The organism is Agathobaculum faecis, from assembly GCF_014287995.1.
In the GTDB taxonomy this organism is placed as follows: domain Bacteria; phylum Bacillota; class Clostridia; order Oscillospirales; family Butyricicoccaceae; genus Agathobaculum; species Agathobaculum ammoniilyticum.
In genome coordinates this window covers 56,568-171,910 of sequence record NZ_JACOPL010000005.1, presented here as the reverse complement: position 1 = coordinate 171,910, position 115,343 = coordinate 56,568, and the positions used below count along the sequence as shown (strand labels likewise).

At 57.1% G+C, this 115,343-nt stretch carries 104 protein-coding genes, 3 tRNA genes, 1 other RNA gene and 1 pseudogene (2 of these 109 cut by a window edge); 35 read left to right on the top strand and 74 right to left on the bottom strand.

The genetic code is table 11. From position 1 onward, the window contains the following. The 10 genes from hflX to H8S45_RS07015 form a co-directional block, all read right to left on the bottom strand. On the bottom strand, positions 1 to 175 hold the start of the coding sequence (gene hflX, locus H8S45_RS07060; protein WP_147574297.1) for a GTPase HflX. The gene continues 1,112 nt to the left of window position 1, outside the view; 175 of the gene's 1,287 nt are visible here — the first part of the coding sequence; its start codon is at positions 173 to 175; its stop codon lies off the left edge, out of view. 69 nt (positions 176 to 244) lie between these two features. Then, positions 245 to 448 (bottom strand): 50S ribosomal protein L31, encoded by a 204-nt coding sequence (gene rpmE / locus H8S45_RS07055; protein WP_031475830.1) that lies wholly within the window; start codon positions 446 to 448, stop codon positions 245 to 247. 88 nt (positions 449 to 536) lie between these two features. Beyond that, positions 537 to 995, bottom strand: a complete 459-nt coding sequence (locus H8S45_RS07050; protein ID WP_082397200.1) for an S-ribosylhomocysteine lyase — start codon at positions 993 to 995, stop codon at positions 537 to 539. Further along, on the bottom strand, positions 992 to 2,386 hold the full coding sequence (locus tag H8S45_RS07045; protein ID WP_054327592.1) for an MATE family efflux transporter: 1,395 nt from the start codon (positions 2,384 to 2,386) through the stop codon (positions 992 to 994). Before H8S45_RS07045 ends, H8S45_RS07050 begins: the two co-directional genes overlap by 4 nt. A gap of 102 nt (positions 2,387 to 2,488) precedes the next feature. Continuing rightward, the gene (locus H8S45_RS07040) at positions 2,489 to 3,145 is read right to left on the bottom strand and encodes an HAD family hydrolase (protein ID WP_147574296.1); all 657 of its coding nucleotides are present in this window, start codon (positions 3,143 to 3,145) and stop codon (positions 2,489 to 2,491) included. A 41-nt stretch (positions 3,146 to 3,186) separates the two neighbouring features. Continuing rightward, on the bottom strand, positions 3,187 to 4,440 hold the full coding sequence (locus tag H8S45_RS07035) for a chloride channel protein (RefSeq protein ID WP_243182407.1): 1,254 nt from the start codon (positions 4,438 to 4,440) through the stop codon (positions 3,187 to 3,189). 30 nt (positions 4,441 to 4,470) lie between these two features. Continuing rightward, entirely contained in the window at positions 4,471 to 5,124 is a 654-nt protein-coding gene (locus H8S45_RS07030; protein ID WP_054327595.1) for a nucleotidyltransferase domain-containing protein, read from the bottom strand. A 69-nt stretch (positions 5,125 to 5,193) separates the two neighbouring features. Next, positions 5,194 to 6,699, bottom strand: coding sequence for an IMP dehydrogenase (locus H8S45_RS07025; protein ID WP_054327596.1), 1,506 nt, complete (start codon positions 6,697 to 6,699; stop codon positions 5,194 to 5,196). Between the two features lie 341 nt (positions 6,700 to 7,040). Beyond that, complete coding sequence (gene addA, locus H8S45_RS07020) at positions 7,041 to 10,607, bottom strand: helicase-exonuclease AddAB subunit AddA (protein ID WP_186949851.1); 3,567 nt, start codon at positions 10,605 to 10,607, stop codon at positions 7,041 to 7,043. Position 10,608: 1 nt separating this feature from the next. After that, positions 10,609 to 13,974 carry a PD-(D/E)XK nuclease family protein gene (locus H8S45_RS07015; RefSeq protein ID WP_186949849.1) on the bottom strand — a complete coding sequence of 1,122 codons (3,366 nt, stop codon included), beginning with the start codon at positions 13,972 to 13,974 and terminating at the stop codon, positions 10,609 to 10,611. A gap of 133 nt (positions 13,975 to 14,107) precedes the next feature. Here H8S45_RS07015 and H8S45_RS07010 point away from each other — a divergent pair. The 4 genes from H8S45_RS07010 (at position 14,108) to H8S45_RS06995 (ending at position 15,824) form a co-directional block, all read left to right on the top strand. Beyond that, positions 14,108 to 14,183: transfer RNA gene (locus tag H8S45_RS07010), tRNA-Phe, on the top strand. An 8-nt stretch (positions 14,184 to 14,191) separates the two neighbouring features. Further along, a tRNA-Gly gene (locus tag H8S45_RS07005) sits at positions 14,192 to 14,267 on the top strand. Between the two features lie 96 nt (positions 14,268 to 14,363). Continuing rightward, complete coding sequence (locus H8S45_RS07000) at positions 14,364 to 15,014, top strand: sortase (RefSeq protein ID WP_054327606.1); 651 nt, start codon at positions 14,364 to 14,366, stop codon at positions 15,012 to 15,014. Positions 15,015 to 15,113: 99 nt separating this feature from the next. Further along, the gene (locus tag H8S45_RS06995) at positions 15,114 to 15,824 is read left to right on the top strand and encodes a tRNA threonylcarbamoyladenosine dehydratase (protein WP_054327607.1); all 711 of its coding nucleotides are present in this window, start codon (positions 15,114 to 15,116) and stop codon (positions 15,822 to 15,824) included. 47 nt (positions 15,825 to 15,871) lie between these two features. Here the strand turns inward: H8S45_RS06995 and H8S45_RS06990 are convergent, their stop codons facing one another. The 3 genes from H8S45_RS06990 to nifJ form a co-directional block, all read right to left on the bottom strand. Further along, positions 15,872 to 17,509 (bottom strand): S-layer homology domain-containing protein, encoded by a 1,638-nt coding sequence (locus H8S45_RS06990; RefSeq protein ID WP_054327608.1) that lies wholly within the window; start codon positions 17,507 to 17,509, stop codon positions 15,872 to 15,874. Between the two features lie 154 nt (positions 17,510 to 17,663). Further along, complete coding sequence (locus H8S45_RS06985) at positions 17,664 to 17,864, bottom strand: hypothetical protein (protein WP_054327609.1); 201 nt, start codon at positions 17,862 to 17,864, stop codon at positions 17,664 to 17,666. 80 nt (positions 17,865 to 17,944) lie between these two features. Further along, positions 17,945 to 21,505 carry a pyruvate:ferredoxin (flavodoxin) oxidoreductase gene (gene nifJ, locus H8S45_RS06980; protein WP_147574292.1) on the bottom strand — a complete coding sequence of 1,187 codons (3,561 nt, stop codon included), beginning with the start codon at positions 21,503 to 21,505 and terminating at the stop codon, positions 17,945 to 17,947. Positions 21,506 to 21,819: 314 nt separating this feature from the next. Here nifJ and H8S45_RS06975 point away from each other — a divergent pair, with 314 nt between their 5' ends. Beyond that, entirely contained in the window at positions 21,820 to 23,343 is a 1,524-nt protein-coding gene (locus H8S45_RS06975) for a YifB family Mg chelatase-like AAA ATPase (RefSeq protein ID WP_054327610.1), read from the top strand. A 145-nt stretch (positions 23,344 to 23,488) separates the two neighbouring features. Further along, positions 23,489 to 24,706: a M15 family metallopeptidase gene (locus H8S45_RS06970; protein WP_107631925.1), complete on the top strand. Its 1,218-nt coding sequence runs from the start codon at positions 23,489 to 23,491 to the stop codon at positions 24,704 to 24,706. A 49-nt stretch (positions 24,707 to 24,755) separates the two neighbouring features. Here the strand turns inward: H8S45_RS06970 and H8S45_RS06965 are convergent, their stop codons facing one another. After that, positions 24,756 to 26,096, bottom strand: a complete 1,341-nt coding sequence (locus H8S45_RS06965) for an MATE family efflux transporter (protein ID WP_054327613.1) — start codon at positions 26,094 to 26,096, stop codon at positions 24,756 to 24,758. Between the two features lie 152 nt (positions 26,097 to 26,248). Here H8S45_RS06965 and H8S45_RS06960 point away from each other — a divergent pair, with 152 nt between their 5' ends. Further along, positions 26,249 to 26,707 carry an Lrp/AsnC family transcriptional regulator gene (locus H8S45_RS06960; protein WP_054327614.1) on the top strand — a complete coding sequence of 153 codons (459 nt, stop codon included), beginning with the start codon at positions 26,249 to 26,251 and terminating at the stop codon, positions 26,705 to 26,707. Positions 26,708 to 26,907: 200 nt separating this feature from the next. After that, complete coding sequence (locus tag H8S45_RS06955) at positions 26,908 to 27,975, top strand: helix-turn-helix domain-containing protein (protein ID WP_186949847.1); 1,068 nt, start codon at positions 26,908 to 26,910, stop codon at positions 27,973 to 27,975. A gap of 495 nt (positions 27,976 to 28,470) precedes the next feature. On the opposite strand, the gene rplT is transcribed toward H8S45_RS06955, so the two are convergent. Genes rplT through infC form a run of 3 tightly spaced genes read right to left on the bottom strand, consistent with a single transcriptional unit; the run spans position 28,471 to position 29,620 of the window. Continuing rightward, a complete protein-coding gene (gene rplT / locus H8S45_RS06950; protein WP_054327616.1) occupies positions 28,471 to 28,824 on the bottom strand; it encodes a 50S ribosomal protein L20 in 354 nt (117 codons plus the stop codon). A 35-nt stretch (positions 28,825 to 28,859) separates the two neighbouring features. After that, positions 28,860 to 29,063 carry a 50S ribosomal protein L35 gene (rpmI, locus tag H8S45_RS06945; protein ID WP_054327617.1) on the bottom strand — a complete coding sequence of 68 codons (204 nt, stop codon included), beginning with the start codon at positions 29,061 to 29,063 and terminating at the stop codon, positions 28,860 to 28,862. Between the two features lie 47 nt (positions 29,064 to 29,110). Continuing rightward, positions 29,111 to 29,620, bottom strand: coding sequence for a translation initiation factor IF-3 (gene infC, locus H8S45_RS06940; RefSeq protein WP_054327618.1), 510 nt, complete (start codon positions 29,618 to 29,620; stop codon positions 29,111 to 29,113). Between the two features lie 386 nt (positions 29,621 to 30,006). Here infC and H8S45_RS06935 point away from each other — a divergent pair, with 386 nt between their 5' ends. From H8S45_RS06935 to H8S45_RS06925, 3 genes are all read left to right on the top strand, one after another. Then, positions 30,007 to 30,288, top strand: coding sequence for a DUF1292 domain-containing protein (locus H8S45_RS06935; RefSeq protein WP_054327619.1), 282 nt, complete (start codon positions 30,007 to 30,009; stop codon positions 30,286 to 30,288). 40 nt (positions 30,289 to 30,328) lie between these two features. Continuing rightward, positions 30,329 to 30,522: non-coding RNA, 6S RNA (gene ssrS, locus H8S45_RS06930), on the top strand. A 183-nt stretch (positions 30,523 to 30,705) separates the two neighbouring features. Next, the gene (locus tag H8S45_RS06925) at positions 30,706 to 31,344 is read left to right on the top strand and encodes a type I phosphoribosyltransferase (RefSeq protein WP_054327620.1); all 639 of its coding nucleotides are present in this window, start codon (positions 30,706 to 30,708) and stop codon (positions 31,342 to 31,344) included. Positions 31,345 to 31,406: 62 nt separating this feature from the next. Here the strand turns inward: H8S45_RS06925 and H8S45_RS06920 are convergent, their stop codons facing one another. The 3 genes and pseudogenes from H8S45_RS06920 to trmB form a co-directional block, all read right to left on the bottom strand. Beyond that, positions 31,407 to 31,769: a DUF134 domain-containing protein gene (locus H8S45_RS06920; RefSeq protein WP_147574291.1), complete on the bottom strand. Its 363-nt coding sequence runs from the start codon at positions 31,767 to 31,769 to the stop codon at positions 31,407 to 31,409. A 6-nt stretch (positions 31,770 to 31,775) separates the two neighbouring features. Next, positions 31,776 to 32,213 (bottom strand): annotated as a pseudogene (locus H8S45_RS06915) (NifB/NifX family molybdenum-iron cluster-binding protein); the annotation flags it as partial. A gap of 99 nt (positions 32,214 to 32,312) precedes the next feature. Then, complete coding sequence (trmB, locus tag H8S45_RS06910; RefSeq protein ID WP_054327623.1) at positions 32,313 to 32,972, bottom strand: tRNA (guanosine(46)-N7)-methyltransferase TrmB; 660 nt, start codon at positions 32,970 to 32,972, stop codon at positions 32,313 to 32,315. 188 nt (positions 32,973 to 33,160) lie between these two features. Here trmB and malQ point away from each other — a divergent pair, with 188 nt between their 5' ends. The 4 genes from malQ (at position 33,161) to H8S45_RS06890 (ending at position 36,913) form a co-directional block, all read left to right on the top strand. Continuing rightward, on the top strand, positions 33,161 to 34,654 hold the full coding sequence (malQ, locus tag H8S45_RS06905) for a 4-alpha-glucanotransferase (RefSeq protein ID WP_054327624.1): 1,494 nt from the start codon (positions 33,161 to 33,163) through the stop codon (positions 34,652 to 34,654). Between the two features lie 40 nt (positions 34,655 to 34,694). Continuing rightward, a complete protein-coding gene (locus tag H8S45_RS16245; RefSeq protein ID WP_082397213.1) occupies positions 34,695 to 35,906 on the top strand; it encodes an HAD-IA family hydrolase in 1,212 nt (403 codons plus the stop codon). A 139-nt stretch (positions 35,907 to 36,045) separates the two neighbouring features. Continuing rightward, complete coding sequence (locus H8S45_RS06895) at positions 36,046 to 36,747, top strand: helix-turn-helix domain-containing protein (RefSeq protein WP_054327625.1); 702 nt, start codon at positions 36,046 to 36,048, stop codon at positions 36,745 to 36,747. Between the two features lie 90 nt (positions 36,748 to 36,837). After that, positions 36,838 to 36,913, top strand: a tRNA-Gly gene (locus H8S45_RS06890). A gap of 103 nt (positions 36,914 to 37,016) precedes the next feature. On the opposite strand, the gene H8S45_RS06885 is transcribed toward H8S45_RS06890, so the two are convergent. Next, positions 37,017 to 37,478: an NAD(P)H-dependent oxidoreductase subunit E gene (locus H8S45_RS06885; RefSeq protein WP_054327626.1), complete on the bottom strand. Its 462-nt coding sequence runs from the start codon at positions 37,476 to 37,478 to the stop codon at positions 37,017 to 37,019. Further along, complete coding sequence (locus H8S45_RS06880; protein WP_107631916.1) at positions 37,444 to 38,304, bottom strand: pyridoxamine kinase; 861 nt, start codon at positions 38,302 to 38,304, stop codon at positions 37,444 to 37,446. Before H8S45_RS06880 ends, H8S45_RS06885 begins: the two co-directional genes overlap by 35 nt. Before the next feature lie 157 nt (positions 38,305 to 38,461). Between H8S45_RS06880 and H8S45_RS06875 the strand changes: the two genes are divergently transcribed. From H8S45_RS06875 to H8S45_RS06860, 4 genes are read left to right on the top strand one after another with little or no spacing between them, the layout of a single operon-like run. Continuing rightward, the gene (locus H8S45_RS06875; RefSeq protein ID WP_186949845.1) at positions 38,462 to 39,742 is read left to right on the top strand and encodes a glycoside hydrolase family 10 protein; all 1,281 of its coding nucleotides are present in this window, start codon (positions 38,462 to 38,464) and stop codon (positions 39,740 to 39,742) included. A gap of 20 nt (positions 39,743 to 39,762) precedes the next feature. Then, positions 39,763 to 40,494 carry an acyl-[acyl-carrier-protein] thioesterase gene (locus tag H8S45_RS06870; RefSeq protein WP_054327629.1) on the top strand — a complete coding sequence of 244 codons (732 nt, stop codon included), beginning with the start codon at positions 39,763 to 39,765 and terminating at the stop codon, positions 40,492 to 40,494. A 3-nt stretch (positions 40,495 to 40,497) separates the two neighbouring features. Next, a complete protein-coding gene (locus tag H8S45_RS06865) occupies positions 40,498 to 40,809 on the top strand; it encodes a hypothetical protein (protein WP_054327630.1) in 312 nt (103 codons plus the stop codon). Then, the gene (locus tag H8S45_RS06860; RefSeq protein ID WP_054327631.1) at positions 40,793 to 41,233 is read left to right on the top strand and encodes a HEPN domain-containing protein; all 441 of its coding nucleotides are present in this window, start codon (positions 40,793 to 40,795) and stop codon (positions 41,231 to 41,233) included. The genes H8S45_RS06865 and H8S45_RS06860 overlap by 17 nt, the downstream gene beginning before the upstream one ends. A 41-nt stretch (positions 41,234 to 41,274) precedes the next feature. Here the strand turns inward: H8S45_RS06860 and H8S45_RS06855 are convergent, their stop codons facing one another. From H8S45_RS06855 to H8S45_RS06715, 29 genes are all read right to left on the bottom strand, one after another. Beyond that, positions 41,275 to 42,558, bottom strand: a complete 1,284-nt coding sequence (locus H8S45_RS06855) for a glycosyltransferase family 2 protein (protein ID WP_054327632.1) — start codon at positions 42,556 to 42,558, stop codon at positions 41,275 to 41,277. A 356-nt stretch (positions 42,559 to 42,914) separates the two neighbouring features. Beyond that, complete coding sequence (locus H8S45_RS06850) at positions 42,915 to 43,334, bottom strand: YjdF family protein (protein WP_054327633.1); 420 nt, start codon at positions 43,332 to 43,334, stop codon at positions 42,915 to 42,917. 192 nt (positions 43,335 to 43,526) lie between these two features. Beyond that, a complete protein-coding gene (locus tag H8S45_RS06845; RefSeq protein ID WP_054327634.1) occupies positions 43,527 to 44,468 on the bottom strand; it encodes a magnesium transporter CorA family protein in 942 nt (313 codons plus the stop codon). Between the two features lie 185 nt (positions 44,469 to 44,653). Beyond that, positions 44,654 to 45,802 carry a cell division protein FtsZ gene (gene ftsZ, locus H8S45_RS06840; RefSeq protein ID WP_107631913.1) on the bottom strand — a complete coding sequence of 383 codons (1,149 nt, stop codon included), beginning with the start codon at positions 45,800 to 45,802 and terminating at the stop codon, positions 44,654 to 44,656. A 297-nt stretch (positions 45,803 to 46,099) separates the two neighbouring features. Continuing rightward, complete coding sequence (locus tag H8S45_RS06835; protein WP_147574289.1) at positions 46,100 to 47,029, bottom strand: cell division protein FtsQ/DivIB; 930 nt, start codon at positions 47,027 to 47,029, stop codon at positions 46,100 to 46,102. A gap of 17 nt (positions 47,030 to 47,046) precedes the next feature. Further along, entirely contained in the window at positions 47,047 to 48,183 is a 1,137-nt protein-coding gene (murG, locus tag H8S45_RS06830) for an undecaprenyldiphospho-muramoylpentapeptide beta-N-acetylglucosaminyltransferase (RefSeq protein ID WP_054327166.1), read from the bottom strand. 21 nt (positions 48,184 to 48,204) lie between these two features. Next, the gene (gene ftsW, locus H8S45_RS06825) at positions 48,205 to 49,452 is read right to left on the bottom strand and encodes a putative lipid II flippase FtsW (RefSeq protein ID WP_107631912.1); all 1,248 of its coding nucleotides are present in this window, start codon (positions 49,450 to 49,452) and stop codon (positions 48,205 to 48,207) included. A gap of 37 nt (positions 49,453 to 49,489) precedes the next feature. Next, entirely contained in the window at positions 49,490 to 50,488 is a 999-nt protein-coding gene (mraY, locus tag H8S45_RS06820; RefSeq protein ID WP_054327163.1) for a phospho-N-acetylmuramoyl-pentapeptide-transferase, read from the bottom strand. Beyond that, on the bottom strand, positions 50,485 to 51,867 hold the full coding sequence (locus H8S45_RS06815; protein WP_147574288.1) for a UDP-N-acetylmuramoyl-tripeptide--D-alanyl-D-alanine ligase: 1,383 nt from the start codon (positions 51,865 to 51,867) through the stop codon (positions 50,485 to 50,487). The genes mraY and H8S45_RS06815 overlap by 4 nt, the downstream gene beginning before the upstream one ends. A gap of 26 nt (positions 51,868 to 51,893) precedes the next feature. Next, positions 51,894 to 53,336: a UDP-N-acetylmuramoyl-L-alanyl-D-glutamate--2,6-diaminopimelate ligase gene (locus H8S45_RS06810; RefSeq protein WP_054327160.1), complete on the bottom strand. Its 1,443-nt coding sequence runs from the start codon at positions 53,334 to 53,336 to the stop codon at positions 51,894 to 51,896. 10 nt (positions 53,337 to 53,346) lie between these two features. Then, positions 53,347 to 55,737 carry a penicillin-binding transpeptidase domain-containing protein gene (locus H8S45_RS06805; protein ID WP_054327159.1) on the bottom strand — a complete coding sequence of 797 codons (2,391 nt, stop codon included), beginning with the start codon at positions 55,735 to 55,737 and terminating at the stop codon, positions 53,347 to 53,349. Between the two features lie 98 nt (positions 55,738 to 55,835). Next, a complete protein-coding gene (locus H8S45_RS06800; protein WP_107631909.1) occupies positions 55,836 to 56,324 on the bottom strand; it encodes a cell division protein FtsL in 489 nt (162 codons plus the stop codon). Positions 56,325 to 56,341: 17 nt separating this feature from the next. Beyond that, on the bottom strand, positions 56,342 to 57,289 hold the full coding sequence (gene rsmH, locus H8S45_RS06795) for a 16S rRNA (cytosine(1402)-N(4))-methyltransferase RsmH (RefSeq protein ID WP_054327157.1): 948 nt from the start codon (positions 57,287 to 57,289) through the stop codon (positions 56,342 to 56,344). Positions 57,290 to 57,316: 27 nt separating this feature from the next. After that, on the bottom strand, positions 57,317 to 57,733 hold the full coding sequence (gene mraZ, locus H8S45_RS06790; RefSeq protein ID WP_262564482.1) for a division/cell wall cluster transcriptional repressor MraZ: 417 nt from the start codon (positions 57,731 to 57,733) through the stop codon (positions 57,317 to 57,319). A 54-nt stretch (positions 57,734 to 57,787) separates the two neighbouring features. After that, positions 57,788 to 58,021, bottom strand: a complete 234-nt coding sequence (locus H8S45_RS06785) for a hypothetical protein (RefSeq protein ID WP_159068199.1) — start codon at positions 58,019 to 58,021, stop codon at positions 57,788 to 57,790. A 102-nt stretch (positions 58,022 to 58,123) separates the two neighbouring features. Continuing rightward, a complete protein-coding gene (locus H8S45_RS06780) occupies positions 58,124 to 58,579 on the bottom strand; it encodes a hypothetical protein (RefSeq protein WP_054327156.1) in 456 nt (151 codons plus the stop codon). A gap of 2 nt (positions 58,580 to 58,581) precedes the next feature. Beyond that, positions 58,582 to 59,067 (bottom strand): pantetheine-phosphate adenylyltransferase, encoded by a 486-nt coding sequence (gene coaD, locus H8S45_RS06775; protein WP_054327155.1) that lies wholly within the window; start codon positions 59,065 to 59,067, stop codon positions 58,582 to 58,584. Next, positions 59,036 to 59,617, bottom strand: coding sequence for a 16S rRNA (guanine(966)-N(2))-methyltransferase RsmD (gene rsmD / locus H8S45_RS06770; protein ID WP_054327154.1), 582 nt, complete (start codon positions 59,615 to 59,617; stop codon positions 59,036 to 59,038). Before rsmD ends, coaD begins: the two co-directional genes overlap by 32 nt. 3 nt (positions 59,618 to 59,620) lie before the next feature. Beyond that, complete coding sequence (uvrC, locus tag H8S45_RS06765) at positions 59,621 to 61,444, bottom strand: excinuclease ABC subunit UvrC (protein WP_107632190.1); 1,824 nt, start codon at positions 61,442 to 61,444, stop codon at positions 59,621 to 59,623. A 133-nt stretch (positions 61,445 to 61,577) separates the two neighbouring features. Then, positions 61,578 to 61,841 carry an HPr family phosphocarrier protein gene (locus tag H8S45_RS06760; protein WP_107632189.1) on the bottom strand — a complete coding sequence of 88 codons (264 nt, stop codon included), beginning with the start codon at positions 61,839 to 61,841 and terminating at the stop codon, positions 61,578 to 61,580. Positions 61,842 to 62,022: 181 nt separating this feature from the next. Beyond that, positions 62,023 to 64,413 (bottom strand): endonuclease MutS2, encoded by a 2,391-nt coding sequence (locus tag H8S45_RS06755; protein ID WP_107631908.1) that lies wholly within the window; start codon positions 64,411 to 64,413, stop codon positions 62,023 to 62,025. Positions 64,414 to 64,432: 19 nt separating this feature from the next. Next, complete coding sequence (locus tag H8S45_RS06750) at positions 64,433 to 64,846, bottom strand: hypothetical protein (RefSeq protein ID WP_107631907.1); 414 nt, start codon at positions 64,844 to 64,846, stop codon at positions 64,433 to 64,435. 36 nt (positions 64,847 to 64,882) lie between these two features. Then, the gene (gene recO, locus H8S45_RS06745) at positions 64,883 to 65,635 is read right to left on the bottom strand and encodes a DNA repair protein RecO (protein ID WP_107631906.1); all 753 of its coding nucleotides are present in this window, start codon (positions 65,633 to 65,635) and stop codon (positions 64,883 to 64,885) included. After that, positions 65,636 to 66,532 (bottom strand): GTPase Era, encoded by an 897-nt coding sequence (gene era, locus H8S45_RS06740; RefSeq protein ID WP_107631905.1) that lies wholly within the window; start codon positions 66,530 to 66,532, stop codon positions 65,636 to 65,638. Beyond that, a complete protein-coding gene (locus H8S45_RS06735; protein WP_107631904.1) occupies positions 66,529 to 66,996 on the bottom strand; it encodes a diacylglycerol kinase in 468 nt (155 codons plus the stop codon). Before H8S45_RS06735 ends, era begins: the two co-directional genes overlap by 4 nt. Further along, positions 66,996 to 67,490, bottom strand: coding sequence for an rRNA maturation RNase YbeY (ybeY, locus tag H8S45_RS06730; protein WP_054327150.1), 495 nt, complete (start codon positions 67,488 to 67,490; stop codon positions 66,996 to 66,998). Before ybeY ends, H8S45_RS06735 begins: the two co-directional genes overlap by 1 nt. Continuing rightward, entirely contained in the window at positions 67,487 to 68,500 is a 1,014-nt protein-coding gene (locus H8S45_RS06725; RefSeq protein ID WP_054327171.1) for a PhoH family protein, read from the bottom strand. Before H8S45_RS06725 ends, ybeY begins: the two co-directional genes overlap by 4 nt. Positions 68,501 to 68,526: 26 nt before the next feature. Next, on the bottom strand, positions 68,527 to 69,771 hold the full coding sequence (locus H8S45_RS06720; protein WP_147574284.1) for a sporulation protein YqfD: 1,245 nt from the start codon (positions 69,769 to 69,771) through the stop codon (positions 68,527 to 68,529). Positions 69,772 to 69,792: 21 nt separating this feature from the next. Further along, positions 69,793 to 70,053, bottom strand: a complete 261-nt coding sequence (locus H8S45_RS06715) for a YabP/YqfC family sporulation protein (protein ID WP_054327147.1) — start codon at positions 70,051 to 70,053, stop codon at positions 69,793 to 69,795. 98 nt (positions 70,054 to 70,151) lie between these two features. Here H8S45_RS06715 and H8S45_RS06710 point away from each other — a divergent pair, with 98 nt between their 5' ends. Genes H8S45_RS06710 through H8S45_RS06700 form a run of 3 tightly spaced genes read left to right on the top strand, consistent with a single transcriptional unit; the run spans position 70,152 to position 72,909 of the window. Next, positions 70,152 to 71,186, top strand: a complete 1,035-nt coding sequence (locus H8S45_RS06710; RefSeq protein WP_147574283.1) for a nucleoside recognition domain-containing protein — start codon at positions 70,152 to 70,154, stop codon at positions 71,184 to 71,186. Positions 71,187 to 71,222: 36 nt separating this feature from the next. After that, positions 71,223 to 71,462, top strand: coding sequence for a hypothetical protein (locus H8S45_RS06705; protein WP_054327144.1), 240 nt, complete (start codon positions 71,223 to 71,225; stop codon positions 71,460 to 71,462). Next, positions 71,452 to 72,909: a D-alanyl-D-alanine carboxypeptidase family protein gene (locus tag H8S45_RS06700; RefSeq protein ID WP_107631901.1), complete on the top strand. Its 1,458-nt coding sequence runs from the start codon at positions 71,452 to 71,454 to the stop codon at positions 72,907 to 72,909. Before H8S45_RS06705 ends, H8S45_RS06700 begins: the two co-directional genes overlap by 11 nt. A gap of 62 nt (positions 72,910 to 72,971) precedes the next feature. Here H8S45_RS06700 and H8S45_RS06695 read toward each other — a convergent pair whose 3' ends face one another. From H8S45_RS06695 to H8S45_RS06660, 8 genes are all read right to left on the bottom strand, one after another. Continuing rightward, positions 72,972 to 74,015 carry a transaldolase family protein gene (locus H8S45_RS06695; RefSeq protein ID WP_147574282.1) on the bottom strand — a complete coding sequence of 348 codons (1,044 nt, stop codon included), beginning with the start codon at positions 74,013 to 74,015 and terminating at the stop codon, positions 72,972 to 72,974. Between the two features lie 3 nt (positions 74,016 to 74,018). Continuing rightward, on the bottom strand, positions 74,019 to 74,990 hold the full coding sequence (locus H8S45_RS06690; RefSeq protein WP_054327140.1) for a hydroxyacid dehydrogenase: 972 nt from the start codon (positions 74,988 to 74,990) through the stop codon (positions 74,019 to 74,021). Between the two features lie 12 nt (positions 74,991 to 75,002). After that, positions 75,003 to 76,517 (bottom strand): tripartite tricarboxylate transporter permease, encoded by a 1,515-nt coding sequence (locus H8S45_RS06685; protein ID WP_054327139.1) that lies wholly within the window; start codon positions 76,515 to 76,517, stop codon positions 75,003 to 75,005. Between the two features lie 12 nt (positions 76,518 to 76,529). Then, positions 76,530 to 77,018: a tripartite tricarboxylate transporter TctB family protein gene (locus H8S45_RS06680; RefSeq protein ID WP_054327138.1), complete on the bottom strand. Its 489-nt coding sequence runs from the start codon at positions 77,016 to 77,018 to the stop codon at positions 76,530 to 76,532. A 97-nt stretch (positions 77,019 to 77,115) separates the two neighbouring features. Further along, positions 77,116 to 78,093, bottom strand: coding sequence for a tripartite tricarboxylate transporter substrate binding protein (locus H8S45_RS06675; protein ID WP_107631899.1), 978 nt, complete (start codon positions 78,091 to 78,093; stop codon positions 77,116 to 77,118). Between the two features lie 36 nt (positions 78,094 to 78,129). Continuing rightward, positions 78,130 to 78,924: an HpcH/HpaI aldolase family protein gene (locus H8S45_RS06670; protein ID WP_054327136.1), complete on the bottom strand. Its 795-nt coding sequence runs from the start codon at positions 78,922 to 78,924 to the stop codon at positions 78,130 to 78,132. Positions 78,925 to 78,942: 18 nt separating this feature from the next. Beyond that, positions 78,943 to 80,004, bottom strand: a complete 1,062-nt coding sequence (locus H8S45_RS06665) for an Ldh family oxidoreductase (protein ID WP_242977946.1) — start codon at positions 80,002 to 80,004, stop codon at positions 78,943 to 78,945. A gap of 309 nt (positions 80,005 to 80,313) precedes the next feature. After that, positions 80,314 to 81,183, bottom strand: a complete 870-nt coding sequence (locus tag H8S45_RS06660) for a helix-turn-helix transcriptional regulator (RefSeq protein WP_054327135.1) — start codon at positions 81,181 to 81,183, stop codon at positions 80,314 to 80,316. A gap of 284 nt (positions 81,184 to 81,467) precedes the next feature. Here H8S45_RS06660 and H8S45_RS06655 point away from each other — a divergent pair, with 284 nt between their 5' ends. Beyond that, positions 81,468 to 82,685 (top strand): 3D domain-containing protein, encoded by a 1,218-nt coding sequence (locus H8S45_RS06655; RefSeq protein ID WP_107631898.1) that lies wholly within the window; start codon positions 81,468 to 81,470, stop codon positions 82,683 to 82,685. Positions 82,686 to 82,802: 117 nt separating this feature from the next. Here the strand turns inward: H8S45_RS06655 and H8S45_RS06650 are convergent, their stop codons facing one another. The 12 genes from H8S45_RS06650 to H8S45_RS06595 all read right to left on the bottom strand — a co-directional run bounded on the left by H8S45_RS06650 (position 82,803) and on the right by H8S45_RS06595 (position 93,896). Further along, the gene (locus tag H8S45_RS06650; protein WP_107631897.1) at positions 82,803 to 83,606 is read right to left on the bottom strand and encodes a tyrosine-type recombinase/integrase; all 804 of its coding nucleotides are present in this window, start codon (positions 83,604 to 83,606) and stop codon (positions 82,803 to 82,805) included. Positions 83,607 to 83,616: 10 nt separating this feature from the next. Beyond that, positions 83,617 to 83,862 carry a carbon storage regulator gene (locus H8S45_RS06645; protein ID WP_054327132.1) on the bottom strand — a complete coding sequence of 82 codons (246 nt, stop codon included), beginning with the start codon at positions 83,860 to 83,862 and terminating at the stop codon, positions 83,617 to 83,619. After that, a complete protein-coding gene (gene fliW / locus H8S45_RS06640) occupies positions 83,856 to 84,302 on the bottom strand; it encodes a flagellar assembly protein FliW (protein ID WP_107631896.1) in 447 nt (148 codons plus the stop codon). The genes H8S45_RS06645 and fliW overlap by 7 nt, the downstream gene beginning before the upstream one ends. A gap of 14 nt (positions 84,303 to 84,316) precedes the next feature. Further along, the gene (locus H8S45_RS06635; protein WP_054327131.1) at positions 84,317 to 84,919 is read right to left on the bottom strand and encodes a DUF6470 family protein; all 603 of its coding nucleotides are present in this window, start codon (positions 84,917 to 84,919) and stop codon (positions 84,317 to 84,319) included. Positions 84,920 to 84,960: 41 nt separating this feature from the next. Then, positions 84,961 to 85,986, bottom strand: coding sequence for a hypothetical protein (locus H8S45_RS06630; protein ID WP_054327130.1), 1,026 nt, complete (start codon positions 85,984 to 85,986; stop codon positions 84,961 to 84,963). A gap of 18 nt (positions 85,987 to 86,004) precedes the next feature. After that, positions 86,005 to 88,437, bottom strand: a complete 2,433-nt coding sequence (locus tag H8S45_RS06625; RefSeq protein WP_054327129.1) for a flagellar hook-associated protein FlgK — start codon at positions 88,435 to 88,437, stop codon at positions 86,005 to 86,007. Between the two features lie 27 nt (positions 88,438 to 88,464). Then, positions 88,465 to 88,917 carry a flagellar export chaperone FlgN gene (gene flgN / locus H8S45_RS06620; RefSeq protein ID WP_054327128.1) on the bottom strand — a complete coding sequence of 151 codons (453 nt, stop codon included), beginning with the start codon at positions 88,915 to 88,917 and terminating at the stop codon, positions 88,465 to 88,467. 5 nt (positions 88,918 to 88,922) lie between these two features. Further along, positions 88,923 to 89,213 carry a flagellar biosynthesis anti-sigma factor FlgM gene (locus tag H8S45_RS06615; protein ID WP_054327127.1) on the bottom strand — a complete coding sequence of 97 codons (291 nt, stop codon included), beginning with the start codon at positions 89,211 to 89,213 and terminating at the stop codon, positions 88,923 to 88,925. 130 nt (positions 89,214 to 89,343) lie between these two features. Then, positions 89,344 to 90,375 carry a protein-glutamate methylesterase/protein-glutamine glutaminase gene (locus tag H8S45_RS06610; RefSeq protein ID WP_054327126.1) on the bottom strand — a complete coding sequence of 344 codons (1,032 nt, stop codon included), beginning with the start codon at positions 90,373 to 90,375 and terminating at the stop codon, positions 89,344 to 89,346. Positions 90,376 to 90,400: 25 nt separating this feature from the next. Next, positions 90,401 to 91,210 (bottom strand): CheR family methyltransferase, encoded by an 810-nt coding sequence (locus H8S45_RS06605; protein WP_054327125.1) that lies wholly within the window; start codon positions 91,208 to 91,210, stop codon positions 90,401 to 90,403. 60 nt (positions 91,211 to 91,270) lie between these two features. After that, entirely contained in the window at positions 91,271 to 91,762 is a 492-nt protein-coding gene (locus H8S45_RS06600) for a chemotaxis protein CheW (RefSeq protein WP_054327124.1), read from the bottom strand. A gap of 28 nt (positions 91,763 to 91,790) precedes the next feature. Then, positions 91,791 to 93,896 carry a chemotaxis protein CheA gene (locus tag H8S45_RS06595; RefSeq protein WP_054327123.1) on the bottom strand — a complete coding sequence of 702 codons (2,106 nt, stop codon included), beginning with the start codon at positions 93,894 to 93,896 and terminating at the stop codon, positions 91,791 to 91,793. 120 nt (positions 93,897 to 94,016) lie between these two features. On the opposite strand from H8S45_RS06595, the gene H8S45_RS06590 reads away from it, so the two are divergent. The 5 genes from H8S45_RS06590 to H8S45_RS06570 all read left to right on the top strand — a co-directional run bounded on the left by H8S45_RS06590 (position 94,017) and on the right by H8S45_RS06570 (position 104,423). Beyond that, positions 94,017 to 95,435, top strand: coding sequence for a hypothetical protein (locus tag H8S45_RS06590; protein WP_054327122.1), 1,419 nt, complete (start codon positions 94,017 to 94,019; stop codon positions 95,433 to 95,435). Continuing rightward, positions 95,422 to 95,745, top strand: coding sequence for an EscU/YscU/HrcU family type III secretion system export apparatus switch protein (locus H8S45_RS06585; RefSeq protein WP_054327121.1), 324 nt, complete (start codon positions 95,422 to 95,424; stop codon positions 95,743 to 95,745). Before H8S45_RS06590 ends, H8S45_RS06585 begins: the two co-directional genes overlap by 14 nt. Next, the gene (locus H8S45_RS06580; RefSeq protein ID WP_054327120.1) at positions 95,745 to 96,341 is read left to right on the top strand and encodes a PilZ domain-containing protein; all 597 of its coding nucleotides are present in this window, start codon (positions 95,745 to 95,747) and stop codon (positions 96,339 to 96,341) included. The genes H8S45_RS06585 and H8S45_RS06580 overlap by 1 nt, the downstream gene beginning before the upstream one ends. Before the next feature lie 33 nt (positions 96,342 to 96,374). Then, entirely contained in the window at positions 96,375 to 101,216 is a 4,842-nt protein-coding gene (locus tag H8S45_RS06575; RefSeq protein ID WP_147574439.1) for an S-layer homology domain-containing protein, read from the top strand. A 129-nt stretch (positions 101,217 to 101,345) separates the two neighbouring features. Further along, positions 101,346 to 104,423, top strand: a complete 3,078-nt coding sequence (locus tag H8S45_RS06570) for an EAL domain-containing protein (protein WP_186949839.1) — start codon at positions 101,346 to 101,348, stop codon at positions 104,421 to 104,423. A 73-nt stretch (positions 104,424 to 104,496) separates the two neighbouring features. Here H8S45_RS06570 and H8S45_RS06565 read toward each other — a convergent pair whose 3' ends face one another. Next, positions 104,497 to 105,285, bottom strand: coding sequence for a late competence development ComFB family protein (locus H8S45_RS06565; protein ID WP_186949837.1), 789 nt, complete (start codon positions 105,283 to 105,285; stop codon positions 104,497 to 104,499). Between the two features lie 19 nt (positions 105,286 to 105,304). Further along, a complete protein-coding gene (locus H8S45_RS06560; protein ID WP_054327113.1) occupies positions 105,305 to 106,075 on the bottom strand; it encodes a ParA family protein in 771 nt (256 codons plus the stop codon). 151 nt (positions 106,076 to 106,226) lie between these two features. On the opposite strand from H8S45_RS06560, the gene fliD reads away from it, so the two are divergent. Genes fliD through H8S45_RS06545 form a run of 3 tightly spaced genes read left to right on the top strand, consistent with a single transcriptional unit; the run spans position 106,227 to position 109,541 of the window. Continuing rightward, a complete protein-coding gene (gene fliD, locus H8S45_RS06555; RefSeq protein ID WP_054327112.1) occupies positions 106,227 to 108,782 on the top strand; it encodes a flagellar filament capping protein FliD in 2,556 nt (851 codons plus the stop codon). Positions 108,783 to 108,801: 19 nt separating this feature from the next. Further along, the gene (locus H8S45_RS06550; protein WP_054327111.1) at positions 108,802 to 109,173 is read left to right on the top strand and encodes a flagellar export chaperone FliS; all 372 of its coding nucleotides are present in this window, start codon (positions 108,802 to 108,804) and stop codon (positions 109,171 to 109,173) included. Then, positions 109,170 to 109,541, top strand: coding sequence for a hypothetical protein (locus tag H8S45_RS06545; RefSeq protein ID WP_054327110.1), 372 nt, complete (start codon positions 109,170 to 109,172; stop codon positions 109,539 to 109,541). The genes H8S45_RS06550 and H8S45_RS06545 overlap by 4 nt, the downstream gene beginning before the upstream one ends. On the opposite strand, the gene H8S45_RS06540 is transcribed toward H8S45_RS06545, so the two are convergent. Then, positions 109,538 to 110,422: a C39 family peptidase gene (locus H8S45_RS06540; RefSeq protein WP_054327109.1), complete on the bottom strand. Its 885-nt coding sequence runs from the start codon at positions 110,420 to 110,422 to the stop codon at positions 109,538 to 109,540. The two genes, H8S45_RS06545 and H8S45_RS06540, sit on opposite strands and share 4 nt — an antisense overlap. Positions 110,423 to 110,526: 104 nt before the next feature. Here H8S45_RS06540 and H8S45_RS06535 point away from each other — a divergent pair, with 104 nt between their 5' ends. From H8S45_RS06535 to H8S45_RS06520, 4 genes are all read left to right on the top strand, one after another. Further along, a complete protein-coding gene (locus H8S45_RS06535; RefSeq protein WP_107631886.1) occupies positions 110,527 to 111,228 on the top strand; it encodes a cell division ATP-binding protein FtsE in 702 nt (233 codons plus the stop codon). Between the two features lie 51 nt (positions 111,229 to 111,279). Further along, a complete protein-coding gene (locus H8S45_RS06530; RefSeq protein WP_186949835.1) occupies positions 111,280 to 113,082 on the top strand; it encodes a methyl-accepting chemotaxis protein in 1,803 nt (600 codons plus the stop codon). Positions 113,083 to 113,104: 22 nt separating this feature from the next. Then, positions 113,105 to 113,482: a bacteriohemerythrin gene (locus H8S45_RS06525; RefSeq protein ID WP_243182406.1), complete on the top strand. Its 378-nt coding sequence runs from the start codon at positions 113,105 to 113,107 to the stop codon at positions 113,480 to 113,482. 459 nt (positions 113,483 to 113,941) lie between these two features. Continuing rightward, positions 113,942 to 115,343 carry the 5' portion of a flagellin N-terminal helical domain-containing protein gene (locus H8S45_RS06520; protein ID WP_186949833.1) on the top strand. The gene runs 68 nt beyond the window's last position, so only the first 1,402 of its 1,470 coding nucleotides appear in the window; it begins with the start codon at positions 113,942 to 113,944; its stop codon lies beyond the right edge, outside the window.

Sequence of the window (115,343 nt, the reverse complement as noted above, 5' to 3'; positions counted from 1 at the left end):
GCGCCGGCCTGCGCTGCAGCGTCATGGCTGCCGCCTCGGCTCCGGCGGTTTCGGCCAGCGCTTTCAGCTCTGCCATCGTGCGTTCGTCCGCGTCCTGCTCGGCGGTAAAGCCCGGACAGGACAGGCCGACCAGCACCGCGCGCTCCACCCTGCTTTCGATTTGGTTTTCGGTCATACGGTTTCCTCCTCTCCGCATAACGAAACAAAAAACCATCGAACACAAAGGTTTCGATGGTTTCCCGTTTTACTTATCCAGATTGAAACGCTTCTTGAAGCGATCAACACGTCCGCCGGTGTCTACCAGCTTCTGCTTGCCCGTGAAGAAGGGGTGGCACTTGGAGCAAACGTCAACGACGATGTTCTCCTTGGTGGAGCCGGTCTCAATGACATTGCCGCAGGCACAGCGGATCGTGGTCTGCTTGTACTCGGGATGGATGCCCTGTTTCATGTTGTTTCACCTCTTTCCACGGTAAGTCGCATTAAACCTCTTACAGTCGTAAAATTATGATACCACAGCAACCGCCAAAATGCAAGCATTATTTTTCATATACCAGTTTTTCTTCGGTCCAGCCCGCAAGCACGGGAATCATGGACGCAGCGAGCCTTTTTGCGCCCGCCAGATCGTGCAGCCGGTAATTGCCGCACTCGACGCGGCTCGCGCCCGGGATCCCGCCTTCATAGCCGGCGATGAACGCCATCGTCCGCTGCGCCAGCGCGATCGCGTCGGCCGCTTCCATATCCCGCACCAAAAAATAAAATCCGGTTTGGCAGCCCATGGGACCGCAGTAAATAATTTTTTCTGAAAAATCTGAATTGCGGGCGAACGTTGCAAAGAGATGCTCGAACGTGTGACCGGCCGCGGGCTCGATATAGGTTCCCGCATTGGGATGCACCATGCGGATGTCGTAGGTCGTCACGTCGCCATCGATGCGCGAGGTATACATCCCCGGCTTGAGCTTATCATGGTTTACCTCGAAGCTTGCGATCCGTTTCAAGCCTTGCCCTCCTTTTCAATCCCCAAAAAACGCAGCTCGGTGCGGTATTCCTTCCACAGCAGCGCGTAGGAGATAAAGAACGCCGCGATCTCCGCAATCGGGAACGAATACCAGATCGCGCCCAGTCCGAACCATCTGCCCAGCAGCCAGGCTGCGGGAAGGATAATAACGAGTTGGCGGCACACCGACACGATCAGACTGTTGAGGCCGCGTGCGGTCGCCTGAAACAGCGTCGAGTTGATGATGCCGAACGCCGCGCCAATAAACGACAGGCTAATGATCCTGAGCGCCGGAACGCCAACCTCGAGCATCTCCCGCGCCGCGGCCGCGTCCGTGCGGTCGACGAACATCATCAACATGGTTTCCGGAATCGCCTGGAACACCACCAGCCCCAGTCCCATAATGACCACCGCCGCGGTCAGCGCAATCTTGTAGGCGCCGAACAGGCGTCCCTTATTCCGCGCGCCGTAGTTGTAGCCCATAACAGGCAGCGCGCCTTGGTTCAGGCCGAAAACCGGCATAAACACGAATGTCTGCAGCTTGAAGTAAACCGCCAGAACGTTGACCGCGGTCTGCGAAAAGCTGATCAGGATGGCGTTCATGCCGGCTGTCATCACCGAAACCACGCTCTGCATAACGATGCCCGGCAGGCCGACACGGTAAATGTCTTTCACAGTCTGCAGGCGCCACTTGAACTCCCGCATCTTTATCCTGAGCACCTTTTGGTGGATAAAGACGCCCCACAGCCCGATCAGCATGCCAAACACCTGTCCAATCACAGTTGCGGCGGCCGCACCGTATACGCCCATTTCCGGAAACGGGCCGATGCCGAAGATCATCAGCGGGTCAAGAATGATGTTGATGATCGCGCCGGTCAATCCCTGGCACATCGGGATAATCATGTTGCCGGTGGATTGCTGTATTTTCTCGCACATCATGGAAATCATGACGAAAAAGCTCATCCCGACCGCGACCTGCGAATACTGCACCGCCTGCTCATATACATCGGGCGCGGAACCGAACGCGCCAAGGAACGGCGGCGCCAGCACAAAGCCGACGACAACGAACGCCAGGCCGCCGATAACCGCCAGCGCAATGCCATGCTCCGCGGCGGAATCCGCGTGCAGCTGCCGCTTTTCACCCAAACGGCGCGAGATCAGTGAGTTGACGCCCACGCCCGTTCCCACGCCGATCGCAATAACCAATTGCTGCAAGGGAAAAACCAGCGAAACCGCGGCCAGCGCGCTCTGCGAATACTGCGCGACAAAGATGCTGTCAACAATATTGTACAGCGCGTTAATCAGCATGGAGATCATCGCGGGCAGCGCCATGGAGAAAATCAGCGGCCCCATGCGTGCCGAACCCATTTTGTTTTCCTGTTCCAATTTCATTCCCCCTAACGACAACGAAGCCGCCCCGGAGCTTGTCCGGCGCAGCTCAAATTTATCCTCACTTATAGTTTACGGGATAATCGTTGATATTGCAAGTTTTTTTTACAACTTTCCTGCCAGTTCGTCAAAGGATGCCTCCACAAAGAAGTCGCTGGCTGCCCGCAGCTCGGCCTCCCCCGCCGCATAGGCCGGCTCGGCCATGCCGCATACCCGAAAGCCCGCCCGCTTTGCGGTTACGCCTGCGTAGGGCGCGTCCTCGAACACGATGCAGTCCGCAGGGCGCAGCCCCAGCCGCTCCGCCGCGCGCAGGTAGATATCCGGCTCGTGCTTGGAGATGCCGACATCCTCGATCGTCAGCATGAATGCGAAATAATTCAGCATCCCGCGGTCGCGCAGCGCCTTTTCCGCATGCCGCCGCGCGGTCAGCGTGGCGATCGCCATTTTTACGCCGCGGCGGCGCAGTCCCTCCAGAAACCGGAACACCCCGTCCTTCGGCCTGGCTATCGTTTCATATCGCGCGGTGATCAGGCGGTCCATCCCGTCCATCATGCTCTGCACGTCAATCGGCAGCTCTGGATAGCGCTCGATGAAATACTGCGCCACCTGCGGCTGGGAAAAGCCCTCGGTCACCGCATAGTCCTGATCCGTGATGTGCAGGCCGAACTGGCTCAGGTACCCCTGTGTCAGCCGTTTCCATACCGGCATGGAGTCGAGCAGCGTGCCATCCATATCGAAAATTGCGCCTTTGAAATCGTGCATTGGTTCTCTTCCTCCCGGGGAATACCGGCGGACGCGCCGCCTTACTTGGTTTTTCTGTCGATAAATTGCGGCCGCATCTTGGAGTACAGGATCTTCTGTTCGCTGTACAGGCCGTAATAGCCGCTGAGCATATAGGCAATGGAAATCACAAGCGCAAACAGGCCGAGCGACTGCCCGCCGAACAGCTCATAGGCCAGCAGGATCGAGGTCAACGGGGAGTTAGTCACGCCGCAGAACACCGCCGTCATGCCAAGTCCGGCGGCGAAGGAAGAGGCGAGACCAAAAAACCCGCCGTAAGCGGCGCCGAACGTCGCCCCGATGAACAGCACCGGCACGATCTCGCCGCCCTTATACCCCACGCCGATCGTGATGGCGGTCAGCACAAGCTTAATAAAAAACGCCGTGTAGTGCGCCTCCCCCGCAATGGCCCGTTCGATCACCGCCATGCCCGCGCCGTTGTAGTCCCGTGTGCCGAGCAGCAGCGACACCGCTGCGACAGCCGCGCCGCCGGCGGCAATGCAGATATACTGGTTGGGGATCTTCCTTTTCAAAAAGCGCCCGATCTGGTGGAACAGGATGCAGACCACCGCGCTCAGCACCGCGCATACCACGCCAAACAGCACTAGGCGCGCGATCAGAGGCGCGTCGAGCCGATCCGGCACGGCATGGAGGGCGAAGCGCGTGGTTTCTCCCCCCAGCGCGACGGCGACGCCATGCGCAATCAGCGACGCCAGTACACACGGGAACAGAGCCGCATAATACATCACACCCACGCTGATGACCTCCATCGCGAATACGGTCGCCGCCAGCGGCGTGCCGAACAGCGCCGCAAAGCCCGCCGCCATGCCGCACATGGTAATCGTGCGTGAATCACGGTCGTCCAGCCGCATCCAGTGTCCGATGTTGCCCGAGATCGAACCGCCGAGCTGAAGCGCCGCGCCCTCACGTCCCGCGGAGCCGCCGCAAAGGTGGGTCAGCACCGAGGTGACGAAAATGCTCGGCGCCAGCCGCAGGCGGACCGGATGGTTCTCCCGCACCGATGTTAAAATGAAATTCGTACCGCGTTCCAGCGGCATTTCGCTCTTCTTATACCAGAACGCGATGAACACACCCGCGAGCGGCAGGAGGTACAGCAGCCAGTCATGCTGCTCCCGCATCCTCCCCGCCCAGTCGAGCGCGTGGTGGAACGCCGTGCCGGTCACCCCGACCACAACGCCGATCACAACCGCGAACACGCACCATCTCGCAAAGATAAGCGCGTTTTTCGCCTGCTTCTTCCAGTACTCCCATTCCATTCCCACACTCTCCCTCATTCCTCAAAACCCTCAAGTGTAAGACCGGATCAGGCTACCCGCCCACTGCAAAAGCCGCTCGGATTGGATTGCAAACGGTTCCGTCCCCTCCTGATGCGGCATGCCCGCCGTCAGGATCAGCCGTTCCTCCCCCTGCAATAGCGGCAGAAGCTCCGACCGGCGGACAACAAACGCGCCCGTCCGACAGAAATGCACCGCGCGCAGAACGAAAAAGGCGGATTTATACAGCTCCCGCAGGAGCTGCCCGCTTTTTTCGTGCAGGCGGTTATGTACGCACATATGGTAGATCCCGCAGGCGCCGATCCTCACGGCGCGGCGGGCGTCGGACGGACCGAAGCGCTCCCGCAGCGCCGCAAGGCTGCCGTACCACACCCTAGTATCATAGTAGAACCCGAACAGCTCGGACGGCTCCCAGTGCAGCAGTTCTTCCCAGCCGGATACAAAGCCGCACACCTTGTCCCGTGCGGGCAGGCTTTCCAGCACCGCCTCATAGCGCGGCCAGTCCTCCATGTGCCATGCATCCAGGATCACGACCACATCAATGTCGCCGTCCGGCCCCGCTTCCCCGCGGGCTCGGCTGCCCTGCAGGCCAACGCAGCACACCCTTTCACCGAACGCTTCCAGCACCGCCTGTGTGAACGCGTCCATCCACTTTTCCGTATCCATGTCTGCCTCCTTTCCGATAAGAATTGCCCCGCAGTCTTCTACGGGGCAATCTTAGGGTCAAAAACCGTATTACTTGGACGTTGTCGAGGTTTCCTTCAGCACAACGTCATGCGCGCCGCCCTCGACAATCGAGGTGGCGGATACGAGCGTAATCTTCGCCTTCTTCTGGAATTCCGGAATGGAGAGCGCGCCGCAGTTGCACATAGTCGAACGCACCTTGCTCAGCGTCAGCCCCAAGTTATCCTTGAGCGAGCCGGCGTACGGCACATAGGAATCCACGCCCTCCTCAAAGGACAGCTTCTTGTCGCCGCCCATGTCGTAGCGCTGCCAGTTGCGCGCGCGAGCCGAGCCTTCGCCCCAGTATTCCTTCATGTAGCTGCCGTTGATGTTGACCTTGTTGGTCGGGGATTCGTCAAAGCGGGAGAAGTAGCGCCCCAGCATCAGGAAGTCCGCACCCATGGCCAGCGCCAGCGTGCAATGGTAATCGTGTACGATGCCGCCGTCCGAGCAGATCGGCACATATACGCCGGTTTCCAGGTAATATTCATCGCGCGCCGCGGCAACCTCGATCAGCGCGGTCGCCTGACCGCGGCCGATGCCCTTCTGCTCGCGGGTAATGCAGATCGAGCCGCCGCCGATGCCGACCTTGACAAAGTCCGCGCCCGCGTCCGCGAGGAAGCGGAAGCCTTCCCGATCGACGACGTTGCCCGCGCCGACCTTGACCGAGTCGCCGTAATTCTCGCGCACCCACGCGAGCGTACGGCTCTGCCACTCGGAAAAGCCCTCGGAGGAATCGATGCACAGCACATCCGCGCCGGCCTCGACCAGAGCGGGTACGCGCTCGGCATAATCGCGGGTATTAATGCCCGCGCCCACAACATAGCGCTTATGCTCGTCAAGCAGTTCGAGCGAATTTGCCTTGTGGCTGTCATAGTCCTTGCGGAACACCAGATAAACAAGATGCTGCTCCTCATCCACCAGCGGGAGCGAATTAAGCTTATGATCCCATATGATATCGTTGGCGATCTTGAGCGTGGTGTCCGCCGGCGCGGTAATCAGCTTTTCAAACGGGGTCATGAACTCGGACACCTTCACGTTGGTTTCCATACGGGAAACGCGGTAATCGCGGCTGGTGACGATGCCGAGCAGTCTGCCGGTAGCCGTGCCGTCGTCCGTGACCGCAACGGTGGAGTGGCCGGTCCGCGCTTTCAGGTCGAGGATATCCGCCAGCGTCTGATCCGGCTTGACGTTGGAATCGGATACGATAAAGCCGGCCTTGTAGCTTTTGACGCGGGACACCATCGCGGCCTCGCTCTCGATGGTCTGCGAGCCGTAAATAAAGGAAATGCCGCCCTCCTGCGCAAGCGCGATCGCCATGCGGTCGTCCGAAACCGCCTGCATGATGGCCGAAACCATCGGGATGTTCGCATACAGGGAGGACTCCTGTCCTTTTCTGAACTTGACGATCGGGGTGCGGAGGCTGACGTTCGCTGGAATACATTCCGCGGACGAATAACCGGGTACGAGCAGGTATTCGTTGAACGTGTGCGAAGGCTCGCTAAAATAATACGCCATACGTTTTCCTCTCCTTTTTCATTCCTGTTTTTCCAGATTGTATATTGCTTTTTATTATATCCTTTTTACCAGGTAAAGTAAAGCAGGCATATAGCAGATTTTGCAGGTTTTTGGCGCGGCCCGCTTATACAAAGCGCGCAATAGCGATGCGGACAATAGAAAGAACCGCAGCAGATCTGCTGCGGTTCTTTCTATTAGAAATGAGGAATGAATGTTGTGGTCTACTTAAAAACTTGCGGCGTTTTCCGCCGATGGGGTTGCTCTCTTTTGCTGATAACAGGCTACCATCTATCCGCGGCCTTGTCAACCCGATCGGCGTTTTCTTAACGCATCCTTAACCGCTATTCCCCCATTTCCCAGGTATTTCCCGTATCAAAAAAGTACAAAACGCGCTGTTTCACCGGCCTACCGAAAACCGCCTCCACCGCATCCGCATACGCGTCAAGCTGCGGGCGGTACCGCGCCGCGCGGGCGGCAAGCCCGTCCTTTGATACGCGGTCGGTTTTGAAATCCACGATCACAAAGCCCTCCGGTGTGTCGATCAGGCAGTCGATCACGCCCTGTAGCAGCACCTTTTCCTCCGGTGCGTCGGCCGCGACTGGAAAATACCGTGCGGCTGGCACCAGCACTGAGAACTTAAACTCCCGCCGCACTGAATGCTCCGCCATCAACCCGCGGTACAGTGCCGAGGTGAAAAACGCCCGAATCTTTTCCGGCTCAATCGCCGCCGCCTGCTGCGGCGACAGGATGCGCTTTTCCTCCAGCCGGTCGCGCTCGCGCTCCACGCCGCCTGGCGCGGCGGCCGCCGCGAAATCGCAGAACTGCATAAACAGATGGTGCGCCGTGCCGATCTCAGCAGGCGTGAGGCGCCGCGCCTCCTGCTCGAACAGCGGCGCACGCAGCTTCGGCTCGCGGCGCGGGGGTGCCGTCTCCTCCGCAGCCTCGTCCGCACGGTAGCCGCGGCCCACGCCGGTCGCGGTCAGCTTGCTGGGCAGCTCGGAAAGATAAGCGCGCGGATAGCTCAGGTAAGGCTTGACCTCGTATCCCGCCGTGTCCGTCTCCACATAGCGCAGCACCTCCCGCTCCGGCAGCGCCAGCTCGTCCGGCTGGTACACGCGCAGGAGGAACGCATCGTTATCCGTACCGCGCTCCGGCACCGACAAGCCATACTGTTCTTTCAGCGCGCGCGCGCAGGGGTGCCGCAGCAGCGGCGCGAGTATCCAGGCCAGCGGCGCGCGCACCGCGCCCATCGCATACTGCGGCAGCTCGTCCAACGCGGCCAGCCGCGCCCATTTTTCCAGCGACCGCTGCAGCGTCCCGCTTGCGCAGGTAAGGATGAGCTTCTCTTTCGCGCGCGTAAGCGCAACATACAATACGCGCAGCTCCTCGCTTACCATCTCGCGACGCTGCAGCACCGCGACCGCTGTTCGCTCGGCTGTGTCGTACTGTACGCCGCGGCTCCGGTCGCGGCACTTGCCGCCAATCCCCAGTGACTGATGCACCAGCACCGGCTCGCGCAGGTCCGCTTCGTTAAATTGCTTCGCGCAGTCCGCCAGCAGCACGACCGGAAATTCCAGCCCCTTGGATTTGTGGATGCTCATGATGCGCACCGCGCCGCCCGACGCCTCTGCGCCAACCGTCTGGAAGTCCTCGCCCGTTTCCTGCATGCCGCGCAGCAGGCGCACGAACGCGAACAAACCGCGGAAGCCCTGCCCCTCGAACGCCCGCGCCCGCTCGAAGAAAGCGAGCAGGTTGGCCTGCCGCTGCGCGCCGTTGGGCAGCGCGCCGTACAGGCCGAGCGCTCCCGTCTGGTCATAGATCTCCCACAGCAGACGGTACACCGGCTGGTCGCACGCGAAGCCGCGCAGGAAGTCCAGCCGCTGCAGGAACACCTCGACCTTCGGGAAAGCGCCGCGCGACTGTATAAGCGCGTCGTAATAGCTTGCCTTGCGGTCTGTCAGCCGGATATCCGCCAGCTCCTGCTCGGTGAAGCCGAACAGCGGCGAACGCAGCACGCCGATCAGGTCCACGTCCTGCCTCGGGTTGTCGATCACGTTCAGGAGCGAAACCACCGCGCCCACCTCGGCGGTTTCCAACAGGCCGCCGCGCTCCTCCGCGCTCGCGGAAACGCCCGTCTGCTCAAGCGCGGCGATGAACGTGCGCGCCTTGGTTTTGGTGGCGCGCAGCAGGATCACGATATCCCCCGGCGTAACCGGACGTAGGGCGCCCGTTTCCTTATCCAGCACGGGAAAGCCCTCGTCCAGCAGCGCGCGGATGCGCTGCGCGGCAAGCCGGGCCTCGAGCGCAGTCTTGTCGGGCGCGTCGTCGTCCTCGCCAAGCCCCGCCGCGTCCACCAGCAACACCTCGGTCCGGTAGCGCGGGTCGTCCGCGTCCGGATAATAGTCCGCGCCCAGATGCAACGCTTCCCGATCGGTATACGCCAAGCCGCCCACCGTTTCGCCCATCACGGCGGCAAACAGATAGTTGCACGCATCCAGCACCGCCGCGCGCGAGCGGAAGTTCCGCCCCAGCACCACGCGGCGCGGCTGTCCCGCATCCGCTTCCCCCGCCTCGGCAAAGGTCCGGTATTTGGACAGGAAGATGGAGGGGTCGGCCAGCCGGAATCCGTAGATGCTCTGCTTGACGTCGCCCACCATAAACAGGTTGGTCCCATCGCGGGACAGCGCGCGGAAGATCGCGTCCTGCACGGCGTTGGTGTCCTGGTATTCATCCACCGCGATCTCCGCGTAACCTTCGGACAGCGCTGCGGCCAGTGCGGAGGGCCGTCCCCCCTCGTACAGCAGGCGCACCGCAAAATGCTCCAAATCGTTGAAATCCGCCGCGTTCCGCGCGCGCTTGGCCGCGGAAAAGGCGTCGTCAAACGCATTTACCATGTCGATCAGCGAAAACAGCGCGCGCGCGGTCAGGGCGCGGTCGTATTCGGCCTCGGCCGCCGTAACGGTCAGCCATTTGCCGCGGATGGCTTTAGCGGCGTCCTTCCACTCCTCGCGCATCGCCTTGACTTCCTCAAGGAACGCCTTGTCCTCAAATTTACGCGCGGCTCCCAGCCGGTCGAACGTGATCGACCGCGCGGCCTCCACACAGGCATCCCACTCCCCGCCGCGCAGGGCTTCCAGCAGGCGCTCGGCGCGATTCAGATCGCTCGTCAGCGCGGGCAGGTAAGCATCGGCCAGGCCGTCGACGCCGGTCACCGCAGCCGCCGCCATGCGCAGAAACGCCGCGCCGTGCTCCGCCGCCGCGCGCGCCTGCGCAAGCAGGACGCGCCCGTGCGGCGTATCCATCCCGCACGCGTACAGCCCCTGCCGCACCTCCTCCATGAAAGCGCGCGGGTCGGGATGCGCCTGTATTTTTTCGTAAGTGCCAAGGATGACCTCGCCCAGCTTCTTGTCGTCCCGCCCTGCGGCGAGCAGGTCGCAGAGCGCGAAAAAGCCCTCATCCCCGCGCTCATATGCTGCGTCGAGCACCTCCTCAAGCACCTCGGCGCGCAAGATCTTGCCCTCGTTCTCATCCATCAGCCGGAAATCCGGCGCGATGCCGAGCGCCGCCGCCTGCTCGCGCGCGAGCGACAGGCACAGCGCGTGTACGGTCGTGATCTTCGCGCGGTGTACCAGAAACATCTGACGGCGCAGGCGCGTATCGTGCGGCGCTTTCGCTGCCGCCTCGCCCAGCGCAGCGGAGATGCGCTCGCGCATCTCCGCTGCCGCCGCGTTGGTAAAGGTCACGAGCAGCAGACGGTCGATATCCACCGGATCGGTCGGGTCGGTCAGACGTGCGAGCACGCGCTCGACCAGCACCGCGGTCTTGCCCGAGCCTGCCGCCGCCGACACCAGCAGCGCGCCGCCCCTGTCATGGATGGCGGTTTCCTGCTCTTTGGTCCATTGCGGCATGTCATTCACCCCCTACCTGCTGCCAGAACTCCTCGTCCGACAGGTGCCGGAGCCACCGCGTCTTGTCGCCCGCCGTTTCATCGAAGCGGCAGGCGGCGCGGAAGTCACACCAGTCGCAAAAGCTCGATGCTTTATCCTTTTTGCACGGGTTTGCGGCCACACTGCCCGCGCGCAGCTCGCGCCCCATTTCGAGCAGCTTATCATGCGCATACCTGGCAAGCTTTCCAAACCGCACCAGGTCGGCCACCGCGGATTTCGCCGCGAGCGAGGGCGCGTCCTCCCCCTTTTTCACCTTGATCGTGACCGGAATAAACCGTCCGTCTCCTTCCAGCCCGTGCTCCATCGCCTCGAGCAGCTCCATGTCGTCGCTCAACAGGCCGCTGCGGCGCAGCGCCTTGTCGCGCAGAGCACGGAGCGCGTCCTCGTCGATATCGCGCGCCGCGTCGGGCAGCTCGTCCCGCACGGGGACGTACAAAACGCCCGCGGGTACGATTTCGTTGAACGTTTGGGTCAGACGCTTACGGTAGCGCTCCAAGCCCTCCTGCTGAAGTGCATACAGGTAGATAACGAGCTGCATGTTCAGCCCATACCAGATATCCGACAGGGAAAACGACTTTTTACCGCTTTTGTAGTCCATCACGCGCAAGTACAGCCGCCCGTTTTTGATATACCCGTCCACGCGATCCACCTTGCCCGAGAGGGACACTGAAACCTCCCCCTCCGCGCACAGGACGGGCGGCAGGTCGCCGCCGCGCGAAAAATCCACCTCATAATCGATCGGCGCGAAGTCGGAAACGCGCAGCTCGTCAATCACATTGTCCAAGATCTGCTCAACCGTGCGCGTCAGCCGCCCGAACAGATAGCGAAAGCGCGCGGTCTTGTTCTCCATGCCGCCCAGTTCCTCCTGCACATACTGCCGGACCGCCGTGCGGCAGGCACGCCGGACCGCCGCTTCCTCCGCAGCCGCCGCGCCGCCCGCGCCTTTTCCCAATGCAGTCAGCGCATGCTCCAGCACATAGTGGATGAACGTGCCGGTTTCGAGCGCGTCAAACCGCGCCACACGGCGCGGCCTGGCTTTCAGGCCGTACTGCATGAAAAACGCGAACCGGCAGGAGTAAAATGTGTCCACGCGCGAGGCGGTCAGGTTGAGGCTTTTCCCATATAGCCCCTCTATCGTATGCGGGCTGGTCAGCGGCCCCCGTCCGCGCCGCTGCTGCGCGGCATGGTGTACCCGCTCGTCGTCGCGGTAAAAACCGTAGGCCGCGCGCACCGCCGCCGTGCGGTCGCCGGACAGGTATGCGCAGGCCATTTCGACCGCCGGACGCTCCGCCTGCAGGCGGTCCTGCGCTGTTTCCGTCTGGTGCGTGGAAAACAGCACGTCGGGCAGCAGCCCCCGCACCACGCCCACAAAATACGACGGGCGCGTCTCCCCACCCGCGGCGTCGCTCATATGCCAGGTGAGCAGCAGTTCCTCAGTGGGGCAGGCAAGCGCGCGGTACAGGGTCTCCTGCTCCATGAGCAGACGCTCCACGCCGTAGGCTTTCAGTTCCACCCCCAGCGCGTCCAGCTTGTCCCGCTCCATATCGCTGAGCAGCGAGGCGGAGGAGGGCGCCTTGGGGATCAGCCCGTCGTTTACCCCGAGCAGGATCACGTATTTCGCGTTTTCCCCGCATGCGCGTTCGATATTGCCGCAGGTCACACGGTCGAGTGAAACGGGTATCGTACCCACGTCGTATTCGCCCAGCACCAGACGGAACAGCTTCGCAAACCGCTCCGCCGTCAGCGGCGTATCCCCGCATACCCATGCGAACTGCTCCATGGCGGACACCAGAATCTCCCACAGTTGGCGGTACTCATCCGCCAGCTGTAGGCGTCCGGCCGCCTCGTGCGCGGCCGCGCGGTCGGCCATGCACCGCGGCGCGTCCACCGCGAGCAGGAAGTCGTACAGCGCGCGCACACAGCCGGATGCCGGCTGCTCCCCTTTCAGCCTTTCGCGCAGCGTGGAAAACGGGCCGATCAAACGCGCGCGCAGCGCGTTCAACTCCGCAAGCTGCGCCCGCGCGCGATCGTCGAACGGCTGACCGTACCCGTCCGGATGTTCGGCCCACTCCCGTTCCCATGCGCCGCCGCGGATATTCCAGGTCAGCGCGTAATTCTCCAGCTTGTCCGACTCCTCACGCGTTAGATGCATCAAGCCGGTTTTGAGACAGCCGAACAGGTCCTCGTATTTGAAATAGGACTGCGCCGCGTTCAGCGCGCCCGTGACCAGCGCCATCGGCGGGCGTGAGAGCAGGTCGGGCTTTTCCGCAAGGAACACCGGCACGTCATATCGCGCCATCGCCATGGCGAGAAACGCACTGTACGGCTCGATGTCACGCGCGGCCACCACGAAATCGCGGTAGCGCGCGCCCTCATCGCGCACCTTGCGCCGGATATAGGCCGCCGCGTGCTCGCACTCGTCAAACGGCGACGCGGCAGCGTACAGGCGCACCCCTTCGCACGACTCCTGCGGAACACGCACGGGCAACAGACCTTGTGCCTCCACCGCCGCCAGGCCCGCCGGCCGCGCAACCCTGCTTGCGCCAAGCTCGATGCGCTCCGCTTTCCGGTTATGCCGCTTTGCCATGCGCTCCAGAGTCTTGACCGTTTTGCAGCCCGTGACGAATATTTCCGGATACGCCATATCGCAGGCGACCGCCGCCGCCAGCGGCACGCCCGCCGCCAGCACGGCGTCGACCACGGCCAGCTCCTGCGGCGTAAAGCCCAGAAAGCCGTCCAGATACACCGCCGCGCCGTCCAGCACATGACTTTCTGCGAGCCGGTCGCGCAGATGGGTCAGCCGGTCGCGTGGGTCGGGCAGGGATTCGTCGCACAGACGCTCATACGCGGTCAATAACTGCGCCAGATCGGACAGCTTCGCTGCGAGCGCCGTGTCCCTGCACGTCTCCGCAGCGGCGAACAGCGCCTCCGGCGCGACCGCACAGGTCTTGCACTCGTCCACCACCCCCAGCGCCTCGCCGAGCAGCTCGGGCTTGTCCGCCAGACCGCCCCATACGGACAGCCCGCCCTGAACACGGCGCGCGGCCTCCTGTAGGGTGAGGAGCTGTCCGGCCGGTGTCAGCATCTGCTGCGCCAGCCCGCCGACCTCGGAAAACACCCGATCAGCCAGGCGGGAGAACGTCAGAACCTCGGCGGTGCGCGCGCCCCGATTGTCCGTCGCCGCGGCGAGCGACCGCTCCATACGGTGTGAATTCAGCTCCGGCACAAGTAAGATCTGCCGCCCCCCGCCGCTTTCACAGCGGGCGGCGATCTCCCGCAGGATTGCCGTTGTTTTGCCGCTGCCCGCGCGGCCGGTCCAAATGCGCATGGCACTCTCCCCTTCCATTGCTTTTTATCATACCATGAACCCGAACATGTGCGCAAGCTTCCCGCAGAAAAGGAAAATTTATGGTTGACTTTTCCGCAAAAATCGACTATACTTAACAAGCACATTGCGAAACGCCTCTGTAGCTCAGTCGGTAGAGCAGGGGACTGAAAATCCCCGTGTCGGTGGTTCGATTCCGCCCGGAGGCACCATTTTATATGCGGCTGTAGCTCATCTGGTAGAGCGCCACCTTGCCAAGGTGGAGGTAGCGAGTTCGAGCCTCGTCAGCCGCTCCACCCAAAAACCTGTCCCGCGGACAGGTTTTTTCAGTTTTCTGCATGGCGGTTGACAACACGCCGCCGTTCAGTATACTCTCATATTAGGTGATTTGCATGGAACGTAAAACAAAGACAACCATCGAACGCGGCCTGTTAATCTCGGGTATCGCGATCGCGGCTTTCGGCCTGTTGACCGAGGGCATCAACTATCCCTGGGGTACGCTGGTCGGCAAGGAGACAATCGCGGCGGATCCTGCGCCGGTCTCCGAGCAATGGATTGAGCAAAGCCTCCCCGCCGAGGAGGATCTGGTTTACCTGACCGACTGCGACGCCTACGGCACGGCGACCGCTCCGGAAGAGGCGCTACAGGTTGGCGTGATCAAGCTGCCCAAGCTCGGCACCGCCGACAACGTGGTCGAAGGCACCGAGCTGAAAGACCTCGCGCTTGGCGCAGGGCATCTCGCGGGAAGCGCGCTGCCCGGTGCGTCCGGCAACTGCGTGATCGCGGGCGACCGCTCCGACGATTTGATGCGTCATTTGGAATTACTCGGCGAAGGGGATACCATCCTGCTCGCCGACCAAGACACGCAATATACCTATACGGTATTCCAGGCGGTAACGGTCGAGCCTACTGAGGTCTGGGTGACCGAGCCTGTCGAGGGACGCGAGGCCGTGCTCACCCTGTTTACCGGTACGCCGTCCGGCTCTCTCAAACAGCGGCTGGTCGTCCAGGCGGAGCTGACCGCCTCGGAACCTCGCAGCTGATCTGTCCGTCCCGCACCGAGGCCGCCCAGAGGGCCTCGGTGCGTTTCATTTTCACCGGCGCGTCCTGTGCCGCTGCGTGACTGTTTACGAGGTTTCTTTATGCTGCATGAATTTTCCCGCGCCGAGCTGCTGCTCGGCGCACAGGCCATCCAGACGCTCGCCGCGTCCCATGTCGCCGTGTTCGGCGTGGGCGGTGTCGGCTCGTTCGCGTGCGAAGCGCTCGCGCGCGCCGGCGTAGGCGAGCTGACGTTGATCGATAACGATACGGTTGCGCTCACCAACCGCAACCGCCAGCTTATCGCGCTTGCGTCCACGTCCGGTCAGCCGAAGGTGGACGCGATGCGCGCGCGCATCGCGGATATCAACCCGCGCTGTACCGTCCATGCGCTCCGCATGTTCTATACGCCGGACAGCGCGCTCGACCTCAGCCGCTTCGACTATGTGATCGACGCGATCGACACCGTAACCGCCAAGCTGCATCTGATCGCCGAATGCGACCGGCTGGGCGTGCCGTTGATTTGCTCCATGGGAACAGGCAACAAGCTCGATCCCACGCGGTTTGAAGTTACGGATATTTACAAAACCTCGGTCTGCCCGCTCGCGCGGGTCATCCGGCTGGAATGCAAAAAACGCCGCATCAAGCGCCTGAAGGTCGTCTACTCCAGGGAGGAACCACGCACGCCCTTGCCCTCGGACGAGCAGAAGGGCACTGCGGGGCGCGCCGTACCCGGCAGCGTTTCCTTTGTGCCGCCGGTAGCGGGCATGATCCTCGCGGGCGAATGTATCAAGGACCTGACGGGCGTACGGTAAAACGCAAAACAGGAGCAGCTCTTGCTGCTCCTGTTTTGCGTTTTGGTTTATTCGGCCGGCTCTCCGGTCGGAAAGAAGAGTATGGTCTGCTGAGCGGTTCCAAGCGCCTCCCCCCTGATACGGACGCATCCGTCTGCAAAATCCACTTCCCCGACTGCGAACGGCACTTCGATCGCGCCGAGCGTATCCCCAAAACGGTCGAAGCAGGCAACGGTCTGCGCGCCGGTCCGCAAGGCATACACCCCCGCGCCATCGGTCGCCAGAGGCCCCGGCCGCTGGCTGACGGAAACCGTAAACAGAGTTTGGGGATTTCCGTACTCCGTGCAGCGGATATAGGCATACTCAGTGTCCGACAGCCAGCAGGCATAAATGTCCTGCCCCGTCTCGATCATCGCGTTGGCATAGGTTTCGCTTAAACGGCGGCCGGAAAAGTCATACAGCGTATAGTACCCGCTGTCCTGTGCGATATAAGTATCGCTCCATCGGTTCAGGAGCATCGGCGTTTCGCTCACCGTTCCCATCTTGCCATCGGTAATCAGGCAGTATGCCCCGTCGCGTTCTATCACAAGGCGGTCGCCGATCCCGCCGTACACCTGCACCTGATCGAGCGAAATATTCATGCGCCAGAGGGTATTCCCGCCGCGGTCGATCGCGCGGACGGCATCCCCCTCGCGGACGATCGCCCTGCCGTTTGCCCAGCCCGTGACCGACTGGTAGGTTTGCGTGCTGTATGTGCCGTCCGCATACAGGATACGGCTGTCCGCCGCGCCTTTTTCCATCGAGTACGCCCATGCCGAACCCGACTGCTCGTCCACGCCGTCAGCATAATAATCCGCCAATGTGTCGCCGGTTCTCAGGTTGCATAACGCGCACGCAAATCCGCTTTCCACATCCGGCTGCCAGTGCAGGCTTGCCCATTCACCCAACAGTCTGGCATCATAAAAATAGCCGTCCGTACCCGCAAAATCGGTCAGCAGACGGTTACCGGCTGCATCCTCGATATGTACGCGGCCCACCCCCGCGCCGGAATAGTCCACTACGACACGGTATGCTTCCCCTTGCTCTTTTGGGATCTCGGCCGCATACTGTGCGGCATATAGGCGCAGCATGGTTGCGATCGACTGCTCGCGGGTATACTCTCCCGCCGGCTCAAACGCATTGCCTCCCGTCCCCGTCATGATGCCGTGGCGGTAGACCCAGTTGATATCATTGCGCGCCCACGAGGCGATATCCGCGCCATCCGCGAACACATGCGGCAGACGGCCCTGCACGCTGCCGTCGTAATCTGCCCGCAGCGCGCCCAGCCGGTGTAGCATACTGGCCGCCTCCTGTCTCTGGAGTGATCGGCCCGGCTCGAACCTTCCGCCTCCCACTCCATTGACGATGCCGACCGACGCACATAGCAGCACATCCCCCTCCTTACAGTCCGTGAACAATACGGTATCCTTTTCCACTTTACCCAGCAACCCTTCAGTTTCCCACGAACGGTAAACCGCCGCCGCCAGCGCGCAAAACTCTGCCCTTGTCGCCGCCCTGTCATAGGCGCTGTCCAGCTTTTCCGGCACCAGCCCCGCCTCGCGCGCGGTCTGCACCGCTTCCAGCGCCCAGTCGCTCGGCTGGTCCGCGGCCCCCGCCGGAACCGCCAGCATGCAGGCCGTCAGCACGGCCGCTATCCATCTTTTCATCGTTCCATCCTCCTTTTTATTCGGTACGCTGTCTGGTAATCTCGTGATAAACGATCTCGGCACGATAGGTTTCCGCCCCATCCTCCGCATAAACGCTTTCGGTGATCGTGCGCCCCTGCGCGTCATAGCACCGGATAGCAAGGGACGCCTCCGTTTACATGCCCTGCCGGTACCGAACGCTCGTTTCCTCCTCATACCGCGCGGCGGGTACGATATACGGCAGCATCCGCCAGCTTTCCGTGTCCGGCGCCACATAGCGCAGGCCTCGTAACGCCAGCGCGCCAAATGTCAGTCCATACACCGCCACAGCCGCCAGCAGTAGGCCGCACAAGCGCCTGAAGATCCCCTGCTTCATACCGGCCTCCCTTTTTCCCATTGTAACACAAAAGCCCCTGCGGATAAATATCCGCAGGGGCTTTGTCATTCTTTTGTAGCTTACGCTTCCGGAGCGTACAGGTCCTGCAGGCGCTTGAGGTGTGCATAGCGCTTGGTGGACTCGACCTCGGATTCGGAGAACAGCTTCTCGGCGCGATCCGGGAACGAACGGGTCAGCGCAGAGTAGCGAGCTTCGTTCATCATGAACTTGCGGTAGTCCTCGGTCTTGGGCTCCTTGGACTCCAGGATGAACGGGTTCTTGCCTTCTTCCGCGAGCTGCGGGTTGAAGCGGAACAGGTTCCAGTAGCCGCAGTCGACAGCCTTCTTCATCTCGGCCTGGCAGTTGGTCATACCGCCCTTGATGGAGTGCATCTCGCACGGGGCATAGCCGATGATGAGGGACGGTCCCGGATAGGCTTCCGCTTCCGCAATCGCCTTGAGAGTCTGGTTCATGTTCGCGCCCATAGCGATCTGGGCAACGTATACATAGCCGTAGCTCATCGCGATCTCGGCGAGGCTCTTCTTCTTGGTGGTCTTGCCGGACGCCGCGAACTGCGCAACCGCGCCGATGTTGGTCGCCTTGGAGGCCTGACCGCCGGTGTTGGAGTAAACCTCGGTATCGAATACCATGACGTTTACATCCTGGCCGGAAGCGAGGACATGATCCAAGCCGCCGAAGCCGATATCATAAGCCCAGCCGTCGCCGCCGAAGATCCAGACGGACTTCTTGGCCAAGTATTCCTTATGCGCAACGATTTCCTTGCAGGCGTCGCAGCCGGCAGCCGCGCCCTGCTCAAGCACAGCGGCCAGAGCCTTGGCCGGCTCCGCGTTAGCAGCGCCGTTGTCCTTGGTTTCCAAGAACTTGGCGATCGCGTCCTTGGTTTCGGCCGGAGTCGCATCCGCCGCAGCCATCTCTTCGAGCTTGGAGATCAGGCGCTCACGGATGGCGAGCTGGCCATAGTACATGCCGAGGCCGTGCTCCGCGTTGTCCTCGAACAGGCTGTTCGCCCAAGCCGGACCGTGGCCATTCGCGTCAACGGTGTACGGGCTGGTAGCAGCAGGACCACCCCAGATGGACGAGCATCCAGTAGCGTTGGAGATATACATACGGTCGCCGCAGACCTGGGTGATCAGGCGGGCGTAAGAGGTTTCGGCGCAGCCTGCGCACGAGCCGGAGAACTCAAGCAGCGGCTTCTTGAACTGACTGTCCTTGACGGAAGCAGTCGAGATCATGTCGGCCTTCTCGGCAACCTTGGCTACGCAGTAATCGAACGCATCCTGCTGGGCAGCTTCCTGCTCCTGCGGAACCATGGTGAGCGACTTGGTCGGGCATACGCCTACGCACACGCCGCAGCCCATGCAGTCGAGCGGGGAAACAGCCATCGTGTACTTGTACACGCCCTTGCCCTTGCCAGCCTTGATGTCCACGATCTTGGCAGAAGCCGGAGCGGCGGCAGCCTCTTCCTCGGTCAGCGCGAACGGACGGATGGTGGCGTGCGGGCAGACATAAGCGCACTGGTTGCACTGTACGCAGGTCTCGGCGTTCCAGGTCGGAACGGTAACGGCTACGCCGCGCTTCTCGTAAGCGGCAGCGCCGTGCTCGAACGAACCGTCAACATGCTCGCCGGCGAAAGCGGATACCGGCAGAGAGTCGCCGTCCATGCGGCCGATGGGCTCCATAACGTCCTTGACCATCTTGACGACTTCCGGACGGCCCTGCAGGTCGCGGTTGTCCGCTTCGTCCGCGGCATTCGCCCAGGACGCCGGAATCTCGACCTTGTGGAACGCGGTCGCGCCAACGTCGATCGCCTTGTGGTTCATATCGACGATATCCTGGCCTTTCTTCAGGTAGGACTTGGTAGCGGCATCCTTCATGTAGCCAATCGCTTCTTCCTGCGGCATAACCTTGGCCAGCGTGAAGAACGCGGACTGCAGGATGGTGTTGGTGCGCTTGCCCATGCCGATCTCGATCGCCTTGTCGATCGCGTTGATCGTGTAAAGCTGGATGTTGTTGGAAGCAATATAGCGCTTGGCAACAGCCGGCATGTGGTGGTCAAGCTCTTCGTCGGTCCACTGGCAGTTGATCATGAAGATACCGCCCGGCTTGACGTCGCGGACCATCGGGAAGCCCTTAACGATATAGGAAGGATTATGGCAGGCAACGAAGTCCGCCTTGTTGATATAGTAAGGAGACTTGATCGGCTTGTCGCCAAAGCGCAGGTGCGAAATGGTCACGCCGCCGGTCTTCTTGGAGTCGTACTGGAAGTACGCCTGAACATACTTGTCGGTATGGTCGCCGATGATCTTGATAGAGTTCTTGTTTGCGCCGACCGTACCGTCGCCGCCGAGACCCCAGAACTTGCACTCGATGGTGCCTTCCGCCGCGGTGTTCGGCGCCGGCTTCTCCTCGAGGGACAGGTAGGTAACGTCGTCGGTGATGCCGATGGTGAACTGGGGCTTGGGCTCGGCCTTGGTCAGTTCCTCGTATACGGCAAAGACGGACGCCGGAGGCGTGTCCTTGGAGCCGAGACCGTATCGGCCGCCGATAACGACCTTATCGGTGATGCCGGCGTTCGCCAGCGCGGTGACGACATCGAGGTAGAGCGGCTCGCCCTGCGCGCCGGGCTCCTTGGTGCGGTCGAGGACCGCGAGCTTCTTAGCGGTAGACGGAATCGCGGCCAGCAGCTTGTCCGCGCGCCACGGGCGGTACAGACGGACCTTGACAAGACCGACCTTTTCGCCGTGCGCGTTCAGGTAATCGATCACTTCCTCCGCCACGTCGCAGATCGAACCCATCGCGATAATCACGCGGTCAGCGTCGGCAGCGCCGTAGTAGTTGAACAGCTGATAGTCAGTACCGAGTTTGGCGTTGACCTTGCCCATGTACTCCTCTACGATCTCCGGAACAGCGTCGTAGAACTTGTTGCAGGCCTCGCGGTGCTGGAAGAATACGTCGCCGTTCTCGTGCGAGCCGCGCATCATCGCATGCTCCGGATTGAGGGCGCGCTTGCGGAACGCCTCGACAGCGTCCATGTCGCACATTTCCTTCAGGTCCTCGTAGTCCCAAACCTCGATCTTCTGGATCTCGTGGGAGGTGCGGAAGCCGTCAAAGAAGTTGATGAACGGAACGCGGGACTTGATGGTCGCCAGGTGCGCGACCGCGCCCAGATCCATCACTTCCTGCGGGTTGGTTTCAGCCAGCATGGCGAAACCGGTCTGGCGGCAGGCCATAACGTCGGAATGGTCGCCAAAGATGTTCAGCGCATGGGACGCAACCGTACGCGCCGAAACATGGAAGACACAGGGAAGCAGTTCGCCCGCGATCTTGTACATATTCGGGATCATCAGCAACAGGCCCTGAGACGCGGTGTAGGTGGTGGTCAGCGCACCGGCCGCAAGGGAGCCGTGTACCGTACCCGCAGCACCCGCCTCGGACTGCATTTCGATCACCTTGACGGTTGTACCGAAAATGTTCTTCTGACCTGCGGCTGCCCACTGGTCAACGCTGTCTGCCATGGGGCTGGACGGGGTAATCGGATAGATACCCGCGACCTCGGTAAACGCATACGACACGTGCGCGGCCGCAGTGTTACCGTCCATGGACTTCATCTTTCTTGCCATGTTTATATCCTCCTATTCAGTTATAACATGCTGAAGGGGTGAAAAAGGACCTTTCCGCACCAGTTTTGCGCCGAAAAAGCGATCTTCACCAACCGTATTTATTTTAGCACTCCTCCCTCCAATTGTAAACACCCAATATGACAAATTCATAACGATTTCCGCTTTTTCAGAACCGATTTCATATCGTGAAACAAATTGCTCTTTTTGTACCATAAATATTACATTTAGTTTGCATTTGACGTTTTGCATTGCGGAATTTGACATTTTGTAGTATAGTATTAGCGGTAAGAATTGGCGTTTCGGAGGGGCTTAACATGGTATCGCGTGTCTTCTCAGCCGGCCTGCGTGGCATCGATGGATATATCGTCACGGCCGAATGCTTTCTGTCCAGCGGCCTGCCCCGTTTGGATATCGTTGGCCTGCCGACCGGCGCGGTCAGCGAAGCTGGGGAGCGTGTGCGCGCCGCAGTCAAATCCCGCGGCTTCGACTGGCCGGTTTCCCGCCTGACGGTCAACCTCGCTCCCGCGGATACCAAAAAGGCCGGCGCCGCCTATGACCTTCCGATTCTGCTTTCCATCCTTGCGGCCGCGGGCGAGATCGATCCCCTGCCGCAGGACGCCGTCTTTCTCGGCGAGTTGTCCCTGACCGGCGAGCTGCGTCCGGTGTGCGGCGCACTTTCTATGGCGCTCGCCGTGCGGGACGCCGGCTTCCGAACGGTATTTGTCCCACAGCAGAACGCGGCCGAGGCCGCCTATGCCGCCGGCGTCACCGTGCTGCCGGCGGCCGGCCTGGACGACCTGCTCGCCCACCTGAACGGGCGCCGCCCGCTTTCTCCCTGTCTCCCGCCTGCCGCGCCGCCGCCGTGCAGCGCGCCCCTCGATTTCTCGCACGTCATGGGGCAGCACGCGGTCAAGCGCGCGCTCGAGATCGCCGCTGCGGGCGGACACAATATTATTCTCTCCGGCCCGCCCGGGTCGGGCAAGAGCATGATGGCAAAATGCTTCCCCACCATCCTGCCGCCTCTGTCCGATGCGGAGCGGCTGGAGGTCATCCGCGTCTGGTCGGCGGTCGGCCGCGGCCAGGAAGCGGTTGGCCGCGCGGAGCGGCCGTTCCGCGCGCCGCACCATAACTCCTCCGCAAACGCGGTCGCGGGCGGCGCGGGTGCCGGCGGGCGGCTCCCTGTCCCCGGCGAAGTCACGCTGGCCCACCATGGGGTATTATTTCTGGACGAGCTGCCCGAGTTTCACCGCGATGTACTCGAAACCCTGCGCCAGCCGCTCGAAGACGGAAAAATCACGATCTCCCGCGTTGCCGGGCAGGTCACTTATCCGGCGCATTTTCAATTAATCGCAGCTATGAATCCCTGCAAATGCGGCTGGTATGGAAGCGGCCGCTGCACTTGCTCGCCCGCTTCCGTGCAGCAGTACCTGCGGCGGCTGTCCGGCCCTCTGCTCGACCGCATCGACCTGCAGATCGCGGTACAGCCTGTCGAATATGCGGCGCTGGCTGCCCGCGGACGGGCTGCCGAGGAGCCTTCGGCGGCGATCCGCGACCGCGTGTGCGCCGCCCGCGTGGTCCAGTACCAGCGGCAGGGCGACGGTATCTGCAACGCCAGAATACCGCCCGCGCAATTGGCGCTGTACTGTGTCCTGTCCGACGACGCTTCCCGCATATTCGCGGCGGCGTTTGAGCGGCTCGGCCTCACCGCCCGCGCGCACGACCGTGTGCTGCGCGTGGCGAGAACGGTCGCTGATCTGGCCGGCAGCGCGTCCATCCAGTCCGAGCATCTTGCCGAGGCCCTACAGTACCGCACGCTCGACCGTGCGGCCGCCGATTGACCCACTTCCGCGCGGCGGGTTGTGGAAAAGCCTGTGTGTATTGTGAATAAATTCCTTTTTCAACGGTTTTTCCCAGGTTTTTGCGGTTAACTATTCCATAAAATATCCTAATTCTCTTTATTGAGACGCAAGGAGGTCTTTCCCTATGTCCCATCCCTTTGCCCGCCGGGCGGGTGCGTTGGCGTTGACAGCGGCGTTGTTCGTCCAGCAGGCCGGCGCGCTTTCCAATATTTCCTCCTGGGCGGAGGAGGGCGTCGCAGCCGCGCAGGCTGCCGGCCTGATGCCCAGCGCGCTCGAAGCGCTCAACGCAAAGGCCGAGATCACCCGCGCGGAATTCTGCGGCATTGCCGTAAACGCTTATAAGGCGGTGAGCGGCAAGGCGGTGTTCGCTTCAGCCAAAAAGCCGTTCCGCGACTGTGACGACCCCAATGTGGTCGCGGCATATGAGCTCGGCCTGGTAAGCGGCCGCGGCGACGGCATTTTCGATCCGGACGCCAGCATCAAGCGGCAGGACCTCTGTGTGATGCTGTATAATATCCTGGACGCCGCCGGCATCGACGCCCCCGCCATCGCGGGCGATGCCTGCGTGGAGGATTATCCCGACGTTCCGCAAATCAGCGATTATGCGGTCAACGCCATGATTACCATGGTCGATTATACAATCGTAAACGGCATTTCCGCCGCGGACGAGGCTACGCTGTTAGCGCCTAACGGCACGGCGACACGCGAGCAGGCCCTTATCATGGCGGAGCGCTTTTGCCAGGCCTTTGAGGACCAGGAGCCTGAAGCGGAGCCCTCCGACGAGGAGGGCGCTGTTTCGGTCCCTGACTACTGGCTCGATCCTGACCTTATGTTCCCCTCCACGGAAACGGACAAAATGATGCTCGTCTACGGTGTGGGCGGTGAAAAGTATCAGACCGCCGAGGAGGCCGAGGCGCACATGGTGGAGATCTCGGTTCCGGTCTGGCGGCTCCAGGCCGACGGGAGCAAGACCTCCAGCACCGCGTATATCGAGGTCAATCAGTCGCTCGCCCCGATTTACGAGGCAATCTTTGAGGAAATTTATAACGGCGACGAGCAGTTCCCGATCAAAAATGTCGGCTGCTATTCCTGGCGCACGGGCGAGCATTCGCAGGGTACCGCGATCGATATCAACTGGGAGGAAAACATGGAGGCTACCATCAACGCGGACGGCTCGCTCACCCCGACCACCGGCACGCACTGGTCGCCCTACGAGGACCCCTACTCCATCCCAGAGGGCGGGGATGTATACAACGCTTTTACGAAATACGGCTTTTCATGGGGTGGGAACGCCTGGTCGAGCAAGCGCGACTACATGCATTTCAGCTATTTCGGACGATAAATAACACGGGAGGGCGGCATAATGCCGCCCTCCCGTGTTTCATCCCGCCCTATCCCCCGGCAAGGATGCTCGTCCGGTTTCTGTAGTAATACAGCACGCCCACCGCATCGGCCAGCGCCCAGCCGATTGGCACCGACATCCAGATGCCGGTCACGCCCAGCGCAGGGACAGCCGACAACGCGTAAGCCAATGCCACACGCGTACCCAGCGAGAATACCGTCAGCACCACTGACATCCCGGGCATCTTGACCGCCCTATAAAAGCCATACAGCAGGAACAACAGGCCGATACCAAAATAGAACGCCCCCTCAATCCGCAGGTAGCCCACGCCGGCCTCGATGATCGCTGTGTCCCCAGCGTCGACAAACAGCCCCATGAGCGGACGGGCCAGCGCGCATACCGCAAGGCTGATGGCCGCGCAGAACGCGAACGCGGACAGCGCCGCGCTTTTTATCCCGCGCCGGATCCGCTCCGCCTTTCCCGCGCCGTAATTCTGGGCGATAAAGGTGGAAAACGCATTGCCGAAATCCTGTACCGGCATATAGGCGAACGAATCGATCTTGACCGCGGCGGCAAACGCCGCCATCACCACCTTGCCGAAGCTGTTGACCAAGCCCTGCACCATCAGGATGCCGAGGTTCATAATGGATTGCTGCACGCAGGTCAGCACCGACAGGCCCGCGATCTCACGGACGATACCGCCGTCCCAGCGGATATGCCGCCGCGCGACCCGCAGCTCCGGAAAGCGGAGCAGGTAATACAGCAATATCCCCAGGCCGGACGCATACTGCGACAGGACGGTCGCAGCCGCCGCGCCCGCCACGCCCCAGCGAAAAACAATCACGAACACCAGATCGAGCGCAATGTTCATCACCGCTGCAACACCCAAAAACAGCAGCGGCGTGACCGAATCCCCGACCGCGCGCAGCAGATTGGCAAAGTAATTATAAAGAAAGGTCGCCGGAATGCCGAAAAAGATGCAGAACAGGTATTCCCGCATCAGTCTGACAACTTCCCGCGGCACCTGCAGGGCGCGGATGATCCAGTCCAGCCCGGCAAACGAGAGGAGGTTGAGCAGCAGCGCCGCCGCACCGATCAGCAGGAACGACAGAGCGAAGCTGGTCCGGAGCCGCTCCATATCCTTCCGCCCAAACTGGATGGAGAAAAACGCGCTGCTCCCCATACACAGCCCGAGCAGGATAGAGGTCAGGAACACCATCAGCGTATACGACGAACCGACCGCCGCCAGCGCGTCCGCACCCAGAAAGCGGCCCACGATCAGCGTATCCGCCACGTTATACATCTGCTGTAGCAGGTTGCCCGCCATCAGCGGCAGGGCGAACAGCAACAGCTTTTTGGTGATATCGCCCTCTGTCAAATCGCCTCGCATACGTCCACCTTTTTCTAAACGTAATTATTATCTTTCTTTATGCAATACTATAGTAGCAATATTTTATTAATTCGTCAATCATATATTTCTATTTGTTCCTTCCCTGTGTTATACTATCTTATATCATCCAACCCTGAAAAGGAGGCTTCCCCATGTATCTGGACTGTCTGGACGCCCTCGACCAAAAGATCCTCACCCTGCTCACACAGAACGCTCGCTATTCCTATTCCGAGATCGGCGAGCTGGTCGGCCTTTCGCGCGTCGCGGTGAAAGGCCGGATCGACGCGCTGGAGAAAAAGGGGATCATCGAGGAATACACGACCATCATCAACCCGCAGAAAATCAGCGGCGCTGTATCCTGCTACTTTGAGATCGAAACGGCTCCCGACGCACTGAACGCCGTGATCGACCGGCTTTATCAGTGCGGCACCGTCACCCAGATCTACCGCATGAGCGGCAATTGCTGCCTGCATGTGCATGCTGTCGCCGCCTCGCAGGACGAGCTTGATACGTTCATCCGGAACGAAATCGACCGTCTGGACGGTACGGTCAGCGTGAAAACACACGTTATCTTGTCCCGCATCAAGGATGTCAAGGGGCTTCGCCTGTAACACAGCTGTCCCCCTTCCCGCTTCGGCGCCCATGCCTGCGCCACAGCTTAACCAGCGGTTGAATAATCCAACCGTTGGTTAAACTTCGCCTCCATTGTGCGGCGGCGCGTCATATGATACGATAGGCATGACAAAGAGCCCTTTGATCCTATTTTAGAGAGCTGGTTTTCTTGATGGAACTGCAAATTGGAAAAATCATTATGCAAACACGCCGCGAAAAAGGGATGACGCAGGAAACGCTCGCTGACATGGTAGGCGTGTCCGCCGCCGCAGTCAGCAAGTGGGAAACCTGCGCAAGCTATCCGGATATCACGCTGCTGCCGCCGCTGGCCCGCGCGCTCGGCCTGTCCGTGGACGCACTTCTCGATTTCCGCCGCGACCCTGCGCGCGAGGAGCAGCTTGCCATTTCCAGCCGGCTGCATCAGGTATTTGACGACCAGGGCTTTGACGCGGGCGTGCGGGCGGTCGAGGCGGTACTGCGCGAATACCCGCACAGCGGCTCGATCAAACTGCTCGCAGGCGCGCTGTATTATCGTTACATCGCCGCAGCCCTCAACCGTGCGGAGGATACGGAACAGACGGCGTCCGATATTACGGAGCGATGCCTCGCCCTGTTTGAGCAGGGGGAACAGCAATCCGAGGAAACCGGCGAAAAGCAGGTTTCCCGCTCCCTGCGCATCAGCATGCTCACCATGCTGGGCCGTTATGAAGAGGCCGAGGCGCTGATCGACAGCCTGCCGCCAAAGCAGGGCATCGATTCGGATGAGCTGCGCCTGTCCCTTTACCTGGCACAGGAAAAGCTGACCGAGGCAGAGCAGCTTGCGCGCCGCGCGCTGCTGACCCATGTGGGCGAGGTATCAACCGCGCTGATGAGCCTGACCACCATCGCCCGCCGGCAAAAGGCGTTTGCCGCCGCCCACCGTCTGGTTGACGCCTACCGCGCGGTCGATGCTCTGTTCGGACTTGACCGGTCGAACGGCCTGCTGCTCGGCATCATGCTCGCGCAGGATGAGGGCGACCAGGCGCAGGCGCTTGACCTGTTCGAGCAGTATATCGACACGCGCCTTGCCTATACGCTCGATTACCGTGATAACCCGTTTTTTGCCGCGGTGCAGACGCATGTCCCTACAAGGAACGATATTATTGAAACACACCGCCTGACGCTCCGTGCTATCGAGGAGGACGAGCGGTACGCGCCCCTGCGGGACGAGCCGCGCTTCCAGGCTGCGCTCGACCACCTGCGCGCGGCCATTCCGGCGGAAAATTGAACAAACAAAATGCCCGAAACGGAAAACCGCTTCGGGCATCACTTCTTTTGAGACGCGTTTTTCATATTCAGAATGGAACTCCCCTGTTTTTATTGCCGGGAAATAAATATAAAAAAACCACGCGGCCGCATTTCAATCCCGATGCGCGCCCTGCGTGGACCAATCCATAAAGCGTTTTACTTTTCGCTTTGCGTCTCATGCTCATCACCGAAAATCAAATCATCGATGTCCGGCCGGTCGGGCTTTTGCGGGATTCGGATATGTCTCATCAGCCTTTGCACCTCCTCTTATTGATTTATCTGTTATCCAGTATAACATATTATGCAAAAAAATCAAATAAAATTCCTGTAAAGTTACACAAATGTAACAATTTTTTCGACACGCCGCACCGTTCCCCGCCGCAGCCGCGCGGCCGCCAAAAAAGAAAAAGGCCGTAAAACGGCCTTTTTCACAAACAGCAAGCGGTTTCCGCAGAGCCTTCCGACCCTTTGGGGATCAAAGCGCCGCCTTCGCCTTTTCCGCCAGCGCGGCGAACGCAGCCTTGTCGTTGACCGCAAGGTCCGCGAGCATCTTACGGTTGAGGTCGATGCCGGCTTTCTTGAGGCCGTTCATAAAGCGGCTGTAATTCATGCCGCAGGACTTGGCGGCAGCCGAAATACGGGTGATCCACAGGCGGCGGAAGTCGCGCTTCTTGTGCTTGCGGCCGATATACGCGTACTTCAGGCTCTTCATAACCGCCTGGTTGGCTACGCGGTAATGGGTGGATTTCGCACCCCAGTAGCCCTTGGCACGCTTGAGGATCTTCTTTCTTCTTTTGCGCGTCATCATCGCGCCCTTAACTCTTGCCATTGTGATTGCCTCCTATATGAAAGATATGATTTTACTTACTTATACGGCAGCAGACGCTTGAGCTGCGCCACATTGGTGGAATCCGCAAAGCCTTCCTTGCGGAGGTGGCGCTTGAGCTTGGTGGTCTTTCCGTGGCCGTTGAGCAGATGGCGCTTACCAACATGGCCGCGCTTGAATTTACCGTTCTTGGTGACGGAAAATCTTTTCTTTGCACCGCTGTGCGTTTTGATCTTAGGCATAAGGGTTTGCTCCTCTCTGAATTTGCGCTGAAAACGCGCTTTTTGGTTTACTTGTCTTTTGCGGGCGCCAGGAACATAAGCATCTGACGGCCTTCGAGCTTGGGCTGCTTTTCCACCGTGCTGCATTCCGCGCACAGCTCCGCGAAGCGATGGAGCAGGTCCTGACCGAGCGACGCATGGGTGACCTCACGGCCGCGGAAGCGGACCGAAACCTTGACCTTGTCGCCGTCCTTCAGGAAGCGGCAGGCATTTTTCACCTTGGTATTCAGGTCGCCGACATCGATATTGGGGGTCAGGCGAATCTCTTTGATCTCCACGACACGCTGATTTTTTCTTGCTTCCTTTTCCCGCTTGGCCTGTTCAAAGCGGAATTTGCCGTAGTCCATGATCTTGCACACCGGCGGCTTTGCCTGCGGGGCGATCTTGACCAGGTCCATGCCTTTTTCCACTGCGATGTCCTGCGCCTGCTGGATAGGCACGATGCCGAGCTGTTCGCCGTCGTCGCTGATCAGGCGGACTTCCTTGTCGCGGATCTCTTCATTGATCTGATGTTCCATGCTGCTGATTGGTAAGCACCTCCAAACAAAAACGGATTAAAATACAAAAAGAAAAAAGGACCGGCCCTTTACGGTCGTCCTCCATCACAAAAGCGCAAAGCTGCCCTGCGGCTTTGCAGAATGATTGACCCGTTTGCTCAAGCGCTGCGGGTGAGGACGCGGCCTTCTTCTTTGTTACCTGTATTACTATAGCAGAAATAAAAGGCAAAGTCAAGGCTTTATTTCTTGCGTTCCTGCTGGTATGATAATTCGCATGGGCGGCATACTATGACAGTGGCGCCGCCCCGATAATTTGGCTTTACAAATCCGGCGCGATTTGTTATGCTTAAAGCGGGGAGAGCAATCCTCCCCCAATCTGAAACCAAACACAAGGAGGTGCCGGAACCATGAGCGAGGAGTACGGCAACGATTTTGTCACGCTGATCGATGAGGATGGCAACGAAGTGGAGTTTGAGCACATCGACACCGTGGAATATGAGGGTACGACCTATCTGGCGTTTATTCCGGCTGAGCTTGCCGTTGAGGAAGACGCGGAGGTCGTCATCATGCAGATCGTAGAGGAAAACGGCGAGGAAATGCTGGAAGCGGTCGAGGACGACGAGATCGCGGATGCAGTGTTCAATATCCTGATGGAACGCGCGGAAGCGGAGGAGGACGAAGAGGGCTGATCCCCTTTTCTTTCCGGCATCCGGCAAGGCTTTGCCGGATGTCACCCTGCCCTGTGCGACAGCGGCCTTTTTTTAACCCACATTTTTAGTACGGGATTTCGGAAAGTTTTGGCATCGAGCAGCAGGCCTCCCGGGTATACACGGATGTTGGAAGCGCAGACATGCCAAACAGAAAACCCACCTGCCAAGTCGTGCAGGTTACTAATTGGGCCGCATCGGCAGGGCGGGGCTTATTACCTTTCGGGCGCATGCGCCCCGCGCATTTCAATGGAACGGCAGCCGCTGTGCGGCTGCTTTTTTATTTCCCCCGCCTGGAAACGCCGTCCGAAGCGCTCGGCTTTTTCTTGCCCTGCACAGTAAAATGCGGTATAATAAAGGTGTGATTTCTTATATTGTCGCAAGAAAGGTGGTTTCCTTATGCAGCAGCCGATCCGAATCATCTCCCATGCCAACAAACGCCTTTACGCGGATGCGATCCCCGGGCATTTCGCCACAAACCATTCGCACATCAATTATTATGTCGATATGTCCGAAATCAAGCACAATATGTCCATGGCGCTTGAAGCGGCGCGCAGCATCGCTTTCCACTTTAGCGCGGTCAGTGTGGACACGCTCCTGTGCCTGGAGGGTACGGAATACATCGGCGCCTATCTGGCCCGCGAGCTTTCCTCCTCGGGTATCGGCAGCCTGAATTCCGGCAAATCCGTCTATCTTGTCGAGCCGGACAACAACGTCAACGGGCAGTTCATGTTCGCGGACAACCTCCGCCCCATGATCGAAAACCGCAATGTACTGGTGCTGGTCAACACGGCCTCGACCGGTCAAACCCTGTCCCAGACGCGCGAGTGCATCGAATATTACGGAGGTCGGGTCGCCGGCTATTCCGCGCTGTTCTCCAACCTTTCCGAGTTGGACGGCAAGCCGGTCGTCCGCCTGTTTTCGGGCGAGGATTTCCCGCATTACCATAATTTTGTCCGCGGCAAGGACTGCCCCGCGTGCGCGGCCGGCGTCCCGCTGGACGCTATCGTCACCCCGCGCGGATACACCAAGCTGTAAGCCCGTGTGGAGGCATCCGTCTGTCAAACGCAGGCGCATCCAGAGAAAAAGGCCGGAGGGAATCAATCCTCCGGCCTTTCCTTATCGCAGCTTCGCTGTAGGCAGCAACCGGCTCTCGGGCAATACGCGCGCCGCTCGCAGACCTCCACCTCCCCGCCCTGGAGCCGCAGCAGCCTGCCGTTGACCAGGCAGTCCGTCAGCTTGCGGCGGGCAGTGTTGTAGATCGCCTGCACCGTGGTGCGCGCGACCCCCATCTGCACGGCGGCCTGCTCCTGCTGCAGGCCCTCCAGGTCGATCAGGCGGAGCGCCTCGTACTCATCCAGCCCCATGACAACCGGCTCCCCCGCGCAGCCCATGCCGCGCGGGCCGAATTCCCGGCAGGCCGGCAGACCGCATACCCTGCGGCACTTTTTCGGCCTTGGCATCCACGTTTACCCGTGGCAGTGGCCGCCACAGGTGTGGCCGCCGTGCGAGGCGCAGTCATGCCCCTCGCCGTGATGCTCGTGGTGGCTGCACCGGACATCCGGATCATACTGGAGCGAGCCGGCCAGGAACGCCCCGACCGCTTCGTCCGCCCCGCCCTGCACGCCGCCCAGCAGGCGGATGCCGGCCTCGGCCAGCGCGGCCTGCGCGCCGCCGCCGATGCCGCCGCAAATCAGCGTATCCACGCCCTGCGCCGCCAAGAAGCCCGCAAGCGCCCCATGCCCGCTGCCATTGGTATCAACAATCCGCGAGGAAAGGATTTTTCCGTCCGCCGTTTCATATACTTTGAACTGGGCGGTATGCCCAAAGTGCTGGAATATCTGTCCATCCTCATAAGTGACTGCGATTTTCATATTGCTGCGCCTCCGTTTTTTATTTTCGGCATATGCCGGTTATAAGTATAGCATAACACTTTTCCGGCATATGTCAATAACATTTATTTTCCATAGGAAAAAGCGGCCCTGCGGCCGCTTTTCATCCTCCCTCTATTTTCTTAAAAATTCCGGCAGCCGCCGACGCGCCTCCAGCCGGTAGATGCGCGCGCCCTCGGATGAGAACTTCTCCTCATATTCGGTCATCACGTTGCCCTCAAAATCCGAGCGGTGCAGGTCGAGCGAAATATTCTGGAGCAGCCAGCCGTACTGACAGACCTCCGCAAGCGTCCACTCAAAAAAGCGCTGGTTATCGGTCTTGAAGCACAGATCGCCCTGCTGCTTCAGCAGCTCGTCATAGACCTCCAGATACGCGCGCCACGTCAGGCGGCGCTTGCGCTGGCGGTTAGGCGGCCACGGGTCGGAAAAGTTCAGGTAGATGCGGTCCACTTCGCCCGGGGCGAACACCTCGCGCAGCTCGGCCGCGTCAAAGGATACGAACCGCAGGTTGGGCAGCGGGTGCTGCTGGCAGCGCTCCGCCGCCATGATGAGCGCGCCCTCCTCCCGTTCGACCGCGATAAAGTTGATCTCCGGATACTGCTCCGCCATGCCGATCGCAAAGCGCCCCTTGCCGCAGCCGATCTCCACATGCAGCGGGTGGTCGTTGCCGAACAGCGCGCGCCAGCGGCCGCGCTTTTCCCTCGGCTCGAACGCCATCACATCCGCGCACGCGGCAAAACGAACGTCCAGGTTTTTCTTTTTGCGCATTCTCATGCGTTGATATTCCCCTTTTTTGTGTTTTCAGCCCTCTTATTATAGCCTGCCGGCCAGCCGTTTGCAAGCGGATTCCGCGCGGTCCCCTATTGTCCTCGCCCGCTTCCAGTCTTTGCCGGCAAGAATAACTCTTGGGAAATCGGCCGAACTGTGTTATAATGGGTCATATTGAATTGGGGGAACGCAGTATGTTCAAACGCTCCAGCGGCGTGCTCGCGCACGTCACTTCTCTGCCCTCGCCGCACGGCGTGGGTACCATGGGCAAGGCCGCGTATGATTTTGTGGATTTTCTCTCCGCCGCCCGTCAGACCTATTGGCAGGTCCTGCCGCTCGGCCACACCGGTTTCGGTGATTCGCCGTATCAGTGCTTTTCCGCAGCGGCGGGCAATCCGTACCTGATCGACCTTGACCTGCTGGTGGAGGACGGCCTGTTGACCGTGGCCGAGGTCAGGGCCGGCGACTTCGAGGCGTCGCCGGACGAGACGGATTTCGAACAGCTCGCGGATACCCGCTGGCCGCTGTTCCGCAAGGCGTACCGCCGCGTTGACGACACGCTGCGCACCAGGATCGCCGCGTTCCGTGAGAAAAATGCCGCCTGGCTGCCGGATTATGCGCTGTTTATGGCGCTTAAAGAGGAAAAATACCACAATATGCCGGTCTATCTTTGGCCGGACAAGGCGGTGCGCGACCGCAAGCCTGCCGCGCTTGAAAAGGCGGCCGCCGAGCTGCGGGACGAGATCGACTTCCGCATCTTCCTGCAATATGTCTTTTTCCAGCAGTGGGACGCGCTGCATGCCTACGCCAATGAAAAAGGCATCCAGATCATCGGGGATATCCCGATCTACGTTTCCGCAGACTCCTCGGATGTGTGGACGCACCCGACGCTGTTCAAGCTCAAGGCCGACCGCAGCCCCAAGCTGGTCGCGGGCGTGCCGCCCGACTACTATTCGGCCACCGGTCAGCTCTGGGGCAATCCGGTGTATGACTGGGACGTACACCGCGCGGAGAACTACGCCTGGTGGGTCTGGCGCATGAAGAGCAACATGGCGCTGTTCGATGTGGTGCGGCTCGACCACTTCCGCGGCTTCGCGGCCTACTGGGAGGTCAAGGCCGGATCGGAAAACGCGATCAAGGGCCATTGGCGCAAAGGCCCGGGCATGGAGCTGCTCCGCGCCATCGAACAGGCGCTCGGTCCGGTCCGGCTCATCGCGGAGGATCTGGGCGTGCAAACCGACGAGGTGCGCGAACTGCTCACGGAAAGCGGCCTGCCGGGCATGAAGGTGCTGATCTTCGGCTTCACGCCGGACGAAGACAATGAGCACCTGCCGCATAACTTCGTGCCGAACAGCATCGTTTACACCTCCACGCACGACTCCCAGACCGTATGCGAGCAGATCATGGATATCTGCACCGAGCCGGAAAAGCAGTTTGCCTACCGGTACCTGCGCACCTCGCACAGCGAGGCCATGGGCTGGAGCGCGATCAAAAGCGTCTGGGCCTCGCCCGCGCGCATCGCCATGACCCCCCTGCAGGACCTGCTCTCACTCGGCGCGGACGCGCATATGAACACGCCCGGGACGATCGGCGGCAAGAACTGGCGCTGGCGCGTGCGGCGGGAGGCGCTCAACCCGACGGTTTCTTCCCTGCTGGCCGAGATCACGCAAACCTATATGCGCGGCTGAAGCCGCGCCCACTCAAACAGATAAAAAGGATAGCGATAGCATGAAAATCAACACGGCAATCTTTGATTTGGACGGTACCCTGCTCAACACCCTCGGCGACCTGTGCGACAGCGTCAACTGCGCGGTCATGCGGCGCGGCTTCCCCGCTGTGACCGAGGAGCAGACGCGCCAGCGCGCGGGCAACGGCGTGCGTAAGCTGGTCGAGCGCTGCATTCCGGAAAACAAACGCACGGAGGCCATGGTTGACGCCTGTCTCGACGACTTCCGCACCGCCTATAACGAGCGCATGATGAACCGCACCCAACCGTATGACGGCATCCTCCCACTTCTCAAGGCGCTGAAAAAGGCCGGTGTTTCGGTCGGCGTGCTTTCCAACAAATACGATCTGGCCGCCAAGGGGCTGATCCGGCATTATTTCGGTGATCTTGTGCAGGTCACCTGCGGCGAGCGGCCGGACACCCCCCGCAAGCCCGATCCGACCAGCGCGCTCCAACTGCTGCGCGAGCTGGGCGGCGACGCGGCGACCGCCCTCTATATCGGAGACAGCGCGGTCGATATGCAGACCGCGCAAAATGCCGGCCTGGCCGCTGTCGGCGTGACCTGGGGCTTCCGTCCGGCCGAGGAACTAAAGGCGGCCGGTGCGCAGGCATTGGTAAGCGACCCGTCCGAATTGCTGCCGATGTTCGAACGCGGCTTGCCGGGGGTAGACGCGATCTGCAGGGCTTTCACCGCGCGCGGCTTCGGCTTTACTTACTTCCCCACCGCGCAGGAGGCACAGCGCTACCTGACCGACGCCTGCGCGGGCAAATCGGTTTCTCTCGGCGGCTCAATGACGCTCAAAGAGCTGGGTTTTCCGGAAGCCTTTGCCGGAAACACCGCTGTCCACTGGCACTGGCTCAAGCCGGGTGAATTCTTCCAGACGCCGGACATTTATCTCTGCTCCGCCAACGGCCTGTCGGAAAACGGCGAGATCGTTAATATCGACGGCACCTGCAACCGCGTCGCGGGTACGCTGTTCGGCCCGAAGCGCTGCATCTTTGTCTGCGGCATCAACAAGCTGTGCCCCGATCTGGAAAGCGCGATCGACCGCGCGAAAAACGTCGCCGCCCCCCTCAACGCCAAACGGCTTTCCGGAAAGGATGATCCGGAGATTGTGGAAAAGCTCTGCCGCGCCATGGTGATCCACATGGGACCGCCCACCAAAATGGAAAAGTGCGAGGTCGTGCTGATCGGCGAGCCGCTCGGCTATTGATCTTTCCGGCGCGTTTTGCGAAAAACGCGCCTTTTTTCCTGTCCGCAACCGCCGGTTGCGTAATTTCCAGCCCCGCTTGGTGGCATGCAACCGCTTTTTCCGGTAAAATCAGGACCATCAAGCAAGGAGGTAAGCAAACATGACGCTTGGAGAAAAAATCATCAGCCTGCGCAAACAGCGCGGCTTATCGCAGGAGGAGCTAGCCATTACACTCGGCATATCGCGGCAGGCGGTTTCCAAATGGGAGACCGAGGATGCCACGCCGGACACGGATAAGGTAATCGCGCTCGCAGACTATTTTAACGTCACGACCGACTGGCTGCTGCGGGATGTCGAGCCGCCCGAGACACATGCCGTTACGGACGCGCACATGTCGCCCGTCCAAGCGCGGGCGGGCGCTCCCCTGCTGCTCTGCCTGACGCTGGGCGCGAGCGCGTGCGGGGTGCTGCTTCTGTTTTACGGCCGTTTTGCTTCCGCAAGCTCGATCCCCTCGGTTATCGGCATGATTTTACAGATCTGCGCCATCACCATAGCGACAGGCTTCGGGCTGTATTTGAAAAACAGTGCGGACACCATACAGGGGGCGGGCTTTATCCGGTCTTTCTGGCGCGTGAATATCTGGATGGTCGCGCTGCTGCCGGTGCGCATGGCCTGTTCCGCGTTTATGCAGCTGTTGCGGCTCATCCCTGAAGAGACGTTGTCGCGCCTGTGGACCGGCCTGCCGCAGCCGCTCTGGCAACTCGGACGGGTGCTACTGTTCGCAGGCGTGCCAATCGCCCTGTATGTGGCGGTATGCCTGTGCGTCACGCTGGTGCTGTGCCGCCCCAGAAAAACAGGATGAAAAAACATCTTTTTTCATTATTTGTTCTTGACAGCTTGTACAGTCTTTGCTATAATAAATATCGCACTGGTAAGTCCAGCGCGATAGCCTGCGGCTGTAGCTCATCTGGTAGAGCGCCACCTTGCCAAGGTGGAGGTAGCGAGTTCGAGCCTCGTCAGCCGCTCCAATAAACAAAAACGCCTGTCCAAAGGACAGGCGTTTTTGTTTTCGGCATCGCGCGGTTTCGCTCCACGCAAAAAGCGGGCGGCCTGTGAAAAGGCCGCCCGCTTTTAACGTTCTCCCTCGATCAGTTTGCGCAGCTTTTCTTCTGTCATCCCTGTATGGATATCGCCGTCCCATTTAACGCAGGGGCCTTTGCCGCATTTTTTCATGCAGCCCGTCACCTTGTAGCGGAAGCCGGCTTCCGCCGTGCCGCCCACCTGTACGCCATAGGTCCGTTCCACAAAATCCGACAGCGCCGCCCGCTTGGCGCAGTTTTTCCCGCCGCAGACAGACAGTGTATGCGGTGCGTCCTCCGTTCGTATCGACGGATACCGCTTGAGCAGCGCGTCGATGAATGTCATTTTCAGCTCCAGCTTTTCCGCGGTCTTTTCCAGCGCTTTCTGCGGTATGACGCCGCCGAACAGCGTCTGGACCTCCCGCAAAAGCTGGATCAGCTCGTTCTGGTCACAGGTAATGCCCCGATCGCGGTAAGCCTTAATGATCTCCTTCAGTTCTTCCTTGTGCTTCATCGCATCCTCCCACCAAATGATACAGCAGCTTTTCAAATTGTACGCCGTGCATCGGATTGGTCTGCTGCGCCGCCGTATAGGCGATGCAGTCCTTGACATATTCGCCCGCGCGGTCGCACGCCGCAGCCAGCTTTTCCCCGTTCAGCAGGCTGCCCAGCATCACAGAGGCGAACAGATCCCCTGTTCCCGGGTAATACCGGTCGACGCGGCGGTGCAGGCTCAGCGCGCCCCCCTCCGCCGTCAGACAGCCCGAGCCTATGCGCCTTTCCGCAAAATCCAGTCCGGTCAGCACAACCTGCGCGCCATACCGCGCGCGCAGCGCGCGCATCCATTCCCAAGCCTCCTCCGCACCGCGCGGCTTGCCGGACGGATCGCGGTCGAGCAGGATCGCGGCTTCGGTCGTATTGGGAGTGATGATATCCGCGATTGCGCAAAGCTCCCGCATGCGGGTACACATCTCAGGCGTGTAGGTGTCGTATATCCTGCCATTGTCGCCCATCACAGGGTCAATCAGGGTGATCCCATCCACGGCCTTCAGCCGCCGCGCCGCCTCCCGCACCCGATCGATCTGATCCGCTGATCCAAGAAAGCCCGCATAGACCGCTTCAAACCGCAGCCCCAGCGCGTCGTACTGCTCTATTGTTCCCTGTATCGCGCCGGTTAAGTCGGTCGTCACCCAGTTTGGGATCGCTGTGTGGGTGGAAAACACCGCTGTTGGCAGCGGCACGCACTGATGTCCCGCCGCGGAAAGCACCGCAATGATTGGCACGAGCGACGAGCGCCCGAATCCGGACAGGTCGTGCAGCGCCAAAACTTTTTTTTGCATGAAAGCCTTTCACATCCTTTTCCCTGTCCATCATACGATGGATCGCCGGCAAAGTCAATGCTCCTTTACGCAACTGGGCGACGTGTTCCTTGCTTTCCGCTGGCCAAAATGGTAAAATAAGAATAAAGCTATGCGCATTTACCAAAGGAGTATTTTCATGCTGAAACGACGTATTTTATCTCTTTTTTTCCTGCTTGCCCTGCTGCTGCCCACCGCTTCGGCCGCAAACGGCAGCGCGGCCAGGGACGGTATCCGCGGCGTCTGGGTTTCCAGCGTTTATAATATCGACTATCCCACCCGACAGGGCATGACCGCGGACGAACTCAAAAGCGAAGCGGACGCGATTTTGGACAACATTGCGTCCATGGGCCTGAACACCGTGTTCTTTCAGGTCCGCCCCTCCGCGGACGCGCTGTACCAGTCCGAACTTTTCCCCTGGAGCCGTTATGTGAGCGGCACGGCGGGCCAGGCGCCCGACGGCGGCCTCGACCTGCTCGCCTATTGGGTAAACGGCGCGCACAGCCGCGGCCTACAGCTCCACGCCTGGATCAATCCCTACCGCATCACCAAGGACGGCGAGGCGGAATGGGCCGCGCTGCCGGAAAGCAGTCCGGCCAAGCAGCATCCGGAATGGGTTGTGCAGTACGATGGGAATTACTATTTTGACCCCGGCCTGTCCGCTGTGCAGCAGCTCGTCATTGACGGCGCGGAGGAAATCGTCCGCAATTACGAGGTGGATGGCATCCATCTTGACGATTATTTTTATCCAGGGCCTGATTTTAACGACGCCACCTCGTTCGCGCGCTACGGCGGCGATTTTGAGGATATCGGGGACTGGCGGCGCGACAATGTCAACACGCTGATCGCCGAACTTGATACGGCGCTGCATGAGCTTAACCCCGACCTCTCTTTCGGCGTCAGCCCCGCCGGTATCTGGGATAACCAATCCTCCAACCCCGAAGGCAGCGAAACCAACGGCCGCTCCTCCTACCGTGAGATATACTGCGATTCGGTCGAATGGATCGAGGCCGGCACGGTCGATTATATCTGTCCCCAGCTCTACTGGTCCATCGGCTACGAGATCGCGGACTTCGAGATCCTGCTCGACTGGTGGCAGAACGTTGTGGCAACCAGCGATGTCGCCCTCTATATCGGCATCGGCGCGTACCGCGCGGCCGAGGCGCAGCCCGGCGATGTCTGGTATGGCACGGCCGAACTGCAACGGCAGTTGGACATGATCGAAAGCAGCATCGATGTGCAGGGCGAGGTGTTTTTCAGCTATTCCTCCCTGATCGATACCGCCAACTGCTCGTCCATGCTGGCCAAACACTATACCGAGATTGACGGCGTCCCGCCCGGAGACGCCACCGGCGAGTCTGCGCAGCACAGCAGCCTGCTGGAAATCCTTTCCCGCTTTATCACCAGCCTGTTTTATTAACTGATTGGAGGCGTATCCCCTTGGCCGACCTGCTTTCCCGTGAATACGAGATCAATTACAGCCATGTTGATAACCGCGGCATCGCAAAGCCGTCTTTCCTGTGGAACATCATGCAGGACGCGGCTACCGTACACGCGGAGGCCCTGCATCTCGGCCCCGCAGACCTTCATATCCTGTGGGTACTGTCTCGGATGCGCGCCACTCTCCTGCGACCGTTGCTGCCCTACGAGCGCATCCGCTGCGAAACCTGGTGTCCCGGCATCCGCGGCGCGAGCTGGTACCGTTGCTTTGCGTTTTTTGCCAACGAAAAGCTGGTCGGCGAGGCCCAGTCCATGTGGGTGACGCTTGACCCGCAGACCCACCGCATCCTGCGGCCCAGCGGCTTCCCCGCGGCCGCGGATTACCTACATACGGCGCGCGGTGCGTTATTCGACCCGCTTCCCAAGCTCTCTTGCGCGTCTGTCAAACCGCATCATGTCCACCCCGTCCTATATTCCGACCTGGATGTCAACAACCATGTCAACAATGTCCGCGTCGTCGAGCTGATCTCGGACGCGCTCGACCTGCAGCGGCAGCCGGGCTTTATCTCCGAGCTACAGGTCAACTACACGGCGGAAACCACGTTCGGCGAGCAGCTCGCACTTCTCTGCGGCACGGTGGGCTCGGCCCGCTACGTCCGCGGCGAGGCAGATGGAAAACCGCATTTTGAAGCGCTCGCCACAATGTCCCCTCTGGAAAGGCAGGTACCCTGAAGCATGACCGATCTGATAAAGCAAACGGCCGACGATATCCTGCGGATCTGTAGGCCGGAAAAAATCATCCTTTTTGCCGAAAAACGCACGATGGCGACCGGCAAGCTCAAAGCGCTCAGCCTGTGCGTCATTGTGCCGGACGACGTGGACTGCCGTAAGCTGCGGCCACGCCTGCACCTTGCAATCTCGGCCGATGTGCCGGTCAATCTGAGCGTGTATACCGCCGAGGAATGGGAGGATCTGTGCGCCGACGGAACATCGTACGCCGCCTGGATCGCCCGGAAAGGCCAGGTAATCTATGAGTCGACGACGTAAAGGGGCCTCCGACAGTCATTTCTATTACAAATGGCTGGACAAAGCGCTGTGCGACCTGCAGTGCGCCCGCCTGCTTCTGACCTATGGCGGCGACCCTTACAACACCGCGTTCCACTGCCAGCAGGCGATTGAAAAAGCGCTCAAGGGCTATCTGCTCTATCGCACCGGCAGACACTTTGACGGGCACAACCTCACCTATCTGTGCCGGCAGGCCATCCGCATCGATCCGGATACGTTTACCGAATACCTCGATGAAAGCGCGGCGCTCAACGACCTTTATATTGAAACGCGCTATCCCACCGACCTCCCTTTCGAGATCGACGAGCGCGAGATCCGGCGGTATCTGGATATGGCCGAGCGCATGTTCGCCGCGATCCGCAGGGAGCTTTACGCCGGCGGCCGGCCGCACCGCATCGAAGAATAATAAAAGCCTGCTGCGTTCCCCGCAGCAGGCTTTTTGGGCCTTTATGCCCGTTCTTTTCCTTTTTCCGCCTTGGCCGCCAAGCCATGCCGGATCGGCTTCCATTCCACCTTGTTCACCAAGGCGGCAAGCGAGATCGGTATGTACGTCAGCATAAACAGCGGGAACGTGAACATAAACACAATCTTTTTCCATGCCGGACCATCAATTTTCTTCCATTCGGATAGCATCGTGACCGCCCCGAACAGGAACAGGCTGAACGAAATCCCCTTAATTGTCATCCAAATAATCCGCCCCAGCATACGCAGCACGCGGTATGTGATAAACGCCGGCTGCGCAAGGCTGCTCAGACAGGCGAACAGCGCCAGCGCCAGCACGCCGAGCGTGACCAGGTTGCCGGGCGCGACCGTCATCAGCATATCATAACAGGACATGCTGTGGCGCCCGCCGCGCAGGCAGCCGCCCAGAAGCGCGCCGGTATAGCGCGCGTCGATCTGGTAAAAGCCCTTGGTCCAGCGCATTCGCTGATCCCACGACTGCCGGAACGCGGTCGGCTGCTCGTCGTAGATCACGGCCGTGCCGCAGTAGCCGATCTTCCGGCCGCGGATCGCGCATGAAATAGAAAACTCAATATCCTCGGTCAGCAGATGGTAGGGCCAGCCGCCATCCTCGCGTATCACATCCGCCGCGACCAGGAAGCCGGTGCCGGAAACCGCGCAGTTCACCCCAAGCTGGGTGCGCGGGCGGTTCAGGTAGCGCGCTTCCCTCAGGAACCACAGCGCATAGCCTGCGGAAATCCAATTGTCGCAGAAGTTTTTGGAATTGCGGTAGCTGGTCAGGGCCGCGTATTCGCCGGTGTCGAACATCTTGTTCATTTCCCGCACAAACTGCGGGTCAACCAGATTGTCCGCGTCAAACACGAAGAAGCCTTCGTAGGCCTGCTCGCCTTGGTCCTCAAAAATGCGGCGGAACAGATAATCGAGCGCATATCCCTTGCCGACCTGCACCTTGTTAAACCGCTCGTAAACGATCGCGCCCGCCTGGCGGGATACCTCCGCCGTGCGGTCTGTGCAATTATCCGCAATCACGATCACGTCCAACAGTTCGGCGGGATAGTCCTGCCTCTTAAGGCTTTTGATCAGGTCGCCGATCACGTTCTCCTCGTTGCGCGCGGCGATAATCGCCGCATAGCGGTGCAGCGCGGGGGCTTGCTTCCCGCCTTTCCCTTTTCCGAAGAAGCCGATCAGCAGGTAAACGATTTGGTACGCATAGGCTGCGGTAAAAAAAATGAATAAAACAAAATGTAAACTTTCTAAAAAGCGAAGCATGGCGAAAACTCGTCTCCTTCATTCCCACTCGCAAAGTTACTCTCTCTAATTCTTGTACTATCATAGCACTATTGCCGTATTATGCAATAAGTTTTTGCCGGAAATTCACAACCTCCTTGCATTTTTCACTGTTCGCACAAAAAACCAGATATTTTTTCTGTAATTTTCATCACACTTTTTTGTCGTATTTCTGTCACATTATTTATTGTAGTATAGCAGAAAACCAGACGGATTCCATGAAGTATTTCTTAAGTTTTTTGGTATTTTTCCCTGCCGTCCGTCACATTGGGCCGTTTAACCGTTATCGTGATGAAAAGAGTCCTAGTTATAACGTTAAAAAGCACAAGGGACACGGTTCAGTGTCCCTTGTGCTTTTCCCTGCGCTTTTGCCGGTGCTTCTCATAGCGTTCCGCAGCCTCCCTCGCTTTTTCCTCCCGCGTGCGGATGCGGCGCGCGGTTTTCCCCTGTTCGCGCTGGGCGGCAAGCGCCTGCTGCGCCCGCGTACCGGTTCCCGACCGCTCCACCGCCTGACGGGCGGCGCGTTGGCGGCGCTTGGGGTTATCCGGCCGCGCCGGCCGCTCGCCCACCGGTATCGGCGGGCTGAACCGCAGCCGCCGCCAGCTTTGCAGCAGGAACGCATACACCTCGTGATCCTTGGGCTCCGCGCCGAACACCGTCCGGCTCGCCTCATACCAGTCGCCGCTCTCCCGCTCATACAACACGGCCCAGAACGGGTCGTCAAAATACACGGTCACACGGCAATTGACTGTGCGCATAGAAATTCCTCCTTTATTGGTTCTGCGCACAGAGAACGGACAACCAAAGGAGGCAGGTTACTGGCGGCGGTTCCCCGTCGCGTCCGGACTACCAACCGGACCGTGTTTTTATCTCTGCCCTTTCATTATATAATGACGGAACCCATCCGTCAAACCAGCAAAGAAAAAGCGCCGCATCCGCGGCGCAATAGGTTAATCCAGATTTTTCTTTTTCAGCATATACCAGGCGAAAAAGCAGCCCCCAACCGAGATCGCCAGCGGAATCCACCAGACAAAATCGCCCGGTATCCGTCCTCCCTCTATATTCATCCCATAAAAGCCAAAGATGATATTGGGGATCGTCATGATGATGGTCAACACGGTCAGCACCTTCATGATGATGTTCAGATTGTTGGAAACAACCGACGCGTAAGCGTCCATCGTGCCGGACAAAATACTCGAATAGATGCCGGCCATTTCGATCGCCTGCCTAATCTCGATCAGCGCATCCTCCAGGATATCCCGATCGTCCTCATACAGCTTGAGTACCCGTCCGCGCAGCACCTTTTCCATTGTGACTTCGTTGCCCTTCAGAGAAGCGGAAAAGTATACCAGCGATTTGGAGAGGCCCAGAAGCTGGATCAGCTCTTCATTTTTAAGCGAATCATACAAACGTTTTTCAATTCGGGTGAAGTCGCGTTCAATCATGCGCAGGTTTTTCAGAAAGCGGCCCGCCACCCGCAGCAAGATCTGGAACACAAACCGCGTGCGCATCGCCGTATGGACGCCCTTTACCGCGCCCTCCGCGATTGATCGCAGGATGATGCTGTCGTCCAGGCAGACCGTGATAACCGCGTTCTGCCCTACTACAATCCCCATTGGCAGGGTGCTGAACATCTGCCCGCCATCTTCGACCGAGCTTTTCTCCACCATCGGAATGTCGACGATCATCAAAAGCTGGTCGTCCTCCGTCTCGACACGGGAGCTTTCCTCCGGATCAAGCGCCGCGCGGATAAATTCCTCTTCCACCCGCGCCACCCGCGCGATCTCCTCCAGCTCGTCCGAGCTAGGATGCACCATATTGACCCAACAGCCCTCCGTAAAGCCCGAAAGCTCGGTTACGCGGCCGTCGATCGTCTTGTAAAATTCTACCATATCTTACCGCCTTTCTGCGGCGGCAATTATCTCTCTGCGCCACCGCGAGCTTTTATTTTTTTTATACTTCGAGGGTCCGCACTCACGGTGATCACACTCCTTTTACCCAAACTTTACAAGGCCTTTTCAGACCAAAACAGCCCTTTACAGGGCTGTTTTGCATGATTACACAGGCACCAACAGAATCAGCGGTGATCCTTATCAAAAATGCGCATCAGCACGTCGAACGCCGCGTCGTCCGAACCAAGCTCGTTCGACTGGCTGCTCTTGGCGGAAGCGGACTTGTCCTCCGCCGCCGCGGTCGACGCCTCGGTGAACAAGCCGGAGGACGCCGGCTCCGGAGCCTTTCCATCCATATTCAGCTTCGCGGAATTGGGGATGTTGTCGAATCCGGTGGCAATAACGACTACGCGGATCTCGTCGTCCATCGTGTCGTCGATAAACGCGCCAAAGATGATATGCGCGTCCGGATGCGCCGCCTGCTGGACCATCGTCGCAGCGGTTTCGACCTCATCCAAGCCGATATCATCCGAACCGATAACAGAAACGATAACACCGTGCGCCATATCGATCGAGGTTTCGAGCAGCGGGCTGGAAATCGCCATGCGCGCGGCCTCCGCCGCCTTGTCCTTCCCAGCAGCGCGGCCCGTGCCGATATGAGCATAGCCCGCGTCTTTCATCACCGAGGTAACATCCGCAAAGTCCAGATTGATGAAGCCCGGCACGGTAATCAGCTCGGAAATATTCGCGACCGCCTGCCGCAGCACGCCGTCAGCGATCTCAAACGCGTTCTTGAACGTGATCTTCTGTTCGGAAACATATTTCAGGCGCTCGTTTGGGATGATGACCAGCGAATCGACGTTCTTGTTCAACTCGTCGATGCCGCCCAGCGCCTGCTCCAGACGCTTCTTACCCTCGAACGCGAACGGACGGGTGACAACGCCGACCGTCAGGATACCCATTTCACGGGCGATCTGCGCCACGACCGGCGCCGCGCCTGTGCCGGTGCCGCCGCCCATGCCTGCGGTGATGAACACCATATGGGTGTTGGCCAGCGCCGCGGCGATCTGCTCCTTGCTCTCCTCCGCAGCCTTGCGGCCGATCTCCGGGTTTGCGCCCGCACCCTGTCCCTTGGTCAGCTTCTCGCCGATCTGGATCTTGGTGCCGGCCTGAGAGAAGTTCAGCGCCTGCATATCTGTATTGATCGAGATAAACTCAACGCCCTGCACGCCGCTTTCGACCATGCGGTTGACCGCATTGCCGCCGCCGCCGCCCACGCCGATGACTTTGATATTTACTACATTATCCAAGCCCTGTTCAAACTCAAAACCCATTGTTGCCATCCTCCGTTATGATAAAAAATCTTTCAGATTATCTTCGTTACACAATATCAACGGCCTGTCCCTGTCTGGAAGCAGAATGGACAGACAGCCCCTATTGTTTTAATTTTACCTCTTTTTGTTCTATTTTGCAACACATATTAGTGAATCCCTCAAAAAAATATTGAGTTTTTCTGTATCTTTCCACCAAAGGCGGCGCCGGTATTTTTCACCAATATCCGGCATCCCTCCGCTGTGAAAAAGCCTTTTGCGGGCGCTGCGATCTTTTAATGGCACAGGGCGACGTGCCGGTCATTCGGAACCCTCCGAACCGGCGGCGCCGCTGTCCGCCCCGCCGTCGGCTTCCCCTGCATCGTCTTCGCCGGCTGCGTCCAGCGCGTCCGGATCGACAATGGGGCTGTCATCCGTCTCCTGTCCGGTTGCGGAACGCGCGATATTTTCCGCAGTATCCGGCACAAAATGCAGCCTGTTTTTCGCATCCCAGTACAGCCGCCCGATATCGGAGGGTGAGAGCCGCCCATCGATCACAGTCTGCGCAAAGCGCAGCCGGTAGGCAAGCTGTTCCATCGTGCCGACGCGGATATCGAACCGGTCCAGATAGCCGACGCGCACATCGGTGAGCGACTGCAGGTTGATGAAATCGGTTTCCGAGAGCATGTCCGCCGCGTCCAGCGTTTGCAGCACGGTCAGCAGAGCGTCCACATAGGCATCCTCAGCCGGCTCCAGCGTCTGCCCCGGCCGGACCGCCTCAAGCGTCACGCCGGCTACGACCGGCAGGCCGTTATCCGTCGCCGCCTGCTCCAGCACTTTGCCCTGCGCGCTGACCAGATAGTACACGCCGTTAGTGGAAACAGCCACTGCCGCCCGGCACTCGGTCACTGTGACGACCAGCGCATCCGGCAAGTGGCGCCGGATCTGCACGGTTTCCAGATAGGGAAACTGCTCCAGCAGGCTATTTGTCGTTTTCACCTTGTTCCAAAGATAAAGGTTGTCACCTTTTTTCACATCCATGCCCGCGACGATCTCCTCGGGCGTGTATTTGGTGGACCCTTCCACGGAAATCGTGTCTACCTTGAAAAAGACCGTCAGGGCGAGCACGGCGGCCGACAGCAGTATGCCGACAAACAGCAGCCGGCCGACCGTATGGAAAAACCGCTGCCGCCGGTTCGCCCGTTTCCTCATCTGTTCCGGCGTTTTCTGTTTTCGCTTCCTGCGTCTCATGCAAGCGCCCCTTTGCCTTATTTTTGCCGCTCGCGGACAGCCTGCATGATCTCGCGGTAAATTTTTTCGCTTGCGTCATGCGCGGCCAGGCGCGTCGCGTCGCGCCCCATCTGCCGCAGGCGTTCCCGATCGGACAGCAGCTCCCCTATCTCGTCGTACAGCCGCTGGGGCGAAGCGTCCTTCTCCAGCAGCACGCGGCAGCCGCCCGCCTGCTCGAGCGCGCGCGCGTTTTTCTCCTGATGGTTTTCCGCCACGAACGGCGAAGGCACCAGTAGCGCGGGCCGCCCCAGCATGCACAGCTCGCCCATCGTCGCCGCGCCCGCGCGGCAGACGATCAGGTCAGCCGCCGCCATGCGGTCCGCCATATCATAAATATACTCAGTCAGTTCGATATTGGGATGCTCCCGCAAAGCCGCGCCTTGCTCCTCCGCAAGCCGCGGCATCCAGTCGCGCGCCGCCGCGCCCGATGCGTGTACATGCCGGTACGGCACATTGTTTTTGCATTCCAGCGCGATCGTACCCGCCATGTGCTCATTCATATATTTCGCGCCCATGGAGCCCCAGAACGAGACGACAAGCTGATCGTCCTCAGACAGGCCGAAGCGGGCGCGCGCCTTTTTCCGGTCCGCTGATAAAATTTCACCGCGCACGGGCGCACCGGTCACGACCACCTTGTCGCCGCCGCCGAGCAGCATTTCCGCCTGCTCAAAGCAGACCAGCACGCGGTCCGCCTTTTTTGCCAGCATTTGCGTCACCTTGCCCGGCAGTGCGTTGACCTCGAGCAGCACGGTCGGTATCCCCATTTGCTGCGCCGCGCGAACGACCGCGAACGATGCATAGCCGCCGCAGCCGATCACGCAGTCCGGCCGCGCCTCCCGCAGCAGCTTTTTCGCCTTGCCGACCGCGGATACGGCGAGCCGCGCCGCTTTCAGGTTATGTGCAAGCCCCTTCGGGCTCATGGAGCGGGACAAGCCGATGATCTCAATGGTATCCAGCGGATACCCTTCTCTCGGGACAAGCTTGTTTTCAATACCGCGCGCCGATCCTGCGAACCGGACAACCGTGTCCGGATGCTTCTGCTCAAAATACCGCGCGATGGCAAGCCCGGGCGTCACATGCCCGCCCGTGCCGCCGCCAGTGATATACAGCTTCAAACCTGATTTCCCCCTATCGCTTCATTCTTCGTTGCGCGCGTCTATCCGCATATACCGCGATATATTCAGCAGTATCCCCATTTCTCCGAGCTGCATGAGCAGCGCCGTGCCGCCATAGCTGAAAAACGGAAGCGCCGCACCCGTCACCGGAATAATGCCTGTGACGACGAACAGGTTCATCAATGTTTGTATCGCCAGCTTTGCGGTAATGCCGGTCGCCAGCATCGCGCTGAATTTATCCGGCGCCGCCCGCGCGACGCGGAACCCGCGGTAAATCAGATAAGCGAACAGCAGAATCACCAGCAGCGCGCCGATAAAGCCCATTTCCTCACACCATGAGGCAAAGATGAAATCGTTCTGCGGTTCGGGCAGGTACAGGTGCTTCTGCCGTCCCTGCCCAAGCCCAAAGCCGAAAAAGCCGCCCGAGCCGATGGCGATCTGGCTCATCGCCCCTTGGAAGCCCTTATCCGTCATATCCGAAAACGGGTCGAGCCATACCGCGAAGCGATCCCGCACATGGGAAAACATGAAATAAAACGCCGTCAACGTTCCGGCGCCCACCACGCCGATCGGAACGAAATACCACAGCCGCATGCCGCCCGCGACGAGGATGCACACACCGATGCCGCAGACAATCATCATCGCCGAGGTGTGCGGCTCGAGCGCCAGCAGCACAACATATACCGCAAGCAGGAAGCCGTATGGCCGGACCAGCCCCTTAAAGCTGCGCACGCTCTGCGCGTCGCGCGCGATCCAATACGCGAAGCACACAATAACGGCGAGCTTTGCCAGCTCGGACGGCTGAAAACCGAACAGCCAGCGCCGCGCGCCATTATACCAGGTGCCGATGCCCGGTATCGCAACCAGAATCAGCAGCACGACCGACACCGCCAGAAACGGCTTGTAAAACCTAGCGTACAGCTTATAGCTAACCTTGGAAATAACGATCATTGCGACCACGCCAGCTACGGCGACCATCCCCTGCCGCGTAACGAAATGCAGGGAATCGCCTTTGAAATTGTAATAGCCGGTCGAATAGCTCGCGGAAAACAGCGCGACCAAGCCGATCGCCAGCAGCAGCATGACCGAAAAGAAAATACCCGCGTCCCAGGCATGGGCGCGCACGCGCGTCCGCTCGCGGAACCGGCCGTCGGAGGGCTGCAGCGCCGTCTCGCCCCTCTCTTCCGCCCGCATGGCGGGACGGTTCGCATACCGCGGTCCTGCGGTCACCCTGCGCACCGTGCGCGCTTGTCTGGTTGTCGTTGCCATGTGGACACCTCCGAACGGGCTTTGAATTGTAAACAGTTTACAGAACCGGCGCCAGCGCTACATAATACGCCAGCAGGCAGAGCAGAATGGTCGCGCCGGAAAATATCAGCACGATCTTCTTTTCGCCCCAGCCACACATCTCAAAATGATGATGGATCGGCGCCATCTTGAACAGGCGCTTGCCGCCGGAAACCTTGAAGCATGTTACCTGCAGGATGACAGACAGCGTTTCGATAATATAGATCAGCCCGACCAGCAGCAGGATCAACGGCATATCGCAGGCAAACGCCAGACCTGCCACCGCGCCGCCAAGAAACAACGAGCCCGTGTCCCCCATGAAAACCTTGGCCGGATTGAAATTATAGATCAGGAACGCCGCCAAGCCACCCGCGAGCGCCGCCGCGAACAGCATCACGCCAGCGTCCTGCCGCGCAATGCCGACAAACACAAAGAAAATGGCGACCGGCAGGGTCACACCCGCGGCCAGTCCGTCGATACCGTCGGTCAGGTTGACCGCGTTATCCGCGCCCACGATAACGAACGCGGCAAAGATGATGTACAGCGGCCAGGGAAGCGGGATCGCCACAGCGGTAAACGGGATCCAGAGGGCGGGCAGTCCGTCCGACTCCAGAAACAGCACCAGGATGAACGCGCCCGCCACCAGAATTTGAAGCACCAGCTTCTGCTTGGGCGTCAGCCCCGCGTTTTCCTTTTTGCGGATCTTAGCGTAATCATCCACCAGACCGACCGCGCCGTACGCTGCGGCAAGGCCCAGCACCGCCAGCGAGGAGACCGAAACCCCTCCCAGCAGCGTGTTGCCCGCCAGAACCGCCACTGCAATGCCGATGATAAACATAAACCCGCCCATCGTCGGGATGTTCTGCTTGTTCATATGCCATTTCGGCCCGATCTCCAATATCTTCTGGCCGAATTTCATCTTGCGCAGATAGCGGATCACCGCCGGCCCGATCGCCGCTGTGATCACAAATGCGACCGCGCAGACAATCAGCGCAGTCCGGATATTGATCGGTGTCATTCTTCCACGTCCTCCCCTAAGAACCATGCGAGCGCGCGCTCCATCCGCATCCCGCGGCTACCTTTGAACAGCAGCGCGTCGCCCTTTTCCGCATCTCGCCGCAGCGCCGCGACAAGCGCGGCCTGGTCGTCAAACGCATACGCCGCGGCCATGCCGCGCTCCTTCGCGCCCGCGACCATCGCGCCCGCGTCCGGCCCATAGGCATACAGCGCGTCGGCGTTTTCCGCGGCCGCGCGTCCCGCGCGGCGGTGGCCCTCCTCCGCATAGCCGCCCAGCTCCAGCATGGAGCCAAGCACCGCGAACCGCCGCCCGCCTTCCGCCATGCCGCCGAGCACCTTGAGCGCCGCCTCCATGGCGTCCGGACTGGCGTTATAGCAGTCCGCAAAGATGCAGTAGCCGTTCTGCTCGTAAATGTTCTGCCGCATGCCGCTTGCCTCATAGGAGGAAAGTCCTGCGGCGATATGCTCCGGCGTCTCGCCCAGCAGCAGGCCGACCGCCGCCGCCGCGAGCGCGTTAAGTATATTATGCGCGCCCGGTATGCTGAGTTTTGCCGAAAAACGTCCGCCCTGCGGCAATTCGACCGCCGGCAGACCGTTATTTACTATATCAAATGCACTGTCTCTATGCAAGTATGCAGTTAAATCACACGCCGGATTTTCTATCCCATAGGTAACCGTCCGGCAGCCCAGCGCGTCCCGCTTCTCCCAGAGAAGCGGTTCGTCTCCGCAGAGCACGGCGCAGCCGTCCGGCCGGAGGCCCTCCAAAATCTCGAGCTTCGCCCTGCAGATGCCCTCGCGCGAGCCAAGGAATTCAATGTGCGAGGTGCCAATATTGGTGATAACCGCGATATCCGGCTGCGCGGCCGCGGTCATACGGGACAGCTCCCCGAAATGGTTCATGCCCATTTCCGCAACCATGACCTCGGTTTTCCTAGTCATTTGGAGCAGGGTGAGGGGCAGGCCGACCTCGTTATTCAGGTTGCCTTCGGTTTTCTGTGCGCAGAACTGCTGCCTGAGCACGGCGTAAAGCAGTTCCTTGGTCGTCGTTTTGCCGACCGAGCCGGTTACGCCGACCACCTTGCCGCCGCACAGCCGGCGGTAGCCGCCCGCCAGGTCCAACAGCGCCTGCGCGGTGTTCTCCACATATAGAACCGGCACCGGATAGGTTTCGTTCTGTCGGTGCGACACCACGGCCGCGGCGCCGTTATCCACCGCCTTTGCGATAAAATCATGCGCGTCGAAGCGCTCGCCCTTGAGCGGCAGGAACAGCGTTTCCGGCGGTATCTGCCTGGAATCCGTGGAGACCGACGACAGAGATGCCGCCCCGTGCGCCTTCCCCCCGGTCCATTCCGCTGCCTGCGCCAGTGTAAAGCGTTCCATCAATCGATTCCCCCAAGCTGTTTTTCTTACTTCCTATCCGCGAAATAATCCGCGACAATCTCCCGTTCATCCATATGATGCTTCACATGGTTGACCTCCTGATAGGTTTCGTGTCCCTTGCCCATCAGAACGATGATGTCCTCTTTCCTGGCGTGCGCAAGCGCCCACCGGATCGCTTCCGGCCGGTCGACGATGACCCGCGTCGGCGTTTTGGTGTCTTTCATGCCCTCCAGAATATCGTCGATAATGGCCTGCGGCTCCTCGGTGCGCGGATTGTCGCTCGTCACGATGCAGAAATCCGACAGCGCCGCCGCGATCGCGCCCATTTTAGGCCGCTTGGTCCGGTCGCGGTCCCCGCCGCAGCCAAACAGCGCCACGACCCGCCCCTTGGCAAAGCCGCGCACGGCGCGCAGGACGTTTTCCACCCCGTCGGGCGAGTGCGCGTAGTCGATCAGCACTGTATAATCCGTATCGGTCGGCACCACCTCGACGCGGCCTTTCACGCCCGTTGCCGTGGCCAGCGCCTTCGCGGCATCCGCGAGCGGCATATCCAGCTGCAGTGCGATCCCCAGCGCGGCCAGCGCATTCTCCACGGAAAAATGGCCAGGTATCGCCAGACGGACGCGCGCCAGCTCGCCCCTGGTGTTGGCCAGGAAGGAAACGCCATCCGCATGCAGGCCGATATTCCTGGCGGTCAGGTCGGCGGCGTCCTTTTCACAGGAAAACGTCAGGCATGGGCACAGAGCGTCCGCCAACATGGCGTCGGCTGCCGGATCGTCCAGATTGATCACGCCCCTGTCGCTGACCGCGAACAGACGCGCCTTTGCCCTGCGGTACTCCTCCATGGTTTTGTGGAAATCCAAGTGGTCCTGTGTCAGATTGGTGAACGCGCCGACTGCAAAGCGGATGCCGTGTACGCGGTCGAGCACGAGCGAGTGCGAGGATACCTCCATAATCACATGCGTGCAGCCGGCGTCCCGCATACGGGCGAACAGCGCCTGCAGCTCATAGCTCTCCGGCGTGGTGCGTTCAGTTTCGATGGCCTCGCTTCCTATCAGGTTCTGGTTGGTGCCGATCAGCCCGACCGTATGCCCTGCCTGCTCCAGAATATGCTTAATAAGGTAGGTCGTGGTGGTTTTGCCGTTCGTTCCGGTCACGCCGAGCATGACCATGCTGTCCGCCGGATGGCCGAAGCGGTTGGCCGCGATCTCCGCCAGCGCGCGGCGGGAGTTCTCCACCACGACCGCCGGCGCCCCCGCCGGTGCTTCTTCACATACGATCGCCGCCGCGCCCTGCGCGAGCGCCTTTTCGATATACCGGTGGCCATCCGTCGCATAGCCGCGGATAGCCACAAACAGGTCGCCCTTTTCCACCGCGCGCGAATCATACCGCACCTCGCCGATTTCCAGCTCCGGCGCCGCCGTACGGCTCTGCACCGCAACGCCAGCCAGCAATTCCTGTAATTTCATTCCGTTCCTCCTATCGGTCGTCGACACCCGTTGTGTCGGAAAATTCAACCGTGACCACCGCGCCGATATTCACCTTGGTCCCTTTTGCCGGACTCTGCCGGCTCGCGGTGGTATTGCCTGTAATCTGCGAGGACGCGACCCCCTTCTGCTTGAGGTACAGTCCGTACTGCTCCAGCGTGTCTCGGCACTCGTCCGGCGTCAATCCGGTCAGGTCGGGTACCTCGATCTGCTCCGCAGGCTTATCCTCGCCCATATACAGGATGACCTTGCCACTGGCCGGAATGCGCACACCACTGGCCGGCACCTGGTCGGTGACCGTGTCGCCGCTGCCGACGACGCGGTACGCAAAGCCCGCCTGCTGCAGCGTGCTCGCCGCCTGCTCCTGCGTGGAGCCGACCACGCCGGGTACGGTCAGCTCGCGGCGGTCGTTTTCCTCATCGGTATACACCGGCGTCACGCCGATATACGGCAGCACATCCTCCATGATGCGGCCGACGACCGGCGCGGCGAGCGCACCGCCGCCGTGCGGAGAGGATTCCGGCAGGTCGCTGATCGCGACCAGCACCACGATCTGCGGATCGTCCATCGGCGCCACGCCGATAAACGAAGCCGTATAGCGGTCCTCGACGTCCTCCGCCTCTTTCAGAATCTCTGAGGTTGCGGTCTTACCGCCCACACGGTAGCCGGGTACATAGGCGTTCTTGCCCGTGCCGCTTTCCACAACCTGCAGCATCGTATCGCGCATATACGCGGAGGTGTCCTCCGAAATGACCTGGCGGACAACCTCGGTCTCGGCCGTGGATTTGATCGAACCGTCCGCATTCAGCACCTCGCGGACCAGATAAGGCTTTTTCAGCCTCCCGTCGTCCACGATGGCCGAAATCATGCTCGCCATCTGAATCGGCGTTACCTGGAAGCGCTGGCCGAACGAGGATACCGCGAGCGACACCTCGTTCCACGAGGTGCTGTCCTCTACGTCAAAGAAGATGCCTGGGCTTTCATTTGGCAGGTCGATGCCGGTCCTGCTATTCATGCCGAACGCCTTGAAAAAGTCGTAAAAGCGTTCCCTGCCGGTCTTTGCTACGATCTGCATCATCGCCACGTTACAGGAGTTCATCACCGCCTGCGTCAGCGTCTGCGAGCCATGCCCGTTGGTGTTGTGGCATTTGATCGGCTCCTTCCAGTCGCCGACCATCATCGAGCCGCCGCAGTAAAAGGTATCCTCCGCATGCACCACGCCCAGCTCATAGGCGGTCGCCACGTTCATCAGCTTGAAAGTGGAGCCCGGCTCATAGGTATCGGTCACAACCGGATTATACCACATCTTGTAAAGCTCCTCGGTCCGCGCGTCCGTCAGCGCGTCAACCAAGGCCTCATTGTTCTGCACGCTCTCCGGCAGGTTATCCAGTCCGCCCTCCTGATAGTATTTGTCGGGGATCTCCGCCGATACACCGGCCTCCTCCAAAAGCTTCTGCACGGTCTCCTTCAGCTCGTTCAGGTACCGTTCGTCCGAGATTACGCGCGGCTGGTTGGGGTCGAAGTCCGGCAGGTTGGCCATCGCTAGCACCGCGCCGGTTTTGACATCCATCACAATACCCGATACGCCGTCGCGTGCATTGGGATTATCCGCCAGCGCGGTTTCCAGATGCTTTTCTAGGATATTCTGGATGTCGCTGTCGATCGTTAGCACAAGCGAGTTTCCGTCCGTTGCCGGAATGTACTGCTGATAATCATACGGCATATCCTGGTTTTTGGCATTCTGCGCGCGGACGATGCGCCCCGCAGTACCGGCAAGCTCGCTCTCGTATTCGGATTCCAAGCCGTAAACGCCCACGTTATCGTCGTTGACATAGCCCAGCACGGTGGAAAGGAAGGCGCCGTATTTGTAATACCGCTTGGTGTCCGGCTCGGAATAGACCGCGTTGCCGCAGCCCGCAGCCTCGAGCTTTTCATACAGGGCGTTTTCCGTGTCCTTATCTACCTTTTGGGCGATGATCTGATATTGGGTATCGGTTCTTTTGATTTTCCCCAGCACGGTGTCGTAGTCCAACTCCAGCGTGTCGGCAAGAATCTGCGCCAGCTCCTGCTGCTGCTGTTCCGCCGGTATCCCCTTGTTCACCTTGGACTCGTCGATCACAGCCTTGGGGTTGACCGTAATACGGGCGACCGAGGCCGATTCAGCCAGCACCTGCATATTCGCGTCATAGATCGTGCCGCGGTTGGGCGTGACCAGCGTGTCCCGCGTCTGCAGTGTTGTCGCCTGCTGCACATAAAAGTCGTTGCGGAATACCTGCATATACAGCAGGCGCACGGCGACCAGGCCGAAGCCGATCGCCACAAACGCCAGCGTGAGCATCACGATGCGCGAGCGCATTAAATTGTTCGGTCCCTTTGCTGCCATTTGCGTTGCATCCCTCCACTGCCGTTTGGTCGAAAAAAAGCGTAAGGAGTCAGAAGTTTCCACCTCTCACTCCCCTATTACGCATCCTATTCATTTACTTACCGGATATATTCCAGGGCTGCAGAAAAGCTGCGCGCCAAGCCGGAAAACAGCGCGTCCAGCGACACCCCGCTTTGCGCCACCGTGACCGTATCCGGATTGGTCAGTTCCACATATTCGATCTGTGAATTGTCCATTTTTACCATGCCCAGGTGGTTCACCGCATATTCCTCCACCTGCGTCATGTCCATGCTGTTCATCTGCTTGCTTGACAGGGAAACATTTTCCGCCGCAAGCTCGTCGAGCGCCTCGGTCTGGGTGCTGACCTGCGCGGTCAGCTGGGTCAGCTGCATCTGGCAGAACAGGATATACACCGCTGCGATCGCAATGACGCTGACGCACACGAACACGTTCAGCCGTACGGCGGCTTTTTTGCGGCGGCGCGGCGTCGGGACTGCACGGAGGTCGCGTGTTCTTTCCTGTTGTACGGGCGCCATGCGCTCTTCATACTGTTTGTACGCTACGCTCTCCCTGCTGGCAGTCATCATTGCATTTCCTTTCTGTCCTATCCGTCTGTTCCTATTTTTTCGCACACGCGAAGCTTTGCGCTCCGCGCCCGCGGGTTGTCTGCAAGTTCTTTCTCATCCGGCAGAATCGGCTTGCGGGGCGTCAGCCTGACTTTAGGCTTCCCGCCGCAGACGCAGACCGGAAAATCCTTCGGGCAGGTGCAGCCCTGTGCCGCCTGGTGGAACGCGGCTTTGACAATGCGGTCCTCTAGGCTGTGGAATGTGATCACCGCCAGGCGCCCGCCCGGGTTCAGGCAGTCGATCGCCTTATCCATCGCTTCCCGCACCGCGCCAAGCTCGTCATTAACGGCTATGCGGATCGCCTGAAAGCTGCGCTTGGCCGGATGCTGTTTTTCCCGCAACGCCTTGGCCGGCATCGCGCCCTTTATGATTTCTACAAGCTCTCCCGTCGTTTCTATCGGCTTTTTTTCTCTCTCCCGCTCGATGGCCGCTGCTATCAGCGGCGCATAGCGTTCTTCGCCGTATTCGAACAGGATACGACGAAGTTCCTCCCTGCTCCAGCCGTTTACCACGTCGTACGCGGTCAGCGTCTGCGTCCGGTCCATCCGCATGTCGAGCGGCGCATCCTTCATGTAGGAAAAACCTCGCTCCGCATGGTCCAACTGCGGCGACGAAACGCCCAAGTCGAACAGTATCCCATCCGCGCCCGCCAGCCCCAGGCTGGCAAGCACCCGATCAATCTCGCGGAAATCGCTTTTCACCGTGTATACGCGCTGCCAGACCTTCTTCAGGCGCACTTTCGCGTTTTCCAGCGCCTCGTCGTCCCGATCGATGCAGACCAGGCGTCCAGTATCATGCAAACGCTCCGCAATGCGGAGCGAATGTCCGGCGCCGCCTGTCGTCGCATCGACGTAAACGCCGTCCGGCTTGATATGCAGCGCCTCCAGACAGGGTTCGAGCAAAATGGAAACGTGATGAAATTCCATACGCTGACCCTCCTTGTACGGCGCTTTTTAGAACCCGAGATCCTCCATGGCCTCCATGATGCGATCATCGGTGATGCTGTCATTGTAAGCCGCCCATTTCACGGCGTCCCAAATTTCCGCATGGTTAGAGGCGCCGATAACGACCGTCTCCTTGCTCAGCCCTGCGTACGCGCGCAGGTTGGCGGGCAGCAGGATGCGGCCCTGCGCGTCCAGCTCGGCGTCGAACGCGGCCGAGAAGAAAAAGCGCTGCAGATCGCGGGATTTGGACATGGGCAGGGAGCGGATGCGCTCTTCCAGCCCCTCCCACTCTTTTTCCGGATAAACGGCCAGACATCCATCCAGCCCTTTGGTGACGGTGAAGCGTTCGCCGAGCTCATCACGAAGCTTGGCCGGCATCGCCAGACGCCCCTTGGCGTCTATGGAATGCTTGTATTCGCCTTTCACCGATTCACACCACGCTTTCCCTTTGGTGGAATCTGTGACACTTTACCCCACTTCTCACCACCTTGAATCCATTATAACGAGAAGCCCTCCAGATTGCAAGGATTTTTTTCGTATTTTTTTGCGGAAGATTATGGCGGTAAAATGAAAAAACAGTGGTTTTTGCAATTTTTCAAACACTTGTTCGATTATTTTTCCTTTCCACAAACGCCTATTTTGGCTGCGCGAACGGTGGGGAGAAATCCCACAAAAACGCGCATTCTTTCCGCCCGTACCGCGCCGTTTTCCCACCCTCCTCTTATTTTACAGTTTATTCCACCTTATTTCGCCGGCAAAACGCAGCAAAAAAAGCCAGGTAAAAAACCTGGCTTTTCGGATGCTGCAAAATATTATTTATTTGGCGATGCTCTTAAAGCGCTGGCGCACCTTGCGGATCTCCTCCAGCGAAAGCGCCACCGCCTCCTCGGTGCGCTTGAGCGTATCCTCACAATATTCGTTCGTCACTCGGCGCAACTCTCGGGCCTGGATCTCCGCGTTGCCCTGCACTTCCTTTGCCTTGCGTCGCGCGGCCACGACGATCTCGGTTTCGGAAACCATCTGCCGGGCATCCTCCTCCGCCTGACGGCGGATCGATTCCGCCTCGCGCTTTCCGGAGGCAAGCATTTCACTGCGTTTCTCAACGATGTCCTGCGCTGTTTTCAAGTCGTTCGGCAGCGTGGCGCGCAGCTCATCGAGCAGATCAAGCAGACGGTCGCGCTCCAAGATGCACTTCTCGCCCGCCAGCGGGATGCCTTTCGCGTCCTGTACCATATCGTACATGCTGTTGATCAGTTCGTCCAAAGTTGCCATCGTTAGCCTTCCTTTCTTGTGCGGCGCACAATATCGTCTATAATTTCTGCAGGGACAAATCCGGCAACGCTGCCGCCATGCACCGCAATATCCTTTACTACGGACGAGGATAAATACATATACTCCGCACTCGTCATCAGGAACACCGTGTCCAATTCAGGATTAAGCTTCCGGTTCGCCAGCGCCATCTGGAACTCATATTCAAAATCCGAAACCGCGCGCAGTCCCTTAACCACCGCACAGGCGCCCTCCTGCTTCGCATAATCCGCGAGTAGGCCGCCAAACGACGCGACCTCCACGTTAGGCAGGTCGCCTGTCGTCCGCTTCAGGAAATCCATACGCTCGTCCACCGAAAACATCGGCTTTTTATTCTGGTTATGCATCACCGCAACGATCAGCCGGTCGAACACGACCGACGCGCGGCGGATAATATCCAGATGTCCCAAGGTGACCGGGTCAAAGCTGCCCGGATAGATCGCTACTCTCATGCTTTTCATCCGTTTCGCCGTTCCGCAGAACGGTAATCAAAGTCGCGCCGTAGCGACGTTCGCGGACGACCTCAAACCCGTGCGCAAACCGGTCCTCTACTGCACTTTCGCATATTATTATACCATTTGTAGAGAGAATGTCAAACGTTTCTATTTGTAATAATGCATTTTCCAGAATTTCGCCGCCGTAAGGGGGATCGAGAAAAATCAAGCTGTAGCGCCGCTTTCCAGCACAGGAAACAAAGTCGGCCGCCTCTTTCCGGTGTAGCGAGGCGCGGTCGGCCACGCGGGCGGTTTCTGTATTTTTACACACGATATTGTATGCCGCCTTATCGCACTCCACAAAATCACAGTGCCGCGCGCCTCGCGAAAGCGCCTCGATCCCAAGCTGCCCCGTTCCCGCAAACAGGTCGAGTACCTCCGCGCCGCGGACATGCTCCTGGATCAGGTTGAACACATTTTCCTTAACGCGGTCGGTCGTCGGGCGGGTACTCATGCCGGGTACGGGCTGCAATTTACAGCCGCGCGCGGAGCCGGATACCACACGCATACTTCAGTCCTCCTTATGGAAAAAATCGTATACCGCCTGCGCCGCATTGCGCGGCAACACCCGCGTAAGCTCCTGCTCGCTCGCCTGCCGGATGTTCTCGATGCTGCCAAAGTGCCGGAGCAGCTCGGCGCGCCGCTTGTCCCCAATGCCCTCGATCTTGTCAAGCGTTGAACCGCGCACCTTTTTGCCGCCCAGCTTGCGGTTATACTCAATGGCAAACCGGTGTACCTCCTCCTGGATGCGGCCGATCAGCGCGAACAGCGCGGGCGTGGCCGAGATGCCGAACTCGCGCCCGTCCGGCGCAACGAGCGCGCGCGTGCGGTGATGATCGTCCTTGACCATGCCGAAGCAGGGCGTCGTCAGCCCGAACGAATCCAGCACCTCCTTGCAAACGCGAACATGCCCCAGGCCGCCGTCGATCAAAAAGGCCCCCGGCAGCGGCGTGAATTTCTCGTCCCCGTCCACATAGCGCTGTACGCGGCGGGTGAGCATTTCACGCATGGAGGCGTAGTCGTCCTGCCCGTTGGCCGCGCAGGCGATCCGGAATTTGCGGTAGTCGCTTTTTTTTGGCTGCCCTTCCGTGAACACAACCATCGAGCCGACCGTATCCTGCCCCGCGAAGTTGGAGATATCGTATGCCTCGAGCCTCAGCGGCAGCGCGGCCATGCCGGTGACGTTCTGTAAAAGCTCGAGCGATTTGTGCCGCCGCTCGGACTGCTTTTCCCTGCGCTCGATCTCCTCGCGCGCGTTTTTTTCCGCGAGCCTGGTGAGCACGCGGCGCTCGCCGCGCTGCGGGACCGCCAGTTCGACCCGTCGCTCCGCGATCGAAGACAGGTATTCCGCCACCGCCTCCTGCTCCTCAAGCTCGTGCGAAAGGAGTATGGTTTTCGGCACAGCGCCGCGCTGCGCATAATACTGCTTGATGAACGACGACAACACCTCGGCCGGATCGCTTTCGGTCAGATGGAACAGGGTGTACTCCTTGTCCTGCAGCGCGCCGCCGCCATAGTGCAGCACGCACACGCAGGCGCGCGTCTGCCCCTGCACAAACGCCGCGACATCCAGCTCCGCGAACGCGCCCGCGACCACATGCTGCCGCGTTCCCAGCCGCTGCACCGCGCGCAGGCGGTCGCGCAGCAGCGCCGCGCGTTCGAACTGCAGCTCCTCGGCCGCTTCATTCATTTTCTCCGTCAGTTCCTTTTCCAGCCGCTTTGCGTCGCCCTCAAACAAAGCGACCGCCTGGCCGATCAGCGCATGGTACTCCTCCGGACTGACCTTACCCGTGCAGGGCGCGCAGCAACGTCCCAAATGCTGGTTCAGGCACGGCCGGTCCTTGCCGATGTCGCGTGGGAACACGCGCGAGCAGGTTTTGAGATGCAGCGCCTCGCTGATCGTATCGATCGCGCGGCGCGCGGCCACGCGCCCCGGGTAGGGGCCGAAATACCGCGCCCCGTCATGCCCCGGCTTGGACACCACGGAAAACGCCGGATACGGCGCGTCCATATTCAGCCGGATATACGGATAGCCCTTGTCGTCCTTGAGAAGGATGTTGTACTTGGGCTTGTACTTTTTGATCATCGAATTTTCCAGCACCAGCGCCTCGAACTCGGTCTCGGTCACAATGATGTCGAAATCCGCGATATGGCTGACAAGCTGCCGCGTTTTCGGGTTCAGGCGCTCCGGCGCCTGGAAGTAGTTGGACACCCGATTTTTCAGCAGCTTCGCTTTTCCGACGTAGATTACCTTACCGGTCTTGTCCTTGTGCAGGTATACGCCTGGCTGCATGGGCAGCTTGCGCACACGCTCTTTTAATTGCTCCCTGTTTATGGCGGGCCGCCCCTTTCTTCCTTGTGGCGCGTTAAAGAAGCGCCAGCCTCCCGCTTTCCCCTTTGAAAAAAGCCGCAGGGTAAAACAAAAGCGCCGATGCGATATCGGCGCTTTTTTGCAGGATGCGATAAAATCAGTCGGTGAAATTGGACGTAATCAACTCAACCAATGCGGATACCGCCTCTTCCTCGTCCGGTCCGTCCGCAATCAGGTTGATGGTAGTACCCTTGGTAATGCCAAGGGAAAGGATACCGAGCAGGCTCTTCGCATTCACGCGGCGCTCTTCCTTCTCTACCAGAATCGTGCTCTTGAATTCATTGGCTTTCTGAATAAAAAAAGTTGCCGGTCGGGCATATAAACCTACCTGATTGGTAACCTGTACCTCTTTCGAATACATAATCTGCATCGCTCCTATTTCTTCAAATCCGATATATATAGCATAGCGCCTTTTGTCAGTTTCGTCAAGGATAAAATGCCCGCGCACCCTTTGTATTTTTAATGAAAATTTCCTGCATTCTTTCGGAATATATGGCATTTTGCCCTGCACATCGGTTTTCTATTCCCAAAACGATGCGTTTTTACCGCAATTCGACGATGGTCACGCCCTGCTCGCCCTCACCGTACACACCGCTGCGCACGCTCTTGACACGCTTGTTTGACCGCAGATGCTGCTGTACCGCGTTGCGCAGCACGCCCGTCCCCTTGCCGTGGATGACCGTGACCGAGGGCAGGCCGGCCATAAGCGCGCGGGAAAGGAAGTTATCCACCTCGAACAGCGCCTCCTGCGCGCTCATGCCGCGCACATCCACCTCGCTCTCCGCCGAGCGGATGTTCAGCTCGCGCTTCGGCGCGTCGCGGCGGGGCTGGACCGACTTTTTCACGGGCGCCTGCTCCTCCACGATGCGCAGCTCGTTCTCCTTGACCGTCATCTTCATCGGTCCGGCCTGCACCTGCACGTTGCCGCTTTTGTCCGCGGGCGCGAGCACGTCGGCCAGCACGCCGCCCACGTTGATCAGCCGCACGCGGTCGCCCTTTTTGACCGGCCGCTGCTCGTCTGCCTCGACCACGCGCTTCTGGATGCCGCGCCGCTGCTCGTTCTCGGTCTGCGTGATAACGCCGCGCAGCGCGGCCTTGGCCGCGGCCAAGTTCTGTCCGGCCGTATCCTTCTGCGCTTTCTTTTTCATGTCCTCCAGCTCGTCGAACACGGTCTCGGCAGTCATGCGCGCGTCTTTGAGGAGGCGGTCCGCCTGGCTGCGCGCGCCCTCGAGCAGCTTATCCGCGCGCGCCTCGGCCGCGTCGCGCTCGGCGCGCATCCTGTCCCGCTCGGACTGCGCGGCGGCGCGCATTTTCTGCGCCTCCTCCTTCATCTGTTCGATGCGGCGGCGCTCGCGCTCCAGCTCGGCCAGCACGTCCTCAAAGCGCGCGTCCTCGGTCGAGACCTGCTCCTTCGCCCGCTCGATGATGGTGGGCTGCAGCCCCAGCCGCGCCGCGATGGCGAACGCGTTGGACTTGCCGGGGATGCCGGTCAGCAGGCGGTAGGTCGGCTGCAGCGACTGCACATTGAACTCGCACGAGGCGTTCTCCACCCCATCGGTGGTGAGCGCGAAGGTTTTCAGCTCCGCGTAGTGCGTGGTCGCAGCCACACACGCGCCCATCTGGCGCGCATAGCCGATCACCGCGACCGCGAGCGCCGCACCCTCGACCGGATCGGTACCCGCGCCCAACTCATCAAACAGCACCAGGTCGCCCTGCCCGCAGCAGTCCATGATAGACACAATGGTCTTCATGTGCGCGGAGAAGGTCGAAAGCGACTGCTCGATGCTCTGCTCGTCGCCGATATCCGCGTAGACATGCTCGAACAGGCCGATCTCGGACTGCTCGTTTGCCGGAATGTGCAGGCCGCTCGCCGCCATCAGCGACAGCAGGCCGAGCGTTTTGAGCGACACGGTCTTGCCGCCCGTGTTCGGGCCGGTGATAACCAGCGTATCGTATTCCCCGCCGATCGCGATATCGATGGGGACGGCCTTGTCCTTATCAAGCAGCGGGTGCCGCGCCCGCAGCAGGCGGCAGCGGCTCGCGCCGGCGGCCAACACGGGCGGCGCGGCATTCATTTCAAACGACAGCTTTGCGCGCGCGAAAATAAAGTCAAGCGTTGTCAGCACATCATAATCCTGCTCGATCGCACTCCTGTGCATGGAAACCTCGGCTGACAGCTCGGCCAGGATGCGCTCGATCTCAGCCTCCTCACGGCCCTCGAGTACCTTGATCTGATTGTTGATCTCAACCACCTGCCGCGGCTCGACGAACACGGTCGCGCCCGTGGACGAGGTATCATGCACCAAGCCCGGGATGTCGCCGCGGTGCTCGGCCTTAACCGGCACGACGAAGCGCCCGTTGCGCTGGGTGACGATGGTTTCCTGCAAGTATTTGGAGCGCTCGCCCGAGATCAGGCGGTTGAGCGTCTCGCGCACCTTGCCCGAGATGCGGCGCAGCTCGCGGCGGATGGAGAGCAGTTCTGAGGATGCCCCGTCCGCAATCTCCTCTTCGGAGACAATCGCGGTTGTGATGGCCTCCTCCAGCGCACGGTTACCGGTCAGCAGGCCGAAGATCGGCGTAAGCGTGGTCTTTTCCTCGTGTTCCGCGTCGTAGACCAGCGCGCGGCGCGCGGTCTGCAGCAGGCTCGCCACGTCAAGCAGCTCGCGCGGGTTCAGCGTGCCGCCACGGTCCGCACGCAGCAAAATCGCACCCACCTCGCGGATGCCGCCGAACCCTGGGCTGCCCTGCCGGATCATCCGGTTTTTCGCATCGGTCGTCTGATCCAGCCAGACCTGCGCCTGCTCATGATCATCCAGCGGCCGGAGCGCGCGGCACTTCTCCTTTGCCGCCTCGGACGCGGCCTGTGACGCGAGCCGGTCGAGGATCTCGTAATATTCCAGTGTTTTTAAGGATTTTTCGCCTAATCTGTTCATGGTTTACTCCTGAAGCGTATTATAAAACAATTGTCAGCAGATATGACGCCAGATAGATGGCCAGCATCGACCCCGCGCACACACCGATCACACCCAGCCACAGGCGCAGGACTGCGCGGCCGTTTTCGCCGGCCATACCTTTCATCTGTTTGTATTGCAGCATCGTCCACAGCCAGCGGTTCCCATAAGGGAAATAGCGTGCGGCAAGCCGCTGGTATTCCTCATTCGGCAGCATGCGCTTGAGCGTGCCAAGCAGGCTGCGCCCGCACGCAAACACATTACCGAGCGAGACCAGAAGCAGCGCAGCCACCCACGGGAACAGCACCACGCCCCTGTGCCAGCTCAACGCGAACACCAGCAACGCCGCCGCATCCACAGCGAGCTGCACATACCAGTTGTACCGCAGCGCGGTCTGTTTGCGTGTGAGTTTCATGTCTTACCTGCCTCCCCCTCTTGCAGCATAAAACAGCTATTCCAGCGGCGCGACCGACCGGTAAAATGCCAGGCTGTCGAACCCGCGGCCGAGGTGGTACAACACATACGCCTCGCCCATGCGGCAGAACTGCGCGCGCGCCAGTCCGGTCAGAGAAAACGCATACACCCTGCGGGTGTCGCACGTCAATACATGCGTCAGCGCGCGCAGCGCGGAATCCGCAAGGCGCTCATAGCCCCCCACCCGCTCCGCGCACACGCCGTCCGCCGCAGTACCCGCGCGGACGGAAAAATACACGGGCGGCCGTTCGATCCCCCTGCCGCACACGCCGCAGCCCGAAAGGTCAGGCGCATAGCCGCTTTCGGCCATCACGCGCCACTCGAACGCAGCCTTGACAAGCGTCGGCTCGCGCCCGCCGCTTTCCAGCGCGCGCAACGCGTGCAGCAGCAGGACGCACAGTGCCGGACTGTCCTCGTCCGGCGTGGCCAGCGCGCTTGCCAGTTCCGCCAGATAGCAGGCAAGCGCGTACCGCTCGATATCCTGTGTCAGCGGAAAAAACGAGTGGACAAGCCCCGCCTCGCGCAGCGTATATTTCCCGCCCCGTTCATACAGGATGAATTCGGAGTAGCAAAACTGCCGCGCGGCGGGATTCTGCTTTTTTCCCCGCCGCGCGTTTTTGCACAAAATCTCTATCCTGCGGCCATCCGCGGTCAGCGCTGTCAGATAACGGTCGTAGTCGCCGAAATCCACCTCGCGCAGGCCGAGCGCACGCAGCTTGACCTCGGCCATTTACAGCTCCTCGTAACCGAAATTGCGCATCTGGTACTGGTTGTTGCGCCAGCCCTCCTTGACCTTGACCCAAAGCTCAAGAAACACTTTGGCATCCAGCATGCGTTCAATGTCCACGCGGGCCTGCCGGCCGATCTCCTTCAGCATCGCACCCTGCTTGCCGATGATGATGCCCTTGTGGCTCGCCTTTTCACAATAAATGACCGCGTTGATTTCGATCAGGCCGTCCTCCCGCTCGTTCCATCGCTCGACGCCGACCGCCACGCCATGCGGAACCTCGCGGTCGAGCAGACGCAACATTTTTTCGCGCACGATTTCGGCCGCAAGCTGGCGCTCCGGCTGGTCGGACACCATATCCTCCGGAAACAGCTGCGGCCCCTCGATCGCGTATCTGCCGATCTCGGTCAGCAGCTCGTCCAGCCCCTCCCCCGTGCGCGCAGAGATCGGGACGACCGCCTCAAAGTCATGCGCCTGCGCGTAAACGGCGATTACCGCGAGAAGCTCTTCCTTTTTCAGCGTATCGATCTTGTTAATCGCCAGAATAGCCGGCATACGGTGCTGCTTGAGCTGTGCGATCAGGCTCTCCTCGGCCGGACCAATGTTGGCGATCGGCTCGACCACCAGCACCGCCGCGTCCACCTCGGATACGGTGTCGGTCACAACCTTACACATGTAGTCGCCCAAACGGCTGCGCGGCCTGTGCAGGCCGGGCGTGTCCAGAAAAACATACTGCGTGCCGTCTCGGTTGAGTATGCCGGTGATGCGGGTGCGCGTGGTCTGCGGCTTGCTGGACACAATGGCCACTTTCTGCCCCACCAGCTTATTGGTCAGGGTGGATTTCCCTACATTCGGGCGGCCGACCACGGAAATGACCGCCGTTTTGGTAATCTGATTCATTGCATTCTCCCATACTGAAAAATAAACCACAGCGCAGCGGGCGCGGACGCGAGCAACGCCATAGCGACCCATAAGTGCGCGAAAATGTACTGCAGGGCAGCGGCCAGCACGCCCTCCCCGATAAAAATGCATACGCCGACCGCCACACACGCCGCCGCGCAGACGAACACGCCCGCCGCTGCGATATCCTTGGCATCGCGCACAAACCCGTCGTACCCGCTGGCCTGCCGGTCGCACAGTCGCTCAATCGCCGTATTCATCAGCTCGGCACCCATGGTCAGCCCAAAGCAGACGCACAAAATAGACGCTTCTGCCGCCGTCGCTTCGCCCAGCAGCGCGAATATGGTCACATAAAACGCGGTCACCATATGCACGCGGAAGTTGCGTTCCCCATGGATGCACAGCCCCAGTCCACGAAACGCATTGAGAAAACTTTCATGCAGTTTTCGGATGTTTTTTTTCATTACGCCTCTCTCGTCAGGCCCAGAAAGGCCAGATTTTCTTCTTCCTTGCCGCGCATCAGGCGTGCGTCCCCGTCACCCCGCTCATGGTCGTAGCCCAAAAGGTGCAGCACGGAATGCGTCGTCAGGTAACCGCACTCCCGCGCGGGCGAATGGCCGAACGCCGCCGCCTGCTCGCAGGCGCGCGTATAGCACAGCACCATATCGCCCAGCATGACGCGGCCGGAATCCGGCTCGCGCTCCAGCCGCTCCTGCGGCGCGCCGTTTACAAATTCGTACATCGGGAAAGAAAGCACGTCGGTCACCGCGTCCTTATCCCGATACGCGGCGTTCATCTCACGGACCGTATCCGCGTTCACCACGGTCACGTCGATCTCCGCGCAAAACGGCACGCCCTCGCTCTCGAGTACGCGCAGCGCGCAGGTGCGGATGAGCGCGGCGACCTCGGCTTCGTCCTCCACCGCGGTTTCAAAGCCGATGTTGATCTGATGGTTCATCGCTTGTCCCCTTTGCGCCGGAGAGCGGGATGACGGCTTTCCGCCGGCTTCCCCCTGCCCTTTTTGTTTTCGTAGTCCGCATAAGCCTTGACGATGCGCTGCACCAGCTCATGCCGCACCACGTCTTTTTCGGTCAGGTAGCACTGGGCGATGCCCTCCACCCCGTCCAGCACGCGCAGGGCCTCTTTCAGCCCCGAGGCCTTGCCGTCCGGCAGATCGATCTGGGTGATATCGCCCGTGATGACCGCCTGCGAGCCGAATCCCAGACGGGTCAGGAACATTTTCATCTGCTCGGGCGTGGTGTTCTGCGCTTCGTCCAGGATGATGAAGCTGTCGTCCAGCGTGCGACCGCGCATATAGGCCAGGGGCGCTACCTCGATCGAGCCGCGCTCCTGGTATTTGGCAAAATTCTCCGCGCCGAGCATGTCGAACAGCCCGTCGTACAGCGGGCGCAGATAGGGGTCTACCTTGCTCTGCAGATCGCCGGGCAGAAAGCCCAGCTTTTCCCCCGCCTCGACCGCCGGGCGCGTCAGGATGATGCGGGACACCCGCTTGTCGCGGAACGCCGCGACCGCTGCGGCCACGGCAAGGTAGGTCTTGCCCGTGCCGGCCGGACCGACACCCATGACGATCGTGTTTTTCTGGATGGCCTCCATATACCGCTTCTGGCCGAGCGTTTTAGCCTTGACCGGCTTGCCCTTTGCCGTGATGCACAGAACATCGCGGCCCATGGTATGCACCTCGGCCTCACGCCCGTCGCGCGCCAGACCGATCACATACTGCACAGTCTGCGTGCCGACCGCCTCGCCGCGCGCCGCCATTCCGGCCAGCGCGCCGATCGTACGCGCAGCGATTTCCACCTCCGCTTCGCCGCCGGATATCTTCAGCTCGGTCCCGCGACTGACGACCGAAACCCCCAGTTCGCGCTCCAGCAGCTTGATATTTTCATCGAACGCCCCGAATACCGCGATCAGGAGCTCGATCCGCTCTATCTGGATTGTCTTTTCTATGGTCTGCACCTTACTTTCCTGGTGTTTTATCCCTGCGCGGGATGCTGCTGCGCCCCGGCATCCTCCTCCGACTCCTTTTCCGGAATCGTGCTGTCATCGACCGCCTCCACGCCGATCTGCTCGACCGCGTCCGCCGACAGCCGCAAAACCGCCGCCCCCGCCTGCTCGGCCATCGTTTCCTCATGGCCGGTGATCATGCCGTCCATGCCCGCGACGATATCCCCGAGCGCGCGGGAGATCATATCCACGCGCACCTCGTCCGCGGTTTGGGTCACCGTCTCGGTTTCATAAAACACATAGGTCTGTTTGACCAGCGAGACTGGGAACACCACGCTGTCGGACAGCCACAGCGTTTTGGTTTCTATTATTTTATCACAGGTGCTGCTGGAAATTCCACTCCCAAAATATAAATTTAACCGTTTATTTCCTAAAACAAGCGCGTACTGGTGCTTCACCTTTCCCGTATAAGCCTTTTTCTCCGTTGTCAGCGCGCGGACGCGCGCGGTATGATAGGCCGTATACGCCTCCACCTCGCCGCGGCCGTGCGTCAGGTGGTAGTTCCCTTCCTCCCGTGTAGGTGGAACCAGCCCGCTGATCAACGTATCTCCGGCCGAGACCGCGTCGCCCGCCTTTACCACCGGCTGCCCTTCCTGCGCCAAAATGCGGCGCACAACCCCGTCGCGCGCTGCAACGACCTTGGTGACCGCGCTCTGGTCCAACAGTTCAGAAGGCGGGGATTCGCCATATGCCTCCACCGTCAGGCGGTTCCCCTGTATATTTAGCGAAAAAAACGTCATATCCGGCTGCAGCTGCAGCATCTTCCACCGGATCCTTCCAGTATCGATCGCGCTCCGCCGCGCGCCGATATGTACGCCCAGCGCATCAAGCTGCCGCATGATTTCCCCTTCCGGCAGCGCGGCGGAAATATTCGTTTCGATCGACCAGATATGGGCGTGCAAAATCCAGCATAGCAGCACAAGCGCAAAAAAGCCGCCCCACAGCGCGTACCGCGGCCGCAGCCGTGCGGCAAAAAAGGGCGCGCCCCGCCGCCGCACGATATGCACCCGACAGCCCGTGCGCCCCATATACCGCCGCAGCGCGCGGAAATCCGCGACCGACAGCGTCGCGTACATCTCGTTCCATGCGGTGCGTTTCATGCGGCGCAGCGTAATACCGTGCCGCGCACAGGCATTGAGAAAGCGCGGCAGGCTCGCGCCCGTCACACGGACGCGCACCTGTCCGCGCGCCAGCAGCAAAAGCCGCCCAACCATCCGTTTCCCTCCCTTTCGGCATCAGCCCGCCGTGGTGTATTCCACCGAAACGATCGTTCCGGTCACCGCCAGCTCATCCAGCGAAAGCGCCGCGAGCGTCAGGCCCGCGCCCGTGATGCGCACCTCGCAGCCGCAACATTTGATGCGGAGCAGCCCGTCGTCATACTCCTGTATCCCGCGGTGGTTCTCCACCACGACGCGGCTGTTGCCGATGATCTCTACGCGCGGGCGGCTTCCGTGCAGATCCTCCAGAATCGCCGCCCCAAACCCATCGTGCGCCATGCGTCCCCTCCTCCGTTCGGGCTATTGTATGCGGCGCCGGCATGAAACTTGCCTGCCGGACATAGAATAGGGAATCTCTGTCAACCGGGGTGAGGTCAATGAAGCTGTTTTTCTCCCTTGCGCTGTTCGCGGCGTTCCTGCTCTGCCCGGCCGCCTGCGCGGACGGGGTGCGTGAAGGTCTAGCGCTTGCCGGCCGCGAGGCGCTGCCTGCGCTGTTCCCATTTTTCGTGGCCAGCGGCCTGCTTGTCCGTTCCGGACTGGCGGAGCGGCTCGGCCGGGCTGCCGCCCGGCCGCTCGCACGGCTGTACGGTCTGCCGCCCGAGGCCGCGCCCGCGGTCATACTGGGGCTGACCGGCGGTTATCCGGTCGGCGCGGCCACCGTGGCCGAGCTGCTCCAGCAGGGCGCGCTGTCGCGCGAAGCCGCCGCGCGGGTCAACGCGTTCTGCAACTGCGCCAGCCCGGGCTTCTGTATTGGGTTGGTCGGGCTGGGCGTGTTCGGCAGCGCGCGGACCGGCGCGGTCCTCTACGGCATACACGCGCTGTCCGCGCTGCTGACCGGTCTGGTCGTGGCGCGCGGCCCCATGGCGCAGTCAGCGGGCGGGCGAGCGGCCGCTGCGCCCAGGGAAGGCTTTGCCTTCGCTTTCTGCGGTGCCACGCAGCAGGCCGCGCGCACCGCGCTGACCGTCACCGCCTTCCTGACGGTTTTTTCCGTCCTGCTGCGGCTGCTCCGTCCCGCCCTGCGCGCTCTGCCGTACGGCGATATGCTGGCCGGCCTGATCGAGCTGACCAACGGTCTTGACGAGCTGACGCTGCTTCCCCTGACCATCTGCGCCCAGCTCACGCTGGCGTCCTTCCTGCTCGGCTTCGGCGGGCTGGCCGTACAGTTCCAGGCGCGCGCGCTGACCGCTCCGTTCGCGCTCCCATCCGGCGCTTTCACGCTCGGCAAGCTGCTCCACGGCACGATTGCCGCCGTGTGTACCGCTTTGCTGTTCCAGCTTTCCCCCAGGGCGCTGGCCGTGTTCGCAGGCGCCGCCGCGCCCCCCCGTGCCTTTAACCTGACCGGCGCCGTCCTGCTCGGCGTTTTGGTATTGTTATTAATTTGGGGTGGAAAAAGCACGAAAAATAAGATATAATGGGTCACAGTACATAAGAATGGAGTGACTATCCGCATGAAGCTGAAAAAGCTGCTGCGAAAGGATATCGAGCCACGCTGCATTTATTGCGCGCACGGCTCCCCCTTGGCGGACGGGCAGCGCATCGCCTGCCGCCGCCGCGGCGTTGTCGACGGCACCGACCACTGCCGTGCGTTCCGGTACGACCCGCTGCGCCGCATCCCGCCCAAGCCCGCGGCCATACGCGGCCATTTCACCGACGCAGACTTTTCTCTGGGGGATCCGCATGAAAAGTAATGTTTTTTTCCGCCGCCTGACCGCGCTTGCGCTTTGTTTCCTGTTTTTATTTTCCGCCGCGCCGCTCCCGCGGGCCTCTGCGACCGTAGGAGAGGACGACACGCTCTCCTCCCAGAACGACACCGACGCCGCGGAGGGCGGAGACGCAAAAATTGAAAGCGGCACCACAGCCGGCGGCCTGGCCGATCCCTTGATCGACGCCACCGCCGCGCTGCTGGTCAACGCCGATACCGGCATGGTGCTGTATGAAAAAAACGCGGACGAGCGGCGTTACCCCGCCTCAACCACCAAGGTCATGACCGCGCTGCTCACGCTCGAGCATGTCGAGGATCTGGAGGAGATCGTCACCGCACAGGAGTCGGACTTTGAAAACGTCACGGCCGACAGTTCAAACGCCGATATCAAGGTCGGCGAGCAGGTGCGTGTCATCGACCTGCTGTACGCGCTCATGCTTCCCTCGGCAAACGAGGCGGCCTATATGCTGGCGCGGCATGTCGGTGGATCGTACGAGGAATTTGTCAACATGATGAACGCGCGCGCGCAGGAGCTTGGCTGCACCGGCACGCATTTCTCCAACCCCTGCGGCCTGCATGCGGACGACCATTATTCCACCGCGCGCGACCTGCTGCTGATTTCGCAGGCTGCCATGCAGGATGAGACGTTCGTTACGATCGCCGAAACCGCACAGTATCGGATGCCTGCGACCAACATGCACGATTCGCGCATCATTTTCACCACCAACCAGCTCATTTTCCGCCGCACCGATCCCTGGTCGAACGTCTACGCCAAAGGGATTAAAACCGGTCACACCTCGCAGGCTGGTAACTGCCTGGTTTCCTATGCGGAAAAGGGCGGGGCCAAGCTGTATTCGGTCCTGCTCGGCTGCGCGGACGCGCCGGACAGTTCGACTGTCGCCAAGAGCTTTACCGAAACCAACCGTCTGTTCGACTGGGGCTTTGAGAACTTTGTCTCCAAAACGCTGGCCAAGCAGGGGCAGGAGATCACGCACGTCAACGTCCGCCTGTCCACAGACGCGGACGAGGTCGTGCTGACCGCCAAAAACGACCTTGTCGCCACACTCCCCAAAAACTTGGAGGTCGACCAACTGGAGCAGTTCCCCACCATACCGGACAGCAAGGACGCCCCTATCAAGGCGGGGGATGTCATCGGCAGCATCACCTACTCCTACGGCGGCGTCGAATACGGCACGGTCGAGCTGGTTTCGCTCAACGACGTGGAACGCAGCAACGTCCTGTATTATGCGGACAAGCTCGAAAACTTCTTCAAAAGCACTGCGTTCAAGGTGATCTTGGTCGTGCTGGCAATCTTTGTCGTACTCTACATTCTGTTCAACCTGACGTTCGGCGGCATGCGCCGGCGGAAGCAGCGCAAAAACATGCGTGCCCGTTACGAAAATTCCAATTACCAGCGTAGGCGGCGCCGTTGATACAGAGCAGAAATCTCAATAGACACAAAAAACACCGTGCTTACGCGCGGTGTTTTTTGTGTCTATCCCCTACGTCGCTCAGCTATAAATTCCAGCGCGTTTTTCCAGGCCGTTTCAAACCCCGACCGGAACAATACGACCGGCCCAAAATCCTCATATTCGGACGGCTCCAGAGCATCCACATCGTATCCCTTGCGAAAATCGGGCAGCTTGGCCCGCAACTCCTCAATGACGGATGCGGGGGTAGGCATGAAGAACCGCTGTACGACAGGCATATCCTGTTCAATTAAGCGATCCGCTGTTCCCTTCCAGTTAATTGTTATACAGGCATCCGCGCCCACCATTTCGGTAAAATGCTGAAGCCCACGGGCGCCGCCGCCGATAAATCCCATCTTAGGGCATACCTCCCTCGTCATCCAATAGGTTTTTTTCGCCGCCGCTATACCTGCCTGCCACAATGCGTCCGGACAGACTTCAATTTCCTCACGCGCAACTTGTTCAGACAGATATTGGTCAAAAATACCTGTAATGTGGGAGAAATAAATATGTGGTTTTTTGGCCACCCCTTCTGTAATACGGTTATAGACCCGGCAGACATCCAGCGCCTGACGTACGCTTAGTACTTCGGTAGCGTTAACTGATATTCCTTCCTGCAGCACCACCTCGATCGCTTTCAGCCCCTCCTCTGTCACAGGTATCTTCGCAATAATATTGGGGGAGGCAGAGCAGTTATAGCGTGCGTAGCGCACAATCGTATCACAATCCTCATGGAAAGGATCGCCCTGTATGCTGACCAATCCTAAATCGCCGCCACTTTTTTCATATAATGGCATGAACTGTCGAGCCACACGTTCTACCAACGCACGCTGGAGCTGAACCAATGCCTGCGTATCATCTGCCTCCTGCTGTAAAATGGGATCCAGCAAAGAACAAACGTATTCCCTTTCCTCCGGAGCATCCATCATCTTCCATGTATATGCAGGGTTCTGAGTACAGCCGACCGCCCCTGCTTCGATTGCCAGACGCGCCTGCTCTCTCGTAACGTTATTAATCCAGAACCGGGTTGGTGTCTGTGCCTGTACACGTTGGAAATAATTCGCCTTCATTTGTCATACCTCTCTTTTGGTTTTTCCACAGTGCCATACCTCGGCGTTCACCATATATGCGGGACGCCGATCCTCCAAACAGTCCAAAATCCCCTGTGCACTGTCCATCCCCATTGCTCGCATCGCTGCATCGCTCAGCGCCGCGTTATGCGGAGACACAATGAGATTGTCTAACCCCCAAAGCGGGCAGTTCTCCGCCGGTGGCTCTTCTTCAAATACATCAAGCGCAGCGCCGGCAATCCGACGCGCCTGTAGCGCTTCCACCAACGCCTGTTCATCTACAACCGCCCCACGGGCGGCATTAATCAGAAACGCGCTTCTTTTCATCCTTTCCAGCGCATTCCGATCTATCAAATGGTGTGTTTCCGGTGTCAACGGTGTATGCAGGCTAATTACATCAGCCTGTTCCAAAAGTTTTTCCATATCTACCGGTGTCACACCAAACGCTTCTGCCTGTTCTGGTTCCATAAAAGGATCGGCAGCAAGAAAGGAAGCCTCAAAGCCGGACAGCTTTTGCCGTACCAAACGGGCGATTCGACCAAAGCCAATAAACCCGACCTTCTTCCCCCGCAATTCAGTCACAATATGCTGATTTCGTTTTTCAAAACCACCGTTGCGGGTCATTGCATCCAGAAAGACCAAATTTTTCAGCAGCGCCATTATAAGCGTCGCTGTATGCTCTGCAACGGCATGTATATTTGCTGTCGGCGCATTGACCACCAGTATGCCACGCGCTGTAGCTGCCTGTACATCAATATTATCCACGCCTATGCCGTGCTTTGCAATCACGCGCAGTCCGGGTAGAGCATCCATTATTTCCTCTGTTATTCTGGCGACGCGGACCAGTATCGCTTCGCAACCGTATGCGCGTCCGGCAATATCCGCAGCGCCGCCACCCTGCACAACCTCAAATGATCGCTCCAGCAGGCGAATCGCATCTTCATGGATCGGTTCACTGATATATACTTTTCTCATGCGGCACTCCTTTTACGATTTCCCTTCTTTTTCCACCCGATTGCTACGCCGCGCTCTTAATTCTTTACGAACTGCAAGGACAATAACAATCATCGTAATAATCAGAAATGCCAAGCTGATCGGATGAGTGAAAAACGGAGCGATGCTTCCCTCTGACTGCATCAGCCCGCGGCGGAGATTGGTTTCTATCGTTGGACCCAGTATGAATCCGAGAATGATGGGCGGCAGCGGGAAGCCCCCTTTTTCCAGCAAATACGCAACAATACCAAAGAACAGGACTGCCCAAACATCAAACAGGCGGTTATTCACACCAAACGCACCGACAACGCATAGAACCATAATAATCGGCAGAAGTATGTGCTTTGGCACGGTCAATACGCGTGCGAATACCTTAATGCCTAAGTACTCCATCAACAGCATAAACACATTTGCAATCAGACAGGCCGCAAAAATACCATATACCAGCGGGCCGTTATTCTGAAACAGAAGCGGTCCTGGGTTCAGGCCATGAATCATCAGGCCACCCAAAAGCATAGCGGTCACAGTGTCCCCAGGTATGCCCAGTGTCATCAATGGCACCAGTGCACCTCCGATTGAAGCGTTATTGGCAGTTTCGGAGGCAACAATGCCATCAATAATGCCTGTACCAAATTTTTCAGGTGTTTTGGATTGATTCTTTGCCGCTGTATAGGCCAGAATATTGGATGTTCCTCCTCCGATGCCCGGTAAAATGCCAATACCTATTCCGATTGCCGCAGAACGGAACAGGTTCACGATCTGGCTCTTAAATTCCGCAAAGGAGAAGCCGAAGCCCTTAATTTTGAAGTCCTGCAATACCTTTCCCTGCGGCTTACCCTTTTCCTTTGCAGCCTTGATAATCTCAGAAATTGCAAACAAACCAATCAGGACGGGTAGAATATCAAACCCGGCATCCAGCGCATGAAAACCAAACGTCAAACGCGGGATGCCATCAATCGGTGCCGCGCCAACCATGGCAAACGCCAAGCCAATTGCACCACTGACCAGTCCCTTGACAACCGACCCGCTGATCAGGCTGGCCATCATGGAAATAGAAAAAACACCTACAGCAAAATATTCATAATAGCTGAACTTCAACGCAACGCTTGCCAGCGATGGTGCAATAAACATCAACACAGCCAAGCCAAGCAACGTACCAATGAAAGAGAAAAAGATACCCACTCCCAGCGCCTTACCGGCCTGCCCTTTCGCGGCCAGCGGGTAACCGTCAAAGCAGGTTGCCACCGAAGCCGGTGTACCGGGGATACGCAGCAATATTGCCGCGACCAGGCCGCCCGAAATACCGCCGATATACAGGCCGAGTAGCAATGCCATGCCTGCGATAGGCTCCAAACCATAGGTCATTGGCAGGCAGAGCGCCACCGCCATGGTTGCCGAAAGCCCTGGGATCGATCCAAAAATAATACCAAGCAGGACACCGCCTGCAATCAAAGCAATGCACAGCGGGTTACAGACCTCTGCAAACCCTGTAGCGATCAAAGATAACATGCGACGCCTCCTTTAACCCAACAATCCGCTTGGCAGCATCAGGTAAAATACACGTGTGAACAGAAGGTAAATACCTGCTGATACAACAAGCGACAATATCACGAACAGCAGAATATCTTTCTTTTTCCGGTGTGACTCATCCGCTAACACCAGCATCTGTATGACCAGGTAAACAAAGGTCGATAGCAGGAATCCGATCGGCTCCAGGCAGAAAATATATACTGCAATCAACGCCAGCGTTATAATCATGCAGCGAGTACCCTGCGACATCCCGCTTTTCTCCTCGCCTTTTGATTCCTCCGACGCCTGTCCCGCTTTCCTCAATCCATCCCAAAGCAGCGCTATTCCCAGTATGCCGAGCAGAATCGCATCCATCTTCGGGAAGAAATCCGCTTTTATTAGGTTAAGCGAAAGTGATTGTATCGTAAGGCTCGCCGCAAACAAGCCAACCGCCGCAAGAATGACAAGTCCACCAACAATTGCATCCTTATATTTCCTCAACAAATCCGCCTCCTTACCAGTTAGACGTCCAGCTTATTTTTATCTTATTTCTGCAAGGATAGGAAACGGACTTGCCGTTCCCTATCCCGCATCCACTTTAAGAAAGCAACTCTGCTGCGTATTTATCAATAATCTCCTTGGTGGAATCGAGCAATGCCCGCCCCTCCTCAGCATCTGCGTAAAACGGCGTCTGGCGGTAAGCCTCCATAATGCTGGTCGCGTAGTCCTCCTGCTCACTCACAACCTTGCAGGCATCCGCAAATTTCTGTACAATCTCATCCGGAGTATCCTTAGGGAAAGCGAAGAAATAATATTTTTCAAGTTGAATGTCAAATCCTTGCTCTATAGCGGTCGGAATTTCCGGAAAGCCCTCGCTGCGCTCTGCGTTCACCTGTCCCAAGGCAACAAACTCACCGGTTTCCAGATAATCTTTAACCGTGCCATATGCGTTGATAATTAAATCGATATGTCCACCCGCCAACGCTGCAACACGATCGGAAGCGCCGCCCGCATCCACAAAGGATACATCAATACCGGCATCCTGCATCTGCTTTCCGTTGATATGCACCATTGTACCGGTTTCTATACCCATCTTTACCTCACCCGGATGCTGTTGCGTGTACTCTTTCAGCTCTTCCAGGTTATTGTAGCCCGCATCTTTCCGCGCTACAATAATCTCGCCAGGCCCCTTGCCGACCACTGCCGACAACTTGAAATCATCCAGTCCGAAGTCCGCTGTGCCAATCGCCTGGTTAACATTCATTGCTGTATGGAAAAAAAGCGCCGTATATCCATCCGGATCGGAATCCTTTACCTGACGACTTGCAATTGAGCCGCCGGACCCAGTAACGTTACTGACTACAACCGATGTCCCTAACTCACTGCCCAGCCCTTCGAGGTAGGCACGCGCATTAAAATCCGTATCCCCTCCTGCTCCATATGGTACTATAACCGTGATTGGCCGTGAAGGCCAGTCGCTGCTATCCCCCGCACTCGGCTTCTCATTTGAGCCGCAGCCACTTAATACACCCGTACAAAGCGCACCGACCAACAAAGCTGATAATAACCGTTTCATTTTTTTGCCTCCTTTTTTAGTTTGTCTCTTTCCATATTATCGTTCCGGATAAGCAGTCCGGAATAGCTCGACTTGCTCGCGCGCTACTCGTCCCAAAGTGCCTCCGTCCGCAAAGGCAACCACCATACTGTAGCCACGGTCATATAGTTTTTTTGCCGCCTCAAAATTTCCTGCAACAGTGGCTAAAAACTTTCCACTCGCAAACACCTTTTCTTCAATCGTATGTATTGCTTCCTGTACTTCTGGCGCAGACGGATTGCAAAAATACCCCATTGAAGTGGCTAAATCCATCGGGCCAATAAATATTCCATCCAGTCCTTCCACCTGCAGGATTTCATCCAGATTCTTGACTGCCGTTCCTGTTTCTACAGCGGTCATAACCACTATTTCATCGTTGGCATGCGCCAGATAGTTCTGTGAATTCATCCCAAAGCCACCGGCACGCGGCGAAGGCGCTATGCCACGCATCCCTTCCGGAGGATATTTACATGCCTGAACCGCTCGTTCCGCCTCATCTCTTGTGTTGACATAGGGGATGAGCAGGCCATACAACCCGACATCCAGCATGCGCTTAATCGTTACCAAGTCGTTCCAAGGCGCGCGGGCAAATGGAATTGAGCTGAAGCGCCCCATTGCCCTGAGTTGTTCCAGCATACTCAATGGGTCATTCGGCGCATGCTCCATATCAATCATTAAAACATCTACCCCAGCCTTAGCAAATATTTCTGCCGCATAAGGGCTTGCCATTTGCAACCATGCGCCAAGGATCTTTTTCTTCTCTTTCAGCAGCTTTTTAACGGGATTATGAAATGTTTCATCTAAACGCAGCATAGACCTAAAATCCTTTCTTCATTTTTCAATAGAAAACGGTATTTGATAGCGCTCCGCATATGCCTCCAGCTCTCTGTAAATACTGTACGGCAGCGGGATACCGTTTTTTTGCCGTTCTCGTTTGCAGTTTTCTTCAATCTCTCCCGGAAAACTCAACGGCGGCGCATCCCCCACCACAGGGATAGACCGTATATACTGCCGGTATTCTGCAATACGCGCTCTTAACTCCTCCTTTCCAATAATTGCATCACAATCTACCGCAATAAACATGTGACAGGTCCCGCTTGGATCATCTGGCTCTGCGTACATGCTCTTGATATGATCCGAAAATGCACCGCCAGTCATTACACCACAGAGCATATCAATCACATAAGCGATTCCCAATCCTTTGAACCCTCCTACCGGAAGGAAGTAACCATCAAAACCTTTCTTCGGATCATCTGTCGGGTTTCCTTCCACATCCGTCGCCCAGCCCAACGGAATTTTTTCTCCTTTGCGTATCGCCATTTTCAGTTTCCCACCCGCAACAACAGAAAGTGCCATATCCAGCATAAACGGGTAATCGTCATAAGTGGGGATCCCAATGGCGAAAGGGTTATTACCAACAACGCGCCCTTTTGCTCCCGGCGCCGTGATATTAGGCCGAACATTAGTTGACGCCATACCGACCATACCGGCATCCACCGCCATTTGTGCATACAGAGCTGCGGCGCCAAAATGATTGCTATTTTTCACGCATACTGCCGCTATATGGTACTCTCGAGCCAGCATAATTGCATGCTCCATAGCATATCGGGAAGCAACAAAGCCCGAAGCATTATCGGCATCCATAACCACAAATGCCTTTTCTCCGGCTACCACCTTAATATCCGGCTTCACATTAATTGCTTTTTTGCGATAGCGTTCAAAATAAGCCGCTGTGCGCATAATTCCGTGTGAATCCACGCCGCGCAAGCTGGCCTCTACCAGTCCAACGCCATGCAATTCCGCTGTTTCCCTGTCTACGCCGGCTTTTTCATATAAGTCTGCAATAAAAGCTACAATTTTTTTATCATCGCACAAACGAATATGATCATCCACTTTTCAGACCCTCCCTTTAGCCTTTATAAAATATTCATTTTTAAAGATAATCGCACGATACTGTCAAATTGCTTTCATTATGCTTTTTTGCTATATTTTTCTTTATTTTTGAGAAACAGTTATCTCTTATGCCAATAATATAACAGTTTACAGGCAATTTGTCTTTGCATAATATTGAACTTCCTTTTCACTATCTTAACTTTTGTTGCCAAATATTCAAACGCCCATTTTGTATATTTTTATCAAACCTATCCGCTTTTCTTGCAAACAAAAAGAGTACACCATGCAAACCATGTGTACTCTCTTTCCCTATTCCGGCTCTTTATAATAACGATAGCTGAACTTTCCATGCTGCTGTATCGCTGTGTACATGGCATCTTTTTCCAAATCGCGCATTTCCCCCGGCGTTTTACCCGTTACTTTTTTAAATACAGATGTGAAATAATGCACACTGGAAAAGCCTGACAATACGCTAATATCATTCAAGCTATAACTGGAATAGCAGATCAGCTCATAAGCCCTACAAACCCTTAAATAATTCACATAATGGATAATCGTAAAATTCGTTGCCTGCTTAAACAGCTTGCAGAGGTAGTTTTTATTGTATTTCAGGGATTCTGCCAACTGATCCAGTGTGAAATCCTCTGCAAAATGCACGGAAACATAGTCGGCAATTTGTTTTTCCACGCCAGTCAGGTTGGCTATGATGTGGTCAATCGCACGTGAAAAGGAATTCCTTTCAACAAAAGAGCCGTTTTTACGGATATAGATATAGAATGCCTGCTCAAAAAGAGCATTTGCCATTTCTCTACTGTACCGTGCATTGGACTGCCACTCGTTTCGCGCTCCTAAAAGTGCGGTTTCAAATTCATTGTCCTCAATTTCAAAACAGCGTGGCAGGCAATGCACCTCATCCATGGTATTGGAATTATGGAGATAAAATTTTGTATCTATGATCCGCAGCCTCCCGCTTGAGATCACAGGCAGTTCATGCAGCTGCTCCGGTTCAATTACAACGCAGAGATGGGGATATAAATGGACTTTCTGCCTGTCCAACAGCATATCCGCTTCCCCTGAAACTACATAGTACATCTGGTAAAAGTCATGGCTATGCTCTCGTATCCCCCATCCACGCATATAATCCAGCATAAAGGTCCATACAACCTCAATGTCCCGCATGCTCCCGCCTCCCCTTCTTTTTTTGCTTCCCACCGCAGTCCTCAACCGGACCATCCGCCGCGCACTCCACACTTTCCACTGGTAAAGCAAGCTTATTGTAGCAGATTTTACTTTTTCACACAATCCCCCGACCTCAAGCTTTCTGCCACCGGACGCCCTTACTGCCTTGGCTCTCTACCCCAAATATATATTGCATTAAAATATTTATTTTGCCTTAAACCGTCCGATAAATATTACAGGTACATTACCTCACTTTGATCAAACTGGAAAGCGGAATACGATATATGAAAAAAAAGAAAACTTTTTTGTCAGCGCATCCCCCTCAAACACGCGAAACCTTGCAGGATATTGGGAAGCATTATTCCAATATCCTCACTGCTCTGGTGTTGCTCCTGCTTTGTGTCATTCTCAGCTTGATTGTCCTGGCGGTCAAGCTTTCCTCCCATACATATATTTTGACTGACGGCAACCGTTATGAAACCGTCCGGCTGCATCCCGGCACGATCGCCGAGGCACAAAAAATTTCAAACTTTCAAAACCTGAAGGTGATCGCCCAGCGCAGAGAGGGTAATACCACTTACCTCACGCTGGATCAGGAATTGAGTGCCCAGATCAAAACCAAAGATCAAACTATGACCGTCCCCTTTACGGCCTGCACCGTAGGCGAGCTGTTGGAGCAGGTCGGCATTGCTGTGGGCGAGAATGATATTGTAGTGCCAGGACTTGACCGATGGTTGGTGGAAAATACGGAAATCTCCATTACTGAAGTAAGCTATCGCTCGGAGGTCGAAACAATAACAACCCCTTTCCAAGTAGAAACCCGCCAAAATTCCGATATGGTAGACGGAACACAGCACATACTGCAATACGGCAGGAATGGCGAAACCGAAATCACTTACCGTATCACGCTTCATGACGGCGTCCCGTTCGAAAAGGAAATGGTTTTTGAAGAAGAAGTCCTTGCGCCTGTTAACTGCATCATTGAACAGGGGACAAAAAAGCGATCTACCGTAGAACCGGCTGAGCCGGTACAGCAAGACGGGTATGACACAGCAGACGCCGGCAGCACCGCAGCAGACAGCGCTTCCGGCAGCCAGTTGTCTACTGCGGGACGGTCGCAGGTCTGGTCCGTCCCCGCCGGTATCCAAGATGATACTGCTTCAAAAACCATAACAGCCGCAGATGGTTCAACGTTTCAGTATTCTTCAGTCATTGACGTAACTGCAACCGCCTATCATCGAATCGAGGACGGCGGCCTGATCACTGCCAGCGGCACGACCACGCGGTATGGAACCATTGCAGTCGACCCACGGGTAATCCCATTAGGCAGCCGTGTATATGTCGTTTCAGACGGAGGCGACCAGTCCTGGTCGTATGGCCCCGGCATCGCCGAGGATACCGGCGGGCTGATCAAGGAAAATCGTATCGATCTCTTCTTCATGACTGATGAGGAAGCGGACCAGTTTGGCGTCCGTCCAGCCAAAGTATACATATTAAGCTGAGTTTCTTACTGCCTGTCAGCCAGCCATCACAGGGGGCCTCGGGTGCAATGTTTTTCAAGCCATTGCATCCGAGGCCCCCGCCTGTTCAACATATCCAATTTTATCCGGCTGGCCAAGCTACTCCAATCCCACAATTTTTTCTTCATCAGCCAAAAGCTTTGCATACGCCTGTTCCCGTAATACGGCAACCATCGCGTCTATCCCTATGCAGGTCGTCCTATACATTTTCTCCAGACTGGAAACCGTGACTTTGCGTTCATCCACCTGCGCAACACTGCACAGACTTTTCATGCTGCTCCAAACGATCCGCCGGTCTATCGCCTTCCCATTTCGGGTACAGAAAACAGGGCCATTGCAAACCCCTGTTTCTTCAGCATATTGCAGAAGCTCTCCAACCAGTGCAACGGGCATCGTAAAGGAAGAACCATTCTCCAGCACAATTGTTTCATTTCCAGCCTGCCGCAGCCTTTCGACCGTAATATAGGGGATATCCCCCGTCTTAATACCTGTACACCCAAATACTTTTATCAGATAATAACTACGCTTCCGTTTCAGCAGCTTTGCCGCCTGAAGCAGGCGCAGATATTCCTGTCTTGTCAGTTCAGGGGCAGCCTCCTCTTTCTCCTTTGGCAGACGGGACTGTACCAGCTGCCATTCCCTATGGCCCGCAAATGCCAACAGGCTGTTGGCAGCGGATATCCGTGCATTAATGCTTTCATTGGCCAGGCCGTTTTCCTGCATAAACCCTTTCCACTTTGCCAGCCTGGCATTGTTCAGCAGGCCTTCTTCCCCCAAAAATTTTTTCAGCTGCAAAAGCTGGGATCTGTATTGCGCAATCGTGGAGCGTGTCCTTCCCCTTTTCTGCAGGTCCACCAGAAAGGATTTTATTTCGTTTTCCGTCACCCTGTAACCATTTTCCATCCTCCCTTATTCACCTCTCCTGCTTAGATGAATTATCCTGTTTCAGCAGTTGCAATAGTTGCAAGGGAGAAACTTCCTCCCTTGCGGCGGCTGCGTTCTCCCTGCGCGCTGCTACCAATTCCTCCCGCAGAACCGATACATTGCGCGGCGCATCGATCGACAGGCGGACACGTCCTGCCCCGATCTCCTGAACAGTAATTGTAATATCCTGGCCGATCATAAAGGACTGTCCTTGTTTCCGCTGCAGTATCAGCATTGCGCTCCCCCCTGTCGTCCTATAGAGTCCAGAGGACACCGCATATCATATTCATCCAGTATCACCTGACAGGCCTGTCTCGTCCGGTCGTTCAGGACAATGGGGCATCTCAAGTTTACCGTGCTCTTCCACACCGGCTTGTTAACCCTGCAAAGCGTATAATAGCACAAATCCTCGCTCTTCTCTACCTGCATTTGAAGCAGCTCAGACTTTGCCAGTTTGGGCTGATAGGTTGGCAGCAGCATAAAAGGGTTCAGTGCGGTAAAGGCAAGCGACGGCGTTTCCACGCTTTGCAGGCACAACAGGAAATCCTCCTCCTTGGCAAAAGGGAGGAGGACAAACTTTTTTTCCTGTTCAAAACCAAAGATACCATTGGGGAAAAACAGCAGTGTTTGCTCGTCTACCTGTATTGTTCCAAAATATTTGGTTTCAATTTTCATTCCAGTCTCCTTAGTTAAACCGTTTCATCCAACGGCTCGTATCCCGGCTCTGCAGAGGGAGGCACATAGACCGGCCCGCCAATATATTTGATAATGACGTCCGGACGCTGCGTTACGGTAAACTCAATATCACCCGGTATAAACTCCACATCCCCATTTCCAATGCGCCAGTCAAAATTCAGCTTATCCATCTCATAGCGGATGTTCAGCTCCCCTGCATCCCAGGAAATATCCGGACCTGTGCTGGGCAGAAATGTCATGGCAACATCCGTATTGACCTGCTGGGATTCCATCGCGAACTGTGTGATCAATTGCTGGCCAATTTTTGCCTGAAGCAGAAGCTTTCCGTGCTTGGCATAGGTGCCGGTCGTTTCATAAACCTGCTCACGCCCTTTTTGTGCAGCCTGTTCAATACTGCGCATTGCGGTTGGTGTAATGGAATTACGCGCTTCAAACGTATCCAAGTTCAGCCGGATGGGCTTGCTGCGTATCTGCAGACCTCCCTTGCTGCGGGAAACCTCCAGATCCACCTGCGACCTTTTGTATTCCAGCCGCGCATGGTTTACTTTCATTTCCAACTCAATCGGAACATTTTTAATCTCTATCAACCGTTCCATAGCGCTGTACACCTCTTTTGCTCTTACTCTTACCCTTATGCTTAAGACATATAGTCAATAAACGATTGCGACAGCACATTGTTGCCAACCCGCAGCGCAGCATTGTAGCTGTACTGGGCATACACAAACGTACTCAACGCATCCGCCAAATCCACCCTGTCAAGCGACTCATATTGCTCTGTGAGCGTATCCCCGGTAGAGGTCAGGCGGGTGTCATTAGACTTTAAAAACTGAGCCTTCGTGTCCAGCTCAGCCCGGTTGGAGTTAAACGCGGAGTAAGACTCCTGCATCTTATCAAACAGCGCGTTTGCCTTTTCCTGATCTGCTTCATTCATCTTATCGCTTCCATCCGCAGCCGAGTCCACCAGAAGCTGCCCCAACTGCGCTGTCAGCGAAATAATATCCTTAGGTGAACCATCCTCATAGGTACCGAAGCCCAGCAGCCCTGCGCCGGAAATCGCCGTGTTGAATGCGGTGGAGGGAATGACCTGTTCATTCTCATCCAGCTGCAGGCCCAAGCCTATATCCACATAGGTCGACTCCTTGCTCCACTCCTCCAGCTTCGCCAGCTCATCCGGATCCTGTGTCGCCATGTCTATCCCGCGGAAATACAGCTTCCCATCCTTGAGTTCAAACGGAGCCTCCTCGCCGTTTGCGCCGGCAAACACAAACTTATCCCCATATTTGGCGTTCAGCGTTTTGACCATGCCTTCCGCAGTATTCAGCAGGGTTTTCCCAATCTCCTCACGGGCGCTTGATTTGGAGCCGTCCACGCCTTGTTCGGCCTGGTCAAGCGCTGTATTGTACTGATCTGCGATCTCCTGCAGGCTCGCCTGCGCCGACTCAAATTTGTGAATCGCAGATTCGCTGGTCTTTCTCTGAAATTCATTACGCGCAGAGGCCGCATGCACACGAAACGACTGCGCCGCCAGCGCCGGATCTTCCGAAAAGGAGTTGAACCGCCGTCCCGTCAAAACAGTGTTCATCGCATAGTACTGATTCCAGCTTGCTTTTGCCAAGTTTCCCCGATAGGTACGAAGCGTACCGTTTGTTGTAACCCGAAACATCACTATAACTCCTCTCTGTCAGCGGCCGACAATGCCCATGCCGTTGATCACTTTGTCCATCGCTTCATCCAACGCTGTCATCAGACGGCAGGCAGCCGCAAACGACTTCTGATATTGCAGCAGATTCATACCCTCCTCATTCAGATCGACGCCGGAAACGCTATCCCTGCTGGTATTGATTCCATCCGCAGCTGCGGCATACGTTTCATAAATAGTATATGTCGTACTTTTATGCGCACCCAGCACGCCTTCCATATTGGCGTAACAGCCTTCCAGATTGCCCTTGTAAATTGAGTCCCCTGATGCCGCCCCGGCAACTGCGCCATCCCCCATGGAAAATGCGTCGGTTTTGCTCCCCTGCGCATCTGTAAAGGCAATACCGGTCACCAGGTTACACAGGGAACCCTCCGGTACAACGGCCTTATCATCGAATGTGATCGTCGTCCCGTTGTCCTTCATATCAAATATGCCATTTATCGTTTGATCCTTTTGCAGCGCATCGTACAGGTTGTTTTGCGTCTCCTCCGCCGTTGCGCCGGACTGGAACTTGACCTTTACCGTGTGTTCCTGATTCATACCGTCAATATAAGTAATATGTGCAGTCAGTTCCGTTCCCGGCGTAAGTGCGTTATCCTGCTTTGGTTCCCCTGTTGTGAAAGTCGCATCATTCGTGCGGATGATATCGCTCGGCCGAAACGTATAGCTTGTCTCAAATACGTTGATCAGTCGATTGATATTATCGTTCATCGTACCCTGCACCGGATTACCCGAAACGGAGGAGATAATCTGCACCTCCCCGCTTTTCCACGCCGATGAAATGGAGATGTTCCCTGCCGTGATCACGGTATCAGGATTTTTCGGATCATCCCCCTCTGCCGTGAACAGATTCCCCGCCTGCTTTTGTACAGCCTCTCCATTTGAGCCAACCTCTGAGAAAGATGTACCGTCTGGACGGGTCGTGTTGATCCGGTTCATTTCGGTAGCAAACTTGTTTGCCAAGGCATCCAGGGATTTCTGATAATACGGTATCCCGCGGATGGACTTGTCTCCCCCGTCCGTGCGGAACTCACCCGCGCCAGTCAGCATCTGGCGGGTGGATTCCAGCGCGCCATATCCGTGCCCCTCGTCCACAATCGTCGTATTAGCTGGTACAGCGGCGATCGACTTTGTATCTCCCAGGGTGATGCCGGTATTATTGGCTGCCAGCTCCATCTGCGTCACGGTGGCAGCATCAGCCCCTTTGTCCGTCGATATCATGACAAGCCCGTTCGAGGTCGCCTTGGCTGTGAACAGTCCTTGTAGCGTGGCATCCTTATTCAAAGCATCCGCCAGATTAGCCAAGGTCTTTTCACGCGCTTTCGCAATTGCTTCCGGCGTGTCATCCGCCGGCTTTTCCACCGTGAAATCGACAGAAACGGTATGTTTGTTCCCATCCTTGTCCTTATAGGTAATATCGATCGTTTGCTGTCCACCCTGTGCGTTCTTCCCAAAATCCAGCCCTTGAAGCTGGAACTGGGAATTCGTGTTGGACAACTGCGTCTGATAGGCGGAGTCATGCAGCTCGCTGATCGCAAGCCGCAACAGATCGTCCGGCACCGGTTTGCCATCCGCATCCACAACCGGCTTGCCCGCTGCATCCACTTTTTGAGCAATCGACAAATCCGCACGATAGATGCCGTCAATCAGCGTCGCCCCAGGCTTATTCGTCTTATTATCCACCATTTTGATGGTGAGTTTTTCGACAGAAAAGCCTGCTCCAAGGTTTTCCTCGCTGTAGGTTACATCAATTTTCATGTACTCGGAAAGCTGATCGATCAGCATATTACGCTGGTCGCGCAGTTCAAGCGCCGAATCCCCGTTAATATCCGAACGGCGTATCTCCTCGTTCAGCTCCTGTATTTTCTTAAGAATATTGTCAGCTTCCTGTACATTTTGCGTGTATTGGTTATATACATTTTCAAATACGGTTTCCAGATCCTTGGCGCTCGTGTTAAGCAGCTGACAAAGCGCTTCTGCCGAACTGCGTACCAGCGAATCAAATTCTTTCTCACCCACATGGTCATTCAGGTCATTCAGCTTCCCCAGAAGATCCTGAATCTGTGTTGTGATACCGCTCTTGTTTACATCATTGATAACGCTCTCCAGTTGATCCAGCCCATCGAGTATCGCACTGGCCGAACCGACGCTCGACATCTCCTTCCGGAACCGAATATCCAAAAACGGATCGCGCAGCTGGGAGATGCCGGACAGCATAACGCCAGAGCCAACCGAAGCCGAATTTGCAGAATGATACAGCCCTGATCCGCTTGTGATAAAGCTGTATTGATCGAGCCTTTGACGGGTATAGCCCGGCGTATTGATATTGGAAATGTTTTGACCTGTTACATTCAGCGCCATTTGACTTGCAATCATACCCAAACGCGCCACAGTAAACTCACCAAAAGTGGCCATTGCTCTCTGTTTCCTCCGTTTCTTCCTTTATGCTCGAAAATCTGTATGCGGTCCGCCCGTTGTTATCGTATGATCCTTCACATGCTCGGGGTCAAGCCCAAGCCCTGCAATCATATTTTCCACCTGATGCAGGCTGCATTCCAGCGCCGAGCGGGCCACCTCGGCCGCACTCTGCATGATCCGGTACTGTGCGGACAACCGCTCTGCCGCATCTTTTACCTTTTCACGCAGCTCCATGGAATCTATCTGTTCCGGCAAAGCAGACAGCGTTATTTTTTCCAGCCCCATTTGCTGCTGTAGCCTGAGCCGCTTCTGGTCAATATTGCGCAGGCTGAGCGACAACGCCTGTTCTTTTTTCATGCACTCGCCCAGACGTATCAGATCGTCCTCATGGACAGAGGCCGCAACGTCCTTCTGCACAGCAGTCAGCTCGCCTAAAATCACCGTCAGACGGTCCAGCAGTCCCAGCAATTCTTCCATCCCTGTCATCCTCCAAACAGCATGATACGCGCTGCCAGCTCATTAATATCATATTGATAGGCGCCCGTCTGAACCTGCTCCTGCAGCTCCGGAAGAGTTTCACATCGGTACGTCCGCACTTCCTGTGCAATGCGTCCCGCGAGTTCATGCGCAAAGCGCTGCTCCTCTGTATATTGCGACGTGGTCAGCTCTACCCTGTCGAATTGCGCAGTACCCACGGGCTGGCTTTCATTCTCTTCTGGTTGCGGTCGGTGTATTGCCAACGGGGACAAGCCTCCCGTTTTGGGAATCATCATTATGATCAGCTCCTTTTCAGCACACGCAAGCCGATGAATTACTTACTAAGTCAAATATCGGTCATTACCACAAAAAAATAAGCGGCAGGCTGCAAAAACCTGTCGCTTATTTTTCTTTCCCTGTATATTCCTATGTATTGTTCAGATGGCGAAGCAGTATACTCGCAATATTTTCACAGGCGGCTTGCTGTACCACTGCGCCAATATCATGTGCTACCATAGGCATCCCATAAACAACGCTGGATTCCCTGTCCTGTCCAATCGTATAAGCGCCATGCCGCCTCATGTCCAGCAGTCCATCCGCACCGTCTCGCCCCATGCCGGTCAGGATGATACCTACCATGCGGCAACGCACGCTCTGTGCCACCGAGTGGAACAACACATCCACGGATGGACAGTGTCCGCTTACCTTTTCCCCAAGCTGGCAGGCCACCGTGTAGCGGCTCCCTGTCCTGACGACACGCATCTGTTTATCCCCGGGCGCAATCAATACTCGGCCGCGTTCGATACCGTCCCCGTTTTCCGCCTCCTTTACCTTCATCGCACATATTTTGTCCAAGCGTTCGGCATACATTTTTGTAAAGCCCGGCGGCATATGCTGCACCACTACAATCCCCGGCGTATCGGCCGGCAGACGCTTGAGCACCTCAAGCGTTGCTTCGGTCCCACCCGTGGATGCTCCAATTGCAATAACCGTCTCTTTTACGCCCTGTGCCGTAAGCGGCAACCGGCCCGCAGTCGGCACCGCAGCCGGTCGGCTGCGGCGTATCCGCGCACAGGAAGCCACAACAATTTTATTGGCAAGCGCCTCTATAAAACGCTGGTTCGCCCCGACCGTTTCCGGCTTCCGAACGAAATCAACCGCTCCGACCGCCATCGCATCAAATACGCGCAGGTTCAGGGAGGACACCAGAATGATTGGGACCGGATACTGTGGCAGCAGGCTTTTTACAAAGTCAATCCCATTCATACCCGGCATCTCCACATCCAGCGTCATCACATCCGGCCGGAGCAGCGGCAGCTTCGCCCGCGCCTCCACCGCATTCCCCGCCTCCCCGACTATCTCCATGTTGCTATAAGCAGACAGGCCATCCCGTATAACGCGCCGGGCCAGAATAGAGTCGTCGACAACCATTACCCGTATCTTTTTTATGCTCTGCATTGCAGTGTTCCTCCTTTCACCGCCGTCACTCCCTGCGGAATGTCGCTGGGCGGAGCATTCGGTACGGGCTGTTTTTGCTGATATTCTCTGAATGGCCAATCAACAGGTAGCCCCCCTGATTGGTCGCATGATAGAAGCGTTGCACAAGCGCGTCCTTTGTTTCCTGATCGAAATAAATCATGACATTCCGACAGAAAATAACGTCAAACTTGATTCGGAAGTGAATTGGCTCCATCAGATTGAACACACGGAAGATAACATTATGCCGGATCTCCGGCGTAACTGTGTACAAACCGCTCCCGTCCGTCCGTTTCCGAAAATAGCGCCGGCTCCATTCCGGCGGGATGTCGGTCGGCATCTCATAAGACGGGTCCGCCGCCTCGCTCAAAACACGCGGTGAAATATCCGTCGCCAGCACACGTGTATCCCACAGCCCCGCCTGCGGTCCCAGAAAATCCTTGATGCACATGGAAATGGTATACGGCTCCTCTCCCGTCGAACATCCCGCACTCCATATGGACAGCACCTTTTTCCGTTCATTCCTTTTGATGAGATCCGGCAATATCACCTCGTTAAAAAACGCAAAGTGTTCCTTTTCGCGCATAAAATAAGTATAATTGGTCGTGAGCTTGTTCAGGATAAACTCAACCTGCGCCGCATCCTTTCCTGACAGCAGCTCATCGACAAACTTTGTAAAATCCGTGTACCCTTTTGCCTGCAGGGCCGCGGACAGGCGGCTGTTAATCAGCAGCCGCTTCTGTGAAAGATTGATCCCATAGCGGTCGCGCATAAACGTTACCAGCCGCTGAAAATCTGCATCTGACAGCTGCAGCATAATATCGACTACCTCTTAGCAATAGTTTTAACATAATCCACGGTCATAGAAGTGCTCTGCTTATTCGGCCAGCAGAAGCTCGCAGTCCAGCACCAGCATGGTACCCGTCCCATCCGGCATGGTCGTCATACCCGAAACATATTTCTGTGCATTATGCGCCGGTACCGGCAGAATGGTATCCACTGGGATATCAATGATTTGGCAGACCGTATCAACCAGTATGCCGATCGGCATTTCATTCAGGTTCAGTACGATGATGCAGTCATTGTCTCTCGGTTCAACAGACAGGCGGAGCCGCATATCCATCAGCGGAATTGTCTGTCCACGCAGGTTGATAATGCCGCGCACATAGGCTGGCACCATAGGCACCTGTGTGATCACATGGTTTGTGATAATCTCCACCACATTTTCTGCCTCCACACCAAACAGCAGGTTATCCGTTCGGAACGTCAGGAATTTACGGGTCGCGATTTCTGCCGTGCTGTCCTCTGCAGACCCAGATGCCTCCCGCTGCATCTCCTCGGTTGCAAACATCATATTTTCATCAGACATTGCATTCTCTCCTTTTATGCTATCCCTGTCAATATCCTGCGCTGCCGCTGATAAAATCCATCAGATTGGTTACATCCAAAATCAGGCTGATATTGCCGTCGCCTAAAATGGTGCAGCCAGCGATCCCCGCATCCTTTATTTTAAAATTGTTCAGGTACGACGGAAGCGGCTTGATGACGACCTGCTGCTTGCCCAGCAGCTCATCCACGAACAGGCAGCACGAGCTCTCACTGCTCTCCACCCATACAAGGATTCCGTCATTGATGGAGGTCGACTGCGGCTCTATCCCGTAAACATTGTACAAGCGTACCACGGGATAGAACTCCTCCATTTTGTTGATGATCTCACCTTGCATCGCATCATGAATAATATCCTTCTCCGTCACCTTAAAGGACTGCCTTATATTCTGGATCGGGATGGTAAAGATGGATTCGCCAACCCGCACCTCCATACCGTCCATAATCGCGGTAGTGAGCGGGATTTTGAGAGTCGTACAGCTCCCTTTCCCCTTTTCACTGGTCATCGTTACCACACCGCCGACCGTTTCTACATTCTTTTTGACGACATCCATACCAACGCCGCGGCCGGAGAATTCCGTTACCTCCTGATTGGTCGAAAAGCCCGGCATCATCAGGAAGTTCATGATCTCGCGCTGGTTGTATTCCACATCAGGGCTGGCAAGCCCCTGCCGGAGCGCTTTACGCAGCACAGCATCACAATCTACACCCATCCCGTCATCCTCGATTTTAATGATGACTTCGCTTCCCGTATTTTGAGCGGACAGTGTAATTTCCCCCACAGGATTCTTGCCTGCGTCAATCCGCATCTGCTCGTCCGGCTCGATGCCGTGATCCATGGAATTGCGCACGATATGCATAATAGGGTCGCTGATCGCATCTACGATCGTCTTGTCGATCTCCGTATCCTCCCCGATGATGCTGAGCTGCGCCTTACGGCCCAGCTTCTGCCCCATGTCTCTGACAATCCGGCGCATTTTCTGGAACGTCCCCGATACTGGAACCATGCGCAGCGACATCGAGATATCCTGCAGCTCATCTGTCAGCTTGCGCAGCTGGCGGGCGGATTTATAGAAGTTATCCAGTTTGGCATCCTCGATCCCGCGCAGGTCCGGCGACGCGGTCACCATTGTCTCCGTAATTACGATTTCTCCCACCACGGCCATCAGCTGATCCAGCTTGGACAGATTGACACTGATCAGGCTTTGCTTGATCTGGTGTCCACTGCCCTTGCCGGACGTTGCTTCGGCCCCCGCCGCAGGCGCGGCTTTTTGTGGCTCTGTCTGTCCGGTGGCTTCCGGCGCAGGTTCCTGCTTCTCGTCCCTCTGCGCCTCGGGCGCGGGAGCTGCGTCGATTTCCTGATAGGTTTTCACAAAGCCCAGGTCAGAGATAAGCGGGATGGCCGCCTTACGCTCATTCTCCGCTGCGAAATACATTGTAAAGCCGTTTTCCGCGATCTCCGGCGAACGAGCCGTATTGCTTTCCAGATCCTCCGGTTGGTAAAGGAACTGCGTTCCGCTGTCCCGAACATCACTTACGATCATGAACGCACGCAGGTTCTCCATCCCACAGCCCTCATCCAGAAAGACCCGCAGCGCAAACGGATAGCCGGCCGGCGCGTTTTCCACTGTAGCCGTGCGGCATCCCTGCGCCGCAGCTTGGTCCGCCGAGGGTGCTTCCCCACTGCTCCCAGCAACCTGTCCATCATTTTTAATTTTGTCGATAAACATGTTAATTGTTTCAACAAAGCGGTCGATATTTGTAGAAAGGGGTTCCCCCTTTTCGATTTTACCGATCTCATCACGAAAATAGTCGATCGATCGGAACAGCAGGTCGAACAGCTTCGGCCGATCCTGTTCCGGAACAATATCCATCGTATTTTCCCGAATCAGGTAAAACAGATCCTCAATCCGGTGTGCAATGGTCATCAAAGGCTCATACTCCATCATTGCCGCCGAGCCTTTCAGCGTATGCATAATGCGGAAGATCTCGTTTACATCATCCTGTGATAGCGTATCCGCCTGCTCTGCGGCAAGCATAATATTATCGAGCTGCTCAAGCAATGTATTTGTTTCATACAAATACATTTCCAGAACGCTGTCGCCACTGTTCGCCATAAATCCCATGCCATCCTTTCCGAATTACAATAACAGTAGTTATATTCATAAATCGACCGGATATGGCACGCAATTAATAGATTGGATAAATTTTTCTACGGATGAACGGAGTGTAGCTCTATGCCAAACATCACCAGTGTGACCAACCCTGTCCCTGGGCAGGAGAACAATACCAGCTATCGTTCTCCTATCACACCGAACGATACACAGGTCAAAAACATACCTGATCCATCGCGCATCAGCCGCGCCGACCAGCGTACCGATCGGCAGGATACGGCCGGTTCTGGGCTGACGCGGCGCTATGATTCCTATTTCCAGGCGTTTTTGCAGGATCTTCGCGCTTTCGGCTCGGTTTCCGATAGTATCTACCAGCTTCTGGCCAGCGGTCTGAGTGCGTCTGGAGCCGAAACGGCCGAGGTCAGTGCAGCGCTGGTACGCATTATACAGGCCTTACAGCTCAATCCGGAGCAGCTTCTCGCCCTGCTGAAAGGTCAGTTTTCCTCTGGGCAGCGCTTCCGCGGACCGCTTTTCGATGTTTTACGCAAGGCGCTCCAGTCCAATCCCTCCTCTGCTATGAAGGAGGATATTGCCCAGTTTCTGCGGAAGTTCAGCGCTTTCGCCTCCACGGAGCATATCGAGCGCAGCCTGACGCGCACCATCCGCCAAATGTCCTGGTTCATGCCGAAACGCTTCAGCAGCACACTGGACGGACAACTGGCGCAGCTTGACGCCTTGCTGGCTCATGGCGACCGCGCCGGTGCACTCTCCCTGCTCCAGAACACGGTTCTCCCCTATATGTCGGACTATGTTTCCCAAATGCACGATCGTGGCATCGCCCGCAGCCTTTTGAGCATGCTGCTCCCCACCATCGCGCAGTATGAAAACGGTTCCCCGCAAAATGTACTGCAGTCTTTCTACCAGCTTTTCAGCTACACACCGGTCAAAAAGGCGTTCGGCGAAATGAGCCAGGAGGATATCCTGCAAATGCTGCGCGCGCATACCGTTCCGCCGGATGAAGCAACCGCCACGCTTTTGGATCAGCTTACCTCCCTTGCTTCCCGCGCCATACGGGGAGAGGGCAGCACGACGCAGCAACAGGCCATGCAGGAACTGATGCGTTCGGTGCTTGTCAACCAAAGTGTTTTTATGCCGCTCGCCCATGCCATTCTTCCTGCCGCCATGGACGGACGTGCGATGTTCTCCGAGCTATGGGTTGACGCAGATGCCGAAAAGCAGTCAGGTGCGGCAGGTTCCCCGACCGCCCCCATGCGTCTGCTGCTCAAGTTTGACATACAGGATCTCGGCGGCTTCGATCTCCTTCTTACTTATCAGGACGATTCGGTCGGTGCAGAGCTCTTCTGCCCACCGCACCTGACGCCTTTTACCGGTGTTTTTGAGGCCAAACTGGCTAAAATGGCAGAAAGCGCTGGGCTAAATCCGGGGGCGATCCGCGCCTCCCCCTCTGCGCAGCGTGTTACACTGACCCAGGCGTTCCCCAAGATACTCGAAAGGATGAACAGCGTTAATGTCACAATATGATCAAAGCCGCAAGGCTGTCGCCCTGCAGTATGAAAATGGGGCGCCCGCTCCGGTCGTGGTTGCTTCCGGCATGGGCTACCTTGCGGAACGCATGGTCGAGATAGCCTCTGAAAACGGCGTGCCTGTTTATGAGGACTCCTCCCTTGCCACCATGCTTTCCCAACTTGCCCTCGGTCAGGCCATCCCTGAATCGCTTTACCAGTTTATCGTTGATATTTATGTTTACTTCCTGCATTTTGATCCGGAGGCGCCGGAAAAGCCCCGTGTACCCGCAACAAATACCGGACCGTCCAAAGGGGGAGACGTATAATGCATCATCCACAGCCGGAAAAACGCTTCGTCATCCTCAGCGATGATCAGAAAACACTGGCCAGTGCTATCCTTATGGAACAGAAAGGACAGCAAAAGGTTTTCGAGCTGACCTCCAAGCCAATCTGTGATTTGTCCGCACTTCCCGCCATCAACATTCTCAGCATCAATTCCGAAAACTTCATGGCATGGCGCGGCAGAGTCGCTGGGATACAAAACACCTGTCTTTATTTTGTGGCTGAGGAGCATATTGGTCCGCATTTGCGCAGGCACCTTCGCATCCCGATCATGCTCCGCACCTACTTGTACCCGCTTTCGGGTGATTCAGCCCGTCTGCCCGTCATCACGCACGACGTAAGCTGCGGCGGGATATCCCTGTACGCCAGCCGACCGCTCGCGCCCGGCTTCCGTTTTGAAATCGCAATTCCGTTTTCTTCCCCGCCCCTGTTGCTGAGCGCACAGGTGATCCGTGTCATTTCCGAGGAGCAGCAATTATATGCCTGCGCTTTTTCCGACCTTCTCCCCCAAGAAGAGGCTCTATTGCAGGAGGGTATTTTTGAATACGACCTGCACCACAAAATCAAAACCGTCCATTAGACTTTCCTATCAAACGCAGAGGTGTTAACGCAAATGAGTCATTTCCTATCACATGTGATCCACAGCGCCAAACGGGTGTGCGCGCTGTCCTTATGCACAGCCCTCCTGTTCGGCATGCTGCCGTTAACCGTACCGTCCGCACAGGCCGCGTGGGAGGATGCCTACCTGAGCAGGCTGGTATCCTGGAATATTATGCGCGGCGACCAGAACGGCAATCTGGAACCTGGCCGCGCTATTACGCGCGCTGAATTTGCCAGCATGCTGAACCGCACGTTCGGCTATCATAAAACCGGCGCGCAGCCGTTCCGCGACGTACGAACAGGCGACTGGTTTTATGACGATATCAGCATTGCCTATACCGCCGGTTATTTTAAAGGCACTTCCAATTCCACAGCCTCGCCGGACGACACGCTGACCCGCGAGGAGGCCGCGACCATGCTCTGCCGCAACCTGATGCTGCAGCCGCAGTCCGGCGAGGACCTGTCGTTTACCGACAGCCGCAAGGCCAGCAGCTGGAGCCGCGGCTATATTAAGGCCGCAGCTGAAAAGGGTATTCTGACCGGCGACCCTGAAGGAACGTTCCGGCCGCTCGACCGCATCACGCGCGGCGAGGTTGCCACCATGCTGGTCCGCGTCATCGGCACGCCGATCCAGTCCGCCGGTACTTATTCCAACAGCGTTTCCGGCAATCTGATGGTTTCCACCTCCGGTGTAACACTGGAAAACATGACCGTCACCGGCGATCTTTATATCACCCCTGGCGTAGGCCTTGGCTATGTCACGCTCAACAATGTCACAGTTTACGGGCAGATCATCGCCAGCGGCGCAGGTGAAAGCAATAAGGGCGACGCGAGCATCATCCTGAAAAACTGCACCGCCCCTGAAATGATCGTCGACAGCCCGACTAACCAGTATGTCACAATCCGAACGGTTGGCAACACAGATATCGACAGGGTCTACATCCGAACCAATACTTATCTGGAGGGAAAATCGACCGGCCGCCACGGCTTTGATTATGTCGAGGTGGACGGCGAGGAGGGTACGCAGCTCGATCTGGCCGGAAATATGCATGAGGTCGTGACCATGTCGCCCAAATCGACCATCAATGTTGGCAGCGGCACAGTGGAAAAGCTGACCGTGGATGAAAACGCGGTCGACTCCAAAGTAACGATCGCACAGGGCGCTGTTGTGGAGCAGCTGAACCTGGATACCGGAACTACTGTAACCGGCAAGGGCGACATCGGCACCCTGTACGTCAATGCACCGGGCTGTACGGTGGAAATGCTGCCCGATGTCATCATCATCCGTCCCGGCATCACCGCCAATATCGACGGCATCACCATGGACAGCACAATGGCGGATCAAATGTCAGACAAGCCGCGCATCCTGAGCGGCTATCCCCGTCTGTCAGATGTTGCCCCCAACCAGGCCGAGGCCTCCTTTATGACGAACAAGCCCGGCACGCTGTACTGGGCTGTCCGCCTGAGCGGCGACGGTGCTTTTGATGCCAACGACCTGATCAAGCCGCCTTCCTATGGGGGGAAAATTGTAAAAAGCGGTAACCTGTCCGTCAAGGATGCAAACGATGCGCTTTCACAGAAAATCACCGGCCTGCAGCCTGGGGCCTCCTATGTCCTTTCTGCTGTACTGGTGGATGCACGCGACGACCGCAGCACGGTCAAGAGTGTGTATTTTACCACGCCAGACAACAGCAAGCCCAATTTTGCCTCCGGCTATCCCAGAACCAGTACGATTGAGGACACCTATGTTACCTTTGACGTAGCGGCAACAAAAACCTGCACTCTTTACTGGGCCATCTACAAAAAGGGGATGCCCGCCCCCACCGCAAATGATTTTAAGGATGGCTCGCTCAGCGGCGCCATCTCCTCTGGAAAGGGCAAGCTGATCCGCAGCGAGGAAGACAACATCCTGATGGGCAACAAGGATAAGTACGCCAGGGACGCGCTTGCCGAGGTAACCGAGTATGACGCATACTTCTTCCTGACCGATACCGTTAACGATTCGGCGGTCAAAAAAATATCGGTAAAAACCGCCGACCGCACGCCCCCTGTATTCCGCACCAACTATCCCCGAATCAGTAAAATCGACGCCAAGGCGCTGACCGGCGAATCCATGATCAATGAAGACGGTAAGGTGTACTGGGCGATCGTAAAGCACGGTACGGAAAATTATCCGCAGTCTAACCCCGATCTGGACGAGGAGGCGCAGGCGCTCGACAAAAAGCTACAGATTAAGGGTGGCATGTATGCGCTCAAAAGCGGCTCGTTCAACGCGAAGCAGGACGCGGTCGCTTCCTTCAACATGAGCGGCCTTGACGCGGAAACCGCCTACGATATCTACTTTGTCGCTGAGGATACGGCGGGCAATCTGTCTGAAATCGCGACTATCCTGAACGCGAAAACGCTGGACAGCAGCGCGCCGGAGCTGGTTGAGCTGCGCTTCTCTCAGGCCAATGACGAGGACATCCCGCTGGCCAATACCGACGTCACCCTTGTATTCAGCGAGGACATTTACAGCCGCGAGACACAAATGTCCCTGTCCGAAATGTTTGCCTCCGGCAAAAACGACTTTACGCTTGCCGGCGATAAAGACCAGACCCCGATCAAGTGGGTAGATATTATCCGGGGAATGTTTACATTCAACAACATGGATAATCCCACCGACCAGCGCAAGCAGGAGCTTGAGCTCGGTCCAGACGGACGTCAGAATATAACGGTCAAGCTGAACGAGGAAGGGCAGACCGAGGTCACCTTTGCCAACGCTGCACTGAAGCTGCAGAGCGGCGCGACCTACCAGTTTGTACTGAACAACATCACGGATTCCTCTAACAATGTCCTGCCGGCCAACACCAAGTCCCAGGAATTCCGTGTCCTGGATGCGCAGGTGGACTTTAATAAATTGCAGTATACCGCCGCGGATGTCGACGGTTTTAATCCCGCCGGCATTGAAGCTTCGTTCTCCATGGTCCCCTATGCCAATTCCACAGAAAATGTACCCGATGGAACAAAATACGACCTGCTGATCGCCTCGGATACCACGATTTCGTTCAAGCTGTACCGCCGTGACCTTTCAGCTGAAAAGCCCGCTTGGGAAATCGTAACGGATACGGTCGGCACGCCGGTAGAATTCACCATCAATAAAACACCCGATGAAAAGTGGACAGCGGCCAGCCTGAACCGCGCCGAGGGTCTTGAGCCTACTGACTATCCGCAGCTCAATCAATTGGTCCAGGGATATGAATACGCAGTCGAATTTACGTCCATCAATCTGGACAGGGATCGTAACAAGTGGGATGCGACCGTTAACCTGTATATGTACTGCGTTGCAGGCAGTCCCAACGAACTACAAAACCTGACTTCCGGTGGAATCGTCGAGCAGTCCTTCTGGGACAGCTATGTGATCCAACAGAAGAAGCTGGCCTCGATCGGCAACCCATCCGATTTCACAATTGATGTGCGCCGCGTCAACCAGAACGCGCCCCAGTTCATGCAGGGGTATCCCCGTGTGGCTCCCGGTGATTCCCTGACACGCGTCGATTACATGCTCGACCGCGAGGCGGACGTATATTACGTTGTCGCCCCTGTCAACCGTCTGGAGCCTGATCTGGATGATCCTGGTCTTATTATAGATATCGGCCAATTTAAGGACGACGGCGACGCCGAGGCTGCCTTACCGGAGCCCGGTAAGCGGAAGGAGCAGGGTATCAGAACCCCCACCACCCAGAATATCATGAGCCCATCCAATTACACCCCGGCCAATGGGTATCAAACCGGCAAGGTTCGTTACGGCGGTACAGGCCAGGGCAGCTTTACCGTTGAGGACCTCCAGCCCAATCAGGAGTACTATATCTATTTTGTTCTGAAAGGCTCGTATAAGGATCCCTCCCCTGTTTGGTGCTACAAATTCAACACCAGCGATGTGGTTCCGCCTGTGCTGACCGCCAATTCCACCGGTGATGGTCAGGCAACCTTTTCCATCAAGCCCGCTGCCGGACAAACCAGCGTCGAAGCGGAAGTGCATTGGCTTCTCTATCCGCAGGCAACACAGAGCGGCTATCCGCCCCTGTTTTCAACCCAAATCAATGGCAAAACTGCTCTGGAAATGATGGAGAGCGATGCGTTCGACAAGTGGTCCTCTGATACGTCAATTGGCGGCTATAAAGACTCCACCGCTTTCAAGGAAGCCTTGTGGGAAATCATGCAGGGCGGCAGCGACGCCTCCCCCGCACCTGACCAAAACGGCGCGGAGCGGAATTTCAGCGGCACCGAAACCGTGATCGACAAAGATCAGCTGCAAAACGAACCGACAAAATATCTGTTCATCGTCGCTGCAAAGAATGAGCTGGGCGGCCTGCCCGTGTTCCGCGTGGTAAAAAATATACAGAAGGTGAACCGCAGCGGCCCACTGGTAAAATCAATGAACACGACCTCCACCTACAGCAACAATAAGCATTGGTATAACGGAACAGTTACCATCAACTTCGACACCGAGCTTTATGTATTCGATGACAGTATGAGTACACCGGAGGCCTACATTCCCACAGTCGGTAAAAACAGTGACCTTTTCCCTGATTCCGTAGAATATGTGAAGCTGTCGAACCTGAACCCCACCCGTTCATTGGGCGTCAAGTTCAATAACTTTGTTGTAGGCGACTCCTTCACGATCACGCCGACAGACGGAAAAGGGAATGGCGGCTACTTCTCCAATAAGTCCGGCTACATGCGAACCGACGGTTCCATCACCTTTACCCTGCAATATAAAAGGGATTCTGACGGGAACCCCATTGAAGAAGACGGCGCCAACAAGGTGGAATTCGTTCTTTCTGATGGAACCACCTCGGAAACAGCCCCATAATACACAGCAAAAAGGAAGCCTTTCGGCTTCCTTTTTGTTTTACCCCGCTCGCGGTCTCTTAACACAATGCCAAGCTCTGCCGATATGTTATATATATTAGTTTTTCCGTGTATAAAGGAGGGGGTAGCTATGCAGGCTCCCTGGGAATACTTCGAGCATTTCAGCGACCTTGTCTATGTCAGCGATATCGATACGCACGAGCTGGTCTACCTCAACCGTCATGCACGGGAGCTGTATGGCTTTCCTTCAGAAGCGGACTATAAGGGGCATCCCTGCTACGAGGTCATGCAGCATGCACACGAGCCCTGTACGTTCTGTACATGCAGGGCGCTTTTGGAAAGCGGGGCCGCCGAATGGGTATACCGTAATCCCGTCACCGCACATACGTTCCGCATCAAGGACAGCCTGATCGAATACAGCGGCTGCCGTTATCATGTCACGCTGGCCATCAATATGGACAGAAGCGAGCTGGAGACCTATCGCTTCAATTCGTTCGTTCATTACGAAGCGTTCGTAAATGAGTGCCTGATTTTTGCTTTCGCGGCCTCGGATGAGCCGGATGAATCCCTGAACCTGATGCTGCAGTATATTGGACAGCAGCAGGCCGATCTGCAGCTTTCCATTTACGAACGCGTACCGGCCGAACACCGATTTCAGAGCACTTACTGCTGGCCTCCCTCCTCTGCGGGTACTAAGATACTCCCTTTTGATTTGGAGCAGTACCTCTCACAACAGTATCCCGGCCGTGACAGCACCGAGCCTCTGGTTCTTTCCAGTGGTCAGGAGCTGCAAAGGCATCTTCCCGTTTTCTGTGACCAGGCTTCCGCTGGGGGTGATCAGTCCCTTCTCCTTGTTCCACTGTTGCTGGAGGGCCGCATCAGCGGCTACCTGCGTCTGGACAACGCACCGCCGCAACAACTCCGCTATCTTTCCGATATCTGCAAGGTGCTGTCCCCTTTCATCACCACGACCATGCAGCGGCGAGATCTGCTGCATTATTTCAAGAACTCCAGCATGTACGACCAGATGACCGGTGCCCTGAATCGCCGCGCACTAAAAGACCATATCCGCAGGGAATGTCCACTGCATTCAATCGGCCTCGTCTACTGCGACCTGATCGGACTGAAAAGCATTAACGATCTGCTCGGTCATAACAGCGGCGACGAACTGATTGTACGTATTTTTCATATTCTGCAGAAAGCGTTCCCCACCCAGCCGGTCTACCGTATGGGCGGTGATGAATTCCTGGTCTTATGCGATAATACGCCGCAGCCGGACTTTGAACAAAGCGTCGCCCAGTTGCGGGTGTTCTTGGCTGAAAGCAATTGCGAGCTGTCTATCGGCAGCCTGTGGACAGCGGATACCAGCCAGGATATCCGCACCCTGATACAGAAAGCGGACGATCTGATGTATCAGGATAAGCGGAAATACTATAGCCGCATCGACCTCGCAACCGGCCAGACGCGCCATTCCACGCTGCGCGGCAGCGCTATGCCGCCTGCCTGCTTCTCCTCCAGGGAAACCGCGTTCCAAAACTTCCTGAGCAACTATTTTTTTGATCCCGAGGTCTTTTTCCAGTCCGTCGCCATGGCAGATACCACCTTTTACCTCTATTGTGGTGATATGCAGAAAAATGTCTATTTTATTTCCGATAACCTGAAAGACGAATTCAATTTTACAGACAATCTTGTGTATAATTTTGTCGACCTGTTGGAGCAGCGGATTTATAAGCCGGATCAGGCGCTTCATATAGCCGATTTGCAGGATATGATTGAAAAGAAACGCAAGATCCATACGATCCGCTACCGTATTTACAACAAGGCGGGGCAGTTGCTGTGGATCCATTGCCGCGGCATTATGAAGTGGGACGCGGAAATGGCCCGCCCGCTCTTCTTTTCCGGTAGCATGGTCTGCCTGAAAAACGAAGACGCCGTTGATTCGACCACTGGGCTTCTCAATTTGTCCTCGGCAGAAGAGGAGCTGTCTGCTATCTGCAGCGTTTCCCGCTCCCCCCTGCTCCTGCTCAGCTTTGCGTTCCAGCCGCTTGCCGATATCAACCTTGCTTTCGGCCGCGAAACGGGAGACGCTGTCCTGCGTGAGATTGGCTGCCAGTTGGAAATACAGATGGGTACGTTCTTCCGTTTTTTTCGCCTGAGTGACAACCATTTCCTCGCTTTCTCCCATAAAAACCTGAAGCCTGCGCTTCCGGTCCAGCGGATACGCAATATCATGCTGGATGCCTGTGCCAAATACGGAATCCATATGATGTATCCCTGCGCGGCAGGCGTGCTGCATTACCCTGAGGACGGGGCCACCGCGCAGGAGCTGATTGACAACGCCATCGTGGTCGCAAATGTTTCGGCTGGCTTCCCCTCGCTGGATTATCTGAAATTTTCTCCCCATATGATACAAAATCGGAGAGAACAAAGCAGTCTCGGTTTTACCCTCAATTACAGTGTCAACCACGGCTTTGAAGGCTTCCATATCGTTGTCCAGCCGCAGGTTGAAGCCGCTACGCAACAGATATTCGGCGGCGAGGTCCTGCTCCGCTGGAGCATGCATGGGCAAAATGTTTCGCTTTCCCAGTGCATCGCCACACTGGAACAGCAGGGTGTGATTGTTCCTGTCGGCAAATGGGTCATCACCCAGACCGCGCGTGCGGCACAGCATATTCTTTCCCTTCGGCCGGACTTTCGCTTTTCCATCAACATCAGCTACCTTCAGCTTCTGGATGACGGCTTGTTCCCTCATATCCGGCAGACGCTTCAACAGTTCCATATCCCAGCCCACAACCTGCTGATAGAGCTTACGGAAACCCATCATGACAGTGCGCCGGAGCGACTGGAAGCCTTTATCCGGCAGTGCAAGGAAATAGGCATTTCCTTTGTTCTGGACGACTTTGGCACAGCTTATTCCAACCTTTCCCTGCTTCTACAGCATCCGGCCGACCTGATCAAATTGGATCAAACGCTGATCCACGGGATCACCTCCTCCAAGCAGAAGCTGGACTTTATCGCAAGCATTATCTATTCCTGCCACCGTTTTGGCAAACAAGTCTGTGTCGAAGGTGTGGAGACCGAGGACGAATTCAACTTGATCCGACAGACCGGTTGTGATTTCATCCAGGGTTTTTATTTCTACCGGCCGCTGGATTTGGACGCGCTCGGTCGTCTGCTCGAGACGCCAGAGGGCACAATCAGCCATTAACCGCTATCCGCCGACAGTAAAAAGGGGCCGCAGCTATGCTGCGGCCCCTTTTTGTAGCACCTTTCCCTGCTTTCTAATGATGGGGGTTCTCATTCACAAGCACACATGCGCGCATCATCTGGACGGACAGGAGCTTATCATACCGCGCCGCATACAGACTCATCATCGCATTCCGCCTTTTGCTGTCCAACACAACATATTTGGAGGGCAGGTTTGTCAATGCCAGCGCTTTCATATCTGCAACACAGCGAGCACAGCGGCATTGCAGCATATGTTCTACATAGTATGCTGCTTCCTCCTCCACCAGCTCCTGCAGAACGTTAATGTATTGGACATCCTTTTCCCCATGCGGTGTTACAAAGGCCTGTTCTTCCTTTGCGCCTTGTGATGGAAAGCATATCTTTTTCTGCTCCGCTGGTTCCGGTTCCGTTGACGGCATATTGTCGACTGCTTTTTCATCCGGAGGCGCCTCCTCCTCCGCTGTTTGCGCCGGTATTGCGTTCACCTCTGCTTCCAGCGCCTGTAACAGACCTGTGCGTATCTCGTCCGACAATGCCTTTTCCCGATCCTTTGTGGTCTGCACGATAGGGACAACCGGCAGCGGTGCGGATTGTGCCATGCGCTCCGGCACAGCTGACGCTTGCTGATCCGGCTCATCCTGGTCCTCTATTTTCTTCTGTACAGCCGGCTTGCGAGGGACCGTAGCTTTCCTTGCGGCCTTGCGCTTCACCACTTTTTTCTCTTCCTGCGTTACGTCAGCCGGCTGCCGTACCTCCTCTGTGTTTTGCTCCGGCGTTTCACCCCCCTGCTGCGTGATCAGGTTCAGCACGCGCGCCGTTTTACTGCTGCGCTTTTCCGCCATGTTTTTCCCCTTTCCCACGTTACTGCTCCACCGAGCCTTCCTGCAGTATTTCTTCAACAAGCGCAACAAAATCCATTGCAGGCTTGGAGTGCGGCGCATAGGTCACAACACTTTTCCCATGTGCGGGTGATTCCGCCACAAGCACACCCTGCCTTATTTTTGTTTCAAACACCTTGGTATCAAGCTGCTCTGCGATCTGCCGTGACAGATCCAGCACATCCCTGTTCAGGTTGAGCCGTGCATTGAATTTATTGAGCAGAATACCGATGACCTTCAGACGCGGGTTATAGTATTGCCTCACCGTTTCGATTGTTTCCTTGATCTGGGTTACGCCAAGCAGGCTGAGAATCTCAGGTGCCATCGGGATGATCAGCTTGTCCGCTGTCACATAAGCATTCACTGTCAACAGGTTCAGTGCAGGCGGCGTATCAATAATGATATAGTCGTAATCCGCCGACAGCGCGGACAGCTCGGTCTTGAGCAGGTACTCCCGCCCTGGCTTGTTGCACTCCAATTCCACACCGGACAACAGGATATTTGCCGCGAGCATGTCCCCATACTCCGTAGCACATAACGCCTGCTCGACCGGTATCTGTTTTTTAAACACCTCATACAGGGTATGTACATTATCAATATCTATACCGAGGCTGAAGCCGAGATTGCCCTGCGGGTCCAGATCGACGCCAAGAACTTTCTTCCCCTTTTCCGCCAGTGTAGCAATCAGCGCTGCGGCGGTCGTTGTTTTGCCAACGCCGCCCTTCTGATTGGTGACCGCAATTATCTCCGCCAATAAAATCACTCCTTTGTCTTTAAAAAAAAGCTTTCCGCCCTTAATTTTAGTATACTATACGTCGAGATAAAAATATAGGGATTTTTATTTTTTTCTGCATGATCCTGTTCACTGTATTATCACCCCGTATCATGGGGAAAGGAGTGTTTTTATGGCAGTAAGCAGTGTAGGCGGCAGCAGCGCCTCCAGCCTTTATGGCAGCCGCAATGTGCTGAGCGGACTTGCCAGCGGCATGGATACTGAAGCCATGATCGAAAACATGGTCATGGGCACAAAAAACAAAATCACAGCGCAGCAACAGAAACAGCAAAAGCTGCTGTGGAAGCAGGAAGCGTACCGCAGTATCAGCGATCAATTGGTGCAGCTTTCCACCAAATATACCTCGTACACCTCCTCAACCAATCTGATGAGTGCGAATTTCTTCAAGCCGAGTATTATCACTACAGCCGGTAAATATAAGGACTTAATTTCAGCTTCCGGCAGTACAACAAGCGATATTGTGATCCAGCGTGTCAGCCAGCTTGCAAAATCAGAAACCATCACCTTTTCCGGCTTGAGTGGTATTGACAACACCCAAAGCATTGACGCCTCCAAGGGCGTGGACTTGAAAGGTGATGTGAACGTAAGTAATCTGGCCGGAAAGCAGTTATCCTTTAAATATGGCAACAAATCCTTTTCCATTACATTTGACAGCGATCGTGAATACAAAAGCGTTGAAGATGTCGCTGATGAAATTAACCGGCAGCTTTCAAACGCCTCTGTCTCGCTTAGCGATGGCACCAGTATAAAAATGGACAGCAAGGTCAAGGCCGAGGTCGTCGATGGAAAAATTTCGTTCCAGTTTACCAACTCCAGCGAAACCAACACCCTCGAGCTGCTGGGCAGTTCCTCTCAGGAAGTGCTGACAGCGTTGCATCTGTCCGGCGGAAGCAAGCTGACGGCAACCGATAAAATCGAATCCTCCTCTGCAGTGGAAGCGACGGATCTGGCCACCAGCAAACCCGCCGGTGAGGTTTTAGCCGGTTCTTCCATGAAATTTACTTTCAATGGCACCACGGCAACAATCACGATGCCGGAAAAGGATTCTGCAGAATACAAGGCAATCTTCGAGTCCTCTGACCCCAATTCCGCTATGCAAAACTATCTGCAAACGCAGCTGGATCAGGCGTTCGGCTACGGTAGGGTTACGGTTTCCAACACCGCCTCAGATGGCACGTTCCAGCCCTCTTTCTCTGTTAAGGGTGACAGCGATACGCTTTCTATCGACTCCGGCACGCTCCATGTGGTTGGCAAGGGCGGCATTTTCGGTATCGACCGAGGCGCATCCAACCGTGTCAATACGAGCAAAACTCTGGGCGACCTGTATGGTACCGATTCGATAGAGCAGGACGGAAAGAAAATCACCATCATTAAGGGTATGACTGCTATTACCGGCCCTGATGGGAAAATCAAGACCGATGAAAGTGGAAACGCCCTGTATTCCTTTGAAATCAACGGTGTAAAGATCGGGGAATTCAGCGCAAACGACAGCATCAGTACGTTGACCAGCGCAATCAACAGCAAGCCCGAGGCCGGCGTCAAGCTCAGTTATTCCAAAACCTCTAACCAGTTTGTATTTTCCTCCACGCACGGTGGTACCGGCGGCCGCGTTTCCATTAGCGAAACCACCTCGGATGGGGCGGATAATCTTGCCGCCCGTTTATTTGGCACCGTCGAATACAGTGATGATGGCAGCACCGCAAAAATCCAGCGTTTGGACAAACAGGGGCAGTATGTCGACAGCGCTTCCTCCACCCGTATTCAGGGACAGGATGCAAAAATGACCGCGCTTATTAACGGTGTGGAACGGGAGCTGACCAGCGGCACTAATGCTTTCAACATAGACGGCTTTACCGTTACCGCCAGCGGCACCTTTGACGCGGCTGCGGAAAATGATTCCGGTGTTTCGTTCAGCGCAAAGGTGGACAGCGATAAGATTGTCGACGCAATCAAGAGCTTTGTCGAGGATTACAACAAGGTCCTCTCGGAGATCAATGAGCAGTATTCCACCCAGCCCGATTACAATAAGAGCTACGAGCCGCTTACAGAAGATCAGAAGGCGGATATGAGCGATAAGGAGATTGAAGCCTTTGAGACAAAGGCCAAGCAGGGCCTGCTGTTCAATGACAGCGACCTTGGTTCGCTCTCCAGCAGTCTGCGCTTTCTCTTTTCCGGCTCTGATTTGTCCAAAATCGGTATCAATGTTTCCACAAACTATTCAGATAAGGGCAAAATCACACTCGACGAAACCAAACTGCGTTCCATCCTTGAAACCGATCCGGATGCCGTGGCAAGCGCGTTTTCCGACCCGATGGAGCAAAAGCAGGTTACCAACGCAGACGGTACAACCACTTGGGTGGATGACACCTCCTCGGGCGGCGCTATTTCCCGCCTGAAAGTTCAGCTTGACAAATATGCCGGTACCACCGGCGCGACCAAGGGCATCCTGATCGAAAAGGCAGGCTCTCAGTATTCCCCCCTCTCCCTGCTGAACAATACGATCCAGAACCAGCTCGAGGATATCACCGATATGATTGACACGCTTACCGATAAATTGAATGATCAGATCGATACCTACACCGCGAAGTTCAGCAGGCTGGAGGTTCTGATCAGCCAGATGAATTCCCAGAGCTCCTACCTTGCCAGCTTAGGTGGGAGCGGCTATTGACCGGAAGGATGAAAAGCCTATGGATATGCATGGCTACGAACAGTATAAGGCGCAGTCTGTCAATACGATGACACGCGGCGAGCTGCTGTTGCTGCTCTATGACGAATTGGTCAAGCGCCTTACGCGCGCCGAGCTTGCCATAGGCAAGCAGGATTATACGCTTTTCGAGGCATCCATCACGCGCTGTATCGAAATCCTCGAATATCTGGACGATACGCTTGACCCACAGTATCCCATCAGCCACGACCTGCATCGCCTGTATGATTTTTTCACATATGAGTTGACCCGCGTAAAGATCGGGCGCAACACCAGAATCCTGGCAGAGGTAAAGCCGCGGCTGACCGACCTGCGCGATACGTTCCGCGCCGCTCAGAAAGAAGGCGGCGTATGAACGCACAGGCCCAACAGCTCCTGACCCAGCTCCGCCGCAGGTATACCGCTTTAAGCGAAACGCTTGATCTCACCGTACAGCTCGGCGAATCGCTGGACCGCGGAGACCGCACCTCTTTCGGACTTCTGCTCACCATGCGTCAAGAGTCGATTCTGCGACTTCAAGCCTCAGATCAGGCCATACACACCTTGTGTGCGAGCCTATCCGACGATATGCATCAAAAATGGCAGGCCCTTCTGGACGGGGGCCTGCCTGAAGATGAAGAGGGTCAACTGCTCGCGCGGCAGATGGCGCAAAACCGCCAGTTGCTGGATCGGCTCCTTCCACTCAACCAGCGGCTCGAACAGGGTCTCTCCACACGCGGCTAATCCTGCACTGATTTTGACAGGAACCACAGCGGCGCTCCTGCGCTGCGGCTGTCGCTCAGTTCGTCTATGATGGTCTGGGCATCCCACGCAGCCAGACTGCGCGCGCGGCTGTTGGGGTCAGCTACAAGGATCTTCCCCTCCACTGTTGTACCGCGCAGCAGGATAAAATGTCCACCGCTTGTAAAATGTCCGGCTTTCATCAGCGCCACCGCAATGCGGCCACCGGAAAGCTGAAGGCGAAGCTCGTCCGCACTAAGCGTCCCTGCCGGATCACATTCCAATCCGAAGGCATCTGCTACCCCCTGCACGATAGAATGGTAAGAACCGCTTTGGGGTGCCCAATAACCATGTACAGCGCACCACGCCGCCATTTTTTCCGGATCAGTTTTCGTTCCGGTCATGCTTTGCACAGCCATTGCCATAACCGTGGGGCCGCATCCATAGCTGCCGATCGGATCGTTTCCATAGCTTTTATCCTTCCACGCCGAATCGCTTTGTGCAAAGTACGCAACGGAAATGGAACCGCCGGTCAGAAGTTCCTGCCCATCCTTTATTGTCAGTTCTGTGACAGATGGATCTGTGATCGCCTCCCCGCCGTCTGACAGCATGGGTTCGCTGGCTTTCTGCGGGTCTACCGTTTCCTGCTCCATAAGGGCAGGCTGTGCGAATTTATCAGTCAGCCAAAACCGGCCGGCGGCAATCACCTCGCCGCCGCGCTGCCAAAGTTGTTCCGCTTTCTGTATCACCGGCTTTGTGAGCTTGTCAAAAACCGGCCGATCCAGCCAGTAGGCGACTGCAAGCTCCGCACCACCAATGCAGCATACCATGAGGAGGAGTACGGTAACCGTATTTCTGATCTTGTGCTTTTTTACTTTTTTCACGCCGCTCACCTCCTTATCGTCAGCCTGTTTTTGATATCATAGCAGATAAACCCGTTTTTGTCCATTCTTGACCACCATTTTGTATTTTTCCGGAGGAACAACGCGTGCCCCAGATCGAATTTGACCATGTAAGCAAATATTTTATGAATGAAAAGCGCCGTTTTGCTGCAATCGACGAACTTTCGCTTTCGATCGAAGCAGGAGACTTTGTTTTTCTGATTGGCAGCAGCGGTGCGGGAAAAACAACGCTTCTCCGCCTGCTTGCAAACCACATCACTCCGGAGGAGGGCGCCATATGGGTGGAAGGGCAGCAGATCAACCGTATACCACAGTGGCGGCGTCCATTGTACCGCCGCCGGATTGGGCAGGTGTGGCAGGAACCAGCCCTCATTCGTAAAAAAACGATCGGGGAAAACCTTGAAATCGTCCAGCGGGCCATGGGGGTTTCCAATCGGGTTATCCCACAAAACACACTCAAAGCCCTCTCCATTGTTGGTATGCGCACTATGGCGGACTCCTATCCATACATGCTGTCCGGCGGGCAGATAAAGCTGGTCGAGCTTGCGCGAGCCATCATCTGCAATCCTCATATCCTGCTCCTGGATGAGATCACCGCAAATCTGGATGACGATACCGGCTGGGATATCATGAACATTTTAAACGAGATCAACCGCCGCGGTACAACCATCATTATGGCGACCCATGCTAAAAACTTTGTCAATATCATGTGCCGGCGCGTTGTTACGCTGGTTTCCGGCCGGATTGCAGGGGACGTCGAAAAAGGAAAATACGGCGAGTTGCGTTAAGCTGCCGTTTTTTATAAATTCATTTTCAAAACTCAGGAGGAATTTCACAACATGAAGCTGAAAAACATGCGTATTAGCGCACGACTTGCCGTAGGTTTTGCCATACCAATCATTCTGTCACTCATACTCGTCATATTTGCACTGATCAATACGATTTCTGTTAACAACCGTTACACCGATCTAATTAATGGCGAACTACAGCTTGAAACACAGGCGTTGGAATCTCAGGTCAATATCAACACCGCCGCTCGCTATGCACGCGATATGGTACTCGATACGAACAAGTCCGATTATGCCTCCAATCAGGAAAAACTGAATGAAGCCATCAGCAGCTTGGAGGAGAAAATTTCTTACTTACAGGAAAATACCGGAAAGTATATGGCAGCCAATGCAGCAGATGAGGTTATTGCCGCTTCGCAAAAATGGTTGAATATTGTTCCCGAAATCACTGCCGCTCTGGATAAAAATGATTTTGATGCTGCTACTGAAATCCTGCAGCAAGAGTGTACGCCGGCTTTGACTGCCCAAGCTGATGCTGCCCGCACTTTTATTCGCGGATTACAAAGTGACATAAAGGTCCTTATCGACAATGAAACCAGCAATGTCATACGGATCGCTATTATCTTTGTTAGCATGACACTGATCTTTCTGGCTCTCACGCTTATCTTCGCTGTTAAGATCATCCACTCCATTCGGGTGCCGCTGTCCGAAGCGCGCGACGCTATCGTTGCTATGAGCGACGGCGATCTCGATCGTCCCGTTACTTATGAGTCCCGTGATGAGGTAGGTGAAATCTCCTCCGCGCTCAAGACCAGCCAAACGGTCCTGAAGGAATCCATCAGCGAAGTCGCACGCGTCACTACCAGTATGGCCAACGGCGATTTTACGATTTCTGTAAACGGAAATTTCCCCGGCGCACTTCAAACCGTATCCAACAATCTTTCCACCCTTCTTTCTACTTTGGGCAATATGATCTCCAACGCCATGTCCTCGGTCGACCAGGTATCTGCCGGTGCCGAGCAGGTTTCCAATGGTGCGCAGGCGCTCGCACAGGGCGCTACTGAGCAGGCAAGCGCGGTAGAGGAGCTTTCCTCCACCATTAACGATATTGCTGATGCTGCCCGCGAAAACGCCGAATCGGCGCGTGTAGCGAAGGAAAACGCGGACAAGGCCGGACAGCAGAATATCGCGAGCCAGGAGCAAATGGCCAAGATGATCGAGGCCATGAACGAGATTACAGCTACCTCGCAGGAGATCAGCAAGATCATCAAAACGATCGAGGATATCTCTTTCCAGACCAATATCCTGGCGCTCAATGCCGCAGTCGAAGCCGCGCGCGCCGGTTCTGCGGGCAAGGGTTTCGCGGTCGTCGCCGACGAGGTGCGTAATCTCGCCACCAAGAGCGCGGAAGCTGCCAGCAATACGACCGCTCTGATCGAATCCTCGATCAAGGCTGTGGAAAACGGCTCCGAAATCGCCCGCACTGCGGCGGATTCCATTACGCAGAGCGCAGAACTGACCACGCAGTCTGTTGAGCAGATCAGCCGGATCGCCGATGCCGCAGAGCATGAATCGGAATCCATCGACCAGATCATGCAGGGCATCGATCAGATTTCCACGGTTGTACAGACCAATTCCGCAACGAGCGAAGAATCCGCAGCGGCAAGCGAGGAGCTTTCCTCCCAGGCCAATATCATGCGTCAGATTTTCTCCGCGTTCAATGTCAACAGTTCCTCCTCTGCAAAATTCGGCGGCAGCCCTTATGCAGGAGGACTGTCCCCCGATCAGGGGGATACCTTTCGTCGCTCCTCCGCAGCAGGAAAATCCTTTACCGAGGACCTCGATAAGTACTAAGCGCTATTCCCTTACACCAGAATTGGTTACCGGCAATGAACTGATCGACTCTGAGCATACACAGCTGTTTGAAGCCATCAATGCCCTTCTGGATGCCTGTGCCTCCGGACGGGGCCGAGACTCGCTTCGGGACACCGCAGAGTTTCTTTCCGATTATGTCGCAAAGCACTTCGGGGATGAGGAACAGCTACAGAAGCAATACCATTATCCGCACTACGATGCACACCGTACCTTCCATGTAAATTATAAAAAGCAGATCCGCGATGCTGCGGATGCCATCAAACGTGCGGGCGGTACCATGGAAAATCTTCAGCGCCTGAACCAGCTGGTCAATGTTTTGATTAACCATATTCGCAGGGAGGATAAGCGGCTCGCTTCGTTTATCCGTGAAAACACATAAGATCACCTGTTCTTGAAAAAACACCCGCCATAAGGGCGGGTGTTTTTCATTCGCTTTCATCCAGGGGTATTCCGAAGCAAGAAAGAGTCCACAACCAAAGGCGCGGACCTTGGCCATAGACTCTCTCTCAATGGGTTCGTTTATTATATCGACTGATTTTTATCTAAAAAAAGGTGTTGTTCAACTTTTTTTATTTGCAAGCTCTTTTTTATATAAGCACCCCATATTTTTTTATTTTTCCCTTATTTTATGTGATACACCGCCGATAATTTATATGTAAGCCAATAGCGGCAGCCATTGAGGTGGTACATAAATCCCCTGGTCCGGCTTACGGGCGGCGCCGCCCGCCGCAGCACTACTTCTGCCCTGTCCTGTTCGAGCTCACGGGACGCGGCAGGAAAATTAAATTTGTTGGGGAAAATGGATTTTCCCTGTAATGCTCAAGGAGGAACAAACATTATGCGTATTCAGCATAACATCATGGCGATGAACGCCTACCGCAACTACAACAACAATACCTCGGCACTATCCAAGAACCTTGAAAAGCTGTCCTCGGGCTACAAGATCAACCGCGCGGGCGACGACGCGGCCGGCCTTGCGATTTCCGAGAAGATGCGCGCACAGATCACTGGTCTGGAAACTGCGCAGAAGAACGTAAAGGACGGTATCTCGCTGGTAAAGACCGGTGAGGGTGCGATGCAGGAAGTGCAGGACATGCTCAACCGTATGGTCGAGCTGGCCACCCAGTCCGCGAACGGCACCTACGACAACGAGGTTGACCGTGACAACCTGCAGAAGGAAGTAGACCAGCTCAAAACCGAAATCGACCGCATCGCTGATTCCGCAAACTTCAACGGCATCAAGCTGCTGGACGGTTCGCTGGCTGAGACAAAGGTTGATATTAGTTCTATTGACATTGGCAACGCCACTACTGCAGTTGAGGTACCGGCAACCGCAACTAAGTCTACGTTCAAAGTTGAGGCGTCTACTGCACAGCAAGAATATACCATGTCTGTGGAGTACATTGATGCCAACGGAAAGGCTAACAAGGTTGATATTAAGTACACTGGTGGTACCGACCAAAAAACAACAGGCGAAGCAATGCAGAAGGCTTTGGCTGCCAACAGCGAGATTTCCAGCGTCTTTGATGTTACAGTAGATGCAACCGGCGGTCTTACTCTTACATCTAAGGTAGCTGGTGCGGATGGCGCGAAGCTAGTCAACGTCGCTACTGGTGACAAGGCTCTTAACACCGCTGTTGCATCTACTGCTGGCGCGGATTCTTATGTAAAGGCAGAGAATGGTGCTGCGACTGATCCTACTGCTGGTGAAAGCGTTATTATCAATGGCAAAACCTATGAGTTTGTTAAGGATGCGGCTACCAAGCCGACCAAGGATGGGGCAATTGCGGTGCAACTTGGTGCCGACAAGGCTGCTTCGATTGCCAATCTGAATAAGGCTTTGGAAAGCGAAGGTATCACCGTAACAATCAATGCCAATAACTTGGAGTTCCGCAGCGCAAAGGACGGCGCTGGCCTTACCCTTCAGATCGGCGACACGTCTGACGATTACAACCAGATGACCGTTAAGATCGGCGACGTACACGTGCAGGCGCTTGGCCTGAGCGGTGTCAGCGTTGCTTCTCAGGATGCGGCGCAGGCTGCGGTCAAGACCATTAAGGATGCGATCAACACCGTATCGTCTATCCGTGGTACGCTGGGCGCGACCCAGAACCGTCTGGAGCACACCCAGAATAACCTGTCCGTCATGACGGAGAACATCCAGGACGCCGAGTCCACCATCCGCGACACCGACGTGGCCGACGAGATGATGGCTTACACCAAGAACAACATTCTGGTGC

Excerpts from the sequence above, each read along its gene's own strand:
- rpmE (WP_031475830.1), bottom strand. The coding sequence starts at position 448 with ATGAAACAGGGCATCCATCCCGAGTACAAGCAGACCACGATCCGCTGT.
- H8S45_RS07045 (WP_054327592.1), bottom strand. The coding sequence starts at position 2,386 with ATGAAATTGGAACAGGAAAACAAAATGGGTTCGGCACGCATGGGGCCG.
- H8S45_RS07040 (WP_147574296.1), bottom strand. The coding sequence starts at position 3,145 with ATGCACGATTTCAAAGGCGCAATTTTCGATATGGATGGCACGCTGCTC.
- H8S45_RS07035 (WP_243182407.1), bottom strand. The coding sequence starts at position 4,440 with ATGGAATGGGAGTACTGGAAGAAGCAGGCGAAAAACGCGCTTATCTTT.
- H8S45_RS07030 (WP_054327595.1), bottom strand. The coding sequence starts at position 5,124 with ATGGATACGGAAAAGTGGATGGACGCGTTCACACAGGCGGTGCTGGAA.
- H8S45_RS07025 (WP_054327596.1), bottom strand. The coding sequence starts at position 6,699 with ATGGCGTATTATTTTAGCGAGCCTTCGCACACGTTCAACGAATACCTG.
- addA (WP_186949851.1), bottom strand. The coding sequence starts at position 10,607 with ATGCCGCAATGGACCAAAGAGCAGGAAACCGCCATCCATGACAGGGGC.
- H8S45_RS07015 (WP_186949849.1), bottom strand. The coding sequence starts at position 13,974 with ATGCGCATTTGGACCGGCCGCGCGGGCAGCGGCAAAACAACGGCAATC.
- H8S45_RS07000 (WP_054327606.1), top strand. The coding sequence starts at position 14,364 with ATGGAACGTAAAACAAAGACAACCATCGAACGCGGCCTGTTAATCTCG.
- H8S45_RS06995 (WP_054327607.1), top strand. The coding sequence starts at position 15,114 with ATGCTGCATGAATTTTCCCGCGCCGAGCTGCTGCTCGGCGCACAGGCC.
- H8S45_RS06990 (WP_054327608.1), bottom strand. The coding sequence starts at position 17,509 with ATGAAAAGATGGATAGCGGCCGTGCTGACGGCCTGCATGCTGGCGGTT.
- H8S45_RS06985 (WP_054327609.1), bottom strand. The coding sequence starts at position 17,864 with ATGAAGCAGGGGATCTTCAGGCGCTTGTGCGGCCTACTGCTGGCGGCT.
- nifJ (WP_147574292.1), bottom strand. The coding sequence starts at position 21,505 with ATGGCAAGAAAGATGAAGTCCATGGACGGTAACACTGCGGCCGCGCAC.
- H8S45_RS06975 (WP_054327610.1), top strand. The coding sequence starts at position 21,820 with ATGGTATCGCGTGTCTTCTCAGCCGGCCTGCGTGGCATCGATGGATAT.
- H8S45_RS06970 (WP_107631925.1), top strand. The coding sequence starts at position 23,489 with ATGTCCCATCCCTTTGCCCGCCGGGCGGGTGCGTTGGCGTTGACAGCG.
- H8S45_RS06965 (WP_054327613.1), bottom strand. The coding sequence starts at position 26,096 with ATGCGAGGCGATTTGACAGAGGGCGATATCACCAAAAAGCTGTTGCTG.
- H8S45_RS06960 (WP_054327614.1), top strand. The coding sequence starts at position 26,249 with ATGTATCTGGACTGTCTGGACGCCCTCGACCAAAAGATCCTCACCCTG.
- H8S45_RS06955 (WP_186949847.1), top strand. The coding sequence starts at position 26,908 with ATGCAAACACGCCGCGAAAAAGGGATGACGCAGGAAACGCTCGCTGAC.
- rplT (WP_054327616.1), bottom strand. The coding sequence starts at position 28,824 with ATGGCAAGAGTTAAGGGCGCGATGATGACGCGCAAAAGAAGAAAGAAG.
- rpmI (WP_054327617.1), bottom strand. The coding sequence starts at position 29,063 with ATGCCTAAGATCAAAACGCACAGCGGTGCAAAGAAAAGATTTTCCGTC.
- infC (WP_054327618.1), bottom strand. The coding sequence starts at position 29,620 with ATGGAACATCAGATCAATGAAGAGATCCGCGACAAGGAAGTCCGCCTG.
- H8S45_RS06935 (WP_054327619.1), top strand. The coding sequence starts at position 30,007 with ATGAGCGAGGAGTACGGCAACGATTTTGTCACGCTGATCGATGAGGAT.
- H8S45_RS06925 (WP_054327620.1), top strand. The coding sequence starts at position 30,706 with ATGCAGCAGCCGATCCGAATCATCTCCCATGCCAACAAACGCCTTTAC.
- H8S45_RS06920 (WP_147574291.1), bottom strand. The coding sequence starts at position 31,769 with ATGCCAAGGCCGAAAAAGTGCCGCAGGGTATGCGGTCTGCCGGCCTGC.
- trmB (WP_054327623.1), bottom strand. The coding sequence starts at position 32,972 with ATGAGAATGCGCAAAAAGAAAAACCTGGACGTTCGTTTTGCCGCGTGC.
- malQ (WP_054327624.1), top strand. The coding sequence starts at position 33,161 with ATGTTCAAACGCTCCAGCGGCGTGCTCGCGCACGTCACTTCTCTGCCC.
- H8S45_RS16245 (WP_082397213.1), top strand. The coding sequence starts at position 34,695 with ATGAAAATCAACACGGCAATCTTTGATTTGGACGGTACCCTGCTCAAC.
- H8S45_RS06895 (WP_054327625.1), top strand. The coding sequence starts at position 36,046 with ATGACGCTTGGAGAAAAAATCATCAGCCTGCGCAAACAGCGCGGCTTA.
- H8S45_RS06885 (WP_054327626.1), bottom strand. The coding sequence starts at position 37,478 with ATGAAGCACAAGGAAGAACTGAAGGAGATCATTAAGGCTTACCGCGAT.
- H8S45_RS06880 (WP_107631916.1), bottom strand. The coding sequence starts at position 38,304 with ATGCAAAAAAAAGTTTTGGCGCTGCACGACCTGTCCGGATTCGGGCGC.
- H8S45_RS06875 (WP_186949845.1), top strand. The coding sequence starts at position 38,462 with ATGCTGAAACGACGTATTTTATCTCTTTTTTTCCTGCTTGCCCTGCTG.
- H8S45_RS06865 (WP_054327630.1), top strand. The coding sequence starts at position 40,498 with ATGACCGATCTGATAAAGCAAACGGCCGACGATATCCTGCGGATCTGT.
- H8S45_RS06860 (WP_054327631.1), top strand. The coding sequence starts at position 40,793 with ATGAGTCGACGACGTAAAGGGGCCTCCGACAGTCATTTCTATTACAAA.
- H8S45_RS06855 (WP_054327632.1), bottom strand. The coding sequence starts at position 42,558 with ATGCTTCGCTTTTTAGAAAGTTTACATTTTGTTTTATTCATTTTTTTT.
- H8S45_RS06850 (WP_054327633.1), bottom strand. The coding sequence starts at position 43,334 with ATGCGCACAGTCAATTGCCGTGTGACCGTGTATTTTGACGACCCGTTC.
- H8S45_RS06845 (WP_054327634.1), bottom strand. The coding sequence starts at position 44,468 with ATGGTAGAATTTTACAAGACGATCGACGGCCGCGTAACCGAGCTTTCG.
- ftsZ (WP_107631913.1), bottom strand. The coding sequence starts at position 45,802 with ATGGGTTTTGAGTTTGAACAGGGCTTGGATAATGTAGTAAATATCAAA.
- H8S45_RS06835 (WP_147574289.1), bottom strand. The coding sequence starts at position 47,029 with ATGAGACGCAGGAAGCGAAAACAGAAAACGCCGGAACAGATGAGGAAA.
- ftsW (WP_107631912.1), bottom strand. The coding sequence starts at position 49,452 with ATGGCAACGACAACCAGACAAGCGCGCACGGTGCGCAGGGTGACCGCA.
- mraY (WP_054327163.1), bottom strand. The coding sequence starts at position 50,488 with ATGACACCGATCAATATCCGGACTGCGCTGATTGTCTGCGCGGTCGCA.
- H8S45_RS06815 (WP_147574288.1), bottom strand. The coding sequence starts at position 51,867 with ATGGAACGCTTTACACTGGCGCAGGCAGCGGAATGGACCGGGGGGAAG.
- H8S45_RS06810 (WP_054327160.1), bottom strand. The coding sequence starts at position 53,336 with ATGAAATTACAGGAATTGCTGGCTGGCGTTGCGGTGCAGAGCCGTACG.
- H8S45_RS06805 (WP_054327159.1), bottom strand. The coding sequence starts at position 55,737 with ATGGCAGCAAAGGGACCGAACAATTTAATGCGCTCGCGCATCGTGATG.
- H8S45_RS06800 (WP_107631909.1), bottom strand. The coding sequence starts at position 56,324 with ATGATGACTGCCAGCAGGGAGAGCGTAGCGTACAAACAGTATGAAGAG.
- rsmH (WP_054327157.1), bottom strand. The coding sequence starts at position 57,289 with ATGGAATTTCATCACGTTTCCATTTTGCTCGAACCCTGTCTGGAGGCG.
- H8S45_RS06780 (WP_054327156.1), bottom strand. The coding sequence starts at position 58,579 with ATGGCAACTTTGGACGAACTGATCAACAGCATGTACGATATGGTACAG.
- coaD (WP_054327155.1), bottom strand. The coding sequence starts at position 59,067 with ATGAGAGTAGCGATCTATCCGGGCAGCTTTGACCCGGTCACCTTGGGA.
- rsmD (WP_054327154.1), bottom strand. The coding sequence starts at position 59,617 with ATGCGTGTGGTATCCGGCTCCGCGCGCGGCTGTAAATTGCAGCCCGTA.
- H8S45_RS06760 (WP_107632189.1), bottom strand. The coding sequence starts at position 61,841 with ATGTATTCGAAAGAGGTACAGGTTACCAATCAGGTAGGTTTATATGCC.
- H8S45_RS06755 (WP_107631908.1), bottom strand. The coding sequence starts at position 64,413 with ATGAACAGATTAGGCGAAAAATCCTTAAAAACACTGGAATATTACGAG.
- H8S45_RS06750 (WP_107631907.1), bottom strand. The coding sequence starts at position 64,846 with ATGAAACTCACACGCAAACAGACCGCGCTGCGGTACAACTGGTATGTG.
- recO (WP_107631906.1), bottom strand. The coding sequence starts at position 65,635 with ATGGCCGAGGTCAAGCTGCGTGCGCTCGGCCTGCGCGAGGTGGATTTC.
- era (WP_107631905.1), bottom strand. The coding sequence starts at position 66,532 with ATGAATCAGATTACCAAAACGGCGGTCATTTCCGTGGTCGGCCGCCCG.
- H8S45_RS06735 (WP_107631904.1), bottom strand. The coding sequence starts at position 66,996 with ATGAAAAAAAACATCCGAAAACTGCATGAAAGTTTTCTCAATGCGTTT.
- ybeY (WP_054327150.1), bottom strand. The coding sequence starts at position 67,490 with ATGAACCATCAGATCAACATCGGCTTTGAAACCGCGGTGGAGGACGAA.
- H8S45_RS06720 (WP_147574284.1), bottom strand. The coding sequence starts at position 69,771 with ATGGTTGGGCGGCTTTTGCTGCTGGCGCGCGGACAGGTGCGCGTCCGT.
- H8S45_RS06715 (WP_054327147.1), bottom strand. The coding sequence starts at position 70,053 with ATGGCGCACGATGGGTTTGGGGCGGCGATTCTGGAGGATCTGCACGGA.
- H8S45_RS06710 (WP_147574283.1), top strand. The coding sequence starts at position 70,152 with ATGAAGCTGTTTTTCTCCCTTGCGCTGTTCGCGGCGTTCCTGCTCTGC.
- H8S45_RS06705 (WP_054327144.1), top strand. The coding sequence starts at position 71,223 with ATGAAGCTGAAAAAGCTGCTGCGAAAGGATATCGAGCCACGCTGCATT.
- H8S45_RS06700 (WP_107631901.1), top strand. The coding sequence starts at position 71,452 with ATGAAAAGTAATGTTTTTTTCCGCCGCCTGACCGCGCTTGCGCTTTGT.
- H8S45_RS06695 (WP_147574282.1), bottom strand. The coding sequence starts at position 74,015 with ATGAAGGCGAATTATTTCCAACGTGTACAGGCACAGACACCAACCCGG.
- H8S45_RS06690 (WP_054327140.1), bottom strand. The coding sequence starts at position 74,990 with ATGAGAAAAGTATATATCAGTGAACCGATCCATGAAGATGCGATTCGC.
- H8S45_RS06685 (WP_054327139.1), bottom strand. The coding sequence starts at position 76,517 with ATGTTATCTTTGATCGCTACAGGGTTTGCAGAGGTCTGTAACCCGCTG.
- H8S45_RS06675 (WP_107631899.1), bottom strand. The coding sequence starts at position 78,093 with ATGAAACGGTTATTATCAGCTTTGTTGGTCGGTGCGCTTTGTACGGGT.
- H8S45_RS06670 (WP_054327136.1), bottom strand. The coding sequence starts at position 78,924 with ATGCTGCGTTTAGATGAAACATTTCATAATCCCGTTAAAAAGCTGCTG.
- H8S45_RS06660 (WP_054327135.1), bottom strand. The coding sequence starts at position 81,183 with ATGCGGGACATTGAGGTTGTATGGACCTTTATGCTGGATTATATGCGT.
- H8S45_RS06655 (WP_107631898.1), top strand. The coding sequence starts at position 81,468 with ATGAAAAAAAAGAAAACTTTTTTGTCAGCGCATCCCCCTCAAACACGC.
- H8S45_RS06650 (WP_107631897.1), bottom strand. The coding sequence starts at position 83,606 with ATGGAAAATGGTTACAGGGTGACGGAAAACGAAATAAAATCCTTTCTG.
- H8S45_RS06645 (WP_054327132.1), bottom strand. The coding sequence starts at position 83,862 with ATGCTGATACTGCAGCGGAAACAAGGACAGTCCTTTATGATCGGCCAG.
- fliW (WP_107631896.1), bottom strand. The coding sequence starts at position 84,302 with ATGAAAATTGAAACCAAATATTTTGGAACAATACAGGTAGACGAGCAA.
- H8S45_RS06635 (WP_054327131.1), bottom strand. The coding sequence starts at position 84,919 with ATGGAACGGTTGATAGAGATTAAAAATGTTCCGATTGAGTTGGAAATG.
- H8S45_RS06630 (WP_054327130.1), bottom strand. The coding sequence starts at position 85,986 with ATGTTTCGGGTTACAACAAACGGTACGCTTCGTACCTATCGGGGAAAC.
- H8S45_RS06625 (WP_054327129.1), bottom strand. The coding sequence starts at position 88,437 with ATGGCCACTTTTGGTGAGTTTACTGTGGCGCGTTTGGGTATGATTGCA.
- flgN (WP_054327128.1), bottom strand. The coding sequence starts at position 88,917 with ATGGAAGAATTGCTGGGACTGCTGGACCGTCTGACGGTGATTTTAGGC.
- H8S45_RS06615 (WP_054327127.1), bottom strand. The coding sequence starts at position 89,213 with ATGATGATTCCCAAAACGGGAGGCTTGTCCCCGTTGGCAATACACCGA.
- H8S45_RS06610 (WP_054327126.1), bottom strand. The coding sequence starts at position 90,375 with ATGCAGAGCATAAAAAAGATACGGGTAATGGTTGTCGACGACTCTATT.
- H8S45_RS06605 (WP_054327125.1), bottom strand. The coding sequence starts at position 91,210 with ATGCTGCAGCTGTCAGATGCAGATTTTCAGCGGCTGGTAACGTTTATG.
- H8S45_RS06600 (WP_054327124.1), bottom strand. The coding sequence starts at position 91,762 with ATGTCTGATGAAAATATGATGTTTGCAACCGAGGAGATGCAGCGGGAG.
- H8S45_RS06595 (WP_054327123.1), bottom strand. The coding sequence starts at position 93,896 with ATGGCGAACAGTGGCGACAGCGTTCTGGAAATGTATTTGTATGAAACA.
- H8S45_RS06590 (WP_054327122.1), top strand. The coding sequence starts at position 94,017 with ATGCCAAACATCACCAGTGTGACCAACCCTGTCCCTGGGCAGGAGAAC.
- H8S45_RS06585 (WP_054327121.1), top strand. The coding sequence starts at position 95,422 with ATGTCACAATATGATCAAAGCCGCAAGGCTGTCGCCCTGCAGTATGAA.
- H8S45_RS06580 (WP_054327120.1), top strand. The coding sequence starts at position 95,745 with ATGCATCATCCACAGCCGGAAAAACGCTTCGTCATCCTCAGCGATGAT.
- H8S45_RS06575 (WP_147574439.1), top strand. The coding sequence starts at position 96,375 with ATGAGTCATTTCCTATCACATGTGATCCACAGCGCCAAACGGGTGTGC.
- H8S45_RS06570 (WP_186949839.1), top strand. The coding sequence starts at position 101,346 with ATGCAGGCTCCCTGGGAATACTTCGAGCATTTCAGCGACCTTGTCTAT.
- H8S45_RS06565 (WP_186949837.1), bottom strand. The coding sequence starts at position 105,285 with ATGGCGGAAAAGCGCAGCAGTAAAACGGCGCGCGTGCTGAACCTGATC.
- fliD (WP_054327112.1), top strand. The coding sequence starts at position 106,227 with ATGGCAGTAAGCAGTGTAGGCGGCAGCAGCGCCTCCAGCCTTTATGGC.
- H8S45_RS06550 (WP_054327111.1), top strand. The coding sequence starts at position 108,802 with ATGGATATGCATGGCTACGAACAGTATAAGGCGCAGTCTGTCAATACG.
- H8S45_RS06545 (WP_054327110.1), top strand. The coding sequence starts at position 109,170 with ATGAACGCACAGGCCCAACAGCTCCTGACCCAGCTCCGCCGCAGGTAT.
- H8S45_RS06530 (WP_186949835.1), top strand. The coding sequence starts at position 111,280 with ATGAAGCTGAAAAACATGCGTATTAGCGCACGACTTGCCGTAGGTTTT.